This is a genomic window from Hylemonella sp. P2_B10 (assembly GCF_056404875.1).
The window spans coordinates 559839-667391 of record NZ_JBFUDE010000001.1 but is presented as its reverse complement, the minus strand read 5'-3'; the positions used below and the strand labels follow the sequence as shown (position 1 = coordinate 667391).

The window sequence follows — 107553 nt, the reverse complement described above, 5'->3', positions numbered from 1 at the left end:
AACAAGGCGGTCACGGCCTGCTCCACGGCGGCAATATCGGTGCTGCTGTCTATGCTCAGGCCCTCGAAGTTGATGAACAGCAGGCGGTGTTCGCTGTCCAGCTCAAAACGCTGCGCCAGCGGCGTGGCCAGCAGGCGCTGGCGCAGGCCCAGCGGTTCATCGGCAAAAATGGCGGCGTCCATCAAGCGCAGTTGCGGGCTGATCAGCGGCACAAAGTCCATCTGCGCCAGCACATCGTGCTGCAAATCGATGCCGGGGGCAATCTCCACCAGCTCCATGCCGGCGGCGGTCAGTTGCAGCACGCAGCGTTCGGTGACATACAGCACGCGCTGGCCGCGCTTGAGCGCCTCCGCGCCACTGAAGGTGCGGTGCTCCACGGCGGCGACGAATTTCTTCATCTGCCCCTCGCGCGCCACCGACAGCTTGCCTCCTTCCACCTGAACATCGGGTTCGCCGGCGGTGAAGGTGCCCGCGAACACCACCGTCTTGGCGTTCTGGCTGATGTTGATGAAGCCACCGGCGCCGGCCAGGCGGGGCCCGAACTTGCTGACATTGAGGTTGCCCTGGGCGTCGGCCTGGGCCAGGCCCAGCACCGCCAGGTCCAGCCCGCCGCCGTCGTAGAAATCGAACTGGCTGGGTTGGTCGATCACCGCCTGGGTGTTGACGGCGGCGCCAAAGCTCATGCCGCTGGCCGGAATGCCGCCGATCACGCCAGGCTCGGCGGTCAGCGTCAGCATGTCGATGACCTGTTCCTCGGCGGCCACGCTGGCCACGCCCTCGGGCATGCCAATGCCCAGGTTGACCACGCTGTTGGGCCGCAACTCCAGTGCGGCGCGCCGGGCGATCACCTTGCGCGTGCCCATGGGCATCAGCGGATGCATGTCCATGGGCACGCGAATTTCGCCCGAGTAGGCCGGGTTGTATTGCTCCGAAAAGGTTTGCATGTGGTGCGCCGGGTCCGTGGCCACCACCACCGCGTCCACCAGCACGCCCGGCACCTTGACCATGCGCGAGTGCAGCGAACCACGGTCCGCGATGCGCTCGACCTGCGCGATGACGATGCCACCACTGTTTCGAGCCGCCATCGCGATGGCCAGCACCTCCAGCGTCAAGGCCTCACGCTCCATGGTCAGGTTGCCGTCGGCGTCGGCGGTGGTGGCGCGGATGATGCCCACCGAAATCGGGAACGCCTTGTAGAACAGGTAGTCGCGCCCGTCAATGGACATCAGGCGCACCAGGTCTTCCGTGGTGCGTGCGTTGATCTTGCCACCACCCAGGCGCGGGTCGACAAAAGTGTCCAGGCCCACATGGGTGAGGGTGCCGGGCTTGCCGGCGGCGATGTCGCGAAACAGGTGCGAGATCACCCCTTGCGGCAGGTTGTAGGCCTCTATCTGGTTGTCGATGGCCAGCTTTTGCAGTGCCGGTACCAGTCCCCAGTGCCCGCCGATCACGCGACGCAACATGCCGGGTTGGGCCAGGTGGTTCAGGCCGCGCAGCTTGCCGTCGCCCTGGCCAGCGGCGTACACCAGCGTGAGTTGCCGTGGCGCGCCGGTGCCCTCTTGGGCCAGGCTTTCCAGGTAGCGCGCCTCCAGCGCGATGGCGATCTCCTCCGCAAAGCCTATGCCCACAAAGCCGCCGGTGGCGATGGTGTCACCATCGTGGATCAGGCGCACCGCCTCGGCGGCGCTGACGATCTTGTTGCGCCGGGTGCCGTGCACGGCATGTTCGTGGAGGTTGGTGTGCATATCGTGTCCCGCTGTCGCTGTCCGGTGAAATGGCAAGGGCTGCGGCATTACAGCAGTGCCGTTGGGGTGGTGCAATCGGTAGCACTACCCATGGGGCGAATGCCAGGATTTCGGCTTTGGCAGAATGGCCCCTTGGATTCACTGGAGACACAGCATGAACAGATTTACGGGCGGCTGCCTGTGCGGCAGTGTCCGAATTGCGGCCTCGGGGTCTCCTTACCGAGTCGGCCTTTGTCATTGTCTTGACTGCCGCAAATACCATGGAGCCCTTTTCCATGCTTCCGCAGTTTTCCCTCAGGATGCGGTAACGGTGGATGGCGAAACAAGCCACTATGGCGGTCGGTATTTCTGCCCGCGCTGTGGTTCATCGGTGTTCTCACGCAGCGCGGACGAAGTCGAAGTGAACCTGGGTTCCCTGGATTCCCCTGAGCAACTGAGGCCGACCTACGAACTCTGGACCGTCCGTCGTGAGTCCTGGTTGCCGCCGTTTCCGCTCTCGAAACGGTACGACCGCGATCGCGACGCCACGAGTCGCTTTGAGGGGTAGATCACAGCACTCGCTATGGAGGGCCGCATGGGCGGCTAGACCCAGCCCAGTCCCCCCAGCACGGCACCCGCCCCCAGCAGCCACAGCATGTGTATGCGGGTGCGCCACACCAGCAGCGCGGTGACGGCGGTCAGCAGCCACAGCGGCCAGTGTTTGGCCGGGATGTTGTAGGCGGCGGTCAGCACCCAGCCGGTGGCCATCAGCAGCGCGATGACGATGGGGGCCATGCCTTGCTTGAAGGCGCGCACGGCGCGCAGTTCGCGGTTCTGGTGGCCCCAGCGGGCGGCCAGGAAGGTCAGCGTGGTGCTGGGCAGCATGATGCCGCTCATGGTGACCACCATGCCGGCAAAGGCCAGCACCCAGGCCATGGCGCCGCCGCCGGCGGCAGCGCCGGCGTTCAGGCCCACGCTCCAGCCCAGCAGCGCGATGAACAGCACGTTGGGGCCGGGCGCGGCCTGGGCCAGCGCGATGGAGGAGGTGAACTGGGCGTCGCTGAGCCAGGCTTTTTCGTCCACCAGGTAGCGGTGCATGTCCGGCGCGGTGGTGATGGCGCCGCCCACCGACAGCAGGGACAGCGACAGGTAGTGCCCGAACAGCGACAGCCAGTCCGTGGCCGCCAGGTGGATGACAGGGGCGCCGTTCATGAGCGTTCGCCCTTGGCTGCGGCGCTGACGCGGCCCAGCATGTGGTACGCCCACAGGCAGGCCGCCAGCCCCACGGTCAGCAGCACCCAGACCAGCGGCACGCGCAGGAAGGCGATCAGGCAGAACGTCAGCGTGAAGAGCGCCCAGCACGCCACCTGGCCCATCACGTTCTTGTCCAGCGCGGCGGCCAGCTTCAGGCCGGTGGCGCTGATGAGGCCGGCGGCCACCGCGCCCATGCCACGCAGCGCGCCTTGCACCACCGCCAGGTCGGAAATGCCGGCAAACACGATGGCCATCAGCAGCACCACCAGCAGCGGAAAACTCAGCATGCCGGCCAGCGCGCACAGGGCGCCGGGCACGCCGAAATGGCGATCGCCAATCATCAGCGACAGGTTGACCACGTTGGGGCCGGGCAGGATCTGCGCCACCGCCCAGTCTTCAATGAATTCCTCGCGCGTCAGCCACTGCTTCCTTTCCACCAGCTCGCGCTGCACCACCGCCAGCACGCCGCCAAAGCCTTGCAGCGCCAGCCAGGTGAAGGACCAGAACAGGTCGGAGCAGGATTGCGGCGCCGGCCGCGCCGGCGTGTTGGGGCTGGTCGATGCGGCGTTGGCCTCAGGTGTCGGCGTCATCTTCGGGCAGTGATTCGGAGGGCACGCCCTCTGACACCAGTTTATCCACCTTGTCCAACCAGGTTTGCAGGGGGGCCGGATAGCTGCCACCGGGGCCGGCGCGCCAGCGGCGGCGTGTCTGGCGCGCCAACGCGCGCAGTTGCCAGGCCGCTTCGGCGGCCAGCATGGACAGTTCCACCTTCAGCGTGTCGTCCAGCGCACTGTCGCCCAATTGCGTCAGTTGGTCCTGGGTCACGCCCACATTGGCCAGCGTGCGCCGCAGCTGGCTGACCTGCGTCGTCAGGGCCTGCAGCCCCTCCAGTCGTTCGCGGGACAGGTCAGGCTGCTTCAGCAGCACCTCAGGCCACTGGCTGATGGCATCTTCCAGCTCACGCAGGCGCGTCAGCGGGTCGGGCAGCACCAGGCTCAGTGCATTGGCAGCGTCCTGGTCGGGGCGCAGCAGGTGCATCACCTGGGCCACCAGCACGGGGTCGAAGCGGTGCATGTTCATGCGCAGCAGCACCGACAGGCGCATCTCCGGCGCATCGCGGTCCGGCGCCAGCATGGCCGCCACCACCTCGGCCAGGCCCAGGATGCGGCCCAGCGGGCTGATGGCATCACCCGCCAGGTTGCGCGGGTAGCCCGAGCCGTTCAGGTACTCATGGTGCTCGCCCACCGCGCGCACCATCTCTTTGGTGTATTCGTGGTGGCGCTTGAGCAGCACGGTGGCGATCAGCGGGTGCGAATACAGCTGGCGGCGCTGCGCGCTGCTCAGCCCGTGTTCGGGCTGAAGCAGCACCGGGTCCAGGTGCAGCATGCCGACATCGTGCAGCAGGCCGGCAGCGGCGGCCATGCCGACGTCAAAGCGCAGCGCAGTGGGCGAACGCGCCAACCAGGCCGCCGTCAGCGCCACCTGCACCGAATGCACGAACACCTCGTGACGCACCTCGCAGGCCAGCGTCAGCTGAAAGGCCATAGGGGCGGGCAGGGGGATCTTGGAGATCACGTCCAGCAACAGGACCCGCACCTTCGGGTCTTCCAGCATGCGGGCGTAAAACGGCACCTGCAGCAGCAGGTTTTCTGTTGTTTCGCGCAAGAATTCACCGGTGACCGTGGGCAGGCTGGCGACCGAGTTCTCTATGGGCTCGGACAGCTTGTGCTGCATCAGCCGCTCGTACATGCCGGCGTTGATGGCCACGCCCTTTTCAACGATCTTCACACCCTGCTCGTTGAAGATCGCGCTCGTGGTCAGCACCGGCCGGGTCTCGCCCAGTTCGGTGACTGCCTTGGTGAAGTGCTGCGCGTCGGCGCCGGCTTCTTCTTCTGGGAAATCGCTCATACCGGGGGTTTTACCAAAGCTAGCTGACACCAGGCTTGACAGGCATCAATCGGGCAAGCGCAAGGCGCGCGGCGCCTTGTTTTGCCAGGCAGCGCGCAACAGGCCCTGAACCAGGGCCGGTGGTGCTTTGGCCAACGCCAGCTTCAGGCCGACCACCTTGGCGCCCCAGTTCAGCTTGGCGCAGACGTCCGGGTGGGTGGCCAGCGCGGTTGCGCGTTCCTCTTCGGTCACAAACACGCGCAGCTCCGTGTCATCGGGCGGCGCCGTGGCGAAGATCTTGCCGCGCACGCGAAACGAGGTGAGGTCAAAGTGCGGCTGCTCCAGCGTTTCCGGCAGCGACAGCGCGTACGCACGGGCCTGCGCCAGTTTCATGCTTGCGCGTCCTGGCAATGGTCGCGGGCGCCGTAGAGCAGCTTGCCCAGGCCGCTGGGCTCGAACGGCGTCCAGTGCCCTTCAGCCTGTGCCAGCCGGTGGGCGATCAGGTACAGCGCCACCGGGCTGCTGCCCATGCCGATGTGGCTGCCGCCGCGCAGGTGGATGTTCTCGGCCTGGTTGGCCTCGTCGGCCTCGATCGAGCATTGCCAGGCCACCACGCCGTCGGTCTTGCTGTAGATGGAGGTGGTGGGCACCGGTGGCTTCACGCGCACCTCCAGGTGCTGGTTGAAGTCGATGTTGTCGAAGTTGTCGCCCGACAGCCATTCGTACACATGGGCCGCCGTGCTGGCCAGCGGGTGGCCGGTGAAGGGCGAGCCCAGCGTGATCACCTGGCGCACCTTGTCCGGCTCCGCCTTGGCCAGCTGGCGCGCGAACACGCCGCCCAGGCTTTGCCCCACCACGCTGACCTTGCGGCCATGCTGTTTGTACACCGTGTTCAGCAACTGCTGCATGCGCGCCGGCACCTCGTCCTTGATGCCCCGGTTGCGCCCCATGCCCCAGGGGCAGGTGACGTAACCCAGGTCGTCCAGAAAGCGGCGCAACAGCGCGGTGGAGATGTCCGAGGCGGCGAAGCCCGGCAGCACCAGCACCGGGTGGCCGTCGCCACGCGGGGCCAGGCGCGAGAGTGCCGGGTACATGGCCACGCCCGACCAGAATTCCCAGATGGAGCGCTGCTCCAGGGCCAGCAGCCACCACGAGGGCGCGGCGATGTCGGGGAACTGGGTCAGCGAGGCTTTCAGTTGGCTGATGCGGGACATGGGGGATGTGGCTTCCTTATTGCACTGTACCGAATTCGGCCAGCCGTTGCAGCACCCAGTGGGCAACTTCACGATCTCGACACAATTGCAGGTGCCCACGGCCTTCGAATTCCTGCACCTTGGCGCCTTCCAGCACCTGGGCGCGTTGTGGGAACACGATGTTGTCCTGCGGCGTGATGGCAATGGCCATGCGGGCGCGCAACGCTGCGGTTTCGCCCGCCGCCAACTGCTGCACCCAGCCGCTGTTCCAACCCATTTGCCGACCGTTGGGGGTGTGCACATGCTGGTCGATGCGCGTGCCCCAGTGCGGTGTGCCCAGCGTGACGATGCCAGCCACCCTGTCCGTGCCATGTGCGCGCACCCAGGCGCGTATCGCCAGCCCACCCATGCTGTGGCCCAGCAGCAGCACCCGGGTGGCGCCGGTGTCGCGGCACAGCCGCTGCACGGCCTGTTCGATCAGCGGCGCGTAGTTGTCTATGGAGGTGAACAGCGGCTCCAGGTTCACGCCCATCACCGGGTGCCCGGCGCCACGCAGCGCGGGCAGCATGTCATCCCACACGCGATGGTTGCACAGGAAGCCGTGCACCAGCAGCACCGGCAATGCGGGTTGACCGGGCGCGGTGTGGGTGGCTGGCAGCATGGCCGGCGCGCGGGTGGTCCACGGCATGCGCAGCAGGAAGACCTGTGTGCTGGTGATGACCTCTCCCCACCAGGCGTGCCACCAGACGGCATTGCCACCGGCGGCGTTGCCGCTGGCCAGCCGTGCACGCGACATGGACCAACTGATGGAGACCGGTGTGCCCAACAGCGGGATCAGCAGTGCCAACACGGCAGCCCACCACGATGACGCCCCGGCCCAGTAAGCCAACCCCAGTCCCAGCGCGGCGCCCAGCACCGCCAAACCAATCCACAGCACCCGCAACAAATTCGCCAGCATGCCGCTATTGTCCCTTGTCGGCTTTCGGAACTCTGAAGTGCACTGGGGCCTCAGTACACCGGCTGGTGTCGCGCGATGGCGGCCTTGACCTCGTCGCTGAGCACAAAGCCGGGGCCGTACTTTTTAGCCAGTTCATCGGCTCGGCGCGCGAAAGCTTCCAGCCCCATGCCATAGATGAACTGCATCGCGCCGCCCGTCCAGGCCGGGAAGCCAATGCCGAAGATGGAGCCGATGTTGGCGTCGTGCACGGTGGTCAGCACCTTCTCGTTCAGGCAGCGCGCGGTTTCCACCGCCTGGCGGTACAGCAGGCGGTCTTTCAGGTCTTCGATGGTCCAGGGCGCGTCGGCTTTTTCAAACAGCGGTTTCAACTGCGGCCACAGGAATTTCTTCGCGCCTTTTTCGGCCGGGTACTCGTAGAAGCCGCCGCCGCCAGCGCGACCGGGGCGGTTCAACTCCTTCACCAGCTTGCGCACCACCTGTTCACCGGCACTGGGTGTGTAGGTCTTGCCCTCGGCGGCAAAGTCGGCCTGGGTCTGTTCCATCACGTGGATGCTCAAGGACAGCGAGGTTTCGTCCAGCACCGCCAGCGGCCCCACCGGCATGCCGCACTGGATGCCGGCGTTCTCGATCGCCGCCGCCGGAATGCCTTCGCCCAGCATGGCCGCACCTTCCATCACGAAGGTGCCGAACACCCGGCTGGTGAAAAAGCCGCGCGAGTCGTTGACGACGATGGGGATCTTGCCCAGCGCCTGCACATAGTCATAGGCGCGCGCCACGGTTTCGTCGTCGGTCTGGGCGCCGCGGATGATCTCCACCAGCTTCATCTTGTCCACCGGGCTGAAGAAGTGGATGCCGACGAATTTTTCCGGTTTGGCACTCGCCTTGGCCAGGCCGCTGATGGGCAGCGTGGAGGTGTTGGAAGCAAAGAAACCGCCCGGAGCCAGATGCGGCTCAGCCTCTTGCGTGACCTTGGCCTTCAGCTCGCGGTTTTCAAACACTGCTTCGATGATCAGGTCGCAGCCCTGCAGGTCGGCCGCCTTGTCGGTGGCCTGGATGCGCTCCAGCATGGCCTTCTGGTCATGCGGGCTCATGCGACCCTTGTCGACCTTGGCTTGTGTGAGCTTGGCGCTGTAGGCCTTGCCTAGCTCGGCCTTGTCCAGGCTGACGTCTTTCAACACGGTGGCAATGCCCCGGCTGGCCTGGGCGTAGGCGATGCCCGCACCCATCATGCCGGCGCCCAGCAGGCCCACCTTGGCCGGCTTGTACTTTGGCACATCCTTGGGCCGCGACTGCCCGCTCTTGATGGCGTTCAGGTTGAAGAAGAAGGTGTTGATCATCGCCTGCGCGTTGGTGCCGGTGATCAGCTTGGCCAGGTGGCGGGACTCGATGCGCAGCGCGGTGTCGAAGTCCACCTCGGCACCTTCCACCATGCATTCCATGATGGCTTGCGGGGCCGGGTACAGCCCGCGGGTCTGCTTCTTGATCATGGCCGGCGCCACCGCCAGCATGGCGGCCACCTTGGGGTTGGCCGGTGTGCCGCCGGGGATCTTGTAGTCCTTGGCTTCCCACGGGTGCTGGGCCGTGGGGTGGGCGGCAATCCAGGCCAGCGCCTGCGCGCGCAACTCGGCGGCGCTGGCCACCAACTCGTGCACCAGGCCCAGCTCCATGGCTTCACGCGGGTTGAACAGCTTGCCTTCCACCAGGTAGGGTTGGGCGCCCATCAGGCCCAGCGCGCGCGTCATCTTGGTCACGCCGCTGGCGCCGGGCAGCAGGCCCAGCGTCACCTCGGGCATGCCGAACTGGATCTTGGCATCATCCACCGCAATGCGGTGGTGGCCCACCAGCGCCACCTCCCAGCCGCCGCCCAGGGCCGTGCCGTTCAGGCAGCTGACGACAGGCACGCCCAGCGTTTCGAGCGTGCGGAAGTTCTTCTTCACCAGTTCGATCTCGGTGTACACCGCCTTGGCGTCCGCAGGCTTCAGGCGCATGGTGCCCTTGAGGTCGGCGCCGGCGAAGAAGGTGCTCTTGGCCGAGGCGAGGATGATGCCCTTGATGGCTGCCTTGTCCTTGACCACCTGGGCCACGGCTTCGGTCAGGTCCTGCTGCCATTGCAGGCACATTGTGTTGACGGGGGAGCCGGACTCGTCAAAGGTCAGTGTGGCGATGCCGTCTTGCAGTTCGTATTTGATCGTCTTCATGGAGAGGGTCCGGGTAGGCAGGAATCAGCAGCGTTCAACAATGGTGGCAATGCCCATGCCACCACCCACGCACAGCGTGGCCAGACCGTAGCGCAGGTTGCGGCGGTGCAGTTCGTCGATCAGCGTGTTCAGGATCATCGCGCCGGTGGCGCCCAGCGGATGGCCCATGGCGATGGCGCCGCCGTTGACGTTGACCTTGTCGTGCGACACGCCCATCTCGCGCATGAAGCGCATGGGCACGGCGGCGAAGGCTTCGTTGACCTCGAACAGGTCGATCTGGTCTATCGTCATGCCGGCCTTGGCCAGCGCCTTGCGTGCCGCCGGCATGGGGCCGGTCAGCATGATGGTGGGGTCGGCGCCGCTCAGCGCCGCGGCGACGATGCGCGCACGCGGCTTGAAGCCATGCGTCTTGCCGGCTTGCTCCGAGCCGATCAGGATGGCCGCCGCGCCATCGACGATGCCCGACGAGTTGCCGGCATGGTGCACGTGGTGGATGCGCTCCACCTGCGGGTAGCGTGTCAACGCCACCTGGTCGAAGCCCATGCTGCCCATTTGCTCGAAGGCGGGTTTCAGCGACGCCAGGCCTTCCATCGTGGTGTGCGGCTTGATGAACTCATCAACGCCCAGGATGGTCTGGTCCAGGAAGTCCTTCACCGGTACCACCGAGCCGGCGAAGTAGCCGCCCTCGCGCGCCTTGGCCGCGCGCTTTTGCGATTCCAGCGCGAAGGCGTCCACGTCTTCACGGCGAAAGCCGTCCAGCGTTGCGATCAGGTCGGCGCCTATGCCTTGCGGCACGAAGGCGGTTTGTGAATTGGTCTCGGGGTCTTGCGCCCAGGCACCACCGTCGGAGCCAATCGGCACCCGGCTCATGCTCTCCACGCCGCCAGCCACCACCAGGTCTTCCCAACCGGAGCGCACTTTCTGCGCCGCCATGTTGACGGCCTCCAGGCCCGAGGCGCAAAAACGGTTCAGCTGCACGCCCGAGCAGCGGAAGTCCCAGCCGGCCTTCAGCGCTGCCACCTTGGCAATCACCGAGCCCTGCTCGCCGATGGGTGAGACCACGCCCATCACCACGTCGTCCACCTGGCCGGTGTCAAAGTCATTGCGGCGCTGCAGCTCGGTCAGCACGCCGGCCAGCAGGTTGACGGGCTTGACTTCGTACAGGCTGCCGTCTTTCTTGCCTTTGCCGCGCGGGGTGCGTATGGCGTCGTACACGTAGGCTTCGGTCATGGTGCGTCCTCGGGTCGAATAGGGGGAAATGGATGCTCCAGTATATTCTTTTTACCAAGCAAATGCTTTGTAAAAATAGGGGCGCCGTTGTGACCCGAGTGGTAAGCTGGCGGCTTGTGCGCTTCACGGAGTCACGACCTATGCGTGCAGTCACGCGATTGTTGTCGGCCAGCACGGTGCTGGTGTGGCTGGCCGGCTGCGCCGCACCGGCAGCGCCCGTCTGCCCCAGCGGGCTGAAGGCCATGCGCAACGAGTTGCTTTACTTTGGCACCGACATCCCCGCCGGTGGCACGGTTGCGCCGCAGGACTGGCAGGCTTTTGTGGACAGCACGGTGACGCCTCGTTTCCCCCAGGGCCTGAGCGTGTGGCAGGTTGCGGGCCAGTGGAAGTCGCAGGCCGGCCCCATCGTCAAGGAGCAGTCCTATGTGCTCAACATCCTGCATGCGGGCGCGGCGGCCGAAGAGCAGGCCGTGCAGGACATCGCCCAGGCCTACAAGCAGAAGTTCCGCCAGGAGGCGGTGCTGCGCGTCACCCACCCCGCGTGCGTGAGTTACTAGCCGCAGATCATTGTCGCTGGCACGACAGGTGACAGGAACCTCATGCTGATCCAATCCCGCGACTTCAGCGCTGCCCAGTTGCAGCGTTTCACCGAGCTGCAAACCCAGGTCTATGCCACGCTGGTCGACGTCAGCCAAACGCTGAAACCCGGCCAGACCGAGCGCGAGGTGGCGAAGAAACTGCACGTTGAATTCAAGCGGCGCTTCAAGCTGGACAGTTACTTCCACGTGCCCGTGGCGCTGTTCGGCGACCGCACCGGCTACCCCGGTAACTTCGGCCAGCTGGAGGCCTTGCCGACAGCGCGCGTACTGGCGGCGGGCGACGCCGTCATTTTGGACTCAGCGCCGGTGATCGAGGGCTACACCATTGATTGCTCCTACGCGGTGCAGCCTGTCAGGAGCAGCCCGGTGCGACGGGCTTTTGATGATGGCGATGCGCTATTGAAGCAATTGCGCGCGCTGATCCTGCAGCGGGCGAAGGAGCGCGCCAACATGCGCGACATCGCCCGCGAGGTGGATGTCGCCATCACCGCCGCCGGCTTCGAGAACGCCCACCGCAAGCACATCGGCAAGGTGCTGGGCCACCGCGTCACCTGTGTTCCCGGCACCTGGACGGCCAGGCGCAGGCTGTGGGGCATCAACGCCGTGGCGGCGGCCTGGTTCGTCACGACCAGCCTGCGCGCCTCGCGCGGCCGGCCTGAGGCCACGCCCAACTGGAACCACACGCGCCAGAGCGATGTGGTCATGCAGCCGGGCCTGTGGGCGGTGGAGCCGCACGTGGCGCGCGACGGTGTAGGCGTGAAGTTCGAGGAGATGCTGCTGGTGACGGACGGCGAAGTGCGATTCCTCTGCGACACGTTGCCGCATGCCCAGCGTTGGCAGGCCATGGCCGCATAGTGCCATGACGACCTGATCCTGCGAGCATGGCTGGCGTGCGGGTGTCGGATGTTTGGCATTCAAGCGTCACGTCCGCCTACGGCCCCGATGTCGCTGGGGCGCGTGGCGCAGCGGCATCAAGGAGGAGGGCCGCAGGCCCGGGGGACAGCCGCGGAGCCACGCGCACCAGCGGCGTCGGCTGTGGACCCATTCGCGACGAATGGTATTATTTTCACCAAGCAACCGCTTTGCAAAAATTCACCGACGGAGCCGCATCATGATCGACCGCACGCTGTTCACCCCCGACCACGAAGCCTTCCGCGACAGCTTCCGCCGTTTCGTCGAAAAGGAAATCACACCCTTCCACGCCGCCTGGGAAGACCAGGGCTATGTGGACCGCGCGGTGTGGCACAAGGCCGGCGAGAACGGCTTCCTGTGCACCTCCATGCCCGAGGAATATGGTGGCGCTGGTGCAGACAAGCTGTATTCGGTGATCCAGTTCGAAGAACTGGCGCGCGCCGGCATCAGTGGCGTGGGCTACAGCCTGCACAGCGAGATCGTGGCGCCGTACATCCTGCACTACGGCACGGTGGAACAAAAGGCGAAGTACCTGCCCAAGCTGGCCTCGGGCGAAATGATTGGCGCCATTGCCATGAGCGAGCCCTCTGCGGGCTCCGACCTGCAAGGCATCAAGACCACCGCGCTGCAGCAGCCCGACGGCAGCTACCTGCTCAACGGCAGCAAGACCTTCATCACCAATGGCTGGCATGCCGACCTGGTGATTGTGGTGGCCAAGACCAACCCTGCCGCTGGTGGCAAGGGCACCAGCCTGATGCTGGTGGAGCGCGGCATGCCGGGCTTCAGCGTTGGCAAGCGGCTCAAAAAGCTGGGCCTGAAGGCGCAGGACACCTCCGAACTGTTCTTTGACAACGTGCGCCTGGCCCCTGAACAGCTGCTCGGTGGCCCCGCACACGAGAACCGCGGCTTCATCTGCCTGATGGAGCAGTTGCCCTGGGAGCGGCTGCAAATCGCCATCACCGCCGTGGCGGCGGCCCAGGCGGCGATTGGCTGGACGGTGGACTATGTGAAAGAGCGCAAGGTGTTCGGCCAGCCGGTGGCGGCGTTTCAGAACACCCGCTACACGCTGGCCGAGTTGCAGACCGAGGTGCAGGTGGCCCAGGTGTTCGTGGACAAGTGCACCGAGCTGGTGTTGCAGGACAAGCTGGACACCGCCACCGCCAGCATGGCCAAGTACTGGTGCAGCGACCTGCAGTGCAAGGTGATGGACGAGTGCGTGCAACTGTTCGGCGGCTACGGCTACATGTGGGAATACCCCATCACCCGGGCCTATGCCGACGCCCGGGTGCAGCGCATCTACGGCGGCACCAACGAGATCATGAAGGAAGTCATTACCCGAGCCATGGGGCTGGGTAAGTAACTCCACGGTACTTCGTTTCCGCTACATTGCAGGGCATGAGTTCGCTGCCCAAGCCATTGTTGTCCCCCGAACACATTGCGATGATACGCAAGGGCGTGTCCTGCATCGTCAGTTCCTGCGATGCCGGCTTGAAGCCCAGCATCATGCGCGCCGTCGGCGGCACCATCACCGAGGATGGCAGCCTCGTCACCGTGTTCCTGGCGCGGCGTCAGTCGCGCCAGTTGCTGCAGGACATTGCCGCCAGCGGCCGGCTGGCCGTGGTGTTCGGCGAGCCCACCACCAACCGTGCCTTGCAGATCAAGGGCAGCGGCGCCAGCACGCGCGCTGCCCAGCCTACAGACGTTCCCCTGCTGCTGAGCTACCTGGCGTCGATGGAAAACGAGATGTCCACCATCGGCTACACGCGGGAGCTGGCCCGCACCATGCTGGCGCACCAGGTCGAGGATGTGGTGGCCGTCAGCTTCGAGCCCGAGCAGGCCTTTGACCAGACCCCTGGCCCCAAGGCAGGCACGGCGCTGGCGTCCGGCGGAGTATCCGCACCCAGCGGAGCCCTGTCGTGACGCGGCTGGAGCTGGGCGCCATCCGCGCCTGCCTGGAAGGCGCCGTCCCGGCCGTCATGGCGACCTGTGCGCCGGACGGCACGCCCAACCTGGCCTACATCTCGCAGGTCTACTACGTGGACGAGCGCCATGTGGCGCTGTCGTTTCAGTTCTTCAACAAGACGCGCCAGAACATCCTGGCCAACCCCTGTGCCACGGTGCTGGTGCTGCACCCCCACACGGTGGCTTTTTACCGCCTGCAACTGCGCTACCTGCGCACCGAAACCGCCGGGCCGCTGTTCGAGGGCATGAAGGCGCAGCTGGCCGGCATCGCCTCGCATTCGGGCATGGCCGGCGTGTTCAAGCTGCTGGGATCCGACGTCTACGAGGTGCAGGCCATCGAGGCGGTGGAAGGGCAGCCGTTGCCGCTGCCGCCACCGCGCACCAACATGCTGAGCACGGTGCGCCGCGCCAGCGAGCGCATGTCGCGCTGCACCGCGCTGGACGAGCTGCTGAACGCCGCGCTGGCCAGCCTGACCGATTTCATGGACGTGCGCCATGCCATGGTGCTGATGCTGGACCCGGTGACGCAGCGGCTCTACACCGTGGCCAGTTGCGGCTATGCCACCTCCGGCGTGGGGTTCGAGATCGAGATGGGCGAGGGCGTGATTGGCGTGGCAGCGCGAGAGCGCACGCCGCTGCGCATCCTGCACATGACCACCGCCTACCTGTACAGCCGCGCTGCACGCAGCAGCCTGCGCGACCACGAGCCCATGCTGGCGCTGGACACGGACATTCCCTATCCCGGCCTGAGCGAGCCGCACAGCCAGTTGGCCGTGCCGGTGATGTCGGTGGGCAAGCTGCTGGGTGTGCTGTTCGTGGAGAGCACGAACGACATGCAGTTCAGCTACGAGGATGAGGATGTGCTGGTGGCCGTGGCCGGCCACCTGGGCGCCGCCATGGACCTGATGCAGAGCGCCCCAGAGGCCGGCGACAGTCAGCCCGCTGCGCTGGCCCCAGCGCCCTTGGCCGGGCCGGCGCTGCAGGTTCGCCGCTTCGTCGCCAACGACAGCATCTTCATCAACGACACGTACCTGATCAAAGGCGTGGCCGGCGCGATTTTCTGGAAGCTGGCCAACGACTTCGTCAAGCTGGGCCGCACCGACTTCTCCAACCGCGAACTGCGGCTGGACGGCAGCCTGGGCCTGCCCGACGTGATCGACAACCTGGAAGCCCGGCTGGTGCTGCTGCAGCGCCGGCTGGTGGAGCATGGCCCGGCCGTGCGCATAGAAAAAACCGGACGCGGTCGCTTCCGGCTGGATGTGCAGTGCCCCATGGAATTGAGCGAGGTGGCCTGAACCTGTCGGCCCAGGCCACCTCGCTCGGTGTCGCCAGCCGCCTCAGCGGCAAGGGTGTTGTCCGCCGCTTCGGCGGCAGGGCGTCACAGCCAGAAGCGCGTGACGGCGAAGTTGTAGTTGCTGCCACTGGCCTCGCCGGCCTGGATGGCACGCACCGTGGGCAAGCGTGGGTCGGCCTGGAGGATGAGGGCGTGCGACAGATCGCTCAGCGTGCCGTTGGCCATGGGCAGGATCACGGTGCTGTGGTCGCCGAACGTGTCGTCCGGATAGCCGTTCTCGGTGTAGCGCTGGATCACAAAGTCCCCGCTGCTGCTGTTGCCGCTGTACACCCAGCCGCCCACCACCAGCTTGCCGTCGGACTGGCGAGCTATGGCGGTGGCTTGGTCCCAGTTGCCGCTGGAGGAGATGGGGTAAACCATCTTGCCCGTGGCGTTGAACGTGGTGTCCAGGCTGCCGCTGACCTGCAGCTTCACCAGCGCCAGGTCGTTGTTGGTGTGGCCGGCCAGCACGGCCTTGCCATCAGGCAACACCACCACCGAATTGGCGCCGCCAATGTTGCTGCCAAACACGCCCACCAGCTTGCCGCCGGTGGCAAAGCTGTTGTCCAGCACGCCGGCGGCGGTGTAGCGGGCGGCCAGGAAGTCGCCATCACCGCCCGCGGCCAGGATGCGCGCTTCGCCGTCCACGGTCTGCAGCGCCAGGCCGCGCACCACGTCCGAGCCGGCGCCGGTCTTCAGCGCCGTGGTCACCGTGCCGCCGCTGCCAAACGTCGTGTCCAGCGTGCCGTTGGTGGTGTAGCGGGCCAGCGCAAAGTCCACGCCGCTGGTGGAGGAGTTGACCAGCGCCTCGCCGCCCAGCACGATCTTGCCATCAGCCTGCAGCACCATGGCGCGCGCCACGTTGCCCTGGTGCAGTATGTCGGTCACCACCTTGCCGCCGTTGCCGAACGTGGTGTCCAGCGTGCCATTGGTGTTGTAGCGCACCAGCATGAAGTCCAGGCCATTGCCGGCGGCGCTTTGGTCGCTGCTGCCGGCCACCAGGATCTTGCCATCGGGCTGTACCGCGATGGCGTAGGCCACGTCGCTGCGTTCGCTGACCGAGGTCAGCACCTTGCCGCCTGTGCCGAAAGTGACGTCCATGTCACCGTCAATGCTGTAGCGCACCAGCGAGACCACGGTCGCGGTGTTGGTGCGGCTGCTGCCGGCGACGATGACCTTGCCGTCAGCCTGCACGGTCACGGCATTGGCGTAGTCTTCGCCGGCGCCCACCTCGGTGATGATCTTGCCGGCCGCGCCAAAGCTGGTATCGACGCTGCCAGCGGTGCCGCGCACAGTCACTGTCAGCGGTTGCGTGGTGGAGGCGGTGCCTGCCGTGGCGGTCACCAAGGCCGTGTCCGGGCGGGAGTGGGGTGCTGTGGCCTGGGCCGTGAGCGTCAGCGTGGCGGTGGTGGCATTGGCCGGCACTGTGATGGCGGGCGCCGTCACGCCTTGGGGCAACTGGCTCAAGGCCACGTTCACGCTGCCCTGGAAACCTTCCAGACGGGTGATGGTCACCGGCACGGTGAACGTGCCGCCCTGCGTCACCAGCGCCTTGTCGGTTCCCAGTTGCAGGGAGACTCCGGGCAGGTCCAGCAGGCAGTTGTCGGGGTAGATGCTGCACGTGAAGTCGGTCAGCTTGCCCACCTTGGCCAGTTGACTGCCGGTCAGCGGGCCCATGATGTAGACGCTACCGTCGTCGGCCACGCCCAGGTAGTTCTGGCTGCTCGGGTAGTAGCGCACCACAAAGCCGGGAATGGCGATGTTGGGCACGTTGTCGGGGAAGAAAGGCTTGAACACCTGCTGCGCCCAGTCCATCAGCGCGGTGGCGTCCACCGGCTTGGCTGCACGCACCACGCGCGAGGCCTTGGCCTTGGCCTGGGCGATCTTGCCGTCTGCGTCGGTGAAAACGGCCGTGCACTGGCCGTCTTCCAGTTTGTAGCTCACCTGGCCATCGGCCACCACAGCCTGGGCGGCGCACAGTGCCAGGTCGACCTGCGAAGCTTGGCGCTCGAACAGTCGGGGATTGATTTGCGGCGCTGCGGCCGAAGAGTCCGCGCCACCGCCGCCGCAGGCGCTCAGCACGGCGGCGAGCGACAGCAGGGCGGTTGTGCGCAGGAAGATGCGTGACAACATGATGAGATTCCCTTGATGTGTGTGTTTTGTTGTTGAGTGAATGGCGGCGCTTCAGACCGTCACCAGGCCCGGCACCGGTGGCAGGCCCAGGCTGCGCATCAGCTTGGCCCACTCGGTGGTGTTCAGGTGCGGGCGCACCACGTCCAGCACGGCGTTGAAGGCGCCGGCCGGCGCATGCGCCTTCATGCCGGCCAGCATGTGGGTGCGCTCCATCGGGTTCATGTAGGGCACCAGCCAGCGCACGGTGAACATCATGTCGTGCGGCGGGATGGACGCCACCAGCGCCTGGTGGATGGCCATCAGCTCGGCATCGGTGTAGCGCGACCACAGCACGGCGTTGTGGGCGGTTTCTTCCACATGCATGTGCTGGAAGTTCTCGGCCACGAACAGCGCCAGGTTGCGGTACAGGGCCAGGGCCTGCACAGCGCTCCGGGCGGAGTCGCGCTCGGCGCACAGGGCGTCCACGTCACCCTTCAGGCGGGCGATGTGTTCCTTGTGCTCTTCGTGTTCGTGGGCAACCACGGCACTGGCGCCCAGGGCGCGGGCTTCCAGCGCAGGGTGGACAAACCGGTTTTCGTGCTCCAGGTGCGACAGGCAGAAGTCCAGCAGGTCCAGCACGCGGCCGCTGACGCTGGCCAGCTCGCCGGCATCGCTGGGGTCCATGCGGCCCACGGCCATCAGCGTGTCGCTCATCAGCGCGCGCAGCGCCTTGTGGATGCCCACGTACAGGTCCATGCGCGGGGCCTGGGGGGTGGCGCCGAGTGCGGCCATTTCCTTGTTGTCGAGTTTCATGGTGATATTCCCTTTGGTGTGTTGCGGTGTGTGCTTGGGTTGGCATGACACGCCTTGCGCCACACCATGCCGGGAAGTTTAAAAATTCTCGGCCCCTTGGGTTGCTAAAAACTGCTTATGCATTTGCTAAGCGATGCTTAAGAAAATACTAAAAACTTCTTAGGTATCACCGAGGCTTATGCGCCAATGAGTTGCCTACAATGGCTGGACAGTCGCGCAGCTTGCGAGCACACTGGGACATCCACCACTGAACATGCCCGTAGACATTCAAGAACCGAGGTTGACCTGGTTGCTGGGACGCGAGCGCAAACAGCGCCGCGACCTGCGTTACTGGCTGATGACTTCAGGCGTGTATGCCTGCATGCTGGTGGTGCAGGCCTATGCGGCGACCCAGGGCCTGGGTGACAGCCGCCACGCGGCGGTGATGCGCGGCATCGTCGCCTGCGGCCTGGCGGTTTTCTATGTGGCCATCCGCAGCGGCTGGAGCCAGCGCTTTGCCGATTCGGCACTGACCGCGGCGCAGATGATTTTCGCCCTGCTGATGGTGGCCATGGCCCACCTGGTCATGCCCGGCCTGGGCGAGGCCGTGCTGGTGATTCCGCCGCTGATCCTGCTGTTTGGCGCCTTCACGCTGGCGCCGCAACACTGCCGTTGGCTGGGCTGGTTTGCCGTTGCCGTGCAAGGCGGGGTGAGCTGGCTGCAGGGCAGCGAGGGCGCGCAGTATGCGGCCACCGAAGTGGTCATCTTTCTGCTGTGCGCCATCGTCTATCCCATGGTGGGCTTGCTGGCCGGTCGGCTCAGCGCCATCCGCACCCAGCTGCGGGTGCAGAAAAAGGAGTTGCGCGAGGCGCTGGAGCGCAACCAGCAGTTGGCCCGGCAGGACGACCTGACCGGCCTGCCCAACCGGCGCCATGCGATGGAATTGCTGGCCTACGAAGAGCGCCGCGCGCAGCGGCAGCCGGTCATGCCCTGCGTCTGTCTGCTGGACATTGACCACTTCAAGGCCATCAACGACACCCATGGCCACCCCGCCGGCGATGAGGCGCTGCGCCTGCTGGCCAGGCATGCGGTGCAGGCGTTGCGCGCGCCCGACCTGCTGGCGCGCTGGGGCGGCGAAGAGTTCCTGCTGCTGATGCCCGACACCACGCCCGAGGAGGCCACCAAGGTGCTGGAGCGGCTGCGCCAGGCGCTGGCCCAACCCGAGCCGTGGAGCGAACGGCCGGAGTTGAAATTGACGTTTTCCGCCGGCTTCACCGCCTACCAGGCCGGCGAGACCATGCAGCAGGCGCTGACCCGCGCCGACGACGCGCTGTACCAGGCCAAGCAGCAGGGGCGCAACCGCACCGTGCAGGCGTGAGGGGGCTCAGCAGCCCAGTTGCTGCGCCAGGTGCAGGAAATCGCGGGCGTGGTAGCTGTTGTCAGCGCGCGGCGACACGTCTTTTGGTTTTGTGCGGCCAAACTCATTGGGCCGCTCGATGTAGGCGGTCTGCAGGCCGCACTGGCGCGCGCCGGCCAGGTCGTCATGGTGGGCGGCCACCAGCATCACCTGCTCGGGTGCCAGGTCGAACGTGCGGGCCACGCCCAGGTAAGCGTCGGGCGAGGGCTTGTAGGCGCGGAACACCTCGGCCGACAGCACGCAGTCCCACGGCAGGCCGCCATGCTTGGCCATGTTGGTCAACAGGCCGATGTTGCCGTTGGACAGCGTGCAGATGGTGAAGCGGCTCTTCAGCCTGGTGAGGCCCGCCACCGCGTCGGGCCAGGGGTCCAGCCGGTGCCAGACCTTGGTCAGGTGGCGCAATTGGTCTTCGCTCAGATGGGTGATGTTGAAGTCGCGCAGCACCTGCTCCAGCATCATGCGGTGCAGTTCGTCCAGCCGCGTCCAGCCCAGTTCACCCGACATCACGCGGCGCATGGCCGGCTGGTAGCCGGCGCGCCAGGCGAGCGCAAATTCGCCGCCGTCCACACCCAGTTGCAATGCATCGACTTCGCGCGCGACGCCGCTGTGCCAATCCACCACCGTACCGAATACGTCAAAGGCCAACACCTGGGGCAGGGGCGCGGAATGGGTCATGGTCTGGGTCTTGCGTGGGGCGTGGTTTGAAGTACGATGAAGCGGTGCAAGCCGTAAAAAACTGGTTCCACCGTGCCATTCTGTCACGCCGCTGGGCGGCTTTCCTGGTGCTGGGTCTGAGCTTCACCCTCTTTGGCGCCGCCTCAGTCAATCTGGTCTTTCTGGCCAATGCCAACCTGGCGCTGATTGCCGAGCACGGCTGGACCGCGCTGGCGGATGGCGCCGCCCAGCAGTTGCTGGAGATCGTGGCCAGCGCCTACCTCAGCATGGCGGCCTACCTGGTGTTCAAGGCCTGCGAGCACCGGCTGGTGCGCTGGCTGGCCGAGCCCGGCAGCGACGCCTGAGCCCGTTGGCGCCCTCTGTGCCCAGACGGATTTGTCAGCAGGGCATGCGTTGGTGGAGAATGTCTTGGCCGGGCTGCCTGCCCGGTGCATACCCACCGAGAACATTGACCAGGAGAACCCCATGAAGAAGATGTCTGCCCTGTTGCCGGGCTTGTTGCTGTTGGCCGGCTTGGCCGTGCAGGGCGCCGCGCTGGCCCAGGCCTCCGGGCTGACGCGCACGCTGGTCGGCAAGGCCGATGTGTCGGTGCCGGGGCGCGAGGCGGTGGTGGCCCGTGTGGAAGTGGCGCCGGGCGCCAAGGCCGGGCGCCATACGCACCCGGGTGACGAGATCAGTTACGTGCTGGAAGGCGAGGCCACATTGCTGATCGACGGCCAGGCGCCGCGCACGGTGAAGGCGGGCGAATCCTTTGTCATCCCCGCCGGCACCATCCACGATGCGCACAACAACGGCAGCGTACCGACCAAGCTGGTGGGCGTCTATGTGGTCGAGAAGGGCAAGCCGCTGGCCTCGCCCGCACCCTGAAGTCCGCCACCAGGCCGGGCTGGGCAGCCGTCAAACGGCGGCTGACTGCGATTCCTGCAGCAGCTGGCTGATGCGCGCATCCTTGTCCAGCCACAGCTGCTGCACCCATTGGGCGAAGGCCTCGCGCATGGCGGGGTCGTTGGCATAGTCGCCCTGCACCAGGTGGCGCGGCACGGGCAGCGACTGCGTGCGCACGATCACGCGTTGCAGCCGGCCGCACAGGAACTGCCAGAACGTGGGTACGCCGTCGGGGTAGACGATGGTCACGTCCAGGATGGCCTGGAACTTGTCGCCCATGGCATTGAGCGCCAGCGCAATACCGCCGGCCTTGGGCTTGAGCAGATGCCGGTAGGGTGACTGCTGGTGCGCGTGCTTGGCGGTGGTGAAGCGGGTGCCTTCCAAGAAATTCATCACGCTGGTGGGGATGAGCGCGAATTTCTCGCAGGCCTTGCGGGTGGTTTCCTGGTCCCGTCCGCGCATCTCTGGGTGCTTTTTCAGGTAGGCTTCGGTGTAGCGGCGCATGAAGGGAAAGTCCAGCGCCCACCAGGCCAGGCCCATCAGCGGCACCCAGATCAGCTGCTGTTTCAGGAAGAATTTCAGCAGCGGGATGCGCCGGTTGGTCAGCTTTTGCAGCACCAGGATGTCCACCCACGACTGGTGGTTGCTGTTGACCAGGTACCAGCTGCGCGGGGTCAGGTTGTCGAACCCCTGCACGTCCCATTGGGTACGCTGGGTCAGCGTCATCCAGCCCACGTTGCCGGAGATCCAGGTCTCGGCAATGGCCAGCAGCACCGGGTCTATCCACAGGCGCACGCGCTTGAAGGGCAGCAGCAGCTTGAGCAGCGAGAAGGCCATCAAGATGGGCACCCAAAAGACCGCGTTGAGCACCATCAACAGGGCAGCGATCAGGCCCACCAGCGGGGCAGGGAGGAAATTCAGCATGGACCAATGGTAGCCGGCGCGGCAGACAATGGGTTTGAGGTGCGTCAGGTGCGCGCGGGTGACAGGTAGGCGGTGAAGCGCTTTTCCGCCAGCCTGAACAGGCCGATCAGCGTGAAGCTGGCCACCAGGTAGATCAGCGCGGCGGTGATGTAGGCCTCGAACGGCAGGTAGAAGTCGGAAAAGATGCGGCTGGCGGCTGCCGTCACGTCCAGCATGGCCGGCACCGTGCTGGCCAGGCTGGTGGCGTGCAGCATCATCACCACCTCGTTGCTGTAGGCCGGCAGCACCCGTCGCAGCGCACTGGGCAGCACCACCCGGGCCATCACCTGCACGCGGCTCATGCCCATGGCCTGGGCGGCCTCGATCTCGCCGGCATGGGTTTCGCGTATCGCGCCGGCCAGCATCTCTGCGGTGTAGCCGGCGGTGTTGAGCGCGAAGGCCAGCACGGCGCAGAAGAACGGCTCTTTGAAGTAAGTCCAGGGCCAGACCTCGTCCCAGCGCGCCTGTACCCACTCCAGCTGGGCCAGGCCGTAGTAGATCAGGTACACCTGGATCAGCAGCGGCGTGCCGCGTATCACGAAGGTATAGGCGCCCACCAGCCAGCGCAGCGGCTTGTACGGCCCGGTCAGCGCCAGCGCGAACACGAAGGCCAGCAGCGCGCCGCTGGCCAACGAGGCGCCCAGCAGTGCCAGCGTGGTCAGGATGCCTTCACCGTACAGCGCCAGCGTCTGCGGCTCGAAGATCACGGACCAGTTCACGACGTGGCCCTCATCACAGCGTTGCCCTTTTTGCACCCAGGCTGTAGCGCTGGTTCAGCCGGTTCAAGACCACCAGCGACACCGAGGTGTAGACCAGGAACAGCGCTGCCGTGAACAGGAAGAAGGCGAAAGGCTCGCGCGTCGCCGCGCTGGCCTGCTTGGCCAGGTAGGTCATGTCGTGCAGGCCGATCAGGCTGACCAGCGCGGTGGCCTTGATCAGCACCAGCCAGTTGTTGGTGACGCCCGGCAAGGCGTAGCGCACCATTTGCGGCGCGGTGATGCGCAGGAAGGCCTGGCGGCGGTTCATGCCGTAGGCGCGTGCTGCCTCGGCCTGGCCTTTGGGAATGCTCAGGATGGCGCCGCGGAAGGTCTCGGTCATGAAGGCGCCGTAGATGAAGCCAATGGTCAGCACGCCGGCCAGGAAGGGGTTGATGTCGGCCGTGGCCTCGCTGCCCATCAGTTCCAGCAGCTTGTTCAGGCCCATGGTGCCGCCATAGAACAGCAGCAACATCAGCACCAGCTCGGGAATGCCGCGCACCAGCGTGGTGTAGGCAGTGGCCACGGCCACCGCCACGCGGCTGGCCGACAGCTTGGCCGCCGCGCCCAGCAGGCCCAACACCACCGCCACCGCCAACGCGCTCAGCGACACGCCCACGGTCAGCAGCGCGCCTTGCAGGATGGAGGCGTAGTAGTCGCTCATTCAGGGGTCATGGCGGCGTCGGCCAGATCGCGGCTCAGTTGCCGTAGACGTCGAAGCTGAAGTACTTGTCGTTGAGCTTCTTGTAGCTGCCATTGGCCCGAATGGTCTTGATGGCGGTGTTGATCTCGTCGCGCAGCGCCGTCTCGCCCTTGCGCAGCGCGATGCCGGCGCCGGTGCCGTAGTACTTGGGCTCGTTGAGCGCCGGGCCGACGAAGCCATAGGCCTTGCCCTCGGGCTTGCTGAGGAAACCGCCGGTCACCTCCACATGGTCGGCCACGGTGCCGTCCAACCGGCCGGCGCGTATGTCCAGATAGACCTGGTCCTGCGCTTCGTAGGGCACCACGGTCACGCCCACGGGTTTGAGCTCACCCATGGCGTATTTCTCCTGCGTGCTGCCCTTGAGCACGCCGATGCGCTTGCCCTTCAGCGAGGCCAGGTTGGTGAACGGTGTGCCGGTCTTGACGACGATGCGGCTGGGGGTGTTGTAGTACTTGTCGGTGAAATCCACGGCCTTCTTGCGCTCGTCGGTGATGGACATGGAGCTGATGATGGCGTCGTACTTCTTGGCCTGCAGGCCGGGGATCATGGCGTCCCACACCTGCTCCACGAACACGCACTTGCGCTTGATCTGCTCGCAGATGGCGCTGGCGATGTCGACGTCAAAGCCGGTGGGCTTGCCGTCCGGCGTCTTGAAGGTGAAGGGCTGGTAGGTCGGGTCTATCGCCACCCGCAGGTCCTTGGTCTGGGCCAGCAGCGGGGCGGCCAGCAAAGCCAGGGTGGCGGCCAACAGCAGTCGTTTCATGGTGTTCCTTGGTCAAAGGCCGCGCAACGCGGTCCCGCAGATGTTCGTGGCGGGATTTTAGGGCCTGGGGCCGCGGGCTCAATTGCGGGCGTAGGACAGATGAAATTCCACCACACCTTCCATGCGGCTGAGTTCCAGCGCCAGCTCGGAGATGGGCGCCATTTTCTGCTTGCTGCGCGCCACGGCGACGAAATGCCACTGCATTGCGCCGTCCTTCAGCGTGATGGCGATGGTGCCGCTGGCGATGTCGTAGCCGCGCGCCCCGGCCAGCGCGCGCAGGCCGGGCTCCTTGGGCTGGAAGCCGGGGCCGAAGCGCACGGAGATGGCGACCGCCTGGCGCGACGGCAACCAGCCTTCCAGCCGGGAGATCCACACCATGCAGGCGGCGCTGAGGGCTGCCAGCGTGATGGCGGCGATGTACAGGCCGGTGCCCACCAGAATGCCGGTGATGGACGCGGCCCACAGCGAGGCCGCCGTGGTCAGCCCGCTGATGTTGAAGCCTTCCTTCATGATGACGCCGGCGCACAGGAAGCCGATGCCGGTGACGATGCCCTGGATCACATGCGACAGGTCAGCCGCGCTGAAAGCCGCGCCCACGCCGCCAAACCACTGCGAGGAATAGCCGCCTATCACCGTCAGGGCCGACGAGGACATGCACACCAGCCCGTAGGTGCGCATACCGGCGGCGCGACCATGGTAAGAGCGCTCATAGCCCACCACCAGGCCCAGCAGCAGGGCGCCCAGGATGTTGCACAACACCAGCAGATTGGCACCCAGCACGGGGGCGGACCAGAAGGACAACAAGGTTTGCACGGAAGGCATGGCTGCACCTTAGGGCATTTAGACAGCCCCCTCCATGGGAGTATCCCCACCCGGCGCAGGGGTTCACGCGGCTGGGGCGAGGCGCCCAGAGCCGATTAACCCCCGCAAACACCGATAAAACCTTAAAATGGAGGGTTACCCAAAGGTCCCCCTTGTCCTCCACCGTTTTGACCCCTCCCGCACCCCCCAAGGTGCCGCGCGCCGACAAGTCCCTGTTCGGCTATCGGCCCTATTGGGCCAAACGGTTTGGCACCGCCAAATTCCTGCCCATGAACCGCAAGGAGATGGAGGCGCTGGGCTGGGACAGCTGCGACATCATCATCGTCACCGGCGACGCCTATGTGGACCACCCCAGCTTTGGCATGGCCGTCATTGGCCGGGTGCTGGAGGCCCAGGGCTTCCGTGTCGGCATCATCGCCCAGCCGGACTGGCAAAGCGCGGACCCGTTCAAGCAGTTGGGCAAGCCCAACCTGTTCTTCGGCGTGACCGCGGGCAACATGGATTCCATGATCAACCGCTACACGGCGGATCGCAAGATCCGCAGTGACGATGCCTACACCCCCGGTGGCCAGGGCGGCAGCCGGCCTGACCGCAGCTCGCTGGTGTACTCGCAGCGCTGCCGTGAGGCCTACCCCGAGGTGCCCATCGTGATGGGCGGCATCGAGGGCTCTCTGCGCCGCATCGCGCACTACGACTACTGGCAGGACAAGGTCAGGCGTTCCATCCTGGTGGACGCCAAGGTGGACTTGCTGCTGTATGGCAATGCCGAACGCGCCATTGTGGAGATTGCCCACCGGCTGGCCGCGCGCGAGCCGGTGGACAACATTGTGGACGTGCGCGGCACCGCCTTCGTGCGCCGTGGCACGCCTGAGGGCTGGTTCGAGATCGACTCCACCGAGGTCGATACACCGGGCCGGGTGGAAGAGCACATCAACCCCTACATGAACATCGCCGACCAGGCCAAGGCCCAGGGCGAGGTGTGTGCGAAGGAAGAGGGCAGCGGCAACCTCGCAAGCGACGTCAATCCCACCGTGCAGCCCATCACCTTCCACCCCCGCGGTGGCGCGCTTGCCGGCAAGTTCAAGCTGCCGCCGCGCGACCGCACGGTGATACGCCTGCCATCCTACGAGCAGGTGAAGAGCGACCCGGTGCTGTACGCCCATGCCAACCGTGTACTGCACCTGGAGACCAACCCCGGCAACGCCCGCGCGCTGGTGCAGGCGCACGGCGAGGGCGCCACCGCCCGCGAGGTGTGGCTGACGCCACCGCCCATCCCGCTGACCATGGCCGAGATGGACCAGGTGTTTGACCTGCAATACGCCCGCTCGCCACACCCGGCGTATGCGGACGAGCAAGGCGGCCATGACGGCGCCACCAAGATCCCGGCCTGGGAGATGATCCGCTTCTCGGTCAACATCATGCGCGGTTGTTTTGGCGGCTGCACCTTCTGCTCCATCACCGAGCACGAGGGCCGCATCATCCAGAGCCGCTCTGAAGATTCGGTGATCCGTGAGGTGGAGGCGATACGCGACACGGTCAAGGGTTTCACCGGCGTGATTTCCGACCTTGGCGGCCCTACGGCCAACATGTACCGCATAGGCTGCAAGAGCCCGGAGATCGAGGCGGCCTGCCGCAAGCCGTCCTGCGTGTACCCCGGCATCTGCCCGAACCTGAACACCGACCACACGCCGCTGATCAAGATCTACCGGCGCGCCCGGGCCTTGAAGGGCATCAAGAAGATTTTGATCGGCTCCGGTTTGCGCTACGACCTGGCGGTGCAGTCACCCGAGTACGTGAAAGAGCTGGTGACCCACCACGTGGGCGGTTACCTGAAGATAGCGCCCGAGCACACCGAGCAGGGGCCGCTGTCGAAGATGATGAAGCCCGGCATTGGCACCTACGACAAGTTCAAGCAGATGTTCGAGAAGTTCTCGGCCGAAGCGGGCAAGAAGCAGTACCTGATTCCGTACTTCATCGCCGCCCACCCCGGCACCAGCGACGAGGACATGATGAACCTGGCGGTGTGGCTGAAGAAGAACGGCTTCCGCGCCGATCAGGTGCAGACGTTTTACCCGTCACCCATGGCCACCGCCACCGCCATGTACCACAGCGGGCGCAACCCGCTGCGCAAGGTCAGCCGTGACCCGGCCAAGAGCGAGGTGGTGGACATCGTGCGCGGCGAGCGGCGCCGCCGCCTGCACAAGGCCTTCCTGCGCTACCACGACCCGAAGAACTGGCCGGCATTGCGCGAGGCCTTGAAGGAGATGGGCCGCGCCGACCTGATAGGCAACGGCAAGCACCAACTGATCCCGACCTTCCAGCCGCTGGACAGTGCTGCTGGCTATACCAGCGCCCGGCGCAAGAACTCCACGCCGGCCGGCACCAAGACCTCGCCGGTGACCAAGGGCCGGATATTGACCCAGCACACCGGCCTGCCGCCGCGCGAAACTGGCGCCGCCAAGCCCAGCGTCAAGCCGCCTCGGCGCAAATCCTAGAGCCTTCCGTTGATTGGTTGGCGGTTGCCGACGCCGCTGGTGCGCGTGGCTACGCGGCGGCCTGATTTCGCAAACCAAGGATGCTTGTTAATTCAAGAACTTGAACGCGATGGTCGGCACGCTGAAGTCGTCAAACGACGCACCTAGCGCGATCTCGCCGCTGTCGTGCAGCATGCAGTCCTGGCGCCGCAGCGCGATGATGTTGTCGTTGCCGGTGAAGCGCACCCAGGTGCCGTAGCTGCTGACGTCTTCCAGCACGAACTGGCCCTGGCGCCAGACGATGCGCGCATGCAGGCGCGACACCCGCTGGTCTTGCACGACAAAGTGGGCTTCGGCGTCGCGCCCCATCAGCGCCGGCAACTGGGCGATGGCAAACGTCATCACCGTGCCCAGCGAACTCAGCTCCAAACGCTGCGACTCGACCTCAGGCTTGCGGCTGGGCGGCACGGCCAGCATGCCCGGCATCGTCAGGAAATCGGTCGGAACCTCCTCCTGCCACTCCACCCGGAACACCACGCAGGGCTCGGCGCGGCCACGCAGGTTCATGGGACCGAGGCTGCGGCAGCGGTGGTTGTGGCTGGACGGCAGGTCGTCGATCACCGTGTCGGTGGCCAGCATCTGGTCGTCGGCGGCGATGTCGCTCAGGCGTGAGGCCACGTTGACGGCGTCGCCGAAAAAATCATCCTGTTGTTCCACCACGTCGCCGCGCGCCAGGCCCACCTTCAGGCGCATGCGCAATTCCTTCGGCCATTTTTCCAGCCGTTGCTTGTGCAGGCGCTGCATGGTGGTGACGGCTTCCAACGCCGCGCCGCTGTGGGTGAACACCATCAGCACGCCATCGCCCAGGTACTTGACGACACGCCCACCGTGGCTGGTGCATACCGCGCCCATCCATTGCGTCAGCCGGGTGATGGCGTTGGTGGCCTTGGCGTTGCCCAGCTGTTCGAAGACGCCCGTGCTCCCGCTCAAATCGGCGAACACGACGGTCTTGTGGTTCATGAAGCGCGGCGCATGCTTTGTTGTCTGTAGGACATTATGGCGTGATGCTGGCCCCGCGTCAGCGGGGCGTGTGCGCCGAGATTGCGCAGCGTCAATTGGGCGCCAACGTGTGCAGCGGAATGTCGTGTTGCCGGGCCAGGGCTTCCAGCTGCTTGCGGGTGTGCCGGCCCATGAATGCGGCAATGGCCTGGTGTGTCGCAGGCGCGAACATCTGCGCCAAGCCTTGCATGGGGGTGCCGGCGCAGGCGCACAGTGCGCGGGCGAAATGCGGCTCCAGCGCCGCCACCGCCACCCGGCCGTCCTGGCAGGGGTAGACGCGGTAGCCGGCGTGGCCGCCACCGACGGCGGAACCGGCCACGGTCAGCCCCCAACTGCGCGGCAGCGCCAGGTAACCGGCAGCCGTGGACAGTGCCACCTCGTGGAAGCGGCCCTTGCCCTCGCTGCGCTGCAGCAATACCGCCTGCAGCACCGCCTCGGAGGCGCACAGCGAGCCGCCCATGTCGGCGTACAGCGTGGGGGGCAGGGTCAGGCCGTCCACCAGACCCATTTCGGCCAGGTAGGTCAGGTCATGACCGGGCTCTTCGGCCCGCTCGCCCGGCGAGCCGACGATGGCCACTTGGCTGAGCTGCGGGTACTGCCTGTGCAGCGCGCGCCAGGCCAGACCCAGCTTGGTCAGCGCGGAGGGGCGAAACGACGTCAGCAGCACGTCGGCCCGGGCCAGTTCGCGGTGCAGCAGCTTCTGCCCTTGGTCGGTCTTCAGGTCGGCCACGCCAATGCGCACACCGGCGTGTAACTGTTTGTAGGCCTGCGGGTTGTACAGGCCCATGGGGTCGGCCGAGGTGCCGGCCGGTGCGCCGTTGGGCGGCGGCGGCTCCAGCTTGATGCAGGTGGCGCCCATGTCACGGGCCCGCATCAGCGCGGCCGGGCCGGGCAGGTTCAGGCACAGGCTGAGGATGCGCACGCCCTTGAGCGGACGGGCGGACTGACGGGATGCAGCGGTCATGGTGTCGGAAAGGTAATGTTCAAGGAGCGGGTGAAAGGTGTTGCACCAGGTCGCTGTCCAGCCGCGCCGCTTCGTGCTTGAACTGCTGGCACAGATCGTCCAGTTTGGCCGACGGTCCGGCGTGCGCGGTTTTCTCCAGCAGCGCGCACAGCTCGCCCAGGGCGTTGGCACCGGCCGACTGCACGGCGGCCTTCAGCTTGTGCGCTTGTGCGGCCACTTCTGCCGTGTCGCCGCTGGCCTGGGCGCTGGCGATGGCCTGGGTGGCCTCGGTGGCACAGCTGCGCAGATTGCGCAACAGGCGCTGTATCAAATGTGGATCGTCCCCCACCAGCTGGCGCAGCACGCTGAGGTCCAGCGAAGAGGTGCCAGCGCTGGCGGCGTTGTCCATGCCCACGGGTGGCAGCCATTTCTCCAGCATGGTGCGCAAATCCGCCAGCGGCGTGGGCTTGCTCACGTAGTCGTCCATACCGGCGCTGCGGCAGTGCTCGGCCTCGCCCTTGAGCGCATTGGCGGTCAGCGCCACGATGGGAATGTGCTGGCCTGCGGGCTCCTCGGCGCGTATGGCGGCGGTCAGTTGGTAGCCGTCCATCACCGGCATGTGCAGGTCGGTCAGCACCAGTCCGTAGTCGCCGCTGCGCCAACGCTCCAACGCCAACATGCCGTCGGCCGCCAGATCGGCCGTGAAGCCCAGCAGCTGGAGCTGCTGCATGATGACCATCTGGTTGATGTTGTTGTCCTCCGCGACCAGGATCAACCGGCTTTGCCGGCGCGCCTCTTCGCGTGAGGGTGGGGCGGGAGCGGGCGTGGAGGGTGCGGGCACGGGGGGCTCCTCTTCATGAACTTCCTTGGCCAATGCGCGGCCGGCGGCGATGGCCACCGCGCGCAGCAAGGCGGCTCGGGTCAGCACATTGCCATCCAGGCTGACCCGGTCGGCGTCGATGCGGTGGGGGTAACGGCTGGCGCCGCGGCCGATGACGACAAAATGGGTATCGGGCTGGCCGTGTCCACGGGCGCTGGCGCGCAGGCTGTCCATGCCGGGCGGCTCATCGGCCGAGGCATTCACCACCCAGACCCAGGGCGCGCCATCACTGGCCGGCAGGGGCGGCAGGGTGGCCAGCTGGCTGGCGGTGTGCACATGGGCACCGGCGTCCACCAGGTAGGCGGCCAGGTCGCCCAGTTGCGTCTGGTCGCAGCCGATCACCAGGCAGTTCACGCCTTGCACCGGCGAGGCATTCGCGCTGGCCACCGCACCGCCCGGCACGCACGGGAAAGGGAGGTGAAATGCGAAGGTGGAGCCTTGCTCCGGTGAACTGGTGACGGTGATCTGGCCACCCATCAGCGTGGCCAGGTTGTGCGAGATGGCCAGACCCAGGCCGGTGCCGCCAAAACGCCGTGTGGTGGCGGCATCGGCCTGGGTGAAGGCGGTGAACAGCCGGGCCAGCGTGGCCTCGTCCATGCCGATGCCGTTGTCCACCACCTGAAAGGCCACCTGCGCCACCTGCGCATCCTGGCTCAGCAGCAGCGCGCGCACCGTCACCTTGCCGGGGCGAGCGGCGCCAGCGGAGAACTTGATGGCGTTGTTGATCAGGTTGATCAGCACCTGGCGCAGCCGCAACGCGTCGCCCATCAGCAGTTCGGGAATGGCCGGGTCGGTGAACAGCGTCAGTTCCACGCGTTGCTTCTCCGCCAGCCGGTTCAACACGATGCAGACCCTTTCCACCACCTCGCTGACGCTGAGCGGCTGGGCTTCTATGTCCATCCGGCCAGCCTCGATCTTGGAGAAATCCAGGATATCGTCGATGATGGTCAACAGCGATGAGGCGGAGTCGCGTATCAGCTCCACCATGCTGATCTGGTGCGGCTTCAGGCTGGAACGCCCCAGCACCTCCACCATCCCCACCACACCGTTCATGGGTGTGCGGATCTCATGGCTCATGGCCGCCAGGAATTCGGACTTGGCCTTGTCGGCGCGGTCGGCCTTGTCGCGGGCCAGTTCCAGCTCTTCGTTGCGCCGCCGTTCACGCTCGTTGGCCTGCTGCAGCTCGGCGTACAGCCGGCTGTTTTCCAACAACAACACGACCAGTACGAAGGAGGCGGCCAGCAGGCCGTAGACGCGGCCGGCATAGAAACCGAGGTCAAAGCGCTGGGCGTTGAGCACCGATGACAGCGCGACGTCGAACAGCCAGGCCACCAACGACACCGTCAGCCACAGGTCCAGCACATTGTGCGGGCGCTTGCGCCACAGATAGACCAGCGCAGCCAGCGACAAGGCCCAGGTGAAGGACGCCACCACGACCTTGGGCCCGTTGTCCTGGTTGCCACGCATGATGATGGGCAGCGCCTCATGGCCCGCAGTGGTCAGCAAGGCCGCCAGCATGGCCAACACCAGCGCGCCGGCGACTGCGGCCGCCGCGTCGCCGCCCCGGCCGTGCGGGTGGGCTGGCTGGGCCGGTTGGCTGGTCATGCGATTCTTCTGGTGCACATAGGCCATGATGAACAGCGGAAAACCGCCGTGCCAGATGAAGTACAACCAGGCCGTGGTCTGCCCGCCGCCGCCCAGGATGCCGCCCGGCGCGAACAGGCCCGGAAAGCTCAGCCCATGGGCCACCGCCATGAAGGCGCAGAACAGGTAGCCACTGGCCAGCAACAGCAGCGCGCGCGAGCGCAGCAGCCGGTACTGGCCCAGCAGCAGCACGGCGGTGATGCCGTCGCTGGCGATGGCCAGCGACTGGTAGATGGGAATGAACGCGGGCACCTGTGCCAGCGGCACGCGGGCAAATGGGGCCAGCGCCACAAAGATCAGCACGGATGCCAGCAACACCCACATCGCCAGGCGCCTGTGGTGGGAACCCGGCGCCAACGTGGACAGGAAGGCTGACGGTGTTTGCGGTGTGACAGACCCTGGCATGGCGGCTATTTGGCGATGCTTCATCCCGGCAGCGGCGCCGTCCTCTTGGATGGGACAGTCGTCGTTTCCGGCAGCACCAACGCGGATGGCTTTATGAGGGCCAGCTTAGAGGAATTTGACGGCAGGGGCAAGGCGGCCCCTGTAGGCCAGGATGCCGGTTGGGGCCGTTGCCCCTGGCGCAAGTGGTCAACCCATCTTGCAGCCGGCACCCGAGTCGGCCAGTTGCTTGGCCGCCACGCCCACCAATTGGTTCTCTTTGCCAATGACCTTGCGCAGGTAGATGTCCTGGATCGGGTTGTGCGCCTTGCTCATGGTCCACTTGCCGCGCGGGCTGTCGATGACGGCGTTGTCCATGCCCTTGTACAGTGCGGCCTTGTTGCCGAAATCGCCCTTGCAGGCGGTGGCGCCCAGCGCCAGCAGTTGGCCGGCGTCGTAGCCCTGCACCGCGAACACGTCGGGCTGCAGCTTGAAGGTCTTGGCATAGGCCAGGCGGAAGGCGTTGTCGCGGGGCGTGTTCAGGCTGTCGGCATAGTGCAGCGTGGTGACGATGCCTTCGGCGGCAGCACCGGCGGCGTCCAGCACGCCGTCCGTGAGGAAGCCGGGGCCGTACAGCGGGATCTTGTCCTTCAGACCAGCGGCCGCGTAATCCTTGATGAACTTGACGGCGCCGCCACCAGAGAAGAAACAGGCCACCGCATCGGGCTTCAGCGAGGCGATCTCGGTCAGCAGCGCCTGGAACTCCACGCTGGGGAAGGGCACGAACAATTCCTTGACGATGGTGCCGCCGGCTGCCAGGTAGCCTTCCTTGAAGCCCTCCAGCGACTCTTCGCCGGCAGCGTACTTCCAGGTGATCCACACGGTCTTCTTCTGCCCCTTGTCCACCAGGTACTTGCCCAGGGCGCGTGTCGGTTGGCTGTTGGTGAAGCTGGTGCGGTAGACATTGGGCGCGCACAGCGCGCGGGTGGCGGCATGCACACCGGCGTTCGGGATGATGGAGAGCACGCCGCTGTCGCGCGCCACCTTCAGTATGCCCATTTGCACGCCAGAGTGCACGGTGCCCACCAGCACGTCCACCTTGTCGCGCTGCACCAGCTTGTTGGCGTTTTCAATCGCCTTCGAAGGTTCAGACTCGTCGTCTACCTTGAAATACTCGATTTCGCGCCCGCCCAGCTTGCCGCCGCGCTCATCGATGGCCAGGCGAAAGCCGTTTTCAATCGCCACGCCCAGCGGTGCGAAAGTGCCGGTGAACGGCAGCATCAAGCCCACCCGCACCTTGGTGCCCTGGGCGCGCGCCAGCTGTGGCAGCAGCAGGCCAGTGGAAGCGGCGCCCAACAGGGCGGCGCCGTGGGACAGAACGAGTCGGCGGTTGGTCATGGGATGTTTTCCTGCAGATTTTGTTGTTGCGGATGGTAGCGCCGCGCTTTGCACGCGCCTGATAGCGTAAACCCGGCCATTGTGCAACGCGCGCAGTCAGCACGTTGATGTTGTGCACGGCTGCGTCACCGGGGGTTGACTTCAGCAAGAAAATGGCAAATACTTCGCTATATGGTGAAGTATCAGTCATCCGGCATCGACCGGACCTTTTCGGCCCTTGCCGACCCCACCCGGCGGCACATCCTGCTGCGGCTGAAGGATGAGCCCGGCCTGTCGGTGAGCGAGCTGGCCCGGCCCATGTCTCTGAAGCTTCCGGGTTTGATGAAGCATCTGGATGTCCTGTCCGATGCGGGCCTGATCGCCCGGGCCAAGACTGGCCGCACCGTGTCAGTCAGCCTGTCGGCCGGGCCGATGCAAGAGGCCATGGACTGGCTGCAGCGCTATGAAAGTTTTTGGACCGCCAGCCTTGACCGGCTTGTTGCCTTGGTCGAAAAGGAGGAGAAGTGATGACCATCAGCCTGCCCAGCGTGACGCTGGTGCGCCGTATCAAAGCCCCGTCGGCCAAGGTCTACGCGGCGATCACGCAACCCGCACTGATGCTGCAATGGTGGGGGCCAGACGCCGGGCCCACGCTCAGCGCCGAAGCGGACGTGCGCCCCGGAGGCCGCTTCAGCATCGTGTTCCAGTTGCTGAACGGCCAGCAGTACAACCCCACGGGGGTTTACCGCGAAGTGGTTCCCGACAAGAAGCTGGTTTTCACCTGGGAATGGCCGGGCATGCCGGAGCGGCTGTCGCTGGTGACGTTTTTGCTCAAGCCGTTCGATGGCGGTACCGAGCTCACGCTGGTCCACGAACAGCTTCCCGACGAAGCCGCGTGCCAGAGCCACGAACAAGGCTGGAATGGCTGGTTCGACAAACTGTCCTTTTTTCTTGGAGACGCCTGATGACCGACCTGGTTCTCACCACCTTCGATTGGGTTCCCGAGTTTCCGCGCGGCTATGTGCGCGATATCCGGGTGCGTTGGGCGTTGGAAGAGGCGGGCTTGCCCTACCGCGTCGCGAGCGTGTCATTCCACAGCCGCAATGCAGAGCATTTTTCGCACCAACCTTTTGGCCAGGTGCCGTGGTTGACGGACGGCGACATGTCCATTTTTGAGAGCGGCGCCATTCTGCTTCACCTGGGCGAACGCAGCCCTGCGCTGATGCCGGTCGACCCGCGTGGCCGCAGCGACACCAAGGAATGGTTGTTCGCGGCGCTGAATTCGGTCGAGGCCGCGAGCCTGCCCTGGTCCCTCTTCAAGCTCTCCGGCGACACCATCGATTCGCCGGCCCGCAAGCACCTGGAGGAGTTCCTGAAGGCCCGCCTCAAGCACATGGAGGCGGTGGTGGCAGGGCGCGAATGGCTGGCCGGCACGTTCTCCGTGGCCGACGTGGTGATGGTGGATGTGCTGCGGCTTGTGGACCGCTTCGACGGCTTGGCCAACTATCCCGGCTGTCGCGGCTATGTCGCGCGTGCCACGGCCCGTCCGTCTTTCGCAAAGGCCCATGCAGACCAGATGGCCCATTTCGCGGCGGCGGATGCCGCGTGATGTCGGCCTGGTAATTTCCTACTTGCTTTTGGGCACGGCAGGAGCCGCCGTGGAGGGGCTGCCCTTGCTGGTGGCTTTGTCACTGGGCGCCTTCCATTTCAGCTGCGCCACCGTGCGGCCGTTGGCGCAGTCGTCTATCAACTGCTTCAGCCGCTTCAGGCGAGTGGCCTCGGTCTTGGCACTGATGACGTGCCAGCACGTGTTTCTGCGGTACCACGGCGCCATGCCCTGGTAGAACGTCCACGCCGCCTTGTGCTTCTTGAACAGTTTCTCGTACTCGGGCGGCAGGTCCGCTGGACGCTGCTCGTAGGCGTAGATGCCGCTCTTGCGCTCTTGGCGCGCCTCAAAGGCTTTCAACCCGGCCGGCAGCATGCGACCCTGGGCACTCAGTTCCTTCACCCGCGCGATGTTGATGGCACTCCAGATGCTGGTGGCGCGCCGTGGCGTGAACCGTATGCTGTAGCTGTGCTCGTCGATGCGCCGGCGCACGCCGTCTATCCAGCCCACGCACAGCGCCTCGTCCACGGACTGGGGCCAGCTGATACTGGGCCGGCCCGAGTCGACCTTGTGAAAACCCACCAGCAACTCGGTGTGCGTGGCATGGTGCTTGGTCAACCACTTGCAAAAGGCTTCGGGCGTGGCGAAGAAGGTGGGTTCGGCAGAGGTGGTGGTGGCCATGTGCCTGCGCGTTACGCCAGTTTGGCGCCGCGCTCCTGCAGCAGCTCGCGCAGCACCGAGCGGTGGCAGCGCGCTTCGTTGTCGCAATAACAGCCCATGGAGAAGTTGCTGCCGTGTGACAGCGTGGCCAGCAGATCCAGGTTGCGGCTGGCCTCAAGCTCAGCCATCTCGCTGCGGTATTTCTTCTTGAAGGCGGCCCAGTCCTTGTCGGTTGTCGCTGCCTGCCCCAGCTTCATGGTCTCCACGCTGGGTGCCAGGTTGGGGTACCAGACGTCGTACCAGTCCTGCCTGGCAAACTCGCTCTTGGGCACGCCGCGCGGTGGGCGACGCACTGTGCCAATGCGCGGGCCTTCCTGGCTGGCACGCGGCTGGCCCAATTGCACGATGGTGATGGTCATGGTGTGCTCCTCATGGTCCTTGCGCAGAACTGTTGCGCCGTTCAAGCCGCCAGGGGCAGGGTGATGGCGTCGATCTGCGCCAGCACCTCAGGGGTGAGTTTGGGCTGCACCTCTGTTGCGCCCAGATTGTGCTGCAGCTGCGCCAGCTTGGAGGCGCCGGTGATCACCGTGCTGACACGTGGGTTCTTCGCCACCCAGGCAATGGCCAGTTGGGCCACGCTGCAGCCCAACTGCTGCGCCACCTCGCCCAGGCGCGCCACGGCGGCGTTCCTGTCGGCGTCCGTCAGGCCCTTGACCAGGAAGCCCATGCTCTGCAGCGCACCGCGGCTGCCCTCGGGCACGCCGGCCTGGTACTTGCCGGTCAACAGGCCGCTGGCCAGCGGGCTCCAGGTGGTCAGGCCCAGGCCCAGGTCTTCGTACAGCCGGGCGAACTCCTGCTCCACCCGCTTGCGGTGGAACAGGTGGTATTGAGGCTGCTCCATCACCGGTTTGTGCAGGTGGTGCTTGTCGGCAATCATCCAGGCGGCGCGAATCTCGTCGGCCGACCATTCGCTGGTGCCCCAGTACAACGCTTTGCCACGGGTGATCATGTCGCTCATCGCCCACACGGTTTCCTCGATGGGGGTGTGCGGGTCCGGGCGGTGGCAATAGACCAGGTCGATGTGCTCCAGGCCCATGCGGGACAGCGAGCCGTCTATGGCCTGCATCAGGTACTTGCGGTTCAGCGTGTCGCGGCGGTTGACGGTGTTGCCTTCGCGCGCCAGGCCCCAGAAGAACTTGGTGGAGACGATGTAGCTCAGCCGCGGCCATTTGAGCTCGCGTAACGCCTCGCCCATCACCGTCTCGCTCTGACCCAGCGCATAGGCCTCGGCGTTGTCGAAGAAGTTGACGCCGGCGTCCATCGCGCAGGCCAGCATCTCGCGCGCGGACGCGATGTCCACCTGGTTGTGGTAAGTCACCCAGGAGCCCAGTGAGAGTTCGCTGACTTGCAGGCCGCTGCGGCCCAGACGTCGGTAGTGCATGCGCGTGTTCCTTGAAGTGCCCGCGACGATAGCAGATCGCCGCCGCCCTTGTGTGAACGCGTGGTGTCGCCTAGTTCGAACTGCCGTTGCTGCTGCCGGTCAGCGCCAGCAGCGTCTTGGCCAGTGTGTTCTGCTGCGCCTGCAGGCTGGTGGTGCGCAGGTTCAACGAACTCATGGAATTCTTCACGACGCCGTTGTCGGCCAGCTCCTTGGCTGCCGTGGCGTCCACCTGGCCGCCTATTTTGGCCAGGCTGGCCCGGGTGCCCGCGGGGTCGGCCTTCAGCGCGGCGGCGAACTTGGTTGGGTCCAGCGTCAGCGTGCCGTTGCTTTGCAGGCTGAAGCCCAGTTTCTTCATCGCGTCCAGCGTGGCGACGCTGGCGCTCAGGCTGCGCCGCATGTCGGTGCCGGCACGGCCGGCGGCGATGGATTCGGTGCTGGTGCCCGGCAGCGCCGCAGCGGCGGCGGCCGTGGTGATGGCGCCGTTGTAGGTGTTCAAGAACTTGGTGACCGCGTTGCCGATGTCGGTACTGGTGCTGGTGCTGCTCAGGCTGCTCAAGCCCCGGGCCCCCAGCTGGGCATCGGAGACTGCCGATTTCAGCTTGCCGAAGGCCGACAGTTGGGTGCTGGTGGCGTCCAGCTGCGACTGCACGCGCGCCTCGGCCCGCTGCAGCGCCTGCGCCGCAGCGTTGACGCCACCCGCCCCGGAGGTGGACGTGGACGCGGCGCCGTAGCTGCCGCCCAGCAGGCTGCTGTTGCCGTAGTAGGTGTTGATGCTCATGGGGAGTGGGGTGGCAGGCTGTTGCAACGTCGTTGGCGGGCAGGGTAGCAGCCCAGCCACTGAGCTTGAGCGCGAACAACGGGGTATTAGCCCCGCTTTTCTCGCCACGTTCGCGCCGGCGCAGCCGGTCCAATACGGGGATGGGATGGCCATGCTTCGAACGTTTGCGCCACGGCTTGCACTTTTGCACGGCAGGCGGCTTGGTGCTGCTCGCTTGCTGCGGACAGGCCACAGCACAGACGCCCACCAAAGCGCCACCCGCGCTGCCGGCGTTGCCGGCGCAGGTCGCGCAGCGCAACCTGGTGGTGGAGCTGCGCGCCCAGGCACCAGGGCAGGGCGCCAATGTGGTCAGCACGCAGCCTGTCGACCAGCCGGCGCTGCAGCAACAGGCCGTGCTGGTGAAGAACGGCCAGGAGGCCAGTCTGCGCTTCGGTGCCACGGTGTTCGTGCAGTGGGTGCAGGCAGCCGGGGCCCAGGCGACGACGCGCAACAGTGGCAGTGGCGGTTCAGGCGGCTCAGCCAGCAGCGCTGGCGGTGCGGTGGCGAATGCGATAACGGCTCTGCCAGTGGGCCAAAGCCTGGCCGTCAAGCCGCGCTGGCCCGGCGGCAAGCAGCCGGTGACGGTGGAGCTGGAATTGCGCCAGACCGCTCTGGACACCAGCAGCGGTGCCGCCATGCCGGCGCAGACCCAGCGCCAATTGAGCACCACGGTGGTCTTGCCGCTGGACCAGTGGGTGACCATTGCCGTCACGGGCGGTGCGGTTGATCCACCCGGCGTGTACTCCAGCAGGGCGGCCACCCAGGCGCCACAGGCACTGCAACTGCGGGTGACCGCCCTCTGACCACGGCGACCTGGGCGGGGTTGGCTTGTCAGCGAAATTCCTACGCGTTGTTTGTCCAGGCGCTGACATTACTTTTTGTGATGGCGAACTTACAGTTTGTTGCAAGGGGCAGAGAAGGGGGACGCGTACAGCGCGCTTCACTGCCAACAGCATCGTTTCATTCGCATTAAAAGGCCGCCATGAACCAGCAGATCAAGACTGTGATCAGTCGTCTCCAACAGTTCGTCGTGAGCGAGAACTTTCCCGCCCCGCGCGACGCGCCGCTGAAGGAGGAGCGCCTGCCATTCACCGTGAAGCTGGTGCGCAACGCCGCTGACCTGGGCAAGGCCGTGAAGGTGCGCTACAGCGCCTATGCCCGCCACCTGCCCGAGTTCGCCGAGACGCTGAAGGCGCCGGAGGCCCTGGACATGGAAGACGGCGTGGCCATCCTGCTGGCCGAGTCCAAGCTGGACGGCTCGCCGTTGGGCACCATGCGCATCCAGACCAACCGCTTCCGCCCATTGTGCCTGGAGCAGTCCATCGAGCTGCCGGCCTGGCTGCAAAAGCGCCCGCTGGCCGAGGCCACGCGCCTGGGTGTGACCGAAGAGCGCGTGGGCCGGCTGGTGAAGACGGTGCTGTTCAAGGCCTACTTCCAGTACTGCCAGCAGGCCGGCATCGAGTGGATGGTGATTGCCGGCCGCTCGCCGATAGACCGCCAGTACGAGCGCCTGTTGTTTGACGACGTGTACCCCGGCAGCGGCTTCATCCCGCTGCGCCACGCCGGCAACCTGCCGCACCGCGTGATGTCGTTCAACGTGCAGACTGCCGAGGCGCGCTGGACCCAGGCCAACCACCCGCTGCATGGTTTCGTCTTCGAGACGCACCACCCGGACATCCTGTTCTCCAACGAGTCCGCCGTGCGGACGCGCCGCCCCGCGCTGCCGCCGTTCCAGGTCATGGAAACCAGCTACCCCATGTGAACCTGGCAACTGGACGGGCTGTATGGAAAAGGCTGTCTTCGGGCAGCTTTTTTCTTTGCGGATGTGGGTTTTATGCGACGTAACAACAGTTTGCAGCGGTTTGTTCAGAATACTGTGAGTAAAAACAGCTGTGATCACTGCCATTTATCCTAGGGGCTTGAATTTGCAGGATAAATCGTAGGTGACACATGATGATTTTGTTGCAACCCAATGATTTATATGTCGTTTCCTGAGAACTTTTTTTAGCCCAAGGCTTGCCCGCCGGGTCGCGCCAGTGTAAGTTCCAGACCTCGGGGTCTTTTCCCCGTGGCAAAACTATGCGTTGGAAGACCATCTTCGTCGTCAAAGGGGCCGGGTGATGTTGTTGAACCCTGTTCAGCGAATGCGTCAGCACCTGCTGCGGGCCAGCAATGGGCTGGAAACCATCCTGTACGTGGTGGGGACCTATGCTTTGCCGGTGGCCATTGTGCTGATTTCGGCCTTGGCACTGTTCGTCTGGAACACCGAATACCCCAGCGAAGGTGGCAACCCCCTGCAGATCCGTGTCGCCAAGGGCACCAGCAGCGCCCTCGAACCCGCGCAAGGCCTGGCCCTGGTGCAATCGCAGCCGTTCAGCTCGTATGTCGATACAAAGCTGTCGGAAGAGCCCTTTTGGCTGATGTTCGAGACATTTAATGTCAATGGCAATGCGCAGCAGGCGGTCGAATTCCCGTCGCGCCATGCGCTGGACATCAGCTGCTGGGACGCCAAGACGCTGCAGCCCTTGGGCAGCGGCAACCGGCACGGCACCTTTGGTGAGGTGTCCACCGCCAAGGCAGGCTTCTCGCTGACGCTGCCCGTGGGGGCCAGTGGCACCCAGGTGCTGTGCCGCTCCTCATCCGTCGGGCCCGCGCGCATTTCCGCCCGCCTGTGGCCGGTGGCCGCGCTGGACATATCGGCGCTGCAATTCCACCGCAATTCCGGTCTGCTGGATGGCGGCATCATCATCCTGGCGCTGTTCGTGATGGTCACGGCGCTGATCAACCGCTCGGGCATGTACGTGCTGTTTGCCGCCTGGCTGGTGGTCAACCTGCGCATGGCCGCACTGTCGGCCGGCTGGGACACGCAGTGGCTGGGCCAGTCGGTGCCCTATGAATGGCTGATCCAGGGCCGACTGGTTACCACCTCGCTGTACTACACGCTGACGGTGGTGTTGTTCACCTGCCTGTTCCGCGACGACTTGCAGCGCGTGGGCTACCGCGGCCTGCTGGCCGCCGCGCAGTGGAGCTGCGTGCCGCTGCTGGGCCTGTCGTTCTTCCTGCCCTTCGCCTCGTTCCTGCCCATCATCTGGGTCTCCACCGGCATCGCCATTCCGGTGCTGGTGTTCCTGCTGGTGCGCATCCTGATGAAGACACGCTCACGCGTGGCCATGTGGTACAGCGCCTCCATCGGTGTGACGCTGTTCGCCAGCCTGTCGGAAGTGATCGCCGCGGCGCTCGGCATCAAGGGCCTGGTCACATCGGTCAACAGCGTGACGGCGGCGTTGTCCAGCAGCCTGCTGGCGGCGTTGGCCATTGCCGAACAGATGCGCCAGGACCACCGCCAGTGGCTGGACGCCAAGGCCGAGCTGGAGCACACCTTCGAGGCCATGCCGGTGGGCATGTTCACGCTGGACATGCAGGGCCGCTTCATGAGCGCCAACCCGGCGCTGCTGAAGATGCTGGGCCACAACGTGCTGAAGTCCGGCGGGCACTCCTGGCGCGACTACTTCGAGCCCGGCGCCTGGACCCTGTTGCACCACCAGTTGCACAACCACCCAGGTACCGAGCTGGAGATCAACGGCAAGGCGCAGCCCGGCGTGCTGGTGCCCAACCGCTATCTGGTCAATGCCACGCTGTCGCGCGACAAGATCGAGGGATCGCTGCAGGATGTGACCGAAAAGTCGCGCGCCACCGAAGAGCTGAATTTCCTTGCCAACAATGACCCGCTGACCAAGGTGCTGAACCGCCGTGGCATCGAGAAGGTGCTGGCTGCGGCAATTGCCGGCCTGGCCGACGGCCGCCCGCTGGCGTTGGCCTACCTGGACCTGGACCGTTTCAAGCTGATCAACGACCTGTACGGCCACGTCGCCGGCGACGAGGTGCTGCAGCAGGTTTGCATACGCATCAACAACATGCTGTCGGGCGACCTGCACATTGGACGCGTGGGCGGTGACGAGTTCGTCATCGTGCTGCCCGACACCAAGATCTCGCTGGCCACGCTGATCTGCCAGGGCATCGTCACCAGCCTGGGCAATGTGCCCTACAAGGTGGGTGACCGTGCCTTCCACGTGCGCGGCTCGGTGGGCCTGATCGAGGTCAGCGCCGGCATGCAGTTGAAGGACGCCATCTCCACCGCCGACCGGGCCTGCCGCGACGCCAAGACCGGCCAGGGCGATGGCTTGGTGGTGTACGAGCGGTATGCGGTGGCGTTGCAGAAGCACGAGGCCGAGTTGAAGCTGGTGGCCCAGTTGTCCACCAGTTCGGCCACCGACGGCCTGTACCTGGAGATGCAGCCCATCATGTCGCTGACGGCGCCGCACGAGTCGCTGAACTTCGAGGTGTTGCTGCGCATGCGCGACCCCAGCGGCAAGATCGTGCCGACCGACCGCATCATCGCCGCCGGTGAGAACAGCGGGCGCATGGGCATGATCGACCGTTGGGTGCTGTCCACCACGCTGGCCTGGCTGAATTCCAACTACGACAAGATCAAGCACACCAAGTTCGTCTGCATGAACCTGAGCGGCGCGTCACTGAACGACGAGAAGTTCCTGCAGGACGTGTATGCCATGCTGGAGCTCAACACCCACATCGCCAGCCAGCTGTGCCTGGAGATCACCGAGAGCGTGGCACTGCACGACCTGAACAATACGCGCCGTTTCGTTGAGCGCGTGCGCGGCTACGGTGCCAAGGTGGCGCTGGACGACTTCGGCGCCGGCTACACCTCGTTCTCGTACCTGAAGGACTTGACGGCCGACCTGCTGAAAATCGACGGCAGCTTCATCGTCAACATGAACCACCACCCGGCCAACATCGCCATCGTCGAAGCCATCGTCAGCCTGGCCAAGAACCTGGGCATGAAGACCATCGCCGAATGGGCAGAAGACAATGCCACTGTGCAGACGCTGGCCGAGATCGGCGTCGACTACGTGCAGGGCTACGCCGTGGCGCGCCCGCAAAGCCCGTCAAAGCTGCTGGCGGCCGATTCCTCAGCCAGCTTCATCCAGGACGAGCAGCTGGCGTTGTACGCCTTCATGATAGGCAAGGCCGACAAGGTGCTGGCGCAGGTCGACCTGTTCGCCGACCCGGCCGCGGCCAAGGCCATGCACTGACAAGTTTTCTCTGGGGTGTGAGTTATTCACGGCGGCGTCAAGCCGCCGTTTTTTTGCCCGTCACCTGGTGCCCAGATTCTCGGCCAGGAATTTCTCCAGTTCGCGGAAGAACTGCAGGCGGTGCTCGTACACATTCATAAGGTAGTCGCCGGACTCCTGTTTGACGAAACGGTGCGGCACGTTGGCGGCGGACAGGGCCGCATTCATTCTCTCGCTCTGGTCGATCGACACCCGCCGGTCATTGCTGCCATGGACCAGCAACACAGGGACCTTGATCTGTGCTGCCAGGAAGCCTGGCGAGGCCGCCTTCAATTTCTCGGGCTCCAGCGCTTGGGTGCCCATGCGCGACTCCGTGACGTCAAGACCGAACTGGTAGTAGCCGCGCGTTCGAACGAGTTCCACCAGATCGCTGGGGCCGGCATAGCTGGCCGCGCAGCGGAACAGGTCGGGGGTCTTGGCCGCCGCCATCATCGCGGCATAGCCGCCTTGGTTGCCGCCGACGGCGCAAATGCGCTTGGGATTCGCGGTGCCCTGTGCCACCAGCCATTGAACGGCATCGCTGACGTCGTCACCGTAGCCAAAATAGCCGCGCGAGTTCAGCAGCAGCACTGCGTAACCTCGGTTGGCCAGGAATTGAGCCCACAGGTTGAATCGGCCGTCGAACGTATACTGCGGCCCGCCTTCCAGCAGCAGCACTGCAGGCAGGTTTTTGGCCTCCATGTCCTGCGGAAGCGTCAGGTATGCGTTCAGGTTGGCTCCGTCACGGGCCTTGATGGTGACCTGCTGTCGCGGAGAGATGGCCTGGGGCGTCAACGCCGGGTAGGCCGACGCCAGCAGCCCCAGGCTGTTGGCTTTGTCGTCGCCCAGGTAGAACTCCGGCGGCGTGTTGGGGCTGGTGGAATGCACGATGTAGCGCGTCTCGTCTGCGCTGGTGCTGTAGATGGGGTTGTAGCGGTTGGGCAGCGCCTGGTCCAGGGTGGCGGCCCATTCCTTGTGGCCGGAGTCCCAATAGTTGGCTGCCGTGTTGCCGACAATGGCCGCGCCCCCGCCAAGGCCCACAGGCTCCCGGCTCTTGCTGGAGTAGACCACGCTGCCGAACAGGTTCCGGTTGTCCGCCAGCTTGACGGTCTTGTTGAGTTGGGGGTCGCGCAAATCGACCGTGAACACCGCGCGGCGGCCACCGTTGTCGGCCAGAATGAAGAGCTGGTTCGGGTCCATACCGAAGCCCAGCGGCTGCACGCTGTCGCGGCTGCCGTCCTTGTAGGCCCACAGTTTTCGCCAGTTCTTGCCGTCCGGATCACAGGCATGGATCTCAATGTCGGCCCGGTTCTGCATGATGCCTAGCCGCACCTGGTGGCTGCGGTCCACCATCCAGGTGTGGAAGTTGGTGCGTGGGCCGAATACGTGGGTGCGGGTGCCAGTCTCCACGTCCAGGCTGTAGACCACCTTGTCCGGGTTATAGGTTTTGTTCTGCTCGCTGGGCAGCTGGTCCGCCAGCGCGATCAGCACGTGTTTGCCGCCGTCAACGTCCACGTCGATGACGTCATCCTGAAATTGCGGTTGGTAGTCGCCCTTGAAGCTGTTGGGTTTCATCAGGTTGATGACCTGGCTACCGTCCACCTTGGCGGACAGCAGGCGCGTCTCATCCGTGTCGGTGCCCCCAACGCCGCCGGCCACGTTGCCCATGCGGCGCTTGGCGGCGAACTGCGTGGCGACCAACAGGCGATCGTTGCCTACCCATTGCAGCCACTTGAAACCGTACTGCTTGTTGTCGGTGGACATCAGGCTGACTCGCTTGCCATCTTTGCCCAAGCCCTGAACCATGATGCTGGTGGTGCCTTCGTGATTGACCATCATCGCCACCTTCTGTCCGTCGGGTGACAGTTCCGCCGTCTTCACCACCGGCAGGGTGGCGAAGGCCTCCAGCGGCAGTCTGGTGGCTGCGATGGAAAACGGTGAGAGCACGGTGAGTGCGAGCGCCAACGCGAGCGGCGAAAAACGCGTGTCGTGAAAATTTGCCATCCCTGAATCCTCCGTGAGCGTGATCTTGGCAGGGCAAGGGCCTGCCTTGTGCTGGGGAGTTTATATGGGAAGTCGCATTGCGCCGTTGCCGCAGCCCGCATCGCGGTTTGGGCCATCCTGCAACGGGCTCAAAGTGAAAAACCACGCTACCAAAAAGATAGCGTGGTTTCCAGTTGCCTTGCGGCTTGTAGTGGCTCCCCAACCGGGCCTCACTACGAACCAAAAAACTGCACATACCGCGTCCTGTACTTTGGCGTGTGCCGGTTCGGTTGGCGGCTTGACAATGGGGCTGTCGGACGGTCTACTCCCCCGGACTCGCAAAGGGAGATATCAATGGCTGAAAGAGACCGGCAGCTCAACACCATAAAAACCCGATTACAAGGAGCGCCGCAAAAATCAGCGTCCAACTATGAAGGTGCCAAGAACATAGCAACAATCTTTTCGGCGCTTGCCATTCCAATTGTGCTGACCGTGGCCGGCTACTTCATTCAGCGGCAACTCGCAGATGAAGGAATCAAGAAGGACTACGTGGCCATCGCGGCGGGGATATTGAAGGAAAACCCTGCAAACCAAGAGCCGGAACTTCGTGTTTGGGCAGTGAAGGTCCTAGATGACAATGCCCCGGTGCCCTTTTCCAAAAAGGCTCGGTCAGGCCTCCTGTCCGGACCAATCAACTACGTTCCTCTTTGGCCGGCCTTTCGAGGAGCGCCCCAGGGCTGCATGGTGCGGTCAAAAGCCAAGGACCAACTTAACCCCGGAATCAGTGTTCTGGTTAAGGACATGCCGGACTTGGCACATCAGGCACTATACGATCGACTGAGAGGGTTTCTCCAACTGGTCATCGATGACCATGAGGAGCACCAGAAAAGTGAGGCCCGCCTTACGTGCCTGCAGGACATGATGGACTTATTGGAAAAATCGGACATTGAATGGCGAAAGACAGTAGGGGCAAAGTCAAGTAAAGAGCTAATCGAAGAGCATGATCGACGGGTCCTAGCAGAGAAAGCCGCCGCCAAAGCGAGTGGCGCAGTGTCCAGCCCGCCTTCGCTAGCCAAAAAGGTGAAGTAGATCGCGGGCCAGCATCCACCAAAGTGGGTAAAGGCTGGCCGCTTGCACAGAAAAGCGTGTCTTTTGCCTGCTAAATTTGCATCCAACTCCTTTGTAGGACGGGCTCTGTTACATATAGTGAGACGGCCAACAGGAGTTGTTGAAAAAATGCCCGATGAATCTCGCCTGCCTCTGTCACATGTCACTCATCAAGAACTGCTTACCTTACACACCGACGTTTCCAGCAGCACCAAAGCCCTTGTGGCGCTCTCAGCGCTGCTGCTGCGACACCACCCTGGCCCTTTACCCGCCGAGCACGCCCAAGGCGTGGCACACCTGATAGACGGCGTGCTGCTCCGCTTGGGCAGCGCTGAAGAAACCGCCGCTTTCGTGGCCGGCCGGCCCCAATAACGACAACTCGAGGAGGATGCATGCCCATCGCAGGCAGCGCGACCATGCGCGACTCATTCAACCGCTTTGCCGCCGCGGCTTATGCGCACTTCACCGCAGACCCAGCAGCTGCTCACGGTGTGACCATCACCCTGCAGCTGGACGTCGGCTGCATGCTGGCCAGCTCCGCCGGCTTGGAGCTGCGCTTCAGCCACCTGCTGAGTCTGGACGGCCAGGCGGCGGAGCGGATCCTGGTACTGTTCCTGAACCCGCAGCACATGCCGGGCCCGGCCATGCTCGGCACCGTTGGCGCCGATGGCGTGGCTGATGCGCCAGGCATGGTGCTGCACTGCCTGCGACACGCCGCTGAGCTGGACCGGGCCAAGGCGCCCACGGTTCCAGCCTGAGTTTGCTTGTTTTGCTGCCAGGGCCGCCCTACAGTGGGCGCGCGCCTGGTTTCGGACGGCCGGGCGCAGTCTCCTTGATCAGCTTCCGAAGAGCTGATCCTTGACCCGGGCGGGGCTGGCTGACAACGGCCAACTCCGCCCCTTTTTATGTCCGCGCCATCCGGCCACCATGGCCGCCACGATGGCCAAGAAGGACTGGACTGCAAAGCTCACCACCGTCACATTCCGGTGTGGCGGGTGCAAGCGCGCGTTTGAGGGCGAGCCGGACATAGTAGAAGAGACGGCCGACCCCGAGCAGGCCTACCACCCCTACCTTTACTACGCCGACTGCCCGCACTGCACAGCAAAGCTGCAGCCGCAGGCAAGCAATGAGCGCGCGCTGTTGAAGGCCCATCAGATGTGCACCGGGCCCCGTACGCCGGAAGGCATCAAGGCAAGTGCCGAGAACATCAAAGGCCACCCCACGCCCAGCGAGGCGCTGCGCACCCGCTTCAATGCCATGAAGCACGGCAACAGCGCACGCACCGCCACCTATTTCCCCGCGAAGCCAGGTAAATACGCTTGGTGCGAGACCTGCAACGTTGACCAGGCTTGGTGCGCCACCCAGGCCGCGTGCGAGCGGCAAACCCGCATCTTCATGATGCACCACGCCGCCTTTGAACAGCGCAACCCCAAGCTGCTGACCGAGATCCATGGCGAGACGGTGGCCGCCATCACCGCCACCCTGCAGATCATGCTGCAGCAGGTGCTGGGCGACGGCGTGGTGCTGCGCCACCCCAAGGTGGAGCTGAGCCGGGAAGGCGTGCCGGTCACGCTGAGCTACGAGGACGCCGAGGGCGAGAAGCACTTCATTGAAGAGCTGCACGCCCACCCGCTGCTGAAAATCATCACCGACTTTTCCACCCGGCTGGGCATCAACATGTCTGACCTGGGCATGACGCCCAAGCGCGCGATCGAGGAAGAAGAGAGCCTGGCCGGCAACCTGGGCGGCCCCACCAAGGCATTGCCGGCAGATCTGGAGGCCTTCCAGACCAAGATGGTAGAGGCCATGGCCGGCGCGCGCCAGCTGCTGGCCAACAGCGCCGCAGCCACGCGCGCCGACCCGGTGCTGGTGGAGCACCTGGCCAGCGGGGCGGAGGACTGAACCATGGCCGACCGCGTCTCCGCCGCCCAGCGCCGCAAGAGCTCCATCGTGGCCGAGCGCGAGCTGATGCGCTTCACCGAGCCGGTCGGCGGCATCCGCCCGCACTCGCTGTGGCACAAGAACGTGCACGGCGTCACGCTGGACCCCATGCAGCTGCTCAAGTTCCAGGAGATGGACGAGCACCCCAACACCGTGGACGTGAGCTGCCGGCGCACCGGCAAAACCTTTGGCAAGGAGATGCACAACCTGGAAGTGCTGGCCACCACCCCGCACCAGGAGCTGGGCATCGTCGCGCCGCGCATGCAGCAGAGCCAGAACAACCTGAACTACATGATCGACGCCATCCGACGCAGCCCGGTGCTTGAGGCGTTTATCGACTACAAGCAAGGCCGCCCGCAGCTGCGCGACACCGGCTTTGCCTTTGCCAACCGCAGTAAGGCCGGTGCCTACGGCATCATGAGCCAGATCGACGGCGACTCCATCACCATTGCCGACATTGAAGAGGTGGACGACATGCCGCAGGAGCGGCTGCTCAGCCGCTTCCTGCCCATGCTGGGCTCCGCCAGGCGCCCGGGCGCTGACGGCATCAAGTTCAAGCCCAGCGTGCGCATCACCGGCGTGTTCAAGGGCGCCGACGTGCTGCAGGCCCTGATCGACAGCGAGCAGTACAAGCTGCTGCCCATCGTCAACCTGCACCTGGGCGTGCAGATGGGCATGGTGGACGCCAGCTGGGCCGAGCAGATGCGCGCCCAGCAGATGCCCGAGGAGTACTTGCGCCAGTTCCTGGGGCTGAACATCAAGGCCCGCAACTGGATCTGGGAGCAGCACATCCGCCGCGCCAGCTCGCTGGGGCTGGAGGTAGGCCTGCAGCGCGCCGGCCCGCTGCCAGGCATGCGCTACAAGCGCCGCGGCTTGATCGGCCTGGGGTATGACCACACCGGCCACGGCGAATCGCCCGAGGCCTCGCGCAGCGCGCTGGTGATTGCCGAGACCATGGGCGAGTGGATCACCTTCCCCTTTGTGCGCACCTGGCCGCCCGGCACCAGCGACACGGTGCTGGCCCAAGACCTGATCGCCATCTGGGACTATTTCCGCCCCGACCATGCCTATGGCGACGCCTACGGCGTGGGGATGATGACCACCGTCAACGACCAACTCTTCCGCCAGGGCCTGACGCACATCAACCGCAGCACCATCAACGACGGCGACAGCAATGCCAGCGCGTGGGATCAGTGGGCCTTTGCTCCCATCCGCTTTGATGGCCCCAACAAGCACACTATGGCCAGCGAGCTGCGCAGCGTTTTCCACCACAACCGCGCCGCCTTCCCCTACGTCGACACCAACGACGAGACCGAGCCGCCCGAGTGGCTGGCCTTCTGCCGCCAGCTGGGCAATGTGAAGGCGCTGCCCACCAAGGTCAGCTACAGCAGCTTCAAGATGGCCGACCCCAAAAAGGGCGACGACTTGTTTGACGCCGCCTGCGCCGCCGTGCATGCGCTGGTGACCCGGGGCATGCCCGACAGCGCGCCCGCGGCCATCGAGCAGCGCAAGAGCACACGGGAGGCCCTGCTGGGCGAGCCCGCCGTGATCGATTTTTGACCCCCCGCAACCACCCAAGGAGCACACCATGCTGAAACCCCTGAAGAGACTCTGGACCCAGGCGATCGCCATCGCCGCCATCGGCCTGGCCGCGCTGGCCAGTAGCTGCACCGTGCCCAGCGCCATGTCGCTGGCCACTGTCGCTGCGCCTGCGGTGGTGGCCACCGCTGCCTTTGTCAGCGCCACGCCAGCTAACGCGGCCGCGCTCAGCGACTACCTGGAAAACAAGCTCATAGACCATGTTTTCCGGGCCACCAGCTACACCGCGCCCGGCACCATCTATGTGGCGCTGTACACCAGCTCGTGCAGCGACAGCGCCGGCGGCACCGAGGTGGCCACCGGCAGCTATGCGCGCGGGTCGCTCGCGGCCGGCACCAGCAACTGGGCCAACACCCAGGCCAGCGGCACCGGCGCCAGCACCGGCACCAGCGGCACCACCAGCAACAGCGTGGCCATCACCCTGCCCACGCCCACCGCGGGCTGGGGCACGGTGACGCACCTGGGCCTGCTGGACGCCTCCACCAGCGGCAACCTGCTGGTGTGCACGGCGCTCACCACCAGCAAGACCATCAACACCGGCGACACCGTCACGCTGCCCATAGCCAGCCTGACCGTGCAGCTGGACAACTGAGCCCAGCCACCATGAAAAAAACCATCTGGAGCCTGCTGGCGGTGTGCGCGATCGCCGCCCTGCAGGCCTGCGCCACAGCCCAGCCGGCACCGCCGGCGTCGGCGCCACAACCTCTGGCCGCCAGTGCCAAGGCCTCGCGCATCGTCACCACCGCCACGTTGGCGCTGGCAAACACTTGTGAGGTGGACGTGGCCGCCGACTATACGGCGGTGATCGCCTCGCGCCAGCGCGCCACCCGTCTGCTGACAGAGCGACGTATCACCGTCGCCCAGGCCCAGCAGGTGCAGGACTTGGCCGACGCCGCCCGGGCCCGCCTGGTGGCGGCGTGCCCTGACAAGGCCGCCACCTTCAAACCGACCGAGCGAGACGCCGCCCGCGCGGCGCTGACGGCCATTTCCACCATCCTGGAGGGCCAGTAACCATGAACCTCGCACAAGTGCGCCTGTTGGCGCAACACCTGAGCCAAGTGGTTGCAGCGGCCGACGAGGCCGGCGCCGACGAATCGACCCCGGTCGATCTGACGCGAGGCCTGCAGCAGCTGGACGACGCCGCCCGCGACGAGCTGGCGGCGGCGATCAAGGCGGCGGAGTAACCGGCCATGACACCAGCACAGCTGGCAGCGCTGGAGGGCATCAGGGGCCGCCCCCTCACGCCTGACGAGGTGGCGGCCATTGAGCCCTACATTGCCGACCCAGACAACCGCAACGACGTGAAGATCACCGAGCTGCTGTCTGCCGGCCGCACACGCATCGAGACCCGCATGATCGGCGAGCGCGGGATCGTGGATGCGCTGGACGTGGAAGACGGGGAGGCCTGTGTGGCTGCGCTGGAAAGCTTTGCGGCCAACGCCCCGCCGGGCAATCACCCCCTGGCCACCAAACATGCTGGTATCAAGCGGATGGTGGCTTGGCTGAAGACGGACGCAGGCCTGGATATCGGGAACGCCAAGGCGCACTTGCTGTTGAACGCGCTGGCACAAGTCGGCGTGTTGCAGCAGGCATGGGTGAACGTCCTGATCGCGCTGACGCTGAAGCCCGATCCGTTCCCCATGGCCGAAGTCAGCTACCGGCTTAACGTGGCTGACGGGAGGATGACGCTATGACCAACGAGACCAAGGTCTTCCTGGGAACCGTACGCGTGTTGGAGGCCAGCGGCGCCAGCATCACCAATGGCTCGGTTGTGCAGGCGGACGATGCCAGCAACAACCGCGACAGCGGCAGCGATGGTGTGGGCTACCCAGACGCTGAGTTTTACCTGTCCTGCACCTTCGCCACAGCGCCCACCGAAGGCGCTGTGTTGTCCCTGTACGCCAGGCCGCTGGACATTGACGGGACCAATGATTCGGAGGTGCCCGAGGCCACGCGGCCCACGATCTTCATTGGCAATTTCGTGGTGAACAACGTCACCAGCGCACAGTATTTGCCCTTGCAGGGGATGTATGCGCGCGACATTCCAAAGCTGGCGGACTACTACATCCACAACAACGGCACGGGCCAGACCGTCAGCAGCGGCTGGAAGCTGCAGCTGGTGCCGCGCACGCGTGGGCCGGCCTGATGCCAAACGTCTCCAGTCAGCGGCTGCATGCGCGCGTGCCTAGGCACGCGCCGCGTATTGCCTGGAGCAATCCGCGCGCGCATGGCATCGTCGCTCTGATCAATCCTTCAGGGGGTTGGGTGGATGCTTTTAATGGTGGTTTGATGGCGCCTAGCAACGCCCCGGTACGCGCAAACGAAGGCATCACCACCAACGGAACCAACAACTACATTGCTCGGGCGCCCACCACCGGCGTGGCCTGGTGCGACAACCTGACGATCATCGTCATCACCACCCCCAGCGCCGTGGGTGTGGGCAGCTGCTCGCCTATTGTCAGCATGGCGGTTGCCGGCGTGGGGCGTGGTGGCGGTGGCATTGGCGTCAATTCCAGTGGGCAGCTTGTAGGCACGGCCACCACCAGCAATGGAACGTTCTACTGCACAGGCGGTTCGTCAGTGGTTGGCACGCGTTGCGTTGGTGCCATGCGCAAGCATGTCACCGACACCACCAAATTTGACGTGTGGCTGGGCCTCACCAAACTGGGATCCAACAGTTGGACAGGCAACGCCGCTTATGGCGGCGCCTCAGCCTGGGAACTTGCCGTCGGCCGTGGCCCGGGCAACGACATCAATGGCGCAACACAATACGGCGCCGCAACGACGGAACTGATCATTGTTTTTGGCCGGTGGGTCGGCGACACCGAGCTGCGTGAAATCCTCGCAGATCCGCTGCAGTTGATCCAGACCGACGACGACGAGGTGTTTTTCCCGTCCGCTGGTGCTGTCACTCTGGCGGCCAACGCCATCGCGCAGGCTGCTGCTACAGGCGACTTGCTCAAAGGCGTCACCCTCGCTGGTGCCGCGCTGGGTGTTGCTAGTGCCACCGCCGGCATAGCCAAAACCGTCTCGCTCACGGCGACCGCAGTGGGCCAGGCTGGCGCCACCGCTGACCTGGCTAAAACGGCCAGCCTGGGCGCCACCGCCGTGGCCACCGTCACCGCTACCGGCCAGGTGGACCTGCAGGTGAGCCTGGGCGCCGCAGCTGTGGCGCAAGCCCTGGCCACCGCCGGCATCACCGTGGGCAAGCCATTGGGCGCCAATGCGGTGGGCCAGGTGGGCGCCACTGCAGATTTGTCCGTCACCGGCGGCGGCACCGTCAACCTGGCGGCCAATGCCCTGGGCAATGCCGGCGCCACTGTCAGCCTGAACCTAGTGGTCAACCTGTCCGCCGCGGCCGTGGCCCAGGTCACGGCCAGCGCAGATCTGGGCGGTTCCGCCAACCTGGCCGCGCAGGCCATTGGCAACGCGCAGGCCAGCGCCGGCATCCAGGTGGCCAAGCCGCTGGGCGGCGCCGCGGCGGGCCTGGGCAGCGCCGGCGCCAGCCTGTGGCTGCAGGTGCCCCTCACGGCCCAGGCGCTGGCCCAGGGCGGCGCCGGCGCCGGCCTGCAGCTCACCGTCACCCTGGGCGCGGGCGCGCTGGGGCAGGGCGGGGCTGGTGCTGCGCCCGTGGTGGCCTGGAAGCTGGCCGCCAATGGCGTGGCCGTGGCCACCGCCGGCGCCGGCCTGCAGGTTTTCTCGCCCGTGCTGGGCAAGGCCACGCTGGTGGGGCGCGAGCCGCGGCGTGCCTTTGCCGGGCGCGAGCCGCGCCGCAGCTTCGCAGGCCGCATCAACGCATGAGGAGCACCGCGCCATGAACCTTGAACCCCTGGGCCCGCTGGATCCTGACGAGCTCAAGCCCGTCACCCTGCCGTTTGCCCGCCAGCTCGCCGGCGCCACCATCGTCACCGTGGACTACTTCCGCATCACCGTGAAAAAAGGCACCGACGCGGACCCGCAGGGCATGGCCTTTGGTCTGCCGGTGCCCGTGGGCACGGATGTGGCTCAGCGCATCGATCCCACCGGCCACCCGCCGGGCACCGTCTACAAGCTCAAAGCCCGCGTGATCGACAGCAACGGCAACAAGCACGTCTCCACCGACGATCTGCTGGTGGACGAGCTGTAAGGACCCCCACACCATGAAACTCCGCACCCTCGCCAGCAGCATGGCCGCCAGCCTGGGCACCCGGCTGCAGGCCATGTTCACCCCGCCCAGCAACAGCCTGGAGCGCGGCCACCGCGTGGCCAGCGACATTGCCATGCAGCGCGAGATGCGCCAGGCCATGTTTGTGGACTACGACCGCCGCGCGCTGGTGGACACCATCCGCAAGATGGACCAGCAAGACGGCCGGGTGAAAGAGATCCACCGCCGCGTCTCCAGCGACCTGGTGCGCGGCGGCCTGGTGATGCAGGTGACCGGCGAGTCTGCCGAGGGCAAGGCCCTGGCCGAGGAGTGGAAACAGTTTGCCGCCCGCCTCAAGCTCACCAAACAGGCCAAGCTCAAGAGCGACGCCGCCGGCTTTTTGAAGGAGGGCAATCTGGCCCTGCAGCTGGTGCTGGACCAGGCCAACAGCGTCACCGACGCCGTGCGCATGCCCAGCGACACGCTGGTGCCCATCGTCGCCCCGAATGGCCGCTTCAAGGACCCCGCGCACGCCTTCGAGCAGCGCGATGTGATGACCGGCAAAATGCTGGCCAGCTTTGCCGCCTACCAGCTGGTGCTGGCCCGGCTGGATCCAGACAACTACGACGATATGGGCAGCATGGGCCGCCCGTTCCTCGATGCGGTGGCCAAGACCTGGCGCAAGCTGATGATGACCGACGAAGACCTGGTCATCCGCCGCCGCACCCGCGCCCCCCTGCGCCTGAGCCACGTGCTGGAGGGCGCCGACGACACCGCACTGGCCGCCTACCGCAAGACCACCGAGGGCGAGAAGGGCGAGATCACCACCGACTTCTACAGCAACCGCAAGGGCGGCGTCACGGCCGTGCAGGGCGACGCCACGCTGGGCGACATTGAAGACGTGGTGCACCTGCTGGACACCTTCTATGCCGGCACGCCAGCGCCCAAGGGCCTGTTTGGCTACGTGGGCGATCTGAGCCGCGACGTGCTGGCCGACCTGAAGCAGGCCTATTTCGAAGCGCTGGACGGCATCCAGGACGAGATGGCCGACGCATACGACGCCGCCTTTCGCGTGCACCTGCTCTTCCAGGGCAAAGACCCGGCGCCCGACGCCTACACCCTGCGCTTTGCCGAGCGCCGCACCGAGACCACCAACCAAGTGGCCGACCTGGCGCTGAAGTGGCAGGCCTTGGGTGTGCCGGATGACGTCATCTTCACCATGATGGGCATGGACCCCACCCAGATCCGCGCGCAGCGCGAGGCGCAGGCCAAACGCCGCGAGCCTTACCCCGACCCTGGCGCCGCCGGCGGCACGCCGCCCATGCCTGGCGGCGTCACCATCACCCCCGGCCAGGCCGGCAAGGGCCAGAGCGCCACCCACGTGCCCACGCCAGGCACCCACCACGGCCGCGGCCGCTGAGCCGCGTGGCCGACAGCACCGCCGCCGCCATCCGCCGCGCCAGCCAGCAGGCGCGCAATGCCATGCAGGCGCTGGACATGCGCGCCATGGCCGAGCTGGACCACCTGTATGAGACCGCGGCCGACCAGGTGCGCGCCAGCGTGCGCGCACAGGCTGAAGGCGACGGCAGCGTGTCCGCACAGCGCCTGCGCGCGCTGCTGCAGCAGATTGACGACATCATGGACACCTTGCACGCCCAGCGCGGCCAGCTGCTGCAGGGCGCCATGGGCCAGGCGGCCGAGCTGGGCGTGCGGCCTTTCACCGCTGCCGGCCTGGGCGCCACCGGTCGCACCGTGCCGGCCGTGCTGGAGGCCGCCAGCGCCTTCCGCATCAGCCAGGAGGCGGTGCGCGCCGTGCAGGCCTTCACCGCGGCGGATGGGCTCAAGCTGAGCGACCGCGTCTGGGCCCTGACCAGCGGCGCCAAGGAGGTGCTGCGCCGGCAAATCAGCCAGGCCGTGGTGTCCGGCTGGGACGCTGCCAAGGCCGCGCAGCAGCTGGTGATGGAAGGCCAGCCGGTGCCCCTGGACCTGCAGCAGCGCATGGCCGGCGCCCAGGCCAGCGCGGTGGTGAGCGCCGCCGACGTGTTGACCGACAGCGACGGCGAATATTTCAAGGCCGAGCGCGTGCTGCGCACCGAGATCAACCGCGCCCACGGCACCGCCTACATGGCCAGCGCGGTGGAAGCGCCGGGCTTTGCCGGCTTTCGCTTCCTGCTCAGCCCGGCCCACCCGCGGCCCGACATCTGCGACCTGTTGGCCCGGCAAAACCTGCATGGCCTGGGCGAGGGCGTGTACCCCGACGCCGAGAGCTGCCCCTGGCCCGCGCACCCCAACACGCTCAGCTTTGTGGTGGTGGTGTTTGAGAGCGAGATCAGCCAGGCCGACCGCGACGGCAAGGAGACGCCGCTGCAGGCCCTGGGCCGCATGGCGCCCGAGCTGCGCCGTGGCGTGCTAGGGCCCACCAAGGCCGAGTACTTCGACAAGGGTCTGCTCACGCAGGCGATGATCCGCGCCAACGTCAGCGCGGTGGATGAGCGGCTGGCGCGGCAAAGTCTCGCACCGGCAGGCGGATAAGCGGCCGCTGGAACACCGGCACGCAGCGCCACACCTGGTGCCATTTGGTGGACTTGCTGGCCTTGTAGCCGCCGCGCACGTCGGTGTGTTCCAGCCCGGAGATCTCGACCCACTGCGGCAGCACCACCAGCTGCGCCGGCTCAATGCACGGGAAGATGTAGTCATAGTCCGGCGTCATCAGCCGCGCCAGGTACACGTTGACCCATTCGATGCGCCGGCTGTACGCCAGCTGGCCCACGCGGCCGCCGGCCTTGGCCACGTCAAGCGGCAGGGGCTCGCCGCGCTCTCTCATTCGGAAGACTCGGTATAACACTGTATCAATATACAGTATTTGGGTTGGGCGAGGCCTGCAACAATGCCGCATGCTTGATTCAGCTGAAGCCGCCCTGTACGGGTCTCTCATTGGTGGGTTGATGGCCGTCATTGCCGGCGCAGTCACTCAGGTCTTGGTGCACCGGTTCACTGCGGAGCGCGAGCGCAAAGCCCTCCTTCGAGAAAAGGCTGAAAAAGTTTTCGTGCTGCTGGAAGAGTACCGCACATGGGTGTATCGGGAGATGGAATCGCCCAAGTCGGAACACGAAACGCCAACTAGCCCGAGTCACGAGGCGCAAGCGATCATCGGTCTTTACTTCCCCACTGCGGCCCCATTGTCTGAGGCGTTGAAAGTGCAGCACGGGTTGCTGGCAGACGTTGCTTTCAAAATGCATGGCGGCGAGCCCAAGCCTAGCGACGCACAGGTGTCCGCTGCATTGCAGGCCCACACGATGGCCCTTAGCGCGCTGAAACGCCATGTGATTGAAGAGGCCAGGGCCGTGTAGCGCCCACGCGGCCAACATCCCCCCTTTTTATGTCCCCCTGAACCGGGAAAACTGCCTCTCGTCGGCTAGACCGATGACGAGGCAACATGCAACTTCCCACCACTGCCGGACGCCACATCAAGCTGGAGGAACCCAAGGCCACGTATGGCCTGGCGCGGTTTCTCACGCACAGCTTTGAGCTGGCGCAAGAGACGAAAGCTGGCGCGCGCAAGTGGGTGACGTTGACCCGGACGGGCGACTTCACCGACCCACGCTACGGCAAGTTCTCCATCACCCCGGCCTTGCTTCAGCAGATGGTCAGCAACTTCGACAAGAAGGTGCTGGGCCAGGACGTCGCCATCGACGTCAGCCACCGCCCCAGTGACGGTGCCGCGGGCTGGATCCGCGAGCTGAAGGTGGAGGGCGACAAGCTGCGCGCGCTGGTGGAGTTCACGCAATACGGCATCGATGCCGTGCAACAGCGTGGCATGAAGTACTTCAGCGCCGAGTACCACGAGGCCTTCAAGGACAACGAGAAACAGCAGTCGCACGGTTGCGTGCTGCTGGGCGCTGCCCTGACGCCTCGGCCAGTCATCAAACGCCTGGACCCTGTTGCGCTTGCTGAGAGCGAGCACGACGAACCCATCCGCACGGCCCTTTCGCCGCAACTGATCAAAGAACTTTCGGAGTCACACGCCATGTACGCTGAACAACTGAAAACCAAACTGCTGGCCTTGGGCCTGCCCGCCGACCTGGTCACCATCATGGTGGCCGAAGCTGTCAAGCAGCTGGAGGCCGTGAAGGACGACCAGGCCAAGTGCCTGGCCGTGGTGGACGCTTTTGTGAAGACCGGCACCGACACCGTGGCCGCCCTGAAGGCCGCCGCCACCGGCAATGGCAATGGCGGCCAGCCCGTCACCATCACCCTGGCCATGCCCGGCCAAACCGTGGACGTGGACGGCGCCGTGGCCCGGGCCCTGGCCGAGCGCGACACCGCCGCCGCCACTGCCAAAACCACGCTGGAAGGCAAGCTGAAGCTGCTGAGCGATACCATCGCCGCAGAAAAGACGCTGACGCCCGAGGGCGTGGTCAAGCTGGCCGCCGATGTGGTGCCGCTGATCTCAGCCAACACCAGCGACGACCAGGTGAAGGCCCTGGCCGCCCTGCAGCTCAAGGGCTGGAACAGCCTGAACGCCGCGCAAAAGCTGGTCACCCTGGGCTACACCTCGCCCAGCGGCACTGTGCACATCACCGTGGACAGCTCCAACAGCGTCAAGGCCCTGCAGGCCGAAGTGGACAAGCGCCTCGGCCTGGATGACGACAAGGACAAGAAGCGCTTCCAGGGCACCAACGGCATTCTGTTGGAAGCCAATCGCAAGTTTGCGGAAAAGGCCCTGGCCCAGTTTGACTCCGACCCCGAGCGCGCCCAGGCGCTGCACGACGAGCACAAACGCCTGGCCGGCGGCGTGGGTGTAGGGGCAGACGTGGCCGTGCCCACGATTGCCGAGCGCACGGTGGTGCGCGAGGTGCTCTACAACATGATGAGCCTGGAGCTGATGGACGTGGGCACCGCGCCTTACGCCAACACCATCAGCATCCCTTACAGCTACCGCGACCTGTCCGCCGCCGGCGTGAACAACCTGCGCCGCTACGAGCGGCAGGGCATCAAAAAGGGCGGCGTGATCCAGACGCAAGAGTTCACCTACCCCATCCCGCAAAAGCTGGCCTTCCAGCTCAGCTCCGAAATCAGCATGCTGGTGGGCGCCAGCGTGATCAACTGGGAGCCGATTGCCGAGAACATGAAGAACATGATCCGCATCGTGGGCGAAGACGCGGAGATGATCAACCTGAACGAAATCGCCCGCAGCTCGGACGAGTTCACGGTGGTGGCAGTGGTTGGCGAAGTGCGCACCGCCGACGTGCAGGGCACCAACAAGATCTTCCCCCTGGCCAACTTCCCGGTGGTCAAGCCGCGGCAGTTCTTCGATATCACCGGCGCGCAGGTGGGCACCACCGTCAACCCGATCACCGTCACGCTGAACGGCGTGCCGCGCACCGAGTACATCTTGCCGGCTGACGGCTCCGCGCTGGGCGCCGGTACCTACTGGGTGATGGACTACAACCTGGGCGAGCTGCGCTTTGTGGACCAGACCGGCGCGGCCGTGGTGCCCACCAATGCCTGGCCGCTGCTGGTCAGCTACAGCTACAGCACCAACGCCAGCAAGTTCAGCACGGACCTGGGTGGCGCGGACGTGGACAAGTTCTGGGACACCTTCCTGTACACCCTGGGCGCTCGCAAGGCCTTGGTGGAGGACGCCCGCTTCTACACCGCCGACATGATGCTGATGAGCGGCAACGTCAACAACTCGGTGGCCCAGGCCAAGACGTTCCAGGCCAACAGCGCACGCATCGCCACCGGCCTGGCCAGCGATGGCAGCGTGGGCAAGATCAAGGACATTGACGTGTGGCGCCCCAAGGCCCCGGGCACGCTGTTCGGCGACACCCGCGTGGTGCTGGGCCAGCGCGGCGTCAGCCGCTTCCGCATGGTCAAGCCCTGGGAAGTCACGCCGCTGGAGCAAGCGCGCAACACCAATGGCGAGTTCATCGACGCCAAGGAAGCCTTTGGCACCCAGTACATCGGCTCGCACACGCCCACGCAGCTGAAGGGCTCCAAGACCAGCGTGATCCTGTACAGCGCCACCGGCCGCGTGGCCCGGGTCAACTAACTGAATACACCACCCCGCGCGGCAGTCGCCCCCGGACAGTGCCCAGCTTGCTGGCGCTGTCCGGGTAGGGGTGAAACAGGAGACCCACCATGCTGAAGTACATCCAGAACACCGGCACCGAGATCATGTACATTCTCGGCCAGATGATCCTGCCCGGTGAGGGCGCCCACGTGGACGTGCCGCATGAGGCAGAGCCGCAGCCGGAGGAGCCAGCGGCCCCAACGCTGGCCGACGAGGTGAAGCTGGAGCTGAAGAAGTCGGTCAAGGACCTGGTGGCCGGCCTGGCCACCTACAACGACGACACGCTCACGCTGATGGTGGCACTGGAACAGCAAGCCGCCTCGCCCCGCACCTCGCTGCTCAGCCCGCTGCAGGCCGAGGTTCTGCGTCGCGCTGACGCTGCCCTGACGGCCGGCCAGACCGGCGGCGCCCAGTCCGAACCCGGCAGCGAGGGCGGCAACGACACCCAGCCCGGCGGCGGCACCAGCGACCAGCCCTGACCCCACCCACCCGCAAAGCACGAGCCCACCATGTCCGACCCCATGGCACTTGACGGCCTGGTCAGCGACCTGAAAACCTCGCTGACCGACACGGCCAGCAAGTTTCAGACGCCTGACGACGGCGACTTCAAGCGCTTCCTGCAGCTCGCGCTGCCGGACATGGCCTGGAAGCGCCCGCTGACCCGCCTGGGCCAGGTGGACCTGGTGGCGGGCAGCCCGCGCTACGCGCTGTCCAATGTGGACGGCTTCTTCAGCCTCAAGAGCCACATCTGGGGCGCCGGCGTCAGCCTCCCCAAGCCGTGGGACGACGGCCACCCCGGTGCCATGCCGCGCGTGCAGGCCCAGCGCGACGAGGGCAGCTTCTGGCTGGACTTTGACCCCGCCCCCACTTGCGCGCAGATCGCGCTGTTTGGCAGCGTGTTCAAGTTCTACTACCTGGCCAACCACAGCATTTCCGCTGAGACCGGCGACGGCACTACCGTGCTGCCGGCCGACCGTGGGCTGCTGCTGCTGCGCGCCCAGGCCGAGGCCATGAAAGAGCTGGCCATCCGCAACGTCAGCAAGCCCGTGCAGATGCGCGACGGCATGACCAGCGCCCCGCGCAACAGCACCCCCACCGCGCTGCACCAGTCGCTGCTGCAGCAGTTCCAGGAGGCCCACTGATATGGCCGCCAGCCAATCCAGCGTCAACAGCACCCGGCTCGTCGCCAGGCTGCGCGGCTGGTCCGCCGCGGCCGAGATCGAGGTGGGCGCCGAGCTGGAGCAGTTCGCGCACGAGATCGCCGCGTGGATGCGCGTGCACGTGGCCAAGTTCCGCAGCCTGCTGACCAACGCCATCTCGGCCACCAAGAAATCCCCCTTCTGGTGGGAAATCGGCCCCCTGGGCGTGGACTATGCCGAGGCAGTGGAAAAGGGCGTGCCCGCCGGCGGCAAGGGCCTGCCGCGCTTTTTTGACCCCGCCAGTGCCAGCATCGTGGCCTGGCTGGAGAAGCAGCCGCGCAGCGGCTTTGTCGGCCCCGCCAACCGCTGGGCCAAGCCCAAACGCAAGCCGCGCGTGGGCAGCAAGGGCATGCAGGCCGCCATGCTGGCCCTGCGCGACCGCTACGAGGGCCTGGCCTGGCACATCCGCCACTTTGGCGTCAAGGCCCAGCCCTATGTGGCGCCGGCGCGCGAGCAGTTCCGCCCGCTGCTGGGCCCGCGCGTGGCCGCGGCGCTGGCGCGCGTCAACACGGGGGCGGCATGACCAACCCCACCGGCAACGTGCTGGACCTGAACCCGCTGTTTGACACCATGGTGGCCAGCCTGACCACCAAGCTGCCGGACCGTTACGTGGGCCGCTCACTGCGCACGCCAGACGATTGCGCTGCCAAGGAGCTGCTGGGCGGCGTGCTGTGCGTGCTGGCCGATGGCGGCGCCATGTTCAGCCGCACACGCGGCCGCGAGGCCCAGGCCGGGCAGATCGACTTCACCGTGGTGGGCTATGTGCAGCTCACCGAGGAAAAAGGCTGGGCCCCGGCCGACATCGAGCGCGCCGAGCTGGCCATGGTCAACGACGTGCTGCGCTGGGTGGATGAGCTGCAGCCCGGCGAGCTGGATCTGGGTGGCAAGGCCATCTACCCCGAGGCCTGGCGCGGCAGCAAGCAGATGGAGGCGCCATTCGGCTGGTTCGTGATGGCCGTCGCGCTCAAGTAACCCCTTTTCTGGAGAAACACCATGGGAAAAACCACCGACACCCAAACGCAGGCCGACACCGGCAGCGACACCACCGGCGCGCCGGCCCCGGCCCCTGCGCCCAGCCCTGCAGCCGCTCCGGCCGCGCAGGCCAAGGAGCCCGTGCCCCCCGGCGACCACGCCTGGACGGGTGACGAGTTCCACGGCCAATACGGCACGTTCGTGTTCGATCCCGCCACCGGCAAGCGCACCCGGGTGCCCGAGCCCGAATAAGCGCCGCCCGCGCACGCCACCCCCACACATCGCAACTTCTAGGAGCCCACCATGCCGACCAAAAGCCTCAAGAACACCCTGCTGCTTGCCAAGGTGCAAACCGTGCTCGGCACCGACCCGGTGCCCACCGCCGCCGCCAACAGCATCCTGGTGCGCGCCTACACGCCCAAGCCGCTGAGCGCCGAATTCGTGGAGCGCAACAACATCCGCGGCTTCAAGGGCAACTTTGGCAAGCTGGCCGTGGGCGTGCACCGCGAATGGGACTTTGAGGTGGAGATGGCCAGCGCCGGCGCCGCCGGCACCGCGCCCAAATTTGGGCCGCTGATCAAGGCCTCGGGCTTTGCTGAGACCATCTCGGCCGGCACCAGCGTGGTCTACAACCTGGTGAGCAGCGGCGAGCCCTACATCACCCTGTATGGCTACCTGGACGGCCTGCTGTTCAAGATGATCGACAGCAAGCTCAGCTTCTCGCTGGAGCTCAGCAGCAAGGCCATCCCGGTGCTGAAGTTCAAGGCCATTGGCGAGTACTCCGCCGTGACCGACGTTGCCTTCCCCACCACGCAAGACTTCACCGGCTGGCAAATGCCCCGCACCGTGGGCAAGGTCAACACGCCCACCTTCTCGCTGCACGGCATTGCGCCCGGCATGCAGAACCTGACCATCGACCTGGCCAACGCGCTGCAGTATCGCGACCTGGTGCAAAGCGGCGGCGCCGCCAGCCCAGACCGCAGCCCTGGCGGCAGCGTGTCGTTCGAGATGCCCAGCGTGGCCAGCCTGGACATTGCCGAGCGCGTGCGCCTGGGCACCACCGGCGCCATGCAGCTGATCCACGGCGTGGGCGCCGGCAACATCGTGCAGATCGACGCGCCCGCGGTGCAGTTCACCGCCGAGCCCGACATCAACGACGACAACACCGTGGCCATGGTGAACACCAGCTTCAGCCTGAACCCGGTGACCGGCAACGACGAGCTGGTGCTGACCTTCAAGTAAGCGGCACGGCGGCGCCTGCGCCGCCTGGCCAACCCCCAGAGCCCAACCACAACAAGGAGTCCCCCATGAGTTTTAAGCGCAGCGTCTCGCCCACTTTCAAAGCTGAGGTCACTTGCAAGGTGCCCGATGAAGCCGGCAACTACACCACCAACACTTTCACGGCCACGTTCGCCCGGCCCAAGACCAGCGAAGTGCCGGCATTGCGCAACCTGTCCGATGAGGACCTGGTGCGCAAGCAGGCCACCGGGTGGGACCTGAAGGACGCCGACAGCAATGACGACGTGCCCTTCAACAAGGCCGAGCTGGAGACCGTGCTTCAGATCCAGCCCAGCCCGCGCGCCATTGCGCTCGCCTTCTGGGAGCAGCTGAACGGCGCACGCGCAAAAAACTAGCGCTGGCTGCTCTCCACTGGGCTGGTCTGGACCAGCCCAGCCAAGAGGAGCCCGCAGCACAGGCGCCCGTGGTGGACGAGCACGCGCTGGAGGCCATGGAGGCCTTTGGCGTGCCGCCCGAGCTGATTGCCAAGGAGCGGGCAAAAGCGCTGCCCAGCACCCCGGCCAAGCCAGCCGACCCGGAGTGCGAAGTGTGGGAGGAGAACTGGCCCAGCTGGTTGTTCTTCCTGAAGGTGCAGACGCAGTGGATCTGGACCAGCGGCATGGCGGTGGTGCGCATGGGCCTGAACTATCCGGCCGTGGAGAGCACCCTGCGCATGGCGGGCATCCCGCGCCGGCAGTGGCCGGCCCTGCTGGATGACCTGCAGGTGATCGAGGTGGCGGTGTTGGACGGTGAAACCAAGGCGAGAGCCGAGCAGACCAGGGACTGAAAGACGGCAATGTCATTGAGCGGCAACGGTGAAGACATGAAAGTCCTGGTGGCGGCCGATGTCGAGCCCGCCGCACAGGCTATGTCGGGCCTGGCCGACAAGGCCGAGGCCACAGCCGAGCGCGTTGGCACCGCGCTGAAGCAGGTGGACGCCGCCGCCAAGGCCGTCAACACCTCCGCTGGCAAGATGGCCAGCGACTACGTGAAGGACAGCGAGGCCATGGCCCAGGCCGCCACCAAGGCCGGCCAGTCCACCAGTTCCTACGTGCAGGCCCTGGAGGCCGAGGTGGCCGTGCTGGGCAAGACGCGCGGTGAGATCGCTGCATACACCGCCGCCCAGGAAGGCCTGACCAAGGCCGACCGGCTGCGCGCCGTGTCGCTGGGCCAGCAGATCGACGCCTACCACCAGGCTGAGGCCGCCGCCAAGGCCACCGCCCGCGCAGAGGACCTGCGCTATGCCGCCTCTGACAAGTTCATTGCCCAGCTGAAGGACCAAGCCGCCACCCAGGGCCTGAACACAAAGCAGCTGCTGGAATACCGCGCCGCGCAGCTGGGTGTCACCAAGGAAGCGGCGCCGTTCATCGAAGCCGTTGGCAAGGCTGAGCAGGCGCAACATGGCCTGAGCTTTGCCACCGCCGGCGCCAGGCGCGAGCTGATCGTGGTGGCGCACGAGCTGGCCAATGGGCAGTGGAATCAGGCGGCCACCAGCATGTCGGTGCTGGCAGAGCGGACTGATGCACTCTCGCTGGTGATGAGCCCAACCGGCGGCGCAGTTGTCTTTGTGGCGGCCGCCATCACCGGGCTGGCAGTCGCGGCTGTGGCCGGGTCGCACGACCTGGAGCACTTCAACAAGACGGTGGCCCTGACCGGCAACTACGCTGGCCTGACCAAGGGCGAGTTCAACGGCATGGCCACGGCGATCGCGGCTGGCGCTGACAGCAGCATTGGCAAGGCCAAAGACGTCATGCAGGGCCTGGCTGACAGCGGCCGGTTTGCCGCCAGCACGTTTGACCTGGTGGCGGGGACTGCTGCAAAGTTTGCGGTGCGCACCAGTCAGTCAGCCGACGAGGTGGTGAAAGACTTCACCCGCATGGGTGACGGTGTGGTGGCCTGGGCCACGGAGCACAACAAGCAGTACCACTTTCTCACGGCGGCGCAGTGGGACCACATCAACACGCTGGACAAGGAGGGCGAGAAGGAGCTGGCCATCATGGCCACGATGGCGGCGCTGAACGAGCACCTGACCAAGAACGCCGAGCACATCACCCTGGTGGGCCGCGCCTGGCGCAGCACCGGGCAGTGGTTCAGCGAGTACTGGGACATGCTGAAGCGCCTGACGTCCAGCGACACCCTGGACGACTCGGTGACCAAGATGGCCCAGCGCCTGGTGGCCGCGCAGGATCAGCTGGCCAAAGCCAACCCGGACAGCCCTTACTTCGCCGCGCTGAAGAAGAGCGTTGACGAGCTGACTGCCTCTTACGGGCAGCTTCAGGCTGAACGGCTGAAAGGTGTGGCCGATGCCAAAGAGAAATCTGCTTTTGCTGAAGCGCAGCAGAACGCGCAAAAGGCCATTGAGTGGAACAAAAAGCTGAGGGAGTCCGCTGAGTCACTGGCCGACCAGGAAAAGCGGAGAGTCACTGAGTATGAGGCGAACCAGCGGATCATCGCTGCGGCTGATCAAAGCCAGATCGACACCGCCGAACAGCGTGCACGCGCGCTGAAGAAGATCCACGAGGATGTATATGGCAAGCCATCCAAGGCACAGCAGCCCACCTTTGAGAACGATCAGGCCAAGGCCTATGCCCAGTACTTCAAGGACTTCAGCAGGAACGCTGCTGACGCCCAGGCCAAGACACAGCTGCTGACCAAGTCACAGGCCGAGCTGGCCGTCATGGTGGCCGACCCACGCTTTCAGCAGATGCCTGAGCCGTGGAAGCTGCTGCTGCTGGCGGCTGCGGAGTCCGCGGCTTCCATAGAGGAGGCCACGCGGGCCACCAAAGGCTACGAGGATCAGCTCAACGCGCTCAGCAAGGCCGGTGATGCCGTAGTCAAGAACCTGGACGCCCAGATCGCCCGGCAGAAGCAGCACAACGCCGAGATCGGCAAGACCAAGGAACAGGTGGAGCTGGCCCGGCAGGCGACCGAGGACGCCCTGACGGCCGAGCTGCAAGGCCAGGCAGACGCCATCACCCTGCTGATCGAAAAGGGCATGGTGATGACCGCCAATGGTGCGGTGGAGGCCGAAGTTAGCCAGCAGGCGCGCGGCATTTATGCCGAGGTGCTTAAGAACCTCAACGAGCAGATCGCCCGGCGCAAGGAGCTGGCCGGCTTGTACAACGAGGGTGCTGCAGCTGAAGCTGCTGATGCATGGGCCAAGGCGTCTGAGAAGGCCGCCAAGCAGGCCGATGCCGCCTGGCAACGCACTGCCGACAACATCGGGGACGGGCTGACGAACGCCATCCTGGACGGCGGGCGCCGTGGCTGGGAGCGCCTTCAACACGATGCCCTGAAGTGGGTGTTGCGCGTGGCCGTGCAGCCCATCGCCAACTTCGGCGCCTCTCTCCTGAATGGTGTCGCAGGTCAGGGAAGTGGCGGCAGTGGACTTGCTAGCGCCTTCGGCCTGGGCCAGGCCGGCTATGGCGCTTACACCGGCACCGGCATGTACGGTGCTGCGGGAAACTACCTGTTTGGCAGCGGCGCCGCCGCTGGGTGGGAAGGCGGCGCCGCCGCAGGGAGCGTACTGGGCGGCACAGAACTGGCCAGCGGCGTCACCGAGATCGCCAGCTTTACCTCCGCCGGCGCGGAGATCGGGGGTGGCGCGGCGCTGGCGGCCGAAGGCGGCGGCCTCGCTGCCACCGAGGGCACGTTGGCCTCCATGGGCCCCTATGGCTGGGTGGCCGCGGCGGTGGTCGCTCTGCTGGCGATGGCCGGCGGCGGCGGCACGCCGACGAGTAGCACGGGTGATTCGAACGCCACTTTCGACCCGCTGGGCAACAAGCTCAATGCCAACGTCTTCAGCGCTGCTGACACCTGGGCCCACCCCAGTGAGCATTCCGAAGGTGTGGTGGCCGGACTGGAAAGCTCCTACCTGGCCGCGGCGGCCAAGCTGGGCATTGGCGCGGTGGCCACCAACTTCAGCTACTCGGGCAACACTGGCGAGAACGGCCAGCACCCCAATTTCGGCCTGGGCGGGTCTGCTGGGGACAGCGCCTTTTACCAGTCCGAGACCACGCTGAGTGACGACGCGGTGAAGCTGGCCGCGTCGCGCGCGTTGGTGGCCGCGCTGAAGGGCAGCGACGTGCCCCAGGAGATGCAGGCGCTGTTTGACAGCATCACGCCCGCCACCGCCACGCAGGCGCAAATTGACACCGTGCTGGCGGCCGCCCAGGCCATTGCGGACTTTCACGCGGCGGTGGCCAAGCTGCCGCCGCAGTTTGATGCGTTGAAAAATCTGTCTTACGACGACGCGAAGAGTCTGGTGGCCTTTGCCGGCGGGCTGGACCAGTTCGCTGCCAGCGCCAACGGGTATTTCAACGACTTCGCCACCGCCGCCGAAAAGCACGACGCCCTGGTGGCCGGCATCACCCAGACGCTGGTGGACGCCGGTGCCAACCTCACCGCCGCCGATGTGGCCGGCGTCACGCGCGACACCTACACCAGCCTGGTGACTCAGGCCCAGCAGAACCTGGCCACCGAGGCTGGCCGCAAGTGGTACGCCGCGCTGCTGAGCGTAGAGGGCGCCGTCAACCAGCTGGTGCCCGCACAAGAAGCGCAGGCCGAAACCGCCAAGGACGCCGCCGATGCGCTGAAGGTGCAGCTGGAATGGCAGGACAAGCTGGACGTGCTGCAGGGCCGCACCACCGACCGTCAGCTGCAGCTGCGCGACGCGCTGGCCAGCACCACCGACCCGGCGGTGCAAAGCACCATTCGCCTGGTGTTTGCGCTGGAAGACCTGGCCGAGGCCAACAGCAACGCCGCCAGCGCCGCGCGCGATGCCACCAGCGCTGCCATCACCGCCGCGCAAACCAGCCAGGCCATGGCCATCAGCGCCGCGCAGGGCGAGACGGACTCCGCCTTTGCCGGCGTGCAGCGCGCCATAGCAGCCAAGCAGCAGCAGCTGGCCGACGCCCGCGAGGTGGACCTGCAGTATTACCAGGACCAGATCGAGATGGCCCAGGCGGCCGTCAGCGCGCTGGAGCCGCTGTCGCAAGCCCTGCACCAGGCCATGGAGACGCTGAAGGGCGTGCAGCTGGGTCCGCTGGCCAGTCGGCAGAGCGCCCAGGCGCAGATCCAGACCGCGCTGGCCATTGCCAAGGCTGGTGGCCCGCTGCCCGACGCGCAAAAGCTGCAAGGCGCGCTCAGCACCGTCAGCCAGGGCCAGCCCGAGCTGTTCAGCAACCGCGAGGCCTACCTGCGCGACGCCGGCCACACCGCCGCCGCGCTGGCCGAGCTGAGCAAGCTGACAGACGACAGCCTGACCGCCGAGCAAAAAGCGCTGAAGCTGGCCCAGGCGCGCGAGAAGGCCACAGAGCAGTACTACAAGTGGATGCAAGGCAACGTGGCCAGCCAGTTGGACGCAGCGCAACACCAGATCAACCTGCTGCGGGGCATCGCGGACGGCACCACCTCCGTGGGCGCGGCGATCGACCGGCTGACGGCCGCCATTGCCGGCGAGCGGGCGGTGACCACCCAGGCCAGCGTGGGCGGTCAGTTTGACGCCTTCACCACCGCCATGAGCGGCAAGAGCGGCGTCAGCACCTACACGGACGCCGACCGCACCCGCCTGGCCGGCAACGACCCCGAGCAGGCCCGCCAGCTGCTGGCCGGCATCTACAGCGCCGTGTTTGACCCCAGCCAGCCTGACGGCATCAACCAAACCAAACTGGCCGGCTATGCCGACGCCCTGGCCAGCCTGGCCACCTATTACGCCAAGGTGGACCACAGCAAGCTGGACGGCGGCACTCTGGCCTTTGCCAAGAAGCTGGGCCTGCCGGGCTTTGCCGGCGGCACGGCCAGCGCCAGCGGCCTCTACGTGGCGGGCGAGGGCGGTGGCCCCGAGATCATTGCCAGCGGCCAGGCACGGGTGTGGAACGCCGCGCAAACCCGGAGCATCCTGGGCGGCGCCGGGGGCGGTGGGCACAGCGGCGCGCTGCTGGCCGAGATGCGCAACTTCAACCGGGCGCTGGACCGGTTTGCTGCCAACAGCCAGGCCGAGAACCGCGCCATCGCCCGCAACACGCTGGGCACGCACCAGCTGCTGGTGCGGGTGACGCGCAAGGGCCGGGCCCTGCAAGTTGAGGATGCCACCTGATGCCTACCTTGCAACCCGGTTTGAAGATGATCGTGCCGGTGGACGTCACCGACGCGGTGCTGACGGCCACCAATGTGGCGGAGACCGAGCACGCCGCTTACAACGCCGGCACCACCTACGCCCAGGGCAACCGGGTGCAAGACGCCAGCGCCGGCGTGCACTTGATCTGGGAAAGCCTGATCAACGGCAACACTGGCAATGACCCGCACCTGGCCATCAATGCCGACAAGTGGCTGAAGATAGGCGCCACCAACCCCTGGCGCGCGTTTGACAACAGCACCGGCTCGCAGACCACGAAAGCGGACAGCTTCTACTTCACGGTGCGGCCTGGCGCCTACATCCCGTCGCTGTTCCTGGGCAATGTGGACGCCGCCAGCATCGTGGTGCAGTACGTGGATGACGTGGACGGCCTGGTCTACGACACCACCATCTACACCTCGCTCACCATGCTGCTGGGCGACTGGGACAGCTACTTCCTGGACCTGGTGGTGGCCGCCACCGACTTCTTCCTGAACGACTTGCCGCTGTCGGCCGCCGGTGCGCTCACCGTCACGGTAAACAACGCCGGCAAGACGGCCGCGCTGGGCGTGTTCCGCATGGGCCGCGCGCTGGCGCTGGGCCTGGTGCATTACGGCGCCCGGATCACCCTGAACGACTGGAGCGTGAAAACGCGCGACCCGTGGGGCGGCTACACGGTGGAGCCGGGCGAGTTTTCGCTGTCAGGCAGCTTCGAGGTGATCGTGCAGAAGGCGGTGGTGGACGCCGTGGTGGTGATCCTGCGCCGCTACCGCGCGCAGCTGGTGGTGTTCATCGGCTCGGATGACTACCGCTGCACCTACCTGTTTGGCTGGCCCACGTCGGCGGAGATCGGCATCGACTACCCGACCGAATCCATCCTGAACATCGACATTGAAAACGTGCCCTACCTGAACGAGTGAACACCCATGGCAGTACTTGACCAACTCCCCGACGCGCCGCAGCGCGGCACCGCGCCCAGTGTGTTCGCCCTGGCGGCCGACACCTTCCTGCGCGCGCTGGTGGTGTTTTGCACGCAGCTGCGCGCGCTGATCCCAACCATCCTGGCCGCCTATGGCTACGCGCAGGACGCTGCCAACTCGGCCACCACGGCCGCGGCCAGCTCGCAAAACGTGGGCAGCTGGACCAACTACGGCGCCAACGCGCTGACCGCCGGCAAGAGCGTGAACCACCTGGGCTACACGTGGAGCCTCAACAACAACCTGGCCAACGTGGCCCTGCAGGAGCCGGGCATCAACAACGCCAACTGGACCTGCCTTAACCCCGGCAATGCCTTCGCCACCCTGTCGGGTGCGCAAACCTTTGGAGCTCTCTGACCATGGCCGCAAACACGCTACCCATTTTCCCCAAGACCCCGGTGGTGGCGGCGCTGTCGCTGGCGGCGGCCGCGGCCTGCACCACGCGTGCGCCCACGGCCACGGCCGGCCTGGCGGGTGCCAACATCCTGGCGTTGGTGGCTGCAGCTGCCGATGGCCAGCGCATTGACAAGATCAAGGTGCAGGCCTGCAGCTCGGCCATTGGCGCCACCACGGCCGCGCAGCTGGTGCAGATCTGGATCTACAACGGCACCACCGCGTATCTGTATGACGAGATCGCAGTGGCGGCCCAGGTGCCAAGCACCACGGCGCCGGCCTTTGTGGCCAGCAAGAGCTACACCGACCTGGTGCTGCCGGCCGGCTGGAGCCTGTATGCCAGCACCACGGTGGCCACCACCGCCAGCACCACGGCGCTGGAAGTGCTGGCCTTTGGCGGGGCCTACTGAGCATGTTCCCGAACAGCTTTGCGCGCCCTGCCGACCCGGCCGAGAACACCGGCATCTACGTGGGCTTTCACGCCATGCATGACGGCGAGACGCCGCCCGCCGGCTGGCTGGAGCGCGACGGCTCAAGCCTGCTGCGAGTGGGCACCTTCGCGGCGCTGTTTGCCTTTTATGGCACCAAGTACGGCGCGGCCGACGCGCTGCACTTCAACCTGCCAGACGATCGAGGCCTGTTCGAACGCAACTGGGCCCACGGCAGCAGCCGCGACCCCGACCGCGCCAGCCGCACGGCAGACACCACCACAGGCGCCACCATGGCCGCCGGCGACCACACGGGCACTCTGCAGGCGGATGCGTTTAAGGCCCACACCCACACCGGCGCCGTCAGCGGCCTTGGCGGCGTGAATGGCGGTGCAGGCAACCTTAGCGACGGCACCACGCCCAACACTGGCAGCACCGGTGGCAACGAGACCCGACCCATCAACCGGGCGCGCATGCCCATCGTGAAGTATTGAGGCGCGCAATGAACATCTACACCTTTGACGCCGACACGGGCGAGCTGCTCGACACCCGCCAGGCGCACGCCAACCCGGCCTATGGCGAGGAGGGCCAGCCGCAATACCTGCTGCCGCGCCTGGCCACCTTCGACGTGCCGCCGGCCGCCGGCGAGCACCAGGCCGCCGTGTTTGCCGATGGCGCCTGGAGCCTGGTGGCGGACCACCGCGGCACCACGGGTTACACGGCCGAGGGTGAGCTGGTGACCATCACCGCTCTGGGCGACACGTTGGACAGCCTGGGCCTGACGGCCGAGCCGCCTGCGCCGGATTTGGACACCCTGAAGGCGGCGAAGAACGCGGAGATCAACGCGGCGCGGCTTGCGGCCAACTTCACCAGCTTTCCCTACGGTGGCAAGCAGATCGCCTGCGACCAGCTCAGCCGCTCGGACATCGACGGTACCAACGGCTATGTGGCGCTGAACGGTGCGCTGCCGCCAGGCTGGCCAGGCGGCTGGAAAGCCATGGACAACACCGTGGTGGTGATTGCCGACCTGGCGACGTGGAAGGCCTTCTATGCCGCCATGTTTGCCCAGGGCAATGCCAACTTTGCCCACGCCCAAGCCCTGAAAGTAACGCTGGCGGCCGCCACCACGGCCGAGGCCATACAGGAGATCACCTGGTGAACTACGACCAAGCCCGCCCCCTGATCCAGTCCGGCGACCTGCTGGCCTTCAGCCACTACACGCTGCGCGACTTGTACGACCTGCAGATCCAGATCGTGCGCTGTGCCACGCAGAGCGAATACAGCCATGTGGGCATCGCCTATGTGATGGGCGGCCGGGTGTGGCTGATCGAGTCCGTGGTGCCCAAAGTGCGCATGATTCCGCTGAGCAACGTGCTGCAGGACGGCCCCTTCTACTGGACGCCGCTGGGCACGCCCCTCAGCGACGCCGAGCTGGAGTTTTACTGCAGCGAGATGGGTGTGGGCGACTACAGCAAGCTGGAAGCCGTGCAGGCGCAACTCGGCCGCTTGGACATAGGCGCCAACCACGATTGGGAATGCGCTGAGCTGGTGATTTCCGGCCGGCGTCGCTCCGGCCTGGACCTAGGCCCAAAGGCCGTGCCCACCGATGTGGTGCGCGCTGCGCAGCGCCGGCCTGGCGCTAGCACAACGTTGGTGGAGGCGTGAATGTCCAGGGATAGCGAATGGGGCGGGCCAGAGCGACGCAACCACATCGGAAGCAGGCGCGGCGTGCACTTCAACAAGACCATTGACCTGGGGCACATCCTCTCGATGCTGGGCTTTCTGGTGGGCGTGATGGTGGCTTGGAACCAGTTGGACAAGCGGGTGACGGTGCTGGAAGAGCAGCGCAAGGTGCAAGAGAGTCGTGACCTGAACCAGGACGGCCAGGTGCGCGACAGGTTCAGCGAAATCAAGGAGTCGCTGATCGAGATCAAGGGCAACGTGAAGGCCCTGAGTGAGAAGCTGGAAGCGTCAGGCAAGCGGGGCAGGTGAGCCATGCCCCCAGTCGCACACCACCTGGCCCGCATCGGCCGCTGCCTGCTGGACAACCTGGAGAGCCTGCTGGAGGGGGCGGTGCTGTTCGTGTGTTTTTGGTACGGCGGCGAGGTGCTGGCCGTGGTGGCCGGCATTGGCTGGCCGACCTGGGAGATCTACAACCGCGTGCGCTTTGGCGGAGTGCGCTCGTTCAGGGAAGTGCTCCGCCGGAGGAAAAAACCATGAGCCAATTTGGATCTGCATTTGACAAGGCCATCGGCCGCGTGCTGGGGCACGAGGGCGGTTACGTGAACAACCCGGCCGACCCTGGCGGCGAGACGCAATGGGGCATCAGCAAGCGCAGCTACCCGCTGCTGGACATCAAGACGCTGACGCGCGAGCGTGCCGTGGAGCTGTACCACCGCGACTTCTGGGCCCGCGCCGGCCTGGACGCCATGCCCTTTGCCATCGCCAGCCAGATGCTGGACTTTGCCGTGAACAGCGGCATCGCCACCGCCACGCGTGCCCTGCAGCGCGCCGTGGGCGTGGCGGACGACGGCATTGTGGGCCCGCACACCCGCGAGGCCATTGCGGCCATGCAGCCGCATGACCTGGTGATGCGCTTCCTTGCCGAGCGCTTCATCTTCTGGACCGGCTGCAAGGGCTGGCCAGAGTTTGGCAAGGGATGGGTGCGCCGCGGCGCCGAGCAACTGCGACTGGGGGCAGACGATGTTTAAGCAACTTGGAGCACTCAAAGATGCATTTAGCCTTTTCCGTGTGGGCGGCCAGATCAAGGAAGCGGTGCGCGCCAAGCAGTTGCAGATCCTGGTGGGCCTGCTGGTCACTGCCATTGGCCTGGTGGACGGCATTGCAACGGCGTTTGGCCACCCGCTGCACCTCACGCAGGCCGTCATCGAGCAGCTGGGCTTTGGCCTGGCCAGCCTGCTCATTGGCGCTTATGCCGTTTATAACGTCGTGCTCACTGCTCTCAGCAGTGCGAAAGTCGGACTACTGCCAGCAAAGCCAGCCGACGCACCTGGCGCGCCAGATTCAGGCCAGCCACCCGGAGTGCCTGGCCTACGAGCGCCTGCGCCGCCCAGCCCTGTGCAGCAGCCCAGCAGCGGGCCTGAGCGTGGCGCCGATCCTGCGCCACCCGCTGCCCCAGCCGAGCAGCAGCCAAACCCTGGATACATCCACCTCGACGCCAGCTGCCAATACATTGGTTGAGGGCGTCGCCATCGCACGCAAGTGCACGTTTGCCAACCCTTGAAGGAGATCACCATGCTTTTGAATATCGCCGCCATCCTGGCCTTTGCCCGCAAGGCCCAAGCCGTGGCCGCCATCGCCCCGGCCATTGTTGACATTGCCTCCAGCCTGAACGCCGTGATGCCCAAGGGCACGCCCGGCAAGGAGAAGATGGAGGTGCTGACCGGCTACGCCAAAGCCGGGCTGACCGCTGCTGGCATGGTTGAGGAACAGTTCAACCACCTGTGGCCGGACGTGCAGCAGCTGGTGGAGAAGAGCCTGGCGGCCGGCAAAGCCATTGCGGCTGCGGCGGGCACCGGTGCCCCTGCGCCGGCGCCCCAGGTATCGGGGCCTACCTAACCAGGGGCCACAAAAGACAGGGCGACTGCCCCTGGTGCGCTAACACCAGCTGCAGCCGCCATTCCACAGCTCCCTGTGGGCCAGCCAAGGCCCTGCCACCTCCCGGGAGGCAAGGGCAGTGTATCGAGAACTCGGAGCTGTTCAATCATGGCAATGCCAATAATCCCCTGGTTAGGTGGAAAGCGTCGTCTAGCCGACACAATCCTGGCCAGGTTCCCGCCGCACACCTGCTACGTGGAAGTTTTTGCAGGCGGTGCGGCGCTCTACTTTTTGCGCCAGCCCGCCCACTGCGAGGTGATCAACGACGTCAACGGCGACCTGGTGACGCTGTACCGCGTGGTGCAAAACCACCTGGAAGAGTTTGTGCGCCAGTTCAAGTGGGCGCTGAGCAGCCGTGAGATTTTCAAGTGGACGCAAGACACCCCGCCCGACACGCTGACCGATATCCAGCGCGCGGCGCGCTTCTTCTACCTGCAGCAGCATGCCTTTGGCGGCCGCGTGGAGAGCCAGAGCTGGGGCACCGCCACCACCGCCCCACCGGTGAACCTGCTGCGGCTGGAAGAGAACCTGAGCGCTGCCCACCTGCGCCTGGCCGGCACCTTCATTGAGCGGCTGCCCTGGCAAGAATGCGTGCGCCGCTATGACAGGCCACACACGCTGTTCTACATGGATCCGCCTTACTGGCAGACCGAGGGCTATGGTGTGCCATTCCCCTGGGAGCAGTACGAGCAGATGGCCACCATGCTGCGCGTCATACAGGGCAAGGCCATCGTGAGCCTGAATGACCACCCCGATATCCGCGCCTGCTTTGCCGGCATGCACATGGAGACGGTGCCCATCACCTACACCGTGGCCGGCGGCGGGAAGGGCGCTGAGCGGAGCGAGGTGCTGATTTACAGCTGGGATGTGGAGAAGGAGCCGGCGGGGTTGTTTTAGCTCGCAGTTGACATAGATCAAGTGTCGCCCGAGGTGTGCGCGCAGTATGCGAGCATGACACTTCAACCCCACTACAACTGGAACATGCCTTCCCAGCGCAAAGGCAAAGATACCTGGGTCACCAAGGAAAAATTGACCGAGCGGCAAGCCATCAGGACCAACCCCGACGCGTGGCCGGTGCTGGGATCAATGGTGATGCTGCCGGTGGAGGATCATCTGGCCGTGACGGTGAATGGTGCGTTGCATAGGCACTGATCAATGCTCCCCAGGTGGTCTCTGCACCCGGCCCATCTCGCTCTCAATGCGCGTTCGTTCCCGCAGCGCGGCTTGGTGGACGCGGTGGATCAACTGCCAAACGCGCACCAGAGAGTAGGTGGTGCCATAGCAAGTCAGCTCAAACGTGCTGGTGTTGAAAAACTGCAGGAAGGACGGCTTCATCTTGCGGCCGTCCAGCAGCTGGATCTGCAGCACTTCGTGATCGGCCACCATTTCATGGGCCAGCATGCCTTCGTGGGAGTGCATGTGCCTGTCCATCCGCTCGTCAAAGTGCTCCAGGTAGTTGCGCGCGTCGACGATTTCTGTGAACTCTTTCTCATCAACACCCATTGCAGCGGCTAGCCGCTGCGCGCGCGCCTTGGCGTCGGGCGTGGCGCCTTTGCCAACAAAAAGCAGCTTGTTCACAATGCCCGCGTGCGCCAGCATGGAATGCGCCAGACCCAGAAGCCACGAGTCGTCTGGCGTTTTTTTTAACAATGTGCGCATCTCGTCGTATGCGCGCTTGGAGAAGGAGCACTGGCGGTCTATCTCCAGGTAGTAAATCGCGTCGGCCCAGCCTGGCACGAACCCTTGACCCCATTTTTTGCGCAGCTGTTCTGAGGTTTCGTCGGCCATGGTGATTAAGCCTCAGCCCAACCGGTTCATCTTGGTGAATAGCTGCTGATCTTCGGGCGTCCGCTCGGCCGGCGCGGCCGCAGCCACCGTGACTGGCGTCACTTCAGATCCGCAATACCGGCACTTGATGGCGGCCGCCTTGATGGTCTCTGCGCAGAATGGGCACTCCCGCTCAGTGGGCGCGGCTGCAGGCGGCGCCGGCGGGTCGAACACACTGGATCGCTTGTCGACGGTGTGCGGGGGCGGCCAAGGTGCTGATGCGGGTGACGGTGTGGCAGGGTCACCGTGGGTGGTCTCTATCCATCCCTTGCGCAAGTAGTCACTGGCCAGGATGCCCTGAATAGAGAACGCATAAATGATGGATAGCAGGGGCACCGTGAGCACCAAAAGCGGCCCCCCACTCAAGCCACCGGACGCTGCTTGCACAAAGAACCAGATGAAGAAATGCTTCCACTGGCCTTTGACCAGCAGGTAAAACCCGCCGAAGAGGAAGGCCCACAGGCCGGCCAGGCCGCTCACCTCTTCAGTGTGTCCGTTTGCCGGGTTTTTGAATTGCCGCGCCATCGCCTTCCCCCTTTTATTTGTCTAGTCAGGCCTGACTGATCACCTCACTTGAACAGTGTCAGCAGTGCGAGCTGCTTTTCCGGTGGCAGGGTTCTGAACAGCTCAAGCATAGCTGCCTCTGTGTGCTGTGCATTCACGGCGCCGGCCACTTCCGCCGACTGCGCGTTTTTCTTCACCGCTGGCTTTGCCGTGGCGCCAATGCCGGGCGTGGACTTCGCCTCCAGACTCTGCTGGAGGCGCACATTGATCTCCGCTGTCAGCTTACGCGCAGTGGCCGTCGCTTCACGCTGCAGGGCGTCTTTCAACTCCACAGGCATCCGCACCAGCACGTTGGTGTAGTTCTCGGATTCAGTTGCTGTGGTCATTGGGGCATGCCTATAAAAATATTTTCAAAGCCCTGTTGCATTTACCGGAGACCATCTATATAGTTCTATATAACTCCATATGGAACTATATGTAATGAAGAAACCAGACAAGCAGAACATTCTAGTCAGTGTTCCGACGCCACTGCTTCGGAAACTCGACTCCGCCGCCAAGGCGCAACGCCGCAGCCGCACTGCTGAAGTGTGCTTGCGGCTGGCCGAGAGCCTGAAGGCAAAGCCGCGGGCCAAGCCAGAGGTATCAACGTGAAGGGGGCGAAGAGGGCGCTCACGGCGCAATCCTCTCCCGCGGCTCTACGTGCCACAAGTGAATTGGCGCGCGCCAGCCACCAATTGGCACCCAAAGGCGCAGCGATCAGGCGCGCGGCCAATCCCTTCCAGGCCTTCCGCGACATGGTGCTGGCCACCGACGTGGACGAGCTGGCCGCCAACATGGGCCTGAAAGTCGGCACGCTGTACAACAAGGCCGACGCCGACGAGGGCTCACACCACAAACCCACGCTGCGCGACGTCGTGCTGGCCACGCGTGCCACGGGCGACATGCGGGTGCTGGATGCGCTGGATGCCATGTTCGGCCGAGTGGCCTACGTGGTCAGCGACAAGAGCCACTGCAGCGACATCGAGCTGCTAAACCTTCTGGCAAAGCTGGGTGCACAGAACGGCGAGTTCCACGCCGTGTTGTTCAACGCGCTTGCAGACGGCAAGTTCACCCAGGCCGAGCTGGAGCAGGTGCGCGCCGAGGCGCATGACGTTATCTCAGCGCTGCTGGCCCTGGTGGACCGGCTTAAAGGGATGGTCGATGCGTGAGCGCACCTATCCCCCCGTCACGCACGCGGTGCCCGCTGGCCACCAGCTCAACACCCACCGCCTCGCACTTTCCCTGGCAGCAATGTTCGGCCCGGCCATTCTGGCCGCCCTGAAGGAGCAAGCCCATGGCCACGCACCCGAAGCAGCACCCGCCCAGCCAGCAGCAGCTGGAGATTCCCCAGCTGCAGGAGGAGCTGGAGCTGCGCGCCGCCCGGGTGTTGTACGCACGCTCCCGCTTCCTCAGCAGCCGCTACGCGACGTTCGACAAGTTGATGGCGCAGCCGCTGGTGGCCAGGTGCTTGCGTTTGGCCGCAAAGCACAACCTGCGCCTGGCCCAGCTGCCGGGCAACCGCCCGGAACACCGCCCGCCACCGAAGAGTGAGCCGGCGCGTGGCGACCTGTTTGTTTCTCAAGAAAAAGAAGAGCACCGCCGCCATTGACTGGCTGGTGGTGCCGATGGTGTGCCTGGCGCTGCTGGTGCTGGGCAGTTGGATGGATGGCGACTTCGGCGTTTTAGCACTGATCAAGGAGATCTACACATGGCGATGATGCGGCGTTATTTGACGGATGAAGAACAGCGCAAGCTGCTGGCCGCGGTGCGGCTGGTGGCCGGGCTGGACAAGGTGGACACCGAGGCCGGCGCGCAGATGCGCGTGCTGGCCGCGCGGGACTGGGCCTGGATCAAGGCGCTGCTGGAGACCGGCATGCGCGTGGGCGAGCTGGCCTGGCTAGAGCTGGCCCAGGCCAAGCACGCGCTGGCCACCGGCTGGCTGTGCGTGCGCGGCGACCAGCGCAAGGGCGCCAACGACAAGCCGGGCAGGGCGCACGAGTATGTGGTGACCGAGCCGCTGCGCCGCTGCCTGGTGCTGCTGGTGCGCCTGCAGGGTGAGCTGCGGCCGATGGGCGTGGCGGTGCTGGGCGCCGAGCCGTTGATGTGGGGCCGGCCGCGCACCGATGATGGTGGCCACCTGGTGGTGGGCCACATCAGCGTGCGAAGCCTGCAAGACCGCATGAAGGTGTGGCTGCGCCTGGCCAGCCTGGACCAGCGCGTCAGCCCGCACTGGATGCGCCACAGCCGCGGCGTGAACGTGATGAAGCGCAGCCGCGGCGGTAACCCGCTGAAGAGCGTGCAGCTGGCCCTGGGCCACGCCAGCATTGCCAGCAGCGGCATCTACACGCAGATGCTGCGCGAGGACTTTGTGCGCGACATGCACCAGGTGGCGGGGGGGCGGGTGCCCAAGGCGCTGGCGGTGGCGATGGCGGGGGAGGTGGCCCATGGCTAAGCCCGACATTGCCACCTGCGTGGGTTGCCAATGCACCGACGTGCGCGCATGCCCGGGCGGCTGCAGCTGGCTGGCGGTGAACCGCGACGACGGCAACGGCGTGTGCAGCTGCTGCCCCAAGAGCCTGGCGGGCTGGCGCGCGCAGCAGGTGGAGCAGCGCAAGCCGGCGGGGGCCGGCGGCGATGAAGGCGGCGAACTGTTCACGGGAGGGGCCCATGGCTGAACCCATCCAAGAAACCCGCACCGGCCAGCTGCGTGCGCTGCTGCGCCTGTGGTTCATGGCCCAGGGCGATCATGGCGGCGCCATGGTGGTGCGCCGCGTGCTGCTGAGCCTGTACAACGGCCGGCGCTTCCCCATCGACCTGACGGACCTGCGCCGCCTGGATGCGCAGAACTTCCAGGACTGCCTGGCCGTGATGGTGCTGGACTACCAGCCGGCCATGGAGGTGCACGTGTGGATCGGCAAGCTGCTGCAATGCCGACCCGTGGGCCCGGAGTTTGAGCAGTGGGCCTACGACATGCGCCTGGCTGGCCGGTGCAAGAAGTTCCAGCTGACTGACCTGGCCAACCTGGCGGCGGTGCCGCGTGTGGCGGCGGAGGTGGCCCATGGCTAAGCCCGATGTGGAAAAAATCCAGAGTTCGTTCAACGCCATACAGCACCTGCTGCGTAGGATCCAGCGCGATCCGCGCCTGGCTTACTACTTCGGCGGCACGCAAAGTCTGGAGCTGCTGCTGCAGGCCCATGCCGATCTGACCGAGCAGGACGTGGCTGTGGTTCGTCTCGCCTACATCCCAACGCTGAAATACGAGGCGCCGCCGGCGCCGGTGGGGGCCTGAGCATGTCGATGTTCCAAATCACCCACTACGACGCCAGCGGCCACCGCCGGCGCGCCCGCGTCACCGCCCGCAACGTCACCGACGCCATGGACCAGATGGACGCCGAGTATGGCGCCGGCCTGGGCGGCAGCGCCATCCGCCTGGAGCGCCGGCTGGACCTGGTGCCGGTGACCAAGAAGAACGAGGCCCACGCCCCGTGGCCGCACAAGGACGGAGCATGACGCGCGCCTGGTGGGCCACCAAGGCCGCAGCCTTTGAGCTGCTGTATTGGGCCAGCCTGGCCGCCGCTGTGCGCCTGACGCGGCTGAAGACCTGGGCGCGCGAGCGCTGCTGGCATGCCGAGAGCCAGGCCACGGTGCTGGCCGCGGTGGCCAAGGCCAGGGGCGGCAAATGACGGTGCGCACCGTGAAGGACCGCATGCTGCTGCGCCTGATGGCGGCCGAGGGCGACGGCTACCTGACCCGCCACGAGCTGGGGCAGGGCCTGAGCAGCTCGCCTTCGGTGGTGGAGGACGCGGTGGCCGACCTGGTGGCCGAGGGCAAGGCGGTGCACGGCGCACACCTGGGCTATCGGCTTGCGGGCACCGAGCTGTGCCGCCAGGCGGCGCGCCAGCTGGTGCAGATGGCGCCGCACCCCACCGGCGGCTTTCGCCGCGCCACGGTGGGCCGGCAGCGGGGCCCCGAGACGCTGCTGGGCGTGGCCGAAACCTGCGAGGCCGTGGCCGGCCTGGGCGTGGTGATGTACGAGCTGGCGCTGCCCAAGCCGGTGGGCCTGGACGACACGCTGGCGCAGGCCCAGGCGATGGTGGATTTTTCAATGAGAGGGACAGACACGTGACGGAACCTATCTACAAGGTGGACGAGCTGCTGCAGCGCCTGCTGGATCTGCTGCGCAAGCAAAAGAAGGCGCTGAGCCGCGACCAGGTGAAGGCGCTGCTGGCCCTGCCGGACTACGCGGTGGACGCTGCGCTGGAGGCCGCCATGCTGGGCGGCCGCGTGGTGTATGCGGCGGGGGAGGGGTATTGGATTGAGGCGGTGGGCCAATGACCAAGTCACGCGGCATCATGGCCCCCCGCCGCCCCCTGCAACAGTGTGAGCTGGTACTGCTGCGCGAGGTGTACCCCGACGTGCCAGGCGCCGACCTGGCCGCGCTGCTCGATTGCTCTGTCAGCCGCGTGCACCGCACTGCCAACCGCCTGGGCATTGAGAAGAGCGAGTACTTCAAGGCGCAGGACTATTCCGGGCGCGTGGCGCGCGGCCGGCAAAGCGAGGCCATGAAGCGTACTCAGTTCAAGCCTGGCCAAACGCCGCCCAACAAGGGCATGAAGGGATGGTCTGCCCCCGGCACCGAGGCCACACGCTTCCAGAAGGGCAACCTGTCGCACACCCACGTGCCGGTGGGCAGCTACACCGTGACGGATGACGGCTACCTGAAAGTGAAGGTGTCGGACGACCGCACTGTGGCCAGCCGCTTCAACTGGGTGTTTGTGCACCGCCAGGTGTGGGAGGCCGCCAACGGCCCGGTGCCCGAAAACCACGTTGTGGTCTTCAAGCATGGCGTGCGCACTGCCAAGCTGGAAGAGATCACCCTGGACCGCTTGGAGTGCATCACTAGAAAAGACCTGGTGCAGCGCAACTCCATCCACCGCTACCCGCCAGAGCTGAAGGAAGTGATCCGCCTGGCGCACAAGGTCAACCGAAAAATCAAGGAGAGAGAAGATGCCCAACGACAACCATATATCTGACGTGCGGCGCCATCTGTTCGCGCAGCTAGAGGCCTTGGCCGACACCACCAAGGCGTTGGACCTGGACCGCCAGCGCGCAGTCTGCGAGACGGCTCAGACCATCATCAACTCGGCCAAGGTGGAGGTGGACTACCTGAAGGTGATCGCCGGCGCCGGGGAGATCAAGTTCCTGGAGACGCCAGACCCCGCTGATGGCGAAGAGACGCAAGCGTTGCCGGCCCCCCCAAAGGACCCGTTGGCCAGCGGCCCTGCAGCCGGCCACCCGTGGCGCACGTCGGTGGTTCACCGGCTGAAGGGCTGACATGGACCGCGACCACGCCACCCCCACAGAACCCACGCCGCGCTGGAAGGTCAGCCTGCAGCGCGTTGGCACCCGCCTGAAGGGCCACGTGCAAGTGGCCGCCCTCAGCGAAGCCGCCGCCGAGAAGAAGGCGGTGGAGCAAACCATCGAAGTGAGTTATCCCAACACCCTGCCGCGCCACTGGCGCGTGCTTCAAACGGAGAAATTGGCATCATGAACCTGACCCCTCACCCCACCAACAACGCCGAGCTGGGCCCGCCCAAGGACTGGGACCACAGCAAGCTGCCATGCGTGGCGCTGCCCGTCACCCGGGTGCAATACGCCGGCTACGAGCACGTGCTGTCTTTCTGGAAGCCGACGCCGGAGGAGTTGCTGATGCTGTGCGCGGGTGGCACGGTGGGCCTGTGGATTGCCGGCACCACCATGCCGCCGGTGATGCTGACGGCCAACCCGGCCGTGCCGGCGCAGCCCGAGGCCTGGGTGCCGCTGACCGAGGCGGAGCTGGTGGCCCTGAGCTGCCAGGCCATGGGCGCACCGTTCACCGACATCACCGACCCAAACGACGCGTGCAACCAGCTGGTGCGGGCGCTGGAGCTGAACATCATGCGCGGCACGCGGCCGGTGGACCCTGCGCACATGTCGGACGACGATGCCGAGGCCTGGCACAAGTCGGTGCAGGCGCTGGCCGAGCAGCAGGCGGACGTGGCCAGGGCAGGGCGGGAGAACCTGCAATGACCGCAGCCGCAAGCAACCAGCCGCTGCGCAAGGACAGCAAGGCCTCCAAGCTGATCGCCTACCTGAAGGCAAACCCGGGCAGCGTTGTGACGTATGACGATGCCGCCGAGGTGATGGGCTGCCCGCCCGGCTCCGTCCACCAATACCTGGGCCCGGCCAGGAACAAGGGCCTGGTGGTGAAGGTGCTGCGCGACGACGTGCTGTGCATCGCGCTGCCCGAGGATGCGCCGACCGAGGAGCCCGCGCCGTTCAGCGCCGGCCTGTGGTCCGATGGCGAGCTGTCGCTGCACAACGCGCCCATCAACGACGCCGGCGACGTAGTGCTGACGCCGGCGATGGTGGACCAGGTGCGCAAGCTGCTGTGCGGGGGCCAAGCCTGATGTTGCTTAACTTTCAGCGCCAGTTCGCACACGACGTGCTGCAGGGCCTCAAGCGTCAGACTATCCGCGCCGCCGGACGCCACGTGCCGAAGGTGGGCGACACGGCCTACTGCTACACCGGCCTGCGCACGGTCAGCACCATCAAGCTGGGCGAGTGGCCGATCTGGAAGGTGCAGGCCATTGTGTTCAACCTCACGCCCGAAGGTCAGATGGTGGACGTGGTGGTGGGCGGCAAGCCGCTGCGCTCCATCTTTCAACTGGCGGAGCTGGCGATTGCTGACGGCTTTGAGAGCTACTGGCAGATGCGGGAGTTCTTCTGCTCCAAGCACCCGCCGGGGGACTTTGAGGGCTGGGTGGTGTCGTGGACGTGGAAGCGCCAGCGTGGGGTGGTGTTGCCGTTTGCGCGGGGTGCCGTGTGAACCACGAAACGGCCACCCCCAAACAGCAGGCCGCGCGCAAGAAAGCCGGCCTGGCCTGCGCCAAGAAGCTGGACGCGGCGATCGCAGGCCTGCGGGACTACCTGAACGCCTGCAACGCCTGCAACGACGCCAGCGGCTACCGCGGCGCCGACGACGGCCGCCAGATCCTGATCAGCAACCTGGCCGAGTACTCGGCCTACCTGGAGAGCCACCATGGCAAAGACTAAAACCCCCGTGGTGATCGAACGGGGTTGGGTGTGGATGACGCACCCCAGCCGCAACGGCGGAAAGCCGTTCCCCGTGCGCCTGTTCATGGTGGACGGTTCGCTGTGCTACCAGCCGTTTGACTTTGACGCCACCGACTTCGACCACAGCCTGATGGACGAGGACTGGGCCAAGTGGCCATCGCATGCCGGTGTGCCAGAGACGCAGTCCGTGCGCAGCGCGCTGGACTTCGCGCTGGACCAGCTGGTGGGCTGGGTGCATTGGAAGTGCCCGGCGAAGTTCAAGGCGGAGCACCTGGCCAAGATTGCCGAGCTGCGCGCGGTGACCCATGGTTAAGCGCTTCAGGCCCGAGCCGGTGCTGCGCAACGATGCCGAGCGCCTGGCGCTTGAACTGGCGGTGACGCTTGGGCCGGGGTGGCATGGCATTCCGTTGGCCCAGGGCTACTTTTGCGCGCAGATGGGGCACTGCTTGCGCGTGGCGCCGCACAAGGACGGCTATCTGTGCACCTACACCGACAACGCCCGGCGCTTTACAGGCACTGGCGCTACACCGCACCTGGCGGTGGCCGCCTGCAACGAGACCATCGTGCAGTTTGCCGAGCGGGTGAACCGCCACTTTTCACGCGTCTACAACCGGGAGGTGGCCCATGGCTGAGACAAGCACCGCCAGCGTCTATTGCATGAACCGCGCCTGCACCAGCATGTGGACCACCTGCTGCAACGCGCCCATCCACGCTGAGGCGGCGTGCCCGCGCTGCGGCCAGGCCGTGCACCCGGCTGACGCTGACGAGCGCTGGAAGCTGGCCTATGGGCCGTTCACGGTGAAGTCAAACACGGACACCACCTTTCCGAAGGCGCCGGCGCCATGACCACCACCCACCCCTGCGCCGCCACCGGCTGCCAGCACCTGGTGGCCAACCACCTGCTGATGTGCATCACCCACTGGCGCCAGGTGCCGGCGCCGCTGCGCGAAGCGGTGTATGCCGCCTACCGCGACCTGCGCCGGGCCCGGACGCTGACCAGCCTGCAACGCTACAACGCAGCCACTGCCGACGCCATAGCGGCCGTGGCCGCCAAGCAAGAGAAAACACTGGCCGCGCACACGCAGGCCGGGGGCGACCTGTTCTCCAAAGATTCCATCGCGACGAGCATAACTACACAAGCCAATGGCAACCACTCACCACTCACACCGCCCGGGCGCGCACCCGGACCAACCCGACCAACAGACCCAGCAGGACCGGGAGGCGGCGGAGGCTGAGCTCCAGCGTGAGGCGGCGCGCAAGATCGCCGTCAAGGTGCTGTCCACCGGGGTGCTGGCCCCGGAGCCGCTGCTGGCCCACCTGCAGGCCAAGGGCATCGAGCGCGCGCCGATCGAGAAGGCCATACGCGCCGGCATGCTGGGCCTGAACACCCATACCAGCCGCACCCAGCCCGCCGGCGCCAAGGGCTACGGCGGGCCGGCCGCCACGTATGTGGTGCGCGACCAGCATGCCGCCGAGGTGGTGGCGGTGGACATGCACTACCTGGACCCGGCGCTGAACGGCGACCAGGCCACGCTGACCAAGGGGGACGCGCAAGGCCCCTGGTGCAGCAACTGGAAGCTGGTGGCCACGGCCAAGACGGTGTATGTGGTGCAGACCTGCCTGGACGCGCTGGCGGTGGAGAGTTGCCTGGTGCCGGCAGACCAGGCCAAGCCCCACATTGCGGTGATTGCCACGCGCGGCACCTGGGGCCTGGACCAGGTGGACTGGACCATGCTGCGCGGCAAGCAGGTGCTGGGGTGCTTCCACAACGACAAGCCGGGGGAGCATGGGTATTGCGCGGGCCTGTCGGCCTTCTGGCGGCTGCACGAGCTGCTGACGGGCCTGGACATCAGCTGCCTGATGGTGGAGCAGGGCGAGTGGCGCGACCGGAACGACGCCAAGGTGCAATACACCAGCGTGGCTGACGTGCTGCTGGCCTGGGGCGTGGCAGACACCACCCGGGCGCTGCGCAAGCTGCAGGAGTGGTTGATACCCGGGCTGATAGGGGACCGCGAGCGCCTGGGCAAGCCGCGGCTGTGGTTGCCTGGCCACGACTTCAGCGCCTACTGGAAATACCGGGTGAAGGAAGACTTCACCCAGGTGGTGGGCAAGGTGACCAAGCCCGAAGAGGGCGACGTGGACGGCAAGGACAAGCTGGACTTCCAGGAAGTGTGCGGCTTTCGCGTGGCGGCCGTGAGCCGGGTGCGCATTGCCAGCGACCACAGCACCATGACGGGCAACCCCGACAACGCGCCCACCACCATGTTTGCGCTGAGCGTGCAGGTGGCCAGGCACGGGGCCACTCTGCAGCGCATCGTGGTGGAGGACGAGAAGCTGCACAACATCGAGGTGTGGCAGAAGCTGGGCCCGGTGTTCGCGCCCACGCCGTTCAAGCGGCTGATCAACGTGTGGGAGCGCGCAGCCGGCATTGGCGCGCGGGATGCTGGCAACTTTGTGGGCTTGTGCTGGCGTGAAGGCAAGCTGGCGCTGAACGAGGGCACGGACTGCTATTTCACCGACCCGCACGAGCAGTGCCCGTACCACAACCTGACATTTCCCAGCGCGTCGCTGGAGGACGGTGTGCGGGTGATTCAAGAGTTTCAGCGCACCTTCAGCCATGGCGAGGCGGCTATGCCGCTGGTGTGGGCCCTGGGTGCGCACCTGAAGGCCTTCCTGGGCTTCTGGCCGCACTTTGTCATGCAGTCGGACAAGGGGGCGGGCAAGAGCACGGTGGTGAAGGCCATCGGCACGGCCGTGGCGATGCACCAGTTCAGCCGGCAAACCCTGCAGAGCGAGTACCGCATCATCGGCTCGGTGAGCTACACCAGTCAACCGGTGGCCTGGGGCGAGTTCAGCACCAACAAGCAGGAGCTGCGGACCAAGGCGATCGGTACGCTGCAGGAGAGCTACCAGTACGAGAGCACCAGCCGTGGGGTGGGCCTGAAGCGCAAGTTTTTGATGTGCGCGCCGGTGCTGCTGAATGGCGAGGACGTGCCCGTCGACGGCCTGGAGGGCAAGATTGTGCGCAGCACGCTGACCAAGGACCGCCGCGGCGCCGTCATCAGCGCGGACTGTCCGACCTTCCCCATGCGCGAGTGGATCCGCTGGCTGGCCACGCTGAAGAAGGAAGACGTGCTGGCGCTGCATGCCCATTGGGTGATGAGGCTGGGCGTGTCCAGCGTGGCCAGGGCAGACGACGCCGGCGCCGAGCGCATGGTGACCAACTACGCGGCCGTGCAGGTGGCCTGGCAGCTGCTGCAGGACTTCCTGGATGCCAAGGAGGGCGACGAGCTGGAGTACTTTGAGAGCTTCCTGACCACGCAGATGAACGAGCACATCACCGAGACCGGGGCCACGCGGCACCCGTGGGTGTGGATCATCGAGAAGGCGCTGTCTGAAATCGCGCGCAAGGAGTTCCGCTACCCATTTGTCTATGAGGGCGAGGACGCCGACGAGGTGCTGTGCATCCGCACCAGCCACATCATGGAGCACATCAGCACCAGCACGGGCCTGCGCGCCTTCTATGACGAGCTGCCCATCAAGAGCGACCGCGCGCTGAAGAAGCAGCTGCTGCAGGCCGGCGTGCTGGTGGTGGACCCCAAGCGCCCCACCGAGCCCCTGGCCGTGGAAAAGACCGTGCACAGCATGCGCATAGGCCACATGGTGCAGCTGAAGCTGGCCGCGCTGAAGCAGTATGGGCTGCACGCGGTGGTGCCGAAACACAAGATTGAAGAGTGACGAAAAAAATACTGTGAATACCAAACGGCAGCGAATTTGCTGCTTTTTCGCGTGAAAAACGCGTTTTTAAAGGTATTGAAAATGATCACCGAACTGAAATTTCTGGATGTTGTGCGTGCACTTGGCGCCCAGGGCCGTGCGGATATTTCGTGGGCTGCAGATCTGCAGCTGCCTGCCACTTCTGAGGCCATGGCGCGAGAAATCATCTTCGTCATTTGCAATAGCGGCATGCGGCACACCGTGGCCCAGCAGATCTACACCCGCTGCATGACCCAGCTCGAGCTGGGCCGGCGCGTGGAGCTGGTGTTTGGTCACAAGGGCAAAGCGGGCGCGATCGAGTACGCGTGGGGCGAACGGGAGACGCTGTTTGCTGAGCTGCAGGCCAGCACCGACCTGGTGGAGTTTTGCGGCGAGCTGCCGTGGATCGGCCCCATCACCAAGTACCACCTGGCCAAGAATTTCGGGGCGCAGGTGGCGAAGCCCGACGTCCACCTGCAGCGCCTGGCCGACCTGGAGGGCGCCACTGCGCAGGATCTGTGCGAGCGCCTGGCCCGGCGCACCGGCTACAACGTCGCCACTGTCGACACTCTGCTGTGGCGTGCGTGCGCCACCGGCGTGCTGAGCTCGCACACTGGCGAGCTGCTGGTGGCTGCCTGATGCGGCCGGCACTTCGGTACCACGGCGGCAAGTTCCGCATTGCCCCCTGGGTGATGAGCCACTTCCCGCCCCACACCTGCTATGTGGAGCCCTTTGGAGGCGCCGCCGGCGTGCTGCTGCAAAAGCCGCGCTGCTATGCCGAGGTGTACAACGACCTGGACGGCGAGGTGGTGAACTTCTTCAGGGTGCTGCAGGATCCGGCGCTCCGGGCCCAGCTGGTCGACCTGGTGGTGCACACGCCCTATGCGCGCGCCGAGTTTGAAAAGGCCTGGCTGCCGGCGCGCGGCCAGGTGGAGCGCGCCAGGCGCCTGGCCATCCGTGCGCAGATGGGCTTTGGCAGTGGCGGGGCCACGCGGGACACCACGGGGTTTCGCGTCGACATCAAGCGCAAATATGGCACGGCGCAGGCGCTGTGGGCTGAGTACCCGGAGGCGATCGCCAAAGCTGGACAGAGATTCGCCGGCGTGCTGATCGAGTGCAGGCCGGCGCTGGAGGTGCTGGCGCACCACGACAGCCCGGAGACGCTGCACTTTGTGGATCCGCCCTACCTGCACAGCGTGCGCAGCACCCACGCTGGCAGCAGCGGCCGCGGCTACAAGCACGAGATGACGGACGAGGACCACCAGGCGCTGCTAGAGGCCATCCTGGGCCTGCAGGGCATGGTGGTGGTGAGCGGCTATGCCTCGCCCCTGTATGACACGGCGCTGGCCGGCTGGAAGCGGGACACCACGCACGCCCGGATCGCTTCGCAGCGGGGCACCAAGCTGAGCACCGAGGTGCTGTGGCTGAACCCTGCGTGTGCGGCCGCGCTGGCGCCTGAGCGCCGTCCACAGCACAGCCTGGCCCTGGAGCCGGCCCTGTGAGCCCGCTGGAGGCCTTCCTGGCGCCTCGATGCACGTTCCCCGCCCTGCGCGCAGCGCCTGGCCGGGGCGATTGTTGCGCCGTCCGCTTCAATCCCCTTGTCGCCACCCCCCACACCCCCCCACGAGGTTTCGGGGCCTGGCAGGGGCCGACCGGAGACAAACCGCCGCGCGCGATAGCTTTTTCCTACCTGGGGCATCGGGGAGTGTGCGGAAAACCCGTGGTTACAGGCCCTTGTAACCTTGTTACCCCACGTGGCAGTAAGGCAAAACCCCCCACGCCGAAATTTCAGAATCCCCGACTTGCGTTTGGTTATCCACGGGTTGGCCTGTTTTTTCCACGGGTCACTTTTCGAGCTTTTGCGCCCAGCCCTTCCTCTACCTCTCTCTTTTCATTGGAGAAAGAGAGAGAAGAGAGGGGCGCAGGGGCAAGCGCGCGCATCCCCGCATTTTTTGACTGCCTGTTTTTTAATCCCCGGGTTTGCTATCAAATTGGTAGCTATTCCGTGGATGAAATGGCACACTCGTGGACAGTGAAGCCATATGAATCAATGACTTACGGCGATGCCCCACGAAATCCCCGATCCACGGGTAAAAACGCCTATACCCCCGCGGGAGGTTCACTGTGAGCGCCGGCGAGGTGACCAACGCGTTCCTGGTGGACGAGTGGCTGATCTTCATGGAGGCCGGCAAGGGCCGGCTGCTGCGCACGATCGAGACCTATCGCCAGTGCCTGGCCAAGCTGGTGGAGTTCCTGGAAGGGCGGCTGGTGACCGAGGCCACGGCCGAGGAGCTGGAGGTGTTCACGGGCATCTGGCTGCACCGCCGCGGCGTGATCGCGCGCAGCCGCAAGACGTACATCAGCTGCATTCGCGGCTTCTATGTCTGGCTGTATGCGAAGGGCCACGTGCAGGACAAGGCGGCCGAGGGCCTGGAGCACCCCAAGGCCGGCAAGGCGCTGCCGCGGGTGATCACGCTGGCCAATGCCGAGAAGATGATGTGGGCGCCGGACATGAGCAGCTTCATAGGCGTGCGCGACGCCTGCATGCTGGGCCTGCTGATCGGCTGCGGCATGCGGGTAACGGGTGTTGTATCGCTGAACGAGAGCAGCCTGGTGGTGATAGAGATCGAGTGCGAGCCGCGCATGGTGGTGCGTGCTATGGAGAAGGGCGGCAAGGAGCGGATCATCCCTGTGCCGCGCGAGGTGGAGATGTTGCTGCGCGTGTACCTGGCCCACGAGGAAATGGCCAACATCGATCGCAGCATCACCCTGCCAGGCGGCCGGCGCGACAAGGTGCTGTTTGTGTCGGTGCGCTCCACCAGGCTGCAGCCACATGAGCACATTGGCGAGAAGCGGCGCCTCACGCGCAAGGCTGTGGACGACATGGTCAAGCGCTACGGCAACCGCCTGGAGATCCCGCCCGACCAGCTGCACGCTCACGCCATGCGCCACCTGTTCGGCACCGAGCTGGCCGAGTCGGACACGCCCACCAAAAGTATTGGCGACCTGATGGGTCACGTGGACTCGCGCAGCACCGACGTCTACCTGCACCTGGCCATGCGCAAGAAGATGGCCACGATGGACAAGGCCGCGCCCATGGCCAAGATGCGCACACCGGTGAGCGAGCTGCTCAAGCGCCTGCCCAAGGGCTAACCGCCCCGTCCACCACCCGCCGCCCTTTTTCCTGAAGCACCACATCCATGCATCCGAGCGCGCCATGCGGTTACCGAAATCTACTAGCGTCACCATGCAAGCCATGCCACGATGCCCGCAAACCCGCATGCCTATTGATGCGCTGCCCCGCCTGCGCACCTGGCCCGAAACCTGTTACAAAGCAGGCAAACTCAGGATGGCCCCTTGCTGACCTCACTGCGCACTCTGTCAAAAGGCGCAGTGCATTGGCATGCGCTCACAGGGATGGATGCAGCCCATGACTCATGAAAGGCGCAGTGGATGGCCTGCACGCCCGGTGCAGCAGCTGGACCTGGACCTGGGCGACGAGGGGGTGGGGGCTCGGCAGGCAAGCCCCGCCGCCCCGGCAGGGGGGGGTGGGTACCTGGATGAATGCAGCCCTTCCGAGATTTTTGGTCGAGCTGAGAAATTTTTCGCAAAAATTGCCAAGGTGGTGGCCGCTGGCGGTTCGCCCGACCAGGTGCGCGAAGCAACCATGCTCGCCGAGCTCGCGGACATGGGCCTGCCGGGCGTTTTGCTGCAGGTGGCCGAGGCCATCGGCTTTGACGCCTTCATGAAGGTCTGGCAGCTGCTGGACACGGCGCCCGAGCTGCTCGATGAATCGGGCTCCGGGATCCAGCTGCGCATGCCTCGCTTCCGCGCCTGGCGCCGGTACCAGCGCAACCGCTACATCGAGACCCTGGCCGGCATGGGCTACGACACCGGCGAGATCAAGGACGCTGTGCGCCGGCAGCTTGGTGAAGAAATCTCAAATCGTCACACAAGGCGCCTGCGCGGTGACCGCCGGGCAAAAATCTGAGACCGCCCAATGAAAAAAGCAATCATCTATGCGCGTGTTTCCACCGCGCGCCAGGCTGACGATGGTGTCTCCATGGAGAGCCAGATCGAGCAATGCCGGGTCAAGGCCACTCAGCTGGGGGCCGAGGTGGTGGAAGTGTTCCGCGACGACGGCGTGAGCGGCCGCACCGACAACCGCCCCGGCTTCCAGGCCGCGCTGGCCTACTGCGCCGCCTATCGCGTGTCGCATTTCATTTGCTGGTCCACGTCGCGCTTTGGGCGCAACCTCGAGGACGCCCTGAAGAACGCCAGCCAGCTGCGCGAATGGGGCACCAAGGCCAGCTACGTGCATCAGGATATCGACCTGGAGACCGACCAGGGCTGGATGGTTGGCGTCATGACCGGCATGATGGACGAGATCTACTCGCGCAATGTCTCCCGCGACACGCTGCGCAGCATGATGACCGCGTCACGCGACGGATTTTGGGTAGGAGGCCATGCCCCATTTGGATATCGGGCCGAAAAGATCGGCAAGCGCTCCAGGCTGGTCATTGACGAGGAGGCCGCGCCAATCGTGCGCAAGATGTTTGACCTGGCGCGCTGCCACGGCCTTGGAGCCCAGGCAGTGGCGCACGAGCTCAACACCCTGGGCCTGAAGCGCGACGGCCGGCCCTGGGGCAAGAACACCGTCAACGCCATGCTGCACAACACCAGCTACAAGGGCGAACGCGTTTTTAACCGCACCCACAACAAGACCCGCGAGGCCAAAGGCGCCGACCAGGTGGTGCACGTGGCCAGCCACCCGGCCATCATCCTGAAAGAACACTTTGACGAGGTACAGACCATGATGCAAGGCAGAATTCCCCACGCCAGCGGCGGCACGCCGCGCAGCAGCTTCGCGTTTTCCGGGCTCATGGTGTGCGGCGTGTGCGGCAACCCTCTGCAGATCCGCAACGGCACCGCGCGCAACGGCACGCTGCACAGCTACTACGCCTGCCTGGCCCACAAGAAAGGCCAGCCGCGGTGCTGCCTGCGCGCCGTGCCGGCGGAAAAATTCGACCACTGGATGGTGATGGAGCTGCTGGAGAAAGTGCTAACCGTGAAGGTGGTGGAGCAGGTGGTCACCGAGGTGCGCGCCAACGGCGGCCAATGGGCGAAGGACCGCGAGCTGCAGCGCAAGGAGCTGGTGAAGACCATGCGCGAGGCAGAGGGCCGGCGCAACACGCTGTACGAGCAACTGGAAACCACCGGCAAGGGCAAGCTGGATCTGGAGGACATCACGCCGCGGCTGCGCGCACTGAATGAGGCCATCCGCAACACCCAGGACGCCCTGGAAGTGTTGGAGAACACGCCGGCGCCGGACTATGACCTGGTGGACGTGGATCCACACCAGGCGGTGGCCACCATCAGGGAAGTGATCATGAAATGCGAGGACAAAAAGAAACTCAGGGGACTGCTTGGCACGTTTGTGCAGCAGGTGGCCCTGAGTAATGTTTCTGTGACTGTGGAATATCGCGAAGATGCTCTGCTTCGCAACCCGACGCCTACGGTTCACAGTGGCGTTAGGTGGCTCCTCGACCTGGGCTCGAACCAGGGACCTACGGATTAACAGTCCGGCGCTCTACCGACTGAGCTATCGAGGAACAAGACTTAAATTATAGCGTGTTTTTGGCCGGTTTCAAAAAAGCGTTTGAGCCGACAGTCTAAAAGTACGCGGTGCGCCGCTGAACAAGTACACATGGCCAAACTGCAGCGGCGACTCGCGGAAATAGTTGCGGTCTGTTGCGTTGTCCACGTTCAATTGCCATGTGGTCTTGAGGCCCCAGGCGCGTGTCTCCAAACGCGCGCCCAGGTCCACGCGCGTCCAGGCCGGCAGCATCAACGATCCGTCGGGCAGCACCACGCGCGAGCCTTCGCTGGACACATCCGCCTGCAGCGACAGGCCAGTGATGGCGGCCACCTTGTAGCGCAGTTGGGCGCGAACGATGGTTTCGGGCACGTTGGGCGGGCGCTTGCCATTCAGTGCCGGCGCGATGTGGCCGTCTTGCCGCTTGGCGTCCAGCCAGGTGATGCCGCCGTTCAGCGCCCATGGGCCGGTTTCCATGCCGCCGGTCAGCTCCACACCCTGGTGGCGCGCGCTGCCATCGCGTTCCAGTTTGCAGGAGAGCGGCGTGTCGTCGCAGGCACCGGCGTCACCGTACAGTGGGCGCACGATGTCGAACCAGGTGGCGCCCCAGTGCAACGTGCCCTGGCTGACCTTGACGCCCACTTCGGTTTGCGCGCTCTTCAACGCCGGCAACACCTGGCCGGCGTTCAGGTACTTGGGCAGGCGTGGCGCCACCGTGCTCTCCACACCGAAGCCGCGGCTGGCATAGACCAGCGTGGCCGGATCCAGCTGGTAGCTCAGTGCCAGCCAGGGCGTGGACAGGCTCTGGTCGTAGGCGGACAGTTGCACACCGTCGGTCATGCTGCTGGTGCGCGACAGATTGGTACTCCTCAAACCCAGCCAGGTCTTGAACTGCGCTGTCCAGGCGATGGCGTCCATCACCGACAGCTCGGTGGTGCGTTCGTCGCGGTTGCCATCCCAGTCGAAGGTGCTGGGGTCGGCCGGCAGCACCGGCAGCGTGGCCAGGTTGCCGGTGCCCACGTAGTTGTAGGCCTGCGGCTTCACTTTCACCGTGGTGCGGCTGGCCATGGCCGTCAGCACCAGCTCGTGCGTGATGTTGCCGGTGTTAAAACGGCCGTGCAGTTGCGCCTGCAGCGCGTCCAGGTTGCGCCGTTCGTCCTCGCTCCGATAGTCATACAGGTCGTAGTCGCCGTTGGCGCCATAGCTGGCGTAGCCGTCGGCATAGTTGGGGCCGAAGGGGAAGGCCGCGCGGTCGTCGGACTTCAGCCGTTGCGTGCCAGCCTGCAGCGACCAGCGCCAGTCGTTGCCCAGCGCCTGCTCCAGGCGCAGCGTGCCGGTCACACCGTCCAGCACCACCGGCAGGCTCCAGGGCTGATTGTTCAGGTTCAGCTTGGCGTTGGGCGCGGGCAGGGTGTTGCCCAGCAGGCTCAGCCCCGGCACGCTGGGCTGCGACTGGTGCGAGCTTTCGATCTCTGCCTGCAGCAGCGTGTCGCGGCCCAGCCGCCAGTCCAGCGCCAGCGCGAACAGGTTGCGCTGGCCGCGGGAGTTGGCTGTGGCGCTGTCCAGTCGCTCGGCCCCCGCGTTCAGCCGGTAACCGAACTCCTGGTTGGCGCCCCAGCGCCCGCCCAGGTCCAGCGCGGCCAGCAGGCGGCCATCACTGGTGGTGGACAACAACAGACTGCGCAGGTCGGTGCTGGTGGGGCGCTTGACCGCGTAGTTGACGACGCCACCCGGCGCGCTGGTGCCTGCCTGCATGCCGCTGGTGCCTTTGAGGATTTCCACCCGCTCCTTGTTGTCCAGCGCGATGGCCGTCTCGGTGCTGATGGGCAGGCCCTCGCGGCGGAAGTTGTACTTGTTGTCCAGCACGAAGCCGCGCACGGTGGCGTAGTCCCAGTAGCCTATGGTGTTGTAGGCGTCGCTGACGGAGGGGTCCAGCTTGATCAGGTCCGCCAGCCGGGTGGCGCCCAGCTCGGCGATCTGGGCCGCACCCACCACACTGGCGCTGATAGGTGTGCGCGACAGCGGCGCGTCGCCCAGGCCCAGGAAGTCGGCCGGCGCGTTGCCGGCGCGTTCGCTGACCACCACCGCGGGCAGCGTGGCCGGTGTGCCGGCCTGCTGGGCGGCGGCGGCACCACTGAGAAGCAGCAGCATGGCGGCTTTGGCCAGGGCCGAGCGTGGGCTGGGCGGCCGTTCGCGGGCGTGCGCGGCAAAGCGTGAAGAAAAAGGCAGATTGGAAATTGCCATAACGTTTCAAAAACTCCAACGTCATAGCAGGTCGGCTTGGACTGAACCCCGGTGACCGCATGAGAGGCCCAAACCAAAATATGGATGAGCGGCGGCCGGGTTCCGGACAGCTTCCCTGCGCGAGGATTACCTCAATCAGGTTCAAAGGGACTCTCTCAGTCGCCGCATGGCTGCGGCAACACCCCTAGCGAATGTGCTTGCGGTCTTGGAGGACTGCAGGCACGCAGCGGATTCTACGTCAATGTGCCGAGGGCTTGACCGCGCGCCCTGCGGTGGAAAAGAAAAGGGCCTGCGCGCGGCAGGCCCTGAGGGGTGGATGTGTCGGGCTGGCGTCGCCAGCCTTGGCGCTTACTTGCGCGCGCTGCGGCGGCGCAAACCGGCCAGGCCCAGCAGGCCGGCGCCCATCAGCGCCAGCGAGCCGGGCTCGGGTACTTCAGACAAACCGACCACGATGTTGTCCAGCTCGAAGGCGACGCCGGTGGTGCGGAATTCGAAGGCGGTGAAGTTCTCCAGCGCCGAGAAGTCCAGGTTCACGTAGACGTTGGAGCCTGGCAGGAACTGGTTGCCGCTGCTGCCGGATTGCGAGGCCAGCACCTCGGCGCCGGTGATCACGCCGTCTTGCATGAGGCCTGAGGCCTGGGTGATCAGGCTGTTGCCCTGGTAGAAGGCGACGTTGTTGTAGGTGTCGATGGAGCCGTAGTACAGGCCCAGGTAGGAGATCTTGTAGCCCGGGAACAGGCTCAGGAAATCGGCATAGTCCACGCGGATCGTGGCCGGGTGGGCTGCGTCCACCGAAGCGCCGGGGCCGGGGCCGAAGCCAAAGCAGGTGCCATCGTCGGCGGGGGTGGCGGCGAAGCCGGTGGTGCCCTTGCGCACGCCGAAGCCGCCGTTGGTCACCGTGATGTCAACGCTGTTGTAGGAATTGATGGCACAGCCCTGGTCCTGGTTGATGTTCACACCGGGCTGCGGATTGGCAGCCGTGGTGCCGGCAGGCAGGTAAGGCGCGGCGGTGCGGGCGTCGAAGGTTTCAATGAAATAGCCGGAACCCGCGATGGCCACGTTGGTGGTGGGTACACGGCTGCTGGTCACGCCGGAGCCGTCGCCAGCCACCTGGCCGCCGAAGGTCACCAGCACGGCATGCGCCGGCAGGCTGCTCAGGGCCACACAGGCAATGGCGGCAGCGCTCAGGGTTTTCAAGGTCTTGTTCATTTTTCCTCCATCCTCTCGGTCAATTTGAAAGTGTGAAATAAGTCACACTCTTGGAATCACACAGTTAATACTATGCAAATTGAATGCCAGGAGGAAAAATTCTCACAAGCCTTTGATTTTATTTGTATTTATTATAATTGAGCAGTGTTAGTAAATAACACCGACAGTGTCTGTAAATAAGTCCGACATAATTTCGGCAAGGCGCTGGGTGGCTGAAAATCGGCTTTTTCAGCCGCCGTGCATGCCGGCCGCGCGCGGAACCGGTTCAGTCGAACGTGGGTGTTTCGACGCCCAGCACCTTGTGCAGCTTGGTGCTGGTGGTGGTGTACTGCAAGAAGACCTTCTTGTCCGGGAAGATGAAGGGCACGGCGCCGAAGGCGGCCAAAGCGCATTCATGGAAGCCGCTCAAGATCAGCTTCTTCTTGCCCGGGTAGGTGTTGATGTCACCCACCGCAAAGATACCCGGCTCGCTGGTGGAGAACTTTTCGGTGTCCACTTTCAATTGCCGGCGCTCGATGTCCAGACCCCAGTCGGCAATCGGCCCCAGGCGTGGGCTGAGGCCGAAGAACACCAGCAACTGCTCCAGCGGCAAGCTGCTGGTCTGGCCCTCGGTGTCGGTGATCTGCACGGCAGTCAGGTGTCCCTCCTGCTCTTGCATGCCGCTTACCTGGCCGGCGATGAAACGCAACTGCCCGGCATCGCGCAGCGCGTGCATCTTGGCCACGCTGGCGGGTGCGGCGCGGAAGCTGTCGCGGCGATGCACCAGCGTGATGCTGCGTGCCTTGTTGGGGCCTTCCTGCGCAAAGTTCAGCACCCAGTCCAGCGCCGAATCACCACCCCCCACCACAACAAGATCCTTGTCGGCAAAGACTTGCGGCTTCTTCACGCTGTAGTGCACCTGCGTGCCCTCGAAGGCCTGCAGGCCTTCCACCGCCAGCTTGCGCGGCTGGAAGGCGCCCACGCCAGCGGCGATGAACACGGTTTTGGTGAGAAATTCCTGGCCCTTGGCGGTGGTGATGAAAAAGCGGCCGTCGTCCTGGCGCTGCACGGTGCTGACTTCCTGGCCGAAGTGGAAGGTTGCGCCAAAGGGCTCGATCTGCTTCAGCAGATTGTTGGTCAACTCCTGGCCGGTGCACACCGGCACGGCGGGGATGTCGTAGATGGGCTTGTCGGGGTACAGCTCCACGCACTGGCCGCCGGGGTAGGGCAGCGCGTCGATCACGTGCGCCTTGATCTCCAGCAAGCCCAGCTCGAACACCTGGAACAGGCCCACCGGGCCGGCGCCGATGATGACGGCGTCGGTTTCTATTCGCGCCAGGGTGGCGGCCGTGACGGCAGGGAGGGCGGGCGCGCCCGGTTCGGTCATCGCTGCAGTTCGCCCAGCTTGCCGGTCTTGTCTTTCCAGTCGTCGGCGTCGGCCGGCGGCGTCTTGCGTTTGGTGATGCTCTTCCAGCTGCCCAGCTTGGCCAACTCAGCGTTCAGCGCCGTCATGTGCTGCTGGTCGGCTGGCACGTCTTCCTCGGCATAGATGGCATTCACCGGGCACTCGGGAATGCACACGGCGCAGTCAATGCACTCGTCGGGGTCTATGGTCAGGAAGTTCGGGCCTTCCCGGAAGCAGTCCACGGGACAGACGTCCACACAATCAGTGTATTTGCAGCGTATGCAGGCTTCGGTGACGACGTGGGTCATGTTGATGGATTGTTATGGGTCGGATGACAGGGGTCTCGTGCCCGCCGCGCACCCAGAGCGAGAGTGGGCGGCCGGGGAAGCCTTGATTTTAGGGGGTTTCCAACGTCCGGCGGCCTTCAGGGGCATGCCGCTCTGGGGTCTTTGCGCCAAATCAACGGGCCAAGCTGGCCGCCACTCACAGCACCAGCAGCGCGCCCGCAGTCCGGTGGCTGGCGGTGTCCACCAGCACCAGCGAGCCCAGCAGGCGCGACTGCGCGAACGGCAAGGTGGCCACGGGCTCTTGCAAGGCCAGTTCGATGTGGCCGATGGCATTGGCTTCCAGCTGGCTGGCGTCCTGCTCGGCCAGGGTGTTGATGTCCAGCTTGTGCACCACGCGCTTGATCTTGGCCTTGACCCAGCGGTGGCCATGCAGCGCCCAGTACACACGGCCGGCCACCAGCGGTTCGTCGTCCATCCAGGCCACGGTGGCGCGCAGCTCGCGGCCCGGTGTGAGCGAACGACCCTCGGCGTCCACCGCCAGCAGCCAGTCGCCGCGCGACACGTCCACCTCGCGGTCCAGAGCTATGCCGGCGCCATGGCCGGCGGCCACGTCTTTGGGCGTGCGTGCGTGGTTCAGCACCTGGGCGATGGTCGCGGTCTGTCCGCTGGGCAGCACCTTGACCTGCTGGCCTGGCTTGGCGTTGCCGGTGGCCACCCGGCCCCAGAAGACGCGCCGGCCTTGCGTGGTGTCGCTGCTGGCCGAGAATTTTTCCACCCACTGCACCGGGAAGCTGAAGGCCAGATCCGTTTCCTCCGGTGTGGCGGGCAACTTTTCCAGCAGCTGCAGCAGACTCTCGCCGCTGTAGTTGCACCAGCCGGCCGTCGCTTCCACCACGTTGTGGCCCTTCAGCGCCGAAATCGGGATGATGCCGGCTACCGTGATGCCGGCGGCCTGGGCAAACGCCTGCAAGGCATGGCTGATGTTGGCAAAGGCGACGGCGGCGTTGCCCTCGGTGTCGGGCTTGGCGGCATCTTCCACCGCGTCCAGCTTGTTGACAGCGAACACGATGGAGGGCACGCGCAGCAGGTTCACCAGCAGTGCATGGCGGCGGGTTTGCGGCAGCAGCTTCAAACCGGGCGTTTGCCAGGCCAGCTTGGTGGCATCCACCAGCACCACGGCGGCGTCGGCGCTGCTGGCGGCGGTGACCATGTTGCGGGTGTACTGCTCATGGCCCGGTGCGTCGCCGATGATGAACTTGCGCTGCGCGGTGTTGAAGTAGCGGTAGGCCACGTCGATGGTGATGCCTTGCTCGCGCTCGGCGCTCAAGCCGTCGGTGAACAGCGCCAGGTCGGCCTCGCCGCTCTTGGAGACGCTGGCCAGCTGGTCTTGCAGCACGGCGCGGCTGTCCACCAGCAGGCGGCCGATCAGCGTGCTCTTGCCGTCGTCGACCGAGCCGCAGGTGATGAATTTGAGGGCTGCGCTCATCAGAAGTAACCGTCTTTCTTGCGTTTTTCCATCGAGGCTTCGGAAGTCTTGTCGTCCATGCGGGTGGCGCCGCGTTCGCTGACGTCTACCGACAGCGTCTCCAGCACCACGTCGGCCGCGTTGGCGGCCGTGCTCTCCACCGGGCAGGTGCAGGTGATGTCGCCCACCGTGCGGAAGCGCACGTCGCGCGTCACCACCTGTTCGCCATCCCTGGGGGGCGTCAATCCGGTCACCGGCACCAGCAGGCCCTTGCGCTCCACCACCTCGCGCTGGTGCGTGTAGTAAATGGAGGGCAGGGCGATCTGCTCGCGCTCGATGTATTGCCACACATCCAGTTCGGTCCAGTTGGAGATCGGGAAGACGCGGAAATGCTCGCCCGGCTGCAGCCGGGTGTTGAACAGTGTCCACAGCTCAGGCCGCTGGTCCTTGGGTTGCCACTGGCCGAAGCTGTCCCGGTGCGAAAAGATGCGCTCCTTGGCGCGCGCCTTTTCCTCGTCGCGGCGGGCACCGCCGATCAGCGCGTCGAAGCGGAACTCTTCGATCGCTTCCAGCAGCGTTACCGACTGGTGTACGTTGCGCGATTCCAGCGGGTGCGCCAGGCGAACCGTGCCACGCTTCATGGAGTCTTCCACGTTGCGCACGATCAACTCGGCTTGCAATTCCTGGGCGCGGAAATCGCGGAAGTCCGTCACCTCGGGAAAGTTGTGGCCGGTGTCGATCATCAGCAGCGGGTAGGGGATGCGGCCGACGCCGAAGGCCTTTTCCGCGCATTTCAGCAGCACCAGCGAATCCTTGCCGCCGGAAAACAGCAGCGCGGGGCGCTCGAAGGCGGCGGCCACCTCGCGCAGGATGAAGATGGTCTCTTCTTCCAGCGCGTCCAGGTGGTCGTTGCTCAGGTGCGCAGGTGCCGCGTGTTGCAGCAGGTCGGGCTCGGTGCGGGCGTTCATGCGGGGGTCACTTCGTTGTTGTGGGGGCGGATCAGGCTGGAGACCGGGGCGGCGGCGTGGTCGTCGCGCACATGCAGGCCGCATTCCTTCGCGGCCTCGTCCTCCCACCACCAGCGGCCGGCGCGGAAATCCTCGCCCAGGCTGATGGCGCGGGTGCAGGGCTCGCAGCCTATGCTGGGGTAGAACTGGTCGTGCAAGGGGTTGTAGGCCACCTGGTTGATGGCGATGAAGTGCCAGACATCGCCCCAGGTCCAGTCGGCCAGCGGGTTGTACTTGGCGCGCGCCGGGTCGCTGTCGTCTCTGGCAGGCACCTCGGCCCGGGCGTTGGACTGCTCACGGCGCAGCCCGGTGATCCAGGCTGTTTTGCCGGCCAGCGCGCGCGCCAGCGGCTCCACCTTGCGGATCTGGCAGCAGCCCTTGCGCAGCGGCACGCTCTTGTACATGGCGTCCTTGCCTTCGCGGCTGACGAACTGGATGACGGACTCCTGCACCGGCTTGAACACCTCCACCGGCACCTTGGACGTGGCTTGCAGCTGTTCCAGCAGCGCCAGCGTTTCCTTGTGCAGCATGCCGGTCTCCAGCACGAAGATGCTGACGTCCAGTTCCAGGTGGTTGACCAGATGGGCCAGCACCATGTCCTCGGCGCCCAGGCTGGAGGCCAGCGTCACGGCCGGCTGGGTGGCGCCCGGCGCGCGCGCGTGTTCTGCGGCAATCTGTTGCAGCAGCGTGGTGGTGCGGGCCAGCTTGACCTCGAATTCCTTCGAGGCGCGGGCGTGCAGGCTGATGGCCGAAGAGGGGGTGGCAGAGGACATCAGGCGGCCTTCGCGAAATGGGGCTGGGTGGTGGCCGCATCGCCCTGGTAGTAGCTGGCGAAGTGGCTGAACTGGTGCTCGGCGGCGGCGCGGTCCTGGTCGGCGCGCAGCACGGCGGCATCAAAACCGGTGCGCTGCATCTGCACCAACTGGTCCACCAGCACGTCGCCCACCGCGCGTATCTCGCCAGCAAAGCCCAGGCGGCGGCGCAGCAGGAAAGCCTGGCTGAAAGCACGGCCATCGCTGAATTTCGGAAAGCTCAGGTCGACCCGGGTCACGCCGGCAAGCGCCACGCCACGCGGGTCCACGTCATTGGCCAGGGCCAGCACCTGGGGGTTGCCTTCGGCGCTTTCGTCGGCCTGGTGCTGGTCGTGCGTTATCAGTTTCAGGGTTTGTTGCATGGTGAGCTCGGCTTTTCAGGCTTCGGCCGGGGCGGCATGGCGCACCCGGTTGGCGGCGGTCTTGAAGGGGTCGGCGCCGACGCGGCGCAGGGTGGCAATGAAGGCCTCGCCAGCCTGGCGTTCGCTCTTGTAGGTGTCCAGCACGGCCTCGATCACGTCGGGCACTTCGGCGGCGGAAAACGACGGGCCCACCACCTTGCCGGGCGTGGCCGCCCCGCTCAGGGTGGAGCCGTCGGAGCCGCCCAGCGTCACCTGGTACCACTCTTTGCCGTCCTTGTCCACGCCCAGGATGCCGATGTGGCCGCTGTGGTGGTGGCCGCAGGAGTTGATGCAACCGCTGATGTGCAGGTCAATCTCGCCCAGGTCGTGCAGCTCGTCCATGTCCTGGTAACGCTCGGTGATGGCCGCCGCCAGCGGCAGGGAGCGTGCGTTGGCCAGCGCGCAGAAGTCACCGCCCGGGCAGGCGATCATGTCGGTCAGCAGGCCCACGTTGGCGCGCGCCAGGCCCAGTTTTTTGGCGGCCTGCCACAGCGCGGGCAACTGGTGTTGTTGTACCCAGGGCAACAGCAGGTTCTGGTCGTGGGTGACGCGCGCCTCGCCAGCGCTGAACTGCTCGGCCAGCTCGGCCACCGCGTCCAGTTGCTCGCCGGTGGCGTCGCCGGGGGCCTGCTTCAGCCGCTTGAAGGACAGCGTCACCGCGCGCAGCGTCGGGTTCTTGTGCGGCGCCACGTTGCGCTTCAGCCAGCGCTGGTAGTCCAGGTTGTCGTCCGAGGCCTCGCGCAGCAGGTTGACCACGCCCATCTCACCACTGGCGCCGGTCTTTTCCAGCGTCGGCGGCACGAAGGAGGCCGCCACGCGGTCCAGCTCGGCCTGCGTGATGGTGTGCTGGCCGCCGTCGTGCGCGATGATTTCGGCGTATTCGGTCTCCACTTCGCTGACGAAGCGCTCACCTTCGGCCTTCACCAGGATCTTGATGCGCGCCTTGTACATGTTGTCGCGCCGGCCCCAGCGGTTGTACACGCGCACGATGGCTTCCAGGTAGTTCAGCACCTGGTTCCAGGGCAGGAATTCGCGGATGGTGCTGGCGATCACCGGCGTGCGGCCCATGCCGCCGCCCACCAGCACCTTGAGGCCCAGTTCACCGGTCTCGTTGCGCAGCAAGTGCAGGCCGACGTCATGCCACGGCGTGGCCGCACGGTCTTCGGCGGCGCCGGTGATGGCGATCTTGAACTTGCGCGGCAGGAAAGCGAATTCGGGGTGCAGCGTGCTCCACTGGCGGATGATCTCGGCCAGCGGCCGCGGGTCGGCCACCTCGTCCACGGCGATGCCGGCCAGCGCGTCGCTGGTGATGTTGCGTATGGTGTTGCCGCTGGTCTGTATGCCGTGCATGTTCACGCTGGCCAGCAGCTCCATCACGTCGGCGCTTTTGACCAGCGGGATCCAGTTGAACTGCACGTTCTGCCGCGTGGAGAAATGGCCGTAGCCGGTGGGCATGTCGGTGGTGCCCAACTTGCCCTGGGTGGCGATGGCCTTGCCATAGACCTCGGCGCTGGGCTGGTCGTAGTCGCGGGCGATGCGGGCCAGCACGCGCAATTGGGCGCTGGAGATCTCGCCATAAGGCACGGCGATGCGCAGCATGGGCGCATACCGCTGCACGTACCAGCCGTTTTGCAGCCGCAGCGGTCGGAATTCGTCATCACTCAAGGTGCCGGCCAGGTTGCGCTCCAACTGGTCGCGGTACTGGGCGGCGCGGCTCTTGACGAACTGTTTGTCGAACTCGGTGTACTGGTACATGGTGGTCAGTTCTTAGTCAGTTGAGGACAGAGCAAAAATTGCTCCGCAATTTCTTGGTCTGTCCCGCAAAGTTTCATGATGGTCAGATGGCAATGAGCTTCACGCCGGCATAGGCCAGCAACAGCGACAGCAGGCCGCGTATGGCGCGCTCGGGGATGCGGTGCACCAGACGTGAACCCAGCCAGATGCCAGGCAGCGAGCCGGCCAGCAGCCGGGCCAGCAGGCCCCAGTCCACCGAACCCAGCGAGGCGTGGCCCAGACCGGCCACCAGCGTCAGCGGCACGGCGTAGGCAATGTCGGCAGCGACGATGCGCGGCAGCGGCAGCAGCGGGTACAGCAGCAGCAGCACGGTGACGCCGATGGCGCCTGCGCCTACCGAGGTCAGCGTCACCAGCGTGCCGATCAGCGCGCCAAACAGCAGCGGCAGGCTCCAGTGGCGCGGCGTGGTGGCCTGGGCTTCCTGGCCCGGCAGGATCTGGCGCGGGGCGGCTTTGCCGCGCAGTGCCTTGTACAACGTGGCGGCGGCGGTCAGCAGCAGGGCCACGCCCAGCGTGGTGGTCATGATGGTCTGCACCAGCGCGCTGGTGGTGCCCAGCTGGCGCAGCGCGTACAGCGTCAGCAGCGCGGCCGGTATGCTGCCGGCCGACAACTGGGCCACCACGCGCCAGCTGACCATACGCTGGCGTGCCAGGTTCAGCGTGCCGCCCAGTTTGGTAAAGCTGGCAAACAGCAGGTCAGTGCCCACCGCCAGGTAGGGCTTGACGCCAAAAAAGAAGATCAGGATGGGCGTCATCAGCGAGCCGCCACCGACGCCGGTGAGGCCCACCACGAGGCCGACGAAAAAGCCGGCAAAAACGAACGCAAAATCCTGCATGGGCCGAACTTTACGGGTCTACCCTTAGATTTCAAACTACATTTTGAGAATGCCTATATACGATTGAGCTATATAGTTCCGTGCTGGCCGTCTATAGCAGGTTGCCGCCTCCCGCGCTTGCCGTTCCGGCATTGGACGGCGCCAGCGGGGCTGATTTGAAAACGGCGGGTGCCGGCCCCGGCATTCCTCTTTACACTCGCCAGACTAAAACCAGGGGACACGGCGTTCATCATGTTGAAATTCACCGCCTGTGACGCGATCAGGCAGTTTTCCCACAATGGCGAGGCGCAGTTGCTGCGTGACATCACGCGCGGCTTCGAGCGCGAGACCTTGCGGGTGGGCGCCGACGGCAAGCTGGCCACCACGCCGCACCCGCGCGAGCTGGGCTCCAAGCTGACGCACCCCTGGATCACCACCGATTACTCGGAAGCGCTGCTGGAATTCATCACGCCGCCGTCGCAAAGCCCGGACTTCCCGCTGCAGTTCCTGCGCGACATCCACCGCTTCACCGTCGGCCAGCTCGATGGCGAGTACCTGTGGGCCGGCTCCATGCCCTGCGTGCTGACGCGCGACCAGGACATCCCCATCGCCAATTACGGCAGTTCCAACAAGGCCCGCTTCAAGCACGTGTACCGCGAAGGCCTGAGCCTGCGCTACGGCCGCTCCATGCAGACCATCGCCGGGGTGCACTACAACTGGTCGCTGCCCGAGGCTTTCTGGACGGCGCTGCGCGACTGCACCGGCGCCAGGGGCACGGTGCAGGAGTTCATCAGCGAGCGCTACTTCGGGTTGACACGCAACTTCCTGCGCTATGGCTGGCTGGTGCCCTACCTGTTTGGCGCCTCGCCCGCGCTGTGCAGCACCTTCCTGCACGGCCAGAAGTCCGACTTGCGGGAACTGGTGCCGGGCACCCTGTATGGGCCGTACGCCACCAGCCTGCGCATGAGCGACCTGGGTTACCAGAACCGGGCGCAATCCACCCTGCACGTCAGTTTCAACTCGTTGCGCGAGTACGCGCAGGCGCTGGACCAGGCGATACGCACGCCCGACCCGTACTACCAGCAGCTGGGTGTGCGCGAAGGCGGGGCGTGGAAGCAGTTGAACGCCAACCTGCTGCAGATCGAGAACGAGTTCTATGCCGCCATGCGCCCCAAGCGCGTGGGCCGGCACGGTGAGCGGCCGGCCAAGGCTTTGCAGACCTATGGCGTGGAGTACGTGGAAATGCGCCTGTTCGACCTCAACCCCATGTTCGACGTCGGCATCGCACCCGAGCAGAGCGTGTTTGCCGATGTGCTGCTGCTGATGTGCATGTTCCGCGACAGCCCGCCCATCACCCCGCGCGAGCAGGCCGAGAACGACGAGAACAAGCGCCGCGTGGTCAACCAGGGCCGCCAGCCCGACCTGCAACTGTGGGTGCACAACCGCGAACAACCTTTCCGCGCGCTGGCGCACGAGTTGTTCGACGAGATGGCGCCTTTTGCCGAGGTGCTGGACAACGCCTACGGCGGCCAGCGCTACACCAGCGTGATGGCCCAACTGCGCGAGCGCATCACCCACCCCGATGCCACGCCATCGGCTCAGGTGCTGGAAGCCTCGCATGCGGCCGGCGGTTACTTCGCCTATGTGATGGAAGCCTCCAAAAAGCACAAGCAGGCGTTGCTGAACGATCCGCTGGATGCGCAGGAGCAGGCCAAGTTTGTGGACAGCGCCAAGACCTCGTTGCAGGCCCAGGCCGACCTGGAGGCCAGCGAACAGGGCAGTTTTGAGGACTACGTGGCCGGCTACTACGCCTGACAGGGTCGACGCGCCTGGTCAGGCGGCATATTGCCGCTCCAGGTAGTCGATGATGGCGGCTGATTCGAACAGTTGTGTGCCGGTGTTGGCGTCTTCCAGGTAGGGCAGTTGCACCCGGCCAAGCCG

The 107553-nt window shown here is 65.6% G+C and carries 124 protein-coding genes, 1 tRNA gene and 1 riboswitch (2 of these 126 running past the window's edge); of the genes, 83 read left to right on the top strand and 42 right to left on the bottom strand.

Annotation, left to right across the window (positions count from 1 at the left end; translation table 11 throughout):
• Positions 1-1745 carry the 5' portion of an acyl CoA:acetate/3-ketoacid CoA transferase gene (locus tag AC1DX2_RS03240; RefSeq protein ID WP_477194846.1) on the bottom strand. 202 nt of this gene lie to the left of the window's left edge, so 1745 of the gene's 1947 nt are visible here — the first part of the coding sequence; the start codon lies at positions 1743-1745; its stop codon lies off the left edge, out of view.
• A 124-nt stretch (positions 1746-1869) separates the two neighbouring features.
• Here AC1DX2_RS03240 and AC1DX2_RS03235 point away from each other — a divergent pair, with 124 nt between their 5' ends.
• Positions 1870-2292: a GFA family protein gene (locus tag AC1DX2_RS03235; protein WP_477194845.1), complete on the top strand. Its 423-nt coding sequence runs from the start codon at positions 1870-1872 to the stop codon at positions 2290-2292.
• A 35-nt stretch (positions 2293-2327) separates the two neighbouring features.
• On the opposite strand, the gene AC1DX2_RS03230 is transcribed toward AC1DX2_RS03235, so the two are convergent.
• The 8 genes from AC1DX2_RS03230 to AC1DX2_RS03195 are packed head-to-tail and all read right to left on the bottom strand — an operon-like array spanning position 2328 to position 10444.
• Positions 2328-2936 (bottom strand): chromate transporter, encoded by a 609-nt coding sequence (locus AC1DX2_RS03230; protein WP_477194844.1) that lies wholly within the window; start codon positions 2934-2936, stop codon positions 2328-2330.
• Positions 2933-3568: a chromate transporter gene (locus AC1DX2_RS03225; protein ID WP_477194843.1), complete on the bottom strand. Its 636-nt coding sequence runs from the start codon at positions 3566-3568 to the stop codon at positions 2933-2935. The genes AC1DX2_RS03230 and AC1DX2_RS03225 overlap by 4 nt, the downstream gene beginning before the upstream one ends.
• The gene (locus AC1DX2_RS03220) at positions 3552-4886 is read right to left on the bottom strand and encodes an HD-GYP domain-containing protein (protein WP_477194842.1); all 1335 of its coding nucleotides are present in this window, start codon (positions 4884-4886) and stop codon (positions 3552-3554) included. Before AC1DX2_RS03220 ends, AC1DX2_RS03225 begins: the two co-directional genes overlap by 17 nt.
• Positions 4887-4931: 45 nt before the next feature.
• Entirely contained in the window at positions 4932-5258 is a 327-nt protein-coding gene (locus tag AC1DX2_RS03215) for an MmcQ/YjbR family DNA-binding protein (protein ID WP_477194841.1), read from the bottom strand.
• Positions 5255-6079: a lipase family alpha/beta hydrolase gene (locus AC1DX2_RS03210; protein ID WP_477194840.1), complete on the bottom strand. Its 825-nt coding sequence runs from the start codon at positions 6077-6079 to the stop codon at positions 5255-5257. The genes AC1DX2_RS03215 and AC1DX2_RS03210 overlap by 4 nt, the downstream gene beginning before the upstream one ends.
• A 16-nt stretch (positions 6080-6095) precedes the next feature.
• Complete coding sequence (locus AC1DX2_RS03205) at positions 6096-7016, bottom strand: alpha/beta fold hydrolase (RefSeq protein WP_477194839.1); 921 nt, start codon at positions 7014-7016, stop codon at positions 6096-6098.
• A 50-nt stretch (positions 7017-7066) separates the two neighbouring features.
• A complete protein-coding gene (locus tag AC1DX2_RS03200; RefSeq protein WP_477194838.1) occupies positions 7067-9214 on the bottom strand; it encodes a 3-hydroxyacyl-CoA dehydrogenase NAD-binding domain-containing protein in 2148 nt (715 codons plus the stop codon).
• Positions 9215-9238: 24 nt separating this feature from the next.
• Complete coding sequence (locus AC1DX2_RS03195; protein ID WP_477194837.1) at positions 9239-10444, bottom strand: acetyl-CoA C-acetyltransferase; 1206 nt, start codon at positions 10442-10444, stop codon at positions 9239-9241.
• Between the two features lie 140 nt (positions 10445-10584).
• Here AC1DX2_RS03195 and AC1DX2_RS03190 point away from each other — a divergent pair, with 140 nt between their 5' ends.
• The 5 genes from AC1DX2_RS03190 to AC1DX2_RS03170 all read left to right on the top strand — a co-directional run bounded on the left by AC1DX2_RS03190 (position 10585) and on the right by AC1DX2_RS03170 (position 15212).
• On the top strand, positions 10585-11001 hold the full coding sequence (locus AC1DX2_RS03190) for a DUF3574 domain-containing protein (protein ID WP_477194836.1): 417 nt from the start codon (positions 10585-10587) through the stop codon (positions 10999-11001).
• A 42-nt stretch (positions 11002-11043) separates the two neighbouring features.
• Complete coding sequence (locus tag AC1DX2_RS03185) at positions 11044-11898, top strand: M24 family metallopeptidase (RefSeq protein ID WP_477194835.1); 855 nt, start codon at positions 11044-11046, stop codon at positions 11896-11898.
• Positions 11899-12154: 256 nt separating this feature from the next.
• The gene (locus AC1DX2_RS03180; RefSeq protein ID WP_477194834.1) at positions 12155-13315 is read left to right on the top strand and encodes an acyl-CoA dehydrogenase family protein; all 1161 of its coding nucleotides are present in this window, start codon (positions 12155-12157) and stop codon (positions 13313-13315) included.
• A gap of 35 nt (positions 13316-13350) precedes the next feature.
• The gene (locus AC1DX2_RS03175; RefSeq protein ID WP_477194833.1) at positions 13351-13875 is read left to right on the top strand and encodes a pyridoxamine 5'-phosphate oxidase family protein; all 525 of its coding nucleotides are present in this window, start codon (positions 13351-13353) and stop codon (positions 13873-13875) included.
• Complete coding sequence (locus AC1DX2_RS03170) at positions 13872-15212, top strand: GAF domain-containing protein (RefSeq protein ID WP_477194832.1); 1341 nt, start codon at positions 13872-13874, stop codon at positions 15210-15212. The genes AC1DX2_RS03175 and AC1DX2_RS03170 overlap by 4 nt, the downstream gene beginning before the upstream one ends.
• An 83-nt stretch (positions 15213-15295) precedes the next feature.
• Here the strand turns inward: AC1DX2_RS03170 and AC1DX2_RS03165 are convergent, their stop codons facing one another.
• Both AC1DX2_RS03165 and AC1DX2_RS03160 read right to left on the bottom strand, forming a co-directional pair.
• The gene (locus AC1DX2_RS03165; protein ID WP_477194831.1) at positions 15296-17383 is read right to left on the bottom strand and encodes a hypothetical protein; all 2088 of its coding nucleotides are present in this window, start codon (positions 17381-17383) and stop codon (positions 15296-15298) included.
• A gap of 51 nt (positions 17384-17434) precedes the next feature.
• Positions 17435-18175, bottom strand: coding sequence for a hemerythrin domain-containing protein (locus AC1DX2_RS03160; protein WP_477194830.1), 741 nt, complete (start codon positions 18173-18175; stop codon positions 17435-17437).
• A 253-nt stretch (positions 18176-18428) separates the two neighbouring features.
• Here AC1DX2_RS03160 and AC1DX2_RS03155 point away from each other — a divergent pair, with 253 nt between their 5' ends.
• Positions 18429-19532, top strand: a complete 1104-nt coding sequence (locus tag AC1DX2_RS03155; RefSeq protein WP_477194829.1) for a GGDEF domain-containing protein — start codon at positions 18429-18431, stop codon at positions 19530-19532.
• A 6-nt stretch (positions 19533-19538) separates the two neighbouring features.
• Here AC1DX2_RS03155 and AC1DX2_RS03150 read toward each other — a convergent pair whose 3' ends face one another.
• Positions 19539-20246: a haloacid dehalogenase type II gene (locus AC1DX2_RS03150; protein ID WP_477194828.1), complete on the bottom strand. Its 708-nt coding sequence runs from the start codon at positions 20244-20246 to the stop codon at positions 19539-19541.
• A 44-nt stretch (positions 20247-20290) separates the two neighbouring features.
• Between AC1DX2_RS03150 and AC1DX2_RS03145 the strand changes: the two genes are divergently transcribed.
• Both AC1DX2_RS03145 and AC1DX2_RS03140 read left to right on the top strand, forming a co-directional pair.
• A complete protein-coding gene (locus tag AC1DX2_RS03145) occupies positions 20291-20590 on the top strand; it encodes a hypothetical protein (RefSeq protein WP_477194827.1) in 300 nt (99 codons plus the stop codon).
• 130 nt (positions 20591-20720) lie between these two features.
• A complete protein-coding gene (locus tag AC1DX2_RS03140) occupies positions 20721-21113 on the top strand; it encodes a cupin domain-containing protein (RefSeq protein ID WP_477195750.1) in 393 nt (130 codons plus the stop codon).
• Positions 21114-21143: 30 nt separating this feature from the next.
• Here the strand turns inward: AC1DX2_RS03140 and AC1DX2_RS03135 are convergent, their stop codons facing one another.
• The 5 genes from AC1DX2_RS03135 to AC1DX2_RS03115 form a co-directional block, all read right to left on the bottom strand.
• Positions 21144-22055, bottom strand: a complete 912-nt coding sequence (locus tag AC1DX2_RS03135; protein ID WP_477194826.1) for an acyltransferase — start codon at positions 22053-22055, stop codon at positions 21144-21146.
• A 44-nt stretch (positions 22056-22099) separates the two neighbouring features.
• Positions 22100-22813: an ABC transporter permease gene (locus AC1DX2_RS03130; protein ID WP_477194825.1), complete on the bottom strand. Its 714-nt coding sequence runs from the start codon at positions 22811-22813 to the stop codon at positions 22100-22102.
• A 13-nt stretch (positions 22814-22826) separates the two neighbouring features.
• Positions 22827-23513 (bottom strand): ABC transporter permease, encoded by a 687-nt coding sequence (locus AC1DX2_RS03125; protein WP_477194824.1) that lies wholly within the window; start codon positions 23511-23513, stop codon positions 22827-22829.
• Between the two features lie 34 nt (positions 23514-23547).
• Positions 23548-24315 carry an ABC transporter substrate-binding protein gene (locus tag AC1DX2_RS03120; RefSeq protein ID WP_477194823.1) on the bottom strand — a complete coding sequence of 256 codons (768 nt, stop codon included), beginning with the start codon at positions 24313-24315 and terminating at the stop codon, positions 23548-23550.
• A 78-nt stretch (positions 24316-24393) separates the two neighbouring features.
• Positions 24394-25137, bottom strand: a complete 744-nt coding sequence (locus tag AC1DX2_RS03115) for an MgtC/SapB family protein (protein WP_477194822.1) — start codon at positions 25135-25137, stop codon at positions 24394-24396.
• Positions 25138-25289: 152 nt separating this feature from the next.
• Between AC1DX2_RS03115 and AC1DX2_RS03110 the strand changes: the two genes are divergently transcribed.
• Positions 25290-27632 carry a YgiQ family radical SAM protein gene (locus AC1DX2_RS03110; protein ID WP_477194821.1) on the top strand — a complete coding sequence of 781 codons (2343 nt, stop codon included), beginning with the start codon at positions 25290-25292 and terminating at the stop codon, positions 27630-27632.
• An 87-nt stretch (positions 27633-27719) separates the two neighbouring features.
• Here AC1DX2_RS03110 and AC1DX2_RS03105 read toward each other — a convergent pair whose 3' ends face one another.
• The 4 genes from AC1DX2_RS03105 to AC1DX2_RS03090 all read right to left on the bottom strand — a co-directional run bounded on the left by AC1DX2_RS03105 (position 27720) and on the right by AC1DX2_RS03090 (position 33916).
• A complete protein-coding gene (locus AC1DX2_RS03105; protein ID WP_477194820.1) occupies positions 27720-28631 on the bottom strand; it encodes an adenylate/guanylate cyclase domain-containing protein in 912 nt (303 codons plus the stop codon).
• Between the two features lie 91 nt (positions 28632-28722).
• The gene (locus tag AC1DX2_RS03100; protein ID WP_477194819.1) at positions 28723-29634 is read right to left on the bottom strand and encodes a CoA transferase; all 912 of its coding nucleotides are present in this window, start codon (positions 29632-29634) and stop codon (positions 28723-28725) included.
• Positions 29635-29653: 19 nt separating this feature from the next.
• Positions 29654-32542 (bottom strand): MASE4 domain-containing protein, encoded by a 2889-nt coding sequence (locus AC1DX2_RS03095; RefSeq protein WP_477194818.1) that lies wholly within the window; start codon positions 32540-32542, stop codon positions 29654-29656.
• Positions 32543-32728: 186 nt separating this feature from the next.
• Positions 32729-33916 (bottom strand): ABC transporter substrate-binding protein, encoded by a 1188-nt coding sequence (locus AC1DX2_RS03090; RefSeq protein WP_477194817.1) that lies wholly within the window; start codon positions 33914-33916, stop codon positions 32729-32731.
• 171 nt (positions 33917-34087) lie between these two features.
• Between AC1DX2_RS03090 and AC1DX2_RS03085 the strand changes: the two genes are divergently transcribed.
• The 3 genes from AC1DX2_RS03085 to AC1DX2_RS03075 are packed head-to-tail and all read left to right on the top strand — an operon-like array spanning position 34088 to position 35504.
• Positions 34088-34423, top strand: coding sequence for an ArsR/SmtB family transcription factor (locus AC1DX2_RS03085; protein WP_477194816.1), 336 nt, complete (start codon positions 34088-34090; stop codon positions 34421-34423).
• Positions 34423-34860 carry an SRPBCC family protein gene (locus AC1DX2_RS03080; protein WP_477194815.1) on the top strand — a complete coding sequence of 146 codons (438 nt, stop codon included), beginning with the start codon at positions 34423-34425 and terminating at the stop codon, positions 34858-34860. The genes AC1DX2_RS03085 and AC1DX2_RS03080 overlap by 1 nt, the downstream gene beginning before the upstream one ends.
• Positions 34860-35504, top strand: coding sequence for a glutathione S-transferase family protein (locus AC1DX2_RS03075; RefSeq protein ID WP_477194814.1), 645 nt, complete (start codon positions 34860-34862; stop codon positions 35502-35504). The genes AC1DX2_RS03080 and AC1DX2_RS03075 overlap by 1 nt, the downstream gene beginning before the upstream one ends.
• 18 nt (positions 35505-35522) lie before the next feature.
• On the opposite strand, the gene AC1DX2_RS03070 is transcribed toward AC1DX2_RS03075, so the two are convergent.
• The 4 genes from AC1DX2_RS03070 to fliD all read right to left on the bottom strand — a co-directional run bounded on the left by AC1DX2_RS03070 (position 35523) and on the right by fliD (position 38380).
• A complete protein-coding gene (locus AC1DX2_RS03070; protein ID WP_477194813.1) occupies positions 35523-36182 on the bottom strand; it encodes a YdeI/OmpD-associated family protein in 660 nt (219 codons plus the stop codon).
• Positions 36183-36193: 11 nt separating this feature from the next.
• A complete protein-coding gene (locus AC1DX2_RS03065; RefSeq protein WP_477194812.1) occupies positions 36194-36580 on the bottom strand; it encodes a DUF488 domain-containing protein in 387 nt (128 codons plus the stop codon).
• A 41-nt stretch (positions 36581-36621) separates the two neighbouring features.
• The gene (locus AC1DX2_RS03060) at positions 36622-37602 is read right to left on the bottom strand and encodes a potassium channel beta subunit family protein (protein WP_477194811.1); all 981 of its coding nucleotides are present in this window, start codon (positions 37600-37602) and stop codon (positions 36622-36624) included.
• A 70-nt stretch (positions 37603-37672) separates the two neighbouring features.
• Positions 37673-38380 carry a flagellar filament capping protein FliD gene (fliD, locus tag AC1DX2_RS03055; protein ID WP_477194810.1) on the bottom strand — a complete coding sequence of 236 codons (708 nt, stop codon included), beginning with the start codon at positions 38378-38380 and terminating at the stop codon, positions 37673-37675.
• A gap of 203 nt (positions 38381-38583) precedes the next feature.
• Between fliD and AC1DX2_RS03050 the strand changes: the two genes are divergently transcribed.
• The 3 genes from AC1DX2_RS03050 to AC1DX2_RS03040 all read left to right on the top strand — a co-directional run bounded on the left by AC1DX2_RS03050 (position 38584) and on the right by AC1DX2_RS03040 (position 43530).
• A complete protein-coding gene (locus AC1DX2_RS03050; protein WP_477194809.1) occupies positions 38584-39222 on the top strand; it encodes a hypothetical protein in 639 nt (212 codons plus the stop codon).
• A gap of 179 nt (positions 39223-39401) precedes the next feature.
• Entirely contained in the window at positions 39402-40181 is a 780-nt protein-coding gene (locus tag AC1DX2_RS03045) for a hypothetical protein (RefSeq protein WP_477194808.1), read from the top strand.
• Positions 40182-40563: 382 nt separating this feature from the next.
• Positions 40564-43530 (top strand): EAL domain-containing protein, encoded by a 2967-nt coding sequence (locus AC1DX2_RS03040; RefSeq protein ID WP_477194807.1) that lies wholly within the window; start codon positions 40564-40566, stop codon positions 43528-43530.
• A 60-nt stretch (positions 43531-43590) separates the two neighbouring features.
• Here the strand turns inward: AC1DX2_RS03040 and AC1DX2_RS03035 are convergent, their stop codons facing one another.
• Positions 43591-45552, bottom strand: coding sequence for an alpha/beta hydrolase family protein (locus AC1DX2_RS03035; RefSeq protein ID WP_477194806.1), 1962 nt, complete (start codon positions 45550-45552; stop codon positions 43591-43593).
• 333 nt (positions 45553-45885) lie between these two features.
• On the opposite strand from AC1DX2_RS03035, the gene AC1DX2_RS03030 reads away from it, so the two are divergent.
• The 13 genes from AC1DX2_RS03030 (at position 45886) to AC1DX2_RS02970 (ending at position 56833) form a co-directional block, all read left to right on the top strand.
• On the top strand, positions 45886-46620 hold the full coding sequence (locus AC1DX2_RS03030; RefSeq protein WP_477194805.1) for a hypothetical protein: 735 nt from the start codon (positions 45886-45888) through the stop codon (positions 46618-46620).
• Between the two features lie 410 nt (positions 46621-47030).
• Positions 47031-47396 (top strand): hypothetical protein, encoded by a 366-nt coding sequence (locus AC1DX2_RS03025; RefSeq protein ID WP_477194804.1) that lies wholly within the window; start codon positions 47031-47033, stop codon positions 47394-47396.
• A gap of 169 nt (positions 47397-47565) precedes the next feature.
• Positions 47566-48540, top strand: a complete 975-nt coding sequence (locus AC1DX2_RS03020; RefSeq protein ID WP_477194803.1) for a hypothetical protein — start codon at positions 47566-47568, stop codon at positions 48538-48540.
• 3 nt (positions 48541-48543) lie between these two features.
• Positions 48544-50139 carry a hypothetical protein gene (locus tag AC1DX2_RS03015; protein WP_477194802.1) on the top strand — a complete coding sequence of 532 codons (1596 nt, stop codon included), beginning with the start codon at positions 48544-48546 and terminating at the stop codon, positions 50137-50139.
• Positions 50140-50167: 28 nt separating this feature from the next.
• Entirely contained in the window at positions 50168-50770 is a 603-nt protein-coding gene (locus AC1DX2_RS03010; RefSeq protein ID WP_477194801.1) for a phage tail fiber protein, read from the top strand.
• Between the two features lie 11 nt (positions 50771-50781).
• Positions 50782-51189, top strand: a complete 408-nt coding sequence (locus AC1DX2_RS03005; RefSeq protein WP_477194800.1) for a hypothetical protein — start codon at positions 50782-50784, stop codon at positions 51187-51189.
• 2 nt (positions 51190-51191) lie between these two features.
• Positions 51192-51362 (top strand): hypothetical protein, encoded by a 171-nt coding sequence (locus AC1DX2_RS03000; protein WP_477194799.1) that lies wholly within the window; start codon positions 51192-51194, stop codon positions 51360-51362.
• Positions 51363-51368: 6 nt separating this feature from the next.
• Positions 51369-51872, top strand: coding sequence for a hypothetical protein (locus AC1DX2_RS02995; protein WP_477194798.1), 504 nt, complete (start codon positions 51369-51371; stop codon positions 51870-51872).
• Entirely contained in the window at positions 51869-52324 is a 456-nt protein-coding gene (locus AC1DX2_RS02990) for a hypothetical protein (RefSeq protein ID WP_477194797.1), read from the top strand. The genes AC1DX2_RS02995 and AC1DX2_RS02990 overlap by 4 nt, the downstream gene beginning before the upstream one ends.
• Positions 52325-52467: 143 nt before the next feature.
• Entirely contained in the window at positions 52468-53979 is a 1512-nt protein-coding gene (locus tag AC1DX2_RS02985; protein ID WP_477194796.1) for a hypothetical protein, read from the top strand.
• A gap of 13 nt (positions 53980-53992) precedes the next feature.
• The gene (locus tag AC1DX2_RS02980) at positions 53993-54304 is read left to right on the top strand and encodes a hypothetical protein (RefSeq protein WP_477194795.1); all 312 of its coding nucleotides are present in this window, start codon (positions 53993-53995) and stop codon (positions 54302-54304) included.
• Positions 54305-54317: 13 nt separating this feature from the next.
• Positions 54318-55721 (top strand): hypothetical protein, encoded by a 1404-nt coding sequence (locus AC1DX2_RS02975; protein ID WP_477194794.1) that lies wholly within the window; start codon positions 54318-54320, stop codon positions 55719-55721.
• A 5-nt stretch (positions 55722-55726) separates the two neighbouring features.
• A complete protein-coding gene (locus AC1DX2_RS02970; RefSeq protein WP_477194793.1) occupies positions 55727-56833 on the top strand; it encodes a hypothetical protein in 1107 nt (368 codons plus the stop codon).
• On the opposite strand, the gene AC1DX2_RS02965 is transcribed toward AC1DX2_RS02970, so the two are convergent.
• Positions 56778-57125, bottom strand: coding sequence for a hypothetical protein (locus AC1DX2_RS02965; RefSeq protein ID WP_477194792.1), 348 nt, complete (start codon positions 57123-57125; stop codon positions 56778-56780). The two genes, AC1DX2_RS02970 and AC1DX2_RS02965, sit on opposite strands and share 56 nt — an antisense overlap.
• A gap of 70 nt (positions 57126-57195) precedes the next feature.
• Here AC1DX2_RS02965 and AC1DX2_RS02960 point away from each other — a divergent pair, with 70 nt between their 5' ends.
• The 24 genes from AC1DX2_RS02960 to AC1DX2_RS02845 all read left to right on the top strand — a co-directional run bounded on the left by AC1DX2_RS02960 (position 57196) and on the right by AC1DX2_RS02845 (position 76509).
• The gene (locus AC1DX2_RS02960; protein WP_477194791.1) at positions 57196-57651 is read left to right on the top strand and encodes a hypothetical protein; all 456 of its coding nucleotides are present in this window, start codon (positions 57196-57198) and stop codon (positions 57649-57651) included.
• An 86-nt stretch (positions 57652-57737) separates the two neighbouring features.
• Positions 57738-60356 carry a hypothetical protein gene (locus AC1DX2_RS02955; protein ID WP_477194790.1) on the top strand — a complete coding sequence of 873 codons (2619 nt, stop codon included), beginning with the start codon at positions 57738-57740 and terminating at the stop codon, positions 60354-60356.
• An 89-nt stretch (positions 60357-60445) separates the two neighbouring features.
• A complete protein-coding gene (locus AC1DX2_RS02950) occupies positions 60446-60856 on the top strand; it encodes a hypothetical protein (protein WP_477194789.1) in 411 nt (136 codons plus the stop codon).
• Between the two features lie 30 nt (positions 60857-60886).
• Positions 60887-61519, top strand: coding sequence for a hypothetical protein (locus tag AC1DX2_RS02945; RefSeq protein WP_477194788.1), 633 nt, complete (start codon positions 60887-60889; stop codon positions 61517-61519).
• Between the two features lies 1 nt (position 61520).
• On the top strand, positions 61521-62099 hold the full coding sequence (locus tag AC1DX2_RS02940; protein WP_477194787.1) for a hypothetical protein: 579 nt from the start codon (positions 61521-61523) through the stop codon (positions 62097-62099).
• A complete protein-coding gene (locus AC1DX2_RS02935; RefSeq protein ID WP_477194786.1) occupies positions 62096-62548 on the top strand; it encodes a hypothetical protein in 453 nt (150 codons plus the stop codon). Before AC1DX2_RS02940 ends, AC1DX2_RS02935 begins: the two co-directional genes overlap by 4 nt.
• Positions 62549-62569: 21 nt before the next feature.
• Positions 62570-62800, top strand: coding sequence for a hypothetical protein (locus AC1DX2_RS02930; RefSeq protein ID WP_477194785.1), 231 nt, complete (start codon positions 62570-62572; stop codon positions 62798-62800).
• A 51-nt stretch (positions 62801-62851) separates the two neighbouring features.
• Positions 62852-63790, top strand: coding sequence for a phage tail tube protein (locus AC1DX2_RS02925; RefSeq protein ID WP_477194784.1), 939 nt, complete (start codon positions 62852-62854; stop codon positions 63788-63790).
• Positions 63791-63855: 65 nt separating this feature from the next.
• Entirely contained in the window at positions 63856-64182 is a 327-nt protein-coding gene (locus AC1DX2_RS02920) for a hypothetical protein (protein WP_477194783.1), read from the top strand.
• Between the two features lie 68 nt (positions 64183-64250).
• Positions 64251-64613 (top strand): DUF1799 domain-containing protein, encoded by a 363-nt coding sequence (locus AC1DX2_RS02915; RefSeq protein ID WP_477194782.1) that lies wholly within the window; start codon positions 64251-64253, stop codon positions 64611-64613.
• Positions 64614-64649: 36 nt separating this feature from the next.
• Positions 64650-69923 carry a phage tail length tape measure family protein gene (locus AC1DX2_RS02910; protein WP_477194781.1) on the top strand — a complete coding sequence of 1758 codons (5274 nt, stop codon included), beginning with the start codon at positions 64650-64652 and terminating at the stop codon, positions 69921-69923.
• Complete coding sequence (locus AC1DX2_RS02905; protein ID WP_477194780.1) at positions 69923-70861, top strand: hypothetical protein; 939 nt, start codon at positions 69923-69925, stop codon at positions 70859-70861. Before AC1DX2_RS02910 ends, AC1DX2_RS02905 begins: the two co-directional genes overlap by 1 nt.
• Before the next feature lie 6 nt (positions 70862-70867).
• Complete coding sequence (locus tag AC1DX2_RS02900; protein WP_477194779.1) at positions 70868-71275, top strand: hypothetical protein; 408 nt, start codon at positions 70868-70870, stop codon at positions 71273-71275.
• A 2-nt stretch (positions 71276-71277) separates the two neighbouring features.
• A complete protein-coding gene (locus tag AC1DX2_RS02895; protein ID WP_477194778.1) occupies positions 71278-71721 on the top strand; it encodes a hypothetical protein in 444 nt (147 codons plus the stop codon).
• A gap of 2 nt (positions 71722-71723) precedes the next feature.
• Entirely contained in the window at positions 71724-72233 is a 510-nt protein-coding gene (locus AC1DX2_RS02890; protein ID WP_477194777.1) for a phage tail protein, read from the top strand.
• A gap of 8 nt (positions 72234-72241) precedes the next feature.
• A complete protein-coding gene (locus AC1DX2_RS02885; protein WP_477194776.1) occupies positions 72242-72898 on the top strand; it encodes a DUF4376 domain-containing protein in 657 nt (218 codons plus the stop codon).
• Positions 72895-73404: a hypothetical protein gene (locus tag AC1DX2_RS02880; protein ID WP_477194775.1), complete on the top strand. Its 510-nt coding sequence runs from the start codon at positions 72895-72897 to the stop codon at positions 73402-73404. Before AC1DX2_RS02885 ends, AC1DX2_RS02880 begins: the two co-directional genes overlap by 4 nt.
• Positions 73405-73731, top strand: a complete 327-nt coding sequence (locus AC1DX2_RS02875) for a hypothetical protein (protein WP_477194774.1) — start codon at positions 73405-73407, stop codon at positions 73729-73731. It abuts the gene before it with no gap.
• A 3-nt stretch (positions 73732-73734) separates the two neighbouring features.
• The gene (locus AC1DX2_RS02870) at positions 73735-73959 is read left to right on the top strand and encodes a hypothetical protein (protein WP_477194773.1); all 225 of its coding nucleotides are present in this window, start codon (positions 73735-73737) and stop codon (positions 73957-73959) included.
• Positions 73956-74450, top strand: coding sequence for a glycoside hydrolase family 108 protein (locus AC1DX2_RS02865; protein WP_477194772.1), 495 nt, complete (start codon positions 73956-73958; stop codon positions 74448-74450). Before AC1DX2_RS02870 ends, AC1DX2_RS02865 begins: the two co-directional genes overlap by 4 nt.
• 40 nt (positions 74451-74490) lie before the next feature.
• Positions 74491-74940 carry a hypothetical protein gene (locus tag AC1DX2_RS02860; RefSeq protein ID WP_477194771.1) on the top strand — a complete coding sequence of 150 codons (450 nt, stop codon included), beginning with the start codon at positions 74491-74493 and terminating at the stop codon, positions 74938-74940.
• Positions 74941-74994: 54 nt separating this feature from the next.
• Positions 74995-75318, top strand: a complete 324-nt coding sequence (locus AC1DX2_RS02855) for a hypothetical protein (RefSeq protein ID WP_477194770.1) — start codon at positions 74995-74997, stop codon at positions 75316-75318.
• A gap of 147 nt (positions 75319-75465) precedes the next feature.
• Positions 75466-76254, top strand: a complete 789-nt coding sequence (locus AC1DX2_RS02850; RefSeq protein ID WP_477194769.1) for a DNA adenine methylase — start codon at positions 75466-75468, stop codon at positions 76252-76254.
• A 54-nt stretch (positions 76255-76308) separates the two neighbouring features.
• Entirely contained in the window at positions 76309-76509 is a 201-nt protein-coding gene (locus AC1DX2_RS02845) for a hypothetical protein (protein WP_477194768.1), read from the top strand.
• On the opposite strand, the gene AC1DX2_RS02840 is transcribed toward AC1DX2_RS02845, so the two are convergent.
• Genes AC1DX2_RS02840 through AC1DX2_RS02830 form a run of 3 tightly spaced genes read right to left on the bottom strand, consistent with a single transcriptional unit; the run spans position 76510 to position 78074 of the window.
• Complete coding sequence (locus AC1DX2_RS02840) at positions 76510-77145, bottom strand: hypothetical protein (RefSeq protein ID WP_477194767.1); 636 nt, start codon at positions 77143-77145, stop codon at positions 76510-76512.
• A gap of 12 nt (positions 77146-77157) precedes the next feature.
• Positions 77158-77709 (bottom strand): hypothetical protein, encoded by a 552-nt coding sequence (locus AC1DX2_RS02835; RefSeq protein ID WP_477194766.1) that lies wholly within the window; start codon positions 77707-77709, stop codon positions 77158-77160.
• 44 nt (positions 77710-77753) lie between these two features.
• Positions 77754-78074 (bottom strand): Arc family DNA-binding protein, encoded by a 321-nt coding sequence (locus AC1DX2_RS02830; RefSeq protein WP_477194765.1) that lies wholly within the window; start codon positions 78072-78074, stop codon positions 77754-77756.
• 94 nt (positions 78075-78168) lie between these two features.
• Between AC1DX2_RS02830 and AC1DX2_RS02825 the strand changes: the two genes are divergently transcribed.
• The 29 genes from AC1DX2_RS02825 to AC1DX2_RS02685 all read left to right on the top strand — a co-directional run bounded on the left by AC1DX2_RS02825 (position 78169) and on the right by AC1DX2_RS02685 (position 94177).
• Positions 78169-78339, top strand: a complete 171-nt coding sequence (locus AC1DX2_RS02825) for a hypothetical protein (RefSeq protein ID WP_477194764.1) — start codon at positions 78169-78171, stop codon at positions 78337-78339.
• Positions 78340-78422: 83 nt separating this feature from the next.
• On the top strand, positions 78423-78896 hold the full coding sequence (locus AC1DX2_RS02820; protein ID WP_477194763.1) for a phage regulatory CII family protein: 474 nt from the start codon (positions 78423-78425) through the stop codon (positions 78894-78896).
• A 125-nt stretch (positions 78897-79021) separates the two neighbouring features.
• Positions 79022-79336, top strand: coding sequence for a hypothetical protein (locus AC1DX2_RS02815; protein ID WP_477194762.1), 315 nt, complete (start codon positions 79022-79024; stop codon positions 79334-79336).
• On the top strand, positions 79299-79445 hold the full coding sequence (locus tag AC1DX2_RS02810; protein WP_477194761.1) for a hypothetical protein: 147 nt from the start codon (positions 79299-79301) through the stop codon (positions 79443-79445). Before AC1DX2_RS02815 ends, AC1DX2_RS02810 begins: the two co-directional genes overlap by 38 nt.
• The gene (locus tag AC1DX2_RS02805; protein WP_477194760.1) at positions 79436-80179 is read left to right on the top strand and encodes a tyrosine-type recombinase/integrase; all 744 of its coding nucleotides are present in this window, start codon (positions 79436-79438) and stop codon (positions 80177-80179) included. Before AC1DX2_RS02810 ends, AC1DX2_RS02805 begins: the two co-directional genes overlap by 10 nt.
• A complete protein-coding gene (locus AC1DX2_RS02800) occupies positions 80172-80402 on the top strand; it encodes a hypothetical protein (RefSeq protein WP_477194759.1) in 231 nt (76 codons plus the stop codon). The genes AC1DX2_RS02805 and AC1DX2_RS02800 overlap by 8 nt, the downstream gene beginning before the upstream one ends.
• Entirely contained in the window at positions 80395-80793 is a 399-nt protein-coding gene (locus tag AC1DX2_RS02795; protein WP_477194758.1) for a DUF7673 family protein, read from the top strand. The genes AC1DX2_RS02800 and AC1DX2_RS02795 overlap by 8 nt, the downstream gene beginning before the upstream one ends.
• Positions 80786-81016, top strand: a complete 231-nt coding sequence (locus AC1DX2_RS02790; protein WP_477194757.1) for a hypothetical protein — start codon at positions 80786-80788, stop codon at positions 81014-81016. The genes AC1DX2_RS02795 and AC1DX2_RS02790 overlap by 8 nt, the downstream gene beginning before the upstream one ends.
• A 2-nt stretch (positions 81017-81018) precedes the next feature.
• Positions 81019-81237 (top strand): hypothetical protein, encoded by a 219-nt coding sequence (locus AC1DX2_RS02785; protein ID WP_477194756.1) that lies wholly within the window; start codon positions 81019-81021, stop codon positions 81235-81237.
• Positions 81234-81410, top strand: coding sequence for a hypothetical protein (locus AC1DX2_RS02780; protein ID WP_477194755.1), 177 nt, complete (start codon positions 81234-81236; stop codon positions 81408-81410). Before AC1DX2_RS02785 ends, AC1DX2_RS02780 begins: the two co-directional genes overlap by 4 nt.
• Positions 81407-81853 (top strand): hypothetical protein, encoded by a 447-nt coding sequence (locus AC1DX2_RS02775; RefSeq protein WP_477194754.1) that lies wholly within the window; start codon positions 81407-81409, stop codon positions 81851-81853. The genes AC1DX2_RS02780 and AC1DX2_RS02775 overlap by 4 nt, the downstream gene beginning before the upstream one ends.
• On the top strand, positions 81850-82062 hold the full coding sequence (locus tag AC1DX2_RS02770) for a hypothetical protein (protein WP_477194753.1): 213 nt from the start codon (positions 81850-81852) through the stop codon (positions 82060-82062). The genes AC1DX2_RS02775 and AC1DX2_RS02770 overlap by 4 nt, the downstream gene beginning before the upstream one ends.
• Positions 82059-82760: an HNH endonuclease signature motif containing protein gene (locus AC1DX2_RS02765; RefSeq protein ID WP_477194752.1), complete on the top strand. Its 702-nt coding sequence runs from the start codon at positions 82059-82061 to the stop codon at positions 82758-82760. Before AC1DX2_RS02770 ends, AC1DX2_RS02765 begins: the two co-directional genes overlap by 4 nt.
• Positions 82735-83061, top strand: coding sequence for a hypothetical protein (locus tag AC1DX2_RS02760; RefSeq protein WP_477194751.1), 327 nt, complete (start codon positions 82735-82737; stop codon positions 83059-83061). Before AC1DX2_RS02765 ends, AC1DX2_RS02760 begins: the two co-directional genes overlap by 26 nt.
• 1 nt (position 83062) lies before the next feature.
• A complete protein-coding gene (locus AC1DX2_RS02755; protein ID WP_477194750.1) occupies positions 83063-83278 on the top strand; it encodes a hypothetical protein in 216 nt (71 codons plus the stop codon).
• Positions 83275-83796, top strand: a complete 522-nt coding sequence (locus tag AC1DX2_RS02750) for a hypothetical protein (RefSeq protein WP_477194749.1) — start codon at positions 83275-83277, stop codon at positions 83794-83796. Before AC1DX2_RS02755 ends, AC1DX2_RS02750 begins: the two co-directional genes overlap by 4 nt.
• On the top strand, positions 83793-84176 hold the full coding sequence (locus AC1DX2_RS02745; RefSeq protein ID WP_477194748.1) for a hypothetical protein: 384 nt from the start codon (positions 83793-83795) through the stop codon (positions 84174-84176). The genes AC1DX2_RS02750 and AC1DX2_RS02745 overlap by 4 nt, the downstream gene beginning before the upstream one ends.
• A complete protein-coding gene (locus AC1DX2_RS02740) occupies positions 84176-84595 on the top strand; it encodes an ASCH domain-containing protein (RefSeq protein WP_477194747.1) in 420 nt (139 codons plus the stop codon). The genes AC1DX2_RS02745 and AC1DX2_RS02740 overlap by 1 nt, the downstream gene beginning before the upstream one ends.
• Positions 84592-84822 carry a hypothetical protein gene (locus AC1DX2_RS02735; protein WP_477194746.1) on the top strand — a complete coding sequence of 77 codons (231 nt, stop codon included), beginning with the start codon at positions 84592-84594 and terminating at the stop codon, positions 84820-84822. The genes AC1DX2_RS02740 and AC1DX2_RS02735 overlap by 4 nt, the downstream gene beginning before the upstream one ends.
• Positions 84809-85156, top strand: coding sequence for a hypothetical protein (locus AC1DX2_RS02730; RefSeq protein ID WP_477194745.1), 348 nt, complete (start codon positions 84809-84811; stop codon positions 85154-85156). Before AC1DX2_RS02735 ends, AC1DX2_RS02730 begins: the two co-directional genes overlap by 14 nt.
• Entirely contained in the window at positions 85149-85475 is a 327-nt protein-coding gene (locus tag AC1DX2_RS02725; protein ID WP_477194744.1) for a hypothetical protein, read from the top strand. Before AC1DX2_RS02730 ends, AC1DX2_RS02725 begins: the two co-directional genes overlap by 8 nt.
• The gene (locus AC1DX2_RS02720; protein ID WP_477194743.1) at positions 85468-85689 is read left to right on the top strand and encodes a hypothetical protein; all 222 of its coding nucleotides are present in this window, start codon (positions 85468-85470) and stop codon (positions 85687-85689) included. Before AC1DX2_RS02725 ends, AC1DX2_RS02720 begins: the two co-directional genes overlap by 8 nt.
• Positions 85686-86078, top strand: a complete 393-nt coding sequence (locus tag AC1DX2_RS02715; RefSeq protein WP_477194742.1) for a hypothetical protein — start codon at positions 85686-85688, stop codon at positions 86076-86078. Before AC1DX2_RS02720 ends, AC1DX2_RS02715 begins: the two co-directional genes overlap by 4 nt.
• The gene (locus AC1DX2_RS02710) at positions 85987-88581 is read left to right on the top strand and encodes a toprim domain-containing protein (RefSeq protein ID WP_477194741.1); all 2595 of its coding nucleotides are present in this window, start codon (positions 85987-85989) and stop codon (positions 88579-88581) included. The genes AC1DX2_RS02715 and AC1DX2_RS02710 overlap by 92 nt, the downstream gene beginning before the upstream one ends.
• 228 nt (positions 88582-88809) lie before the next feature.
• Positions 88810-89238, top strand: coding sequence for a hypothetical protein (locus AC1DX2_RS02705; protein WP_477194740.1), 429 nt, complete (start codon positions 88810-88812; stop codon positions 89236-89238).
• Positions 89238-90101: a DNA adenine methylase gene (locus AC1DX2_RS02700; protein WP_477194739.1), complete on the top strand. Its 864-nt coding sequence runs from the start codon at positions 89238-89240 to the stop codon at positions 90099-90101. Before AC1DX2_RS02705 ends, AC1DX2_RS02700 begins: the two co-directional genes overlap by 1 nt.
• A 622-nt stretch (positions 90102-90723) precedes the next feature.
• Positions 90724-91752 carry a tyrosine-type recombinase/integrase gene (locus AC1DX2_RS02695; protein ID WP_477194738.1) on the top strand — a complete coding sequence of 343 codons (1029 nt, stop codon included), beginning with the start codon at positions 90724-90726 and terminating at the stop codon, positions 91750-91752.
• A 316-nt stretch (positions 91753-92068) separates the two neighbouring features.
• Positions 92069-92590, top strand: coding sequence for a hypothetical protein (locus AC1DX2_RS02690; RefSeq protein ID WP_477194737.1), 522 nt, complete (start codon positions 92069-92071; stop codon positions 92588-92590).
• A gap of 9 nt (positions 92591-92599) precedes the next feature.
• Entirely contained in the window at positions 92600-94177 is a 1578-nt protein-coding gene (locus AC1DX2_RS02685; RefSeq protein WP_477195749.1) for a recombinase family protein, read from the top strand.
• Here the strand turns inward: AC1DX2_RS02685 and AC1DX2_RS02680 are convergent.
• From AC1DX2_RS02680 to AC1DX2_RS02630, 11 genes are all read right to left on the bottom strand, one after another.
• A tRNA-Asn gene (locus AC1DX2_RS02680) sits at positions 94136-94211 on the bottom strand. The two genes, AC1DX2_RS02685 and AC1DX2_RS02680, sit on opposite strands and share 42 nt — an antisense overlap.
• Before the next feature lie 35 nt (positions 94212-94246).
• Positions 94247-96439 carry a TonB-dependent siderophore receptor gene (locus AC1DX2_RS02675; protein WP_477194736.1) on the bottom strand — a complete coding sequence of 731 codons (2193 nt, stop codon included), beginning with the start codon at positions 96437-96439 and terminating at the stop codon, positions 94247-94249.
• A 95-nt stretch (positions 96440-96534) separates the two neighbouring features.
• A riboswitch (TPP riboswitch) is annotated at positions 96535-96635 on the bottom strand.
• A 152-nt stretch (positions 96636-96787) separates the two neighbouring features.
• Positions 96788-97648 carry an Npun_F0296 family exosortase-dependent surface protein gene (locus AC1DX2_RS02670; RefSeq protein WP_477194735.1) on the bottom strand — a complete coding sequence of 287 codons (861 nt, stop codon included), beginning with the start codon at positions 97646-97648 and terminating at the stop codon, positions 96788-96790.
• Positions 97649-97913: 265 nt separating this feature from the next.
• Positions 97914-99014, bottom strand: a complete 1101-nt coding sequence (locus AC1DX2_RS02665; RefSeq protein WP_477194734.1) for an NAD(P)/FAD-dependent oxidoreductase — start codon at positions 99012-99014, stop codon at positions 97914-97916.
• A complete protein-coding gene (gene fdxA / locus AC1DX2_RS02660; RefSeq protein WP_477194733.1) occupies positions 99011-99340 on the bottom strand; it encodes a ferredoxin FdxA in 330 nt (109 codons plus the stop codon). Before fdxA ends, AC1DX2_RS02665 begins: the two co-directional genes overlap by 4 nt.
• Positions 99341-99515: 175 nt before the next feature.
• The gene (locus AC1DX2_RS02655; protein ID WP_477194732.1) at positions 99516-100805 is read right to left on the bottom strand and encodes a sulfate adenylyltransferase subunit 1; all 1290 of its coding nucleotides are present in this window, start codon (positions 100803-100805) and stop codon (positions 99516-99518) included.
• Positions 100805-101752 (bottom strand): sulfate adenylyltransferase subunit CysD, encoded by a 948-nt coding sequence (gene cysD / locus AC1DX2_RS02650; protein WP_477194731.1) that lies wholly within the window; start codon positions 101750-101752, stop codon positions 100805-100807. The genes AC1DX2_RS02655 and cysD overlap by 1 nt, the downstream gene beginning before the upstream one ends.
• Positions 101749-102564, bottom strand: a complete 816-nt coding sequence (locus AC1DX2_RS02645; protein ID WP_477194730.1) for a phosphoadenylyl-sulfate reductase — start codon at positions 102562-102564, stop codon at positions 101749-101751. The genes cysD and AC1DX2_RS02645 overlap by 4 nt, the downstream gene beginning before the upstream one ends.
• Positions 102564-102965 (bottom strand): DUF934 domain-containing protein, encoded by a 402-nt coding sequence (locus AC1DX2_RS02640; RefSeq protein WP_477194729.1) that lies wholly within the window; start codon positions 102963-102965, stop codon positions 102564-102566. The genes AC1DX2_RS02645 and AC1DX2_RS02640 overlap by 1 nt, the downstream gene beginning before the upstream one ends.
• Before the next feature lie 15 nt (positions 102966-102980).
• Positions 102981-104759: a nitrite/sulfite reductase gene (locus AC1DX2_RS02635; RefSeq protein ID WP_477194728.1), complete on the bottom strand. Its 1779-nt coding sequence runs from the start codon at positions 104757-104759 to the stop codon at positions 102981-102983.
• An 82-nt stretch (positions 104760-104841) separates the two neighbouring features.
• A complete protein-coding gene (locus AC1DX2_RS02630) occupies positions 104842-105633 on the bottom strand; it encodes a sulfite exporter TauE/SafE family protein (RefSeq protein ID WP_477194727.1) in 792 nt (263 codons plus the stop codon).
• A gap of 231 nt (positions 105634-105864) precedes the next feature.
• Here AC1DX2_RS02630 and gshA point away from each other — a divergent pair, with 231 nt between their 5' ends.
• A complete protein-coding gene (gshA, locus tag AC1DX2_RS02625; RefSeq protein ID WP_477194726.1) occupies positions 105865-107427 on the top strand; it encodes a glutamate--cysteine ligase in 1563 nt (520 codons plus the stop codon).
• An 18-nt stretch (positions 107428-107445) separates the two neighbouring features.
• On the opposite strand, the gene AC1DX2_RS02620 is transcribed toward gshA, so the two are convergent.
• Positions 107446-107553, bottom strand: partial view of a glutathione S-transferase N-terminal domain-containing protein gene (locus AC1DX2_RS02620; RefSeq protein ID WP_477194725.1) — the final stretch only. 663 nt of this gene lie beyond the right edge of the window; only the last 108 of its 771 coding nucleotides appear in the window; the start codon falls outside the window, past its right edge; its stop codon occupies positions 107446-107448.

Excerpts from the sequence above, each read along its gene's own strand:
- AC1DX2_RS03235 (WP_477194845.1), top strand. The coding sequence starts at position 1,870 with ATGGCCCCTTGGATTCACTGGAGACACAGCATGAACAGATTTACGGGC.
- AC1DX2_RS03230 (WP_477194844.1), bottom strand. The coding sequence starts at position 2,936 with ATGAACGGCGCCCCTGTCATCCACCTGGCGGCCACGGACTGGCTGTCG.
- AC1DX2_RS03225 (WP_477194843.1), bottom strand. The coding sequence starts at position 3,568 with ATGACGCCGACACCTGAGGCCAACGCCGCATCGACCAGCCCCAACACG.
- AC1DX2_RS03220 (WP_477194842.1), bottom strand. The coding sequence starts at position 4,886 with ATGAGCGATTTCCCAGAAGAAGAAGCCGGCGCCGACGCGCAGCACTTC.
- AC1DX2_RS03215 (WP_477194841.1), bottom strand. The coding sequence starts at position 5,258 with ATGAAACTGGCGCAGGCCCGTGCGTACGCGCTGTCGCTGCCGGAAACG.
- AC1DX2_RS03210 (WP_477194840.1), bottom strand. The coding sequence starts at position 6,079 with ATGTCCCGCATCAGCCAACTGAAAGCCTCGCTGACCCAGTTCCCCGAC.
- AC1DX2_RS03205 (WP_477194839.1), bottom strand. The coding sequence starts at position 7,016 with ATGCTGGCGAATTTGTTGCGGGTGCTGTGGATTGGTTTGGCGGTGCTG.
- AC1DX2_RS03200 (WP_477194838.1), bottom strand. The coding sequence starts at position 9,214 with ATGAAGACGATCAAATACGAACTGCAAGACGGCATCGCCACACTGACC.
- AC1DX2_RS03195 (WP_477194837.1), bottom strand. The coding sequence starts at position 10,444 with ATGACCGAAGCCTACGTGTACGACGCCATACGCACCCCGCGCGGCAAA.
- AC1DX2_RS03190 (WP_477194836.1), top strand. The coding sequence starts at position 10,585 with ATGCGTGCAGTCACGCGATTGTTGTCGGCCAGCACGGTGCTGGTGTGG.
- AC1DX2_RS03185 (WP_477194835.1), top strand. The coding sequence starts at position 11,044 with ATGCTGATCCAATCCCGCGACTTCAGCGCTGCCCAGTTGCAGCGTTTC.
- AC1DX2_RS03180 (WP_477194834.1), top strand. The coding sequence starts at position 12,155 with ATGATCGACCGCACGCTGTTCACCCCCGACCACGAAGCCTTCCGCGAC.
- AC1DX2_RS03175 (WP_477194833.1), top strand. The coding sequence starts at position 13,351 with ATGAGTTCGCTGCCCAAGCCATTGTTGTCCCCCGAACACATTGCGATG.
- AC1DX2_RS03165 (WP_477194831.1), bottom strand. The coding sequence starts at position 17,383 with ATGTTGTCACGCATCTTCCTGCGCACAACCGCCCTGCTGTCGCTCGCC.
- AC1DX2_RS03160 (WP_477194830.1), bottom strand. The coding sequence starts at position 18,175 with ATGAAACTCGACAACAAGGAAATGGCCGCACTCGGCGCCACCCCCCAG.
- AC1DX2_RS03155 (WP_477194829.1), top strand. The coding sequence starts at position 18,429 with ATGCCCGTAGACATTCAAGAACCGAGGTTGACCTGGTTGCTGGGACGC.
- AC1DX2_RS03150 (WP_477194828.1), bottom strand. The coding sequence starts at position 20,246 with ATGACCCATTCCGCGCCCCTGCCCCAGGTGTTGGCCTTTGACGTATTC.
- AC1DX2_RS03140 (WP_477195750.1), top strand. The coding sequence starts at position 20,721 with ATGTCTGCCCTGTTGCCGGGCTTGTTGCTGTTGGCCGGCTTGGCCGTG.
- AC1DX2_RS03135 (WP_477194826.1), bottom strand. The coding sequence starts at position 22,055 with ATGCTGAATTTCCTCCCTGCCCCGCTGGTGGGCCTGATCGCTGCCCTG.
- AC1DX2_RS03125 (WP_477194824.1), bottom strand. The coding sequence starts at position 23,513 with ATGAGCGACTACTACGCCTCCATCCTGCAAGGCGCGCTGCTGACCGTG.
- AC1DX2_RS03120 (WP_477194823.1), bottom strand. The coding sequence starts at position 24,315 with ATGAAACGACTGCTGTTGGCCGCCACCCTGGCTTTGCTGGCCGCCCCG.
- AC1DX2_RS03115 (WP_477194822.1), bottom strand. The coding sequence starts at position 25,137 with ATGCCTTCCGTGCAAACCTTGTTGTCCTTCTGGTCCGCCCCCGTGCTG.
- AC1DX2_RS03105 (WP_477194820.1), bottom strand. The coding sequence starts at position 28,631 with ATGAACCACAAGACCGTCGTGTTCGCCGATTTGAGCGGGAGCACGGGC.
- AC1DX2_RS03100 (WP_477194819.1), bottom strand. The coding sequence starts at position 29,634 with ATGACCGCTGCATCCCGTCAGTCCGCCCGTCCGCTCAAGGGCGTGCGC.
- AC1DX2_RS03095 (WP_477194818.1), bottom strand. The coding sequence starts at position 32,542 with ATGCCAGGGTCTGTCACACCGCAAACACCGTCAGCCTTCCTGTCCACG.
- AC1DX2_RS03090 (WP_477194817.1), bottom strand. The coding sequence starts at position 33,916 with ATGACCAACCGCCGACTCGTTCTGTCCCACGGCGCCGCCCTGTTGGGC.
- AC1DX2_RS03085 (WP_477194816.1), top strand. The coding sequence starts at position 34,088 with ATGGTGAAGTATCAGTCATCCGGCATCGACCGGACCTTTTCGGCCCTT.
- AC1DX2_RS03080 (WP_477194815.1), top strand. The coding sequence starts at position 34,423 with ATGACCATCAGCCTGCCCAGCGTGACGCTGGTGCGCCGTATCAAAGCC.
- AC1DX2_RS03075 (WP_477194814.1), top strand. The coding sequence starts at position 34,860 with ATGACCGACCTGGTTCTCACCACCTTCGATTGGGTTCCCGAGTTTCCG.
- AC1DX2_RS03070 (WP_477194813.1), bottom strand. The coding sequence starts at position 36,182 with ATGGCCACCACCACCTCTGCCGAACCCACCTTCTTCGCCACGCCCGAA.
- AC1DX2_RS03065 (WP_477194812.1), bottom strand. The coding sequence starts at position 36,580 with ATGACCATCACCATCGTGCAATTGGGCCAGCCGCGTGCCAGCCAGGAA.
- AC1DX2_RS03060 (WP_477194811.1), bottom strand. The coding sequence starts at position 37,602 with ATGCACTACCGACGTCTGGGCCGCAGCGGCCTGCAAGTCAGCGAACTC.
- fliD (WP_477194810.1), bottom strand. The coding sequence starts at position 38,380 with ATGAGCATCAACACCTACTACGGCAACAGCAGCCTGCTGGGCGGCAGC.
- AC1DX2_RS03045 (WP_477194808.1), top strand. The coding sequence starts at position 39,402 with ATGAACCAGCAGATCAAGACTGTGATCAGTCGTCTCCAACAGTTCGTC.
- AC1DX2_RS03040 (WP_477194807.1), top strand. The coding sequence starts at position 40,564 with ATGCGTCAGCACCTGCTGCGGGCCAGCAATGGGCTGGAAACCATCCTG.
- AC1DX2_RS03035 (WP_477194806.1), bottom strand. The coding sequence starts at position 45,552 with ATGGCAAATTTTCACGACACGCGTTTTTCGCCGCTCGCGTTGGCGCTC.
- AC1DX2_RS03030 (WP_477194805.1), top strand. The coding sequence starts at position 45,886 with ATGGCTGAAAGAGACCGGCAGCTCAACACCATAAAAACCCGATTACAA.
- AC1DX2_RS03025 (WP_477194804.1), top strand. The coding sequence starts at position 47,031 with ATGCCCATCGCAGGCAGCGCGACCATGCGCGACTCATTCAACCGCTTT.
- AC1DX2_RS03020 (WP_477194803.1), top strand. The coding sequence starts at position 47,566 with ATGGCCGCCACGATGGCCAAGAAGGACTGGACTGCAAAGCTCACCACC.
- AC1DX2_RS03015 (WP_477194802.1), top strand. The coding sequence starts at position 48,544 with ATGGCCGACCGCGTCTCCGCCGCCCAGCGCCGCAAGAGCTCCATCGTG.
- AC1DX2_RS03010 (WP_477194801.1), top strand. The coding sequence starts at position 50,168 with ATGCTGAAACCCCTGAAGAGACTCTGGACCCAGGCGATCGCCATCGCC.
- AC1DX2_RS03005 (WP_477194800.1), top strand. The coding sequence starts at position 50,782 with ATGAAAAAAACCATCTGGAGCCTGCTGGCGGTGTGCGCGATCGCCGCC.
- AC1DX2_RS03000 (WP_477194799.1), top strand. The coding sequence starts at position 51,192 with ATGAACCTCGCACAAGTGCGCCTGTTGGCGCAACACCTGAGCCAAGTG.
- AC1DX2_RS02995 (WP_477194798.1), top strand. The coding sequence starts at position 51,369 with ATGACACCAGCACAGCTGGCAGCGCTGGAGGGCATCAGGGGCCGCCCC.
- AC1DX2_RS02990 (WP_477194797.1), top strand. The coding sequence starts at position 51,869 with ATGACCAACGAGACCAAGGTCTTCCTGGGAACCGTACGCGTGTTGGAG.
- AC1DX2_RS02985 (WP_477194796.1), top strand. The coding sequence starts at position 52,468 with ATGGCGCCTAGCAACGCCCCGGTACGCGCAAACGAAGGCATCACCACC.
- AC1DX2_RS02980 (WP_477194795.1), top strand. The coding sequence starts at position 53,993 with ATGAACCTTGAACCCCTGGGCCCGCTGGATCCTGACGAGCTCAAGCCC.
- AC1DX2_RS02975 (WP_477194794.1), top strand. The coding sequence starts at position 54,318 with ATGAAACTCCGCACCCTCGCCAGCAGCATGGCCGCCAGCCTGGGCACC.
- AC1DX2_RS02965 (WP_477194792.1), bottom strand. The coding sequence starts at position 57,125 with ATGAGAGAGCGCGGCGAGCCCCTGCCGCTTGACGTGGCCAAGGCCGGC.
- AC1DX2_RS02960 (WP_477194791.1), top strand. The coding sequence starts at position 57,196 with ATGCTTGATTCAGCTGAAGCCGCCCTGTACGGGTCTCTCATTGGTGGG.
- AC1DX2_RS02955 (WP_477194790.1), top strand. The coding sequence starts at position 57,738 with ATGCAACTTCCCACCACTGCCGGACGCCACATCAAGCTGGAGGAACCC.
- AC1DX2_RS02950 (WP_477194789.1), top strand. The coding sequence starts at position 60,446 with ATGCTGAAGTACATCCAGAACACCGGCACCGAGATCATGTACATTCTC.
- AC1DX2_RS02945 (WP_477194788.1), top strand. The coding sequence starts at position 60,887 with ATGTCCGACCCCATGGCACTTGACGGCCTGGTCAGCGACCTGAAAACC.
- AC1DX2_RS02940 (WP_477194787.1), top strand. The coding sequence starts at position 61,521 with ATGGCCGCCAGCCAATCCAGCGTCAACAGCACCCGGCTCGTCGCCAGG.
- AC1DX2_RS02935 (WP_477194786.1), top strand. The coding sequence starts at position 62,096 with ATGACCAACCCCACCGGCAACGTGCTGGACCTGAACCCGCTGTTTGAC.
- AC1DX2_RS02930 (WP_477194785.1), top strand. The coding sequence starts at position 62,570 with ATGGGAAAAACCACCGACACCCAAACGCAGGCCGACACCGGCAGCGAC.
- AC1DX2_RS02925 (WP_477194784.1), top strand. The coding sequence starts at position 62,852 with ATGCCGACCAAAAGCCTCAAGAACACCCTGCTGCTTGCCAAGGTGCAA.
- AC1DX2_RS02920 (WP_477194783.1), top strand. The coding sequence starts at position 63,856 with ATGAGTTTTAAGCGCAGCGTCTCGCCCACTTTCAAAGCTGAGGTCACT.
- AC1DX2_RS02910 (WP_477194781.1), top strand. The coding sequence starts at position 64,650 with ATGAAAGTCCTGGTGGCGGCCGATGTCGAGCCCGCCGCACAGGCTATG.
- AC1DX2_RS02905 (WP_477194780.1), top strand. The coding sequence starts at position 69,923 with ATGCCTACCTTGCAACCCGGTTTGAAGATGATCGTGCCGGTGGACGTC.
- AC1DX2_RS02900 (WP_477194779.1), top strand. The coding sequence starts at position 70,868 with ATGGCAGTACTTGACCAACTCCCCGACGCGCCGCAGCGCGGCACCGCG.
- AC1DX2_RS02895 (WP_477194778.1), top strand. The coding sequence starts at position 71,278 with ATGGCCGCAAACACGCTACCCATTTTCCCCAAGACCCCGGTGGTGGCG.
- AC1DX2_RS02890 (WP_477194777.1), top strand. The coding sequence starts at position 71,724 with ATGTTCCCGAACAGCTTTGCGCGCCCTGCCGACCCGGCCGAGAACACC.
- AC1DX2_RS02885 (WP_477194776.1), top strand. The coding sequence starts at position 72,242 with ATGAACATCTACACCTTTGACGCCGACACGGGCGAGCTGCTCGACACC.
- AC1DX2_RS02875 (WP_477194774.1), top strand. The coding sequence starts at position 73,405 with ATGTCCAGGGATAGCGAATGGGGCGGGCCAGAGCGACGCAACCACATC.
- AC1DX2_RS02870 (WP_477194773.1), top strand. The coding sequence starts at position 73,735 with ATGCCCCCAGTCGCACACCACCTGGCCCGCATCGGCCGCTGCCTGCTG.
- AC1DX2_RS02865 (WP_477194772.1), top strand. The coding sequence starts at position 73,956 with ATGAGCCAATTTGGATCTGCATTTGACAAGGCCATCGGCCGCGTGCTG.
- AC1DX2_RS02855 (WP_477194770.1), top strand. The coding sequence starts at position 74,995 with ATGCTTTTGAATATCGCCGCCATCCTGGCCTTTGCCCGCAAGGCCCAA.
- AC1DX2_RS02850 (WP_477194769.1), top strand. The coding sequence starts at position 75,466 with ATGGCAATGCCAATAATCCCCTGGTTAGGTGGAAAGCGTCGTCTAGCC.
- AC1DX2_RS02845 (WP_477194768.1), top strand. The coding sequence starts at position 76,309 with ATGACACTTCAACCCCACTACAACTGGAACATGCCTTCCCAGCGCAAA.
- AC1DX2_RS02840 (WP_477194767.1), bottom strand. The coding sequence starts at position 77,145 with ATGGCCGACGAAACCTCAGAACAGCTGCGCAAAAAATGGGGTCAAGGG.
- AC1DX2_RS02835 (WP_477194766.1), bottom strand. The coding sequence starts at position 77,709 with ATGGCGCGGCAATTCAAAAACCCGGCAAACGGACACACTGAAGAGGTG.
- AC1DX2_RS02830 (WP_477194765.1), bottom strand. The coding sequence starts at position 78,074 with ATGACCACAGCAACTGAATCCGAGAACTACACCAACGTGCTGGTGCGG.
- AC1DX2_RS02825 (WP_477194764.1), top strand. The coding sequence starts at position 78,169 with ATGAAGAAACCAGACAAGCAGAACATTCTAGTCAGTGTTCCGACGCCA.
- AC1DX2_RS02815 (WP_477194762.1), top strand. The coding sequence starts at position 79,022 with ATGGCCACGCACCCGAAGCAGCACCCGCCCAGCCAGCAGCAGCTGGAG.
- AC1DX2_RS02805 (WP_477194760.1), top strand. The coding sequence starts at position 79,436 with ATGGCGATGATGCGGCGTTATTTGACGGATGAAGAACAGCGCAAGCTG.
- AC1DX2_RS02800 (WP_477194759.1), top strand. The coding sequence starts at position 80,172 with ATGGCTAAGCCCGACATTGCCACCTGCGTGGGTTGCCAATGCACCGAC.
- AC1DX2_RS02795 (WP_477194758.1), top strand. The coding sequence starts at position 80,395 with ATGGCTGAACCCATCCAAGAAACCCGCACCGGCCAGCTGCGTGCGCTG.
- AC1DX2_RS02790 (WP_477194757.1), top strand. The coding sequence starts at position 80,786 with ATGGCTAAGCCCGATGTGGAAAAAATCCAGAGTTCGTTCAACGCCATA.
- AC1DX2_RS02785 (WP_477194756.1), top strand. The coding sequence starts at position 81,019 with ATGTCGATGTTCCAAATCACCCACTACGACGCCAGCGGCCACCGCCGG.
- AC1DX2_RS02780 (WP_477194755.1), top strand. The coding sequence starts at position 81,234 with ATGACGCGCGCCTGGTGGGCCACCAAGGCCGCAGCCTTTGAGCTGCTG.
- AC1DX2_RS02775 (WP_477194754.1), top strand. The coding sequence starts at position 81,407 with ATGACGGTGCGCACCGTGAAGGACCGCATGCTGCTGCGCCTGATGGCG.
- AC1DX2_RS02765 (WP_477194752.1), top strand. The coding sequence starts at position 82,059 with ATGACCAAGTCACGCGGCATCATGGCCCCCCGCCGCCCCCTGCAACAG.
- AC1DX2_RS02760 (WP_477194751.1), top strand. The coding sequence starts at position 82,735 with ATGCCCAACGACAACCATATATCTGACGTGCGGCGCCATCTGTTCGCG.
- AC1DX2_RS02755 (WP_477194750.1), top strand. The coding sequence starts at position 83,063 with ATGGACCGCGACCACGCCACCCCCACAGAACCCACGCCGCGCTGGAAG.
- AC1DX2_RS02750 (WP_477194749.1), top strand. The coding sequence starts at position 83,275 with ATGAACCTGACCCCTCACCCCACCAACAACGCCGAGCTGGGCCCGCCC.
- AC1DX2_RS02745 (WP_477194748.1), top strand. The coding sequence starts at position 83,793 with ATGACCGCAGCCGCAAGCAACCAGCCGCTGCGCAAGGACAGCAAGGCC.
- AC1DX2_RS02740 (WP_477194747.1), top strand. The coding sequence starts at position 84,176 with ATGTTGCTTAACTTTCAGCGCCAGTTCGCACACGACGTGCTGCAGGGC.
- AC1DX2_RS02730 (WP_477194745.1), top strand. The coding sequence starts at position 84,809 with ATGGCAAAGACTAAAACCCCCGTGGTGATCGAACGGGGTTGGGTGTGG.
- AC1DX2_RS02725 (WP_477194744.1), top strand. The coding sequence starts at position 85,149 with ATGGTTAAGCGCTTCAGGCCCGAGCCGGTGCTGCGCAACGATGCCGAG.
- AC1DX2_RS02720 (WP_477194743.1), top strand. The coding sequence starts at position 85,468 with ATGGCTGAGACAAGCACCGCCAGCGTCTATTGCATGAACCGCGCCTGC.
- AC1DX2_RS02715 (WP_477194742.1), top strand. The coding sequence starts at position 85,686 with ATGACCACCACCCACCCCTGCGCCGCCACCGGCTGCCAGCACCTGGTG.
- AC1DX2_RS02710 (WP_477194741.1), top strand. The coding sequence starts at position 85,987 with ATGGCAACCACTCACCACTCACACCGCCCGGGCGCGCACCCGGACCAA.
- AC1DX2_RS02705 (WP_477194740.1), top strand. The coding sequence starts at position 88,810 with ATGCGGCACACCGTGGCCCAGCAGATCTACACCCGCTGCATGACCCAG.
- AC1DX2_RS02700 (WP_477194739.1), top strand. The coding sequence starts at position 89,238 with ATGCGGCCGGCACTTCGGTACCACGGCGGCAAGTTCCGCATTGCCCCC.
- AC1DX2_RS02685 (WP_477195749.1), top strand. The coding sequence starts at position 92,600 with ATGAAAAAAGCAATCATCTATGCGCGTGTTTCCACCGCGCGCCAGGCT.
- AC1DX2_RS02675 (WP_477194736.1), bottom strand. The coding sequence starts at position 96,439 with ATGGCAATTTCCAATCTGCCTTTTTCTTCACGCTTTGCCGCGCACGCC.
- AC1DX2_RS02670 (WP_477194735.1), bottom strand. The coding sequence starts at position 97,648 with ATGAACAAGACCTTGAAAACCCTGAGCGCTGCCGCCATTGCCTGTGTG.
- AC1DX2_RS02665 (WP_477194734.1), bottom strand. The coding sequence starts at position 99,014 with ATGACCGAACCGGGCGCGCCCGCCCTCCCTGCCGTCACGGCCGCCACC.
- fdxA (WP_477194733.1), bottom strand. The coding sequence starts at position 99,340 with ATGACCCACGTCGTCACCGAAGCCTGCATACGCTGCAAATACACTGAT.
- AC1DX2_RS02655 (WP_477194732.1), bottom strand. The coding sequence starts at position 100,805 with ATGAGCGCAGCCCTCAAATTCATCACCTGCGGCTCGGTCGACGACGGC.
- cysD (WP_477194731.1), bottom strand. The coding sequence starts at position 101,752 with ATGAACGCCCGCACCGAGCCCGACCTGCTGCAACACGCGGCACCTGCG.
- AC1DX2_RS02645 (WP_477194730.1), bottom strand. The coding sequence starts at position 102,564 with ATGTCCTCTGCCACCCCCTCTTCGGCCATCAGCCTGCACGCCCGCGCC.
- AC1DX2_RS02640 (WP_477194729.1), bottom strand. The coding sequence starts at position 102,965 with ATGCAACAAACCCTGAAACTGATAACGCACGACCAGCACCAGGCCGAC.
- AC1DX2_RS02635 (WP_477194728.1), bottom strand. The coding sequence starts at position 104,759 with ATGTACCAGTACACCGAGTTCGACAAACAGTTCGTCAAGAGCCGCGCC.
- AC1DX2_RS02630 (WP_477194727.1), bottom strand. The coding sequence starts at position 105,633 with ATGCAGGATTTTGCGTTCGTTTTTGCCGGCTTTTTCGTCGGCCTCGTG.
- gshA (WP_477194726.1), top strand. The coding sequence starts at position 105,865 with ATGTTGAAATTCACCGCCTGTGACGCGATCAGGCAGTTTTCCCACAAT.